This window comes from Mesorhizobium sp. WSM4821 (assembly GCF_055901555.1).
Genome location: NZ_CM148371.1, coordinates 403,701 through 519,043 on the forward strand (window position 1 = coordinate 403,701; position 115,343 = coordinate 519,043).

A 115,343-nucleotide genomic window follows, 5' to 3' on the forward strand; every position below is an offset into this window, starting at 1 on the left:
GAGAGCGTCCGCATCTCGCCGAAGTCCGTCGATCCGGAGGTGAAAAACTATCATTGGCTCGATCTCGTGAAGGGTCTTTTCGATGCCTACGACGCGGGCGGAGAGACTGCCCTTGTCCTTGACGAGAATGGAAATATTGCCGAAGGCCCAGGCTTCAACGTGTTCGTCGTCAAGGACGGTGGGCTGCGTACGCCGGCATTCGGTGTCTTGCCGGGTATCACACGTCGTAGCGTCTTCGATCTTGCCGCGGAAACCAATCTCAAAGCGGTCGCCGAAGACGTTTCCCGGTCCGATCTGTCCGGAGCAGACGAGGTATTCATCACCTCGACCGCTGGCGGCATCATGCCCGTGACGAAAGTAGACGGCACGCCGATCTCGGACGGGTCGGTCGGACCAGTTACGAGGCGCTTGATGGATCTTTATTGGAAGAAGCATTCAGATCCGGCCTGGTCGACGGAAATCACATATCCCTAGACTCGCAAAGGAACCCCTGGCGCCTCGGTTCGATAAACCGGCTGAGGCGCTTTCAATTGAACGGCCGCCCTGCAATGACCAGTGCTTTTATTTCCCATATCTCGGGCGAACTTCAGGGGCTTAAACAAGCTGGGCTTTACAAATCCGAGCGGGTCATCTCCTCGATGCAGTCGGCGGAGATCGAAGTCGGCGGCGAGAAGATGCTGAATTTCTGCGCCAACGGGGATGTCACGTTGTCTGCATATACACGCGTTGAGACCTGCAGCCGCTGATGTCAGCTGACCATGGCCACGGCTTTCCATTCCGCCATGGCCTGCAGGCGGTGAATATGTGTAGCGAGAGCGGAGCGTTTTGAGCGGGGCGGGACGAAGAGATTGCGCAGAGCCGAGAAGATCGAAACGAAGCGTTGCAGTGCTTCTGGTGATCGGAAGCCTTGCATAATCCGCTCCCGTTTTCGCAGCGGCACATGCGAATTCTCGGCACGGTTGTTCAATCCCTTATGCGCCCGATGCTCGACGTCCGGCATCACCTGTCGCCTGGCTGCTCCATAGGAGCGCAGCTTGTCGGTGATCATGCGCTTCGGCGCGACGCCTTGCTTCTTCAGCAGCCGCGTCAGCAAGCGCTTGGCCGCTTTGGTGTTGCGGCGGTTCTGGACAATCTCGTCGAGCACATAGCCATCCTGGTCAACGGCGCGCCACAACCAGTGTTTCCTGCCGGCGATGGTGATGACGACCTCGTCCAGGTGCCAGACATCGTTTCGGCTGTGCTGTTTGCGAGCGCAAGCGGCGAGCGTAATGCGGACCGACTTGATGCCCCACCGGCGGATTGTCTCATACGAAACCACGATCCCGCGCTCCAGCAGCATTTCCTCTATCAGACGCAGGCTCAAGGGGAACCTGTAGTAGAGCCAGACCGCATTGGCGATGATCTGCGGCGGGAAACGATGGCGCTTGTAGCTGACGGTTGCGGTGTTCATGACATCGGGTCTATGCCGCAAATCCCTGAACGCGAGTTAAGTTGATAACGCCATCGCCCGACATCGGCGCTCAGCGCAGGGGACCAATACCGCAGGCCGAACAGGTGAATGCCGGTCTCAATGTGCGTTCTTCCTCGGGCAAAAATGTCAGCCAGAAGCGCATCCGGTCCTCCGGCAGCCGAAGCGGGATCTCACCCCCGTCCTCCCTCCACACGGCAATTGGCGGCCGGCCGAGGCCGCTGTGGATCGATTGGCGGTAGGAGCCAACGATTTCGAGCGCGGTATAGTGCTCAAGCTGCCGCATGGTCAGGGCGTGGTGGCGCTTGGGATCGTAGTCGCCGAGTTCCTCCGCGTTGCTGAGGGTCGTGCCGAGCAGAAGGTGCAGCGCCCCCATCTGCGTTCCAATCAACCGCTCGATGTGGCCGCCGCCATAATGCGACTCGCCTGCTGGTCGCTAGACAATTTTGATCCCTGCATCCTGGCATCCCCGCTCAAAGGCGCGGCTGCGGAAGTCGGGGCCATTGTCTACGTGCAGCGTTTCCGGTGTGCCGGCGATAGGCTAGGGATCGTTTATGGCCCGCTCCCTCAGCCAGGCCGACTTGTCGAATACGGAATGCAGCAGACAGTGAGTGGTTGACAGCCGAGACGGCGCCTCCATCGTCAGGTAAAATCCAGGCACCATGCGGCTGCAAACGTCCAATGCCAGCGTCAGCCATGGACGCCGATCGGCTTCGCGTCTCCTCATCGACGATGAACATTCGGTTTTCGTGTGGTCGATCTCGACAATCTCCAATGGTCGTGAAGCGGAATACTCGCCGGGCGTCGCTGTCGTCGCCATTACGATCTTCTTCTCGCCCCTCCGCTTGGCGCGCCTCTCGAGGTCGATCTCCTCAACGCGTGCTTTGATCGTGCGCCAGTTCGGCGACTTGAGCCCCGCGGACATGCAATTTACCTGCACTTCCCGGACCAGCCGCGAAAAAGGCGGGCGCGTTGGCTTCAGATAGAAACCCGCGATCGTGGAGCGGATGATCTCTTGCCGCTTTTCGTGGAGGGTCCGAGACCCCTTCGGCCGCCCGCGCTTGCGATCTAGAAGCGATGTGACGGTCCCGCCTTTCCGGGATACCTCGATCAGTCGGTAGATCGTTGCTCGGCTCAATCCGAGTTCTGCGGCGAGCCTCAGCCACATCACCGATCATTGGCGCGGCATTTTCATAGCTTAGTGCCGTGCGACACCGCCCGTACCACCTGGTCGCCGTCGCCGGCGGCTGGAAGCAAAGGAGACGACCATGAATTGGAATCGCGTCGAAGGTAACTGGAAGCAGATCAAGGGCAAGGTAAAAGAGCAGTGGGGCAAGCTCACCGATGATGACCTTGACAGGATCGCAGGACGCCGCGACCAGCTCGAAGGCACGATCCAGGAGCGCTACGGCATCGAAAAGGACCGCGTCCGCCGCGACATCGACGATTGGTACGGCAGGCAAAACTGGCCGGACTGATGTCCCGCGGCCAATCCCGGTAGGAGCGCGCATCAGTGGTCCTCGCGCACGCAACACGGCCATTGCCGAAAGCGCAGCCTTGTGACCATCCGCCAGCATCGCTGCGACGATCGGCTCAAGCGGTTTCTGGTCGAGGGCTCTGATGACCTGTTTGGCAAGCCGCAACGCATGCGCTCGATCCCCGTAGAGCTCGCCGTTTGCCCTTTCGAAGATGCGCACGTAGCGCGGCCGCTTGCCGCGACCGGTCCAGCGCTCGCAAGAACCCAGCACCAACAGGCTTTGCGTCCGATCACCCTAACCCTTGACTCGCTGGGCGCATTGCTGCTGCGTGCCGTTGCGCAACCATCATGTCCTATGCGGGCGATGATAGGGGCAATCTGCACAATCTGACGATGCTCTTCACGCCCGCACCGTCACACCCCCAACCTCGCTTTCACCTCAGATGAGGCTTCCGACCAGGACAAAAGGGACTTTTCCGCCGTACCGTTCCGGATCTGTGTGATATAAACATCAAAGTTATGGACGAGGCGTATCCTGAACTGCCTCTTTGCTCCGCCATCTTCAATTGGTGGAGCGATGAGAGGTCGGGAAATCGGAGGCAGCGGACCTGCGATTTGCTCACGCACCATGGAATGCGATCGCCAGGACTTATCTGGACCAAACTCGAGTAACGATAGCAATGGGCTTTTGAGATAAAGTCGGGACGCGATGGCATTGAGCTGATAGAGCGATATCCGGGAACCGAACCAATCCACAGAATTATTTCGTTGGTATTTTTGTTGGCTAGCCCTGATATAGCGTGAGTCCTAACCGTTTGGAAACAGAGAGAGTTTTCCATCATTTGGATTCCGCCTCTGGGCACCAGCATTGCTGGGTCCGTTCCGGACACATGGGTTACATTTTATACCGGAGACATAGTGTAGTGCACCCCTTCGGTGAGACAGTAATCAGTAACAGTTCTCCTTGTTGTGGATTGCGTTTGGTGTCTTTTGCCGTAGTTGCATGAGACTGGTCTCGTATGCGTCCGGCGAGAGATAGTCGAGGCAGAGTGCAGGCGCTGCCTGTTGTAGACCACCTCGATGAACTCGCCGATCCTTGTCGTTGCATCGTCTATGTCGCGATAGGCTTGGCCATCCACCTCCTCATCGACCTTTTCGAGGCTTGCTCAGCGTTCACTCACGTTGCGGCCTGCACACTCGCGCGGTCACCAATTCGTGACCCGCTAATCGAAGGCTTTTCGCGGTAGGGACGCCCATTGCTGGGCGCCCCCCGCTCAGATCCACACGTGCGGCTTGCCCGCATGTGGCTCCTACCTTGGGTGGTTGACGGCGAAACGCCTGTCCGGCCACGGATGAAGGATACGCGGCGTGGGGAGCCAGTCACCGGTCAGCTTTTCGATACGGTCCCAGGTGAAGCCGCCCCTCTGGCTGCGTCGCTGAAGCGTGCGCCTCCAAAGGTCGCTTACATGGAGCCGGAACGCCGATAGCGGCCGGCTGTTCGTTGGGACCGCGAAGTAGACAAAGTGCCCAGTCACGACCTGCCTCAGCCACTTCCCCTGTTTGGGGATCGCCAATGCATTCGACGCCGCAGCTCCACCTTGATGTCCTGGAGCTTCGCCCGCATGCGGTCGCTTCGGGTCTTCCGTTGAGGCAGGAAGTGCCCTTGGCGGGATTTTCCGCAGATGAACGTGAACCCCAAGAACGCGAAGGTTTCCGGTTTGCCGAGCCCGCGCCTCTTGCGATTGGTCGCTGCGAAGCGGCCGAACTCAATCAGGCGTGTCTTGTCCGGATGGAGCGACAGCATGAACTCCTCAAGCCTCGCGCGCATCGCATCGAGGAAGCGATGGGCGTCGTCCTCGCGCTCGAAGCCGACGATTACATCATCGGCATAGCGCACGATGATAACTCGCCAGCTTTCCTGGCGCACCAGCCATTTCGTCTCCTCCATGACTGCTCCGATTGCTTCCGGCTGGAGCGGTTGCCGGGTGGGGCTTGCACCCACTGGAAAGTGCCGCCTTGTCACGGCGCACACCCGAAGCGGTGATTGCGGATGTCAATTAGCGTGAAGCGGCCCGCGTGGTGCAGGTGGCGAAATAGGGATGGCTCAGTCGAAGAAGCCCGCATCCTCTTCCCTGAGATACTTCCTGGCTGCTTCGGCGTCGATATCGAGGCCGAGCCCCGGCGCTTCCAGCAGGTCGATCATCGAATCCTTCACCACCCGTTTGGGCAGGCCGATTACGATGTCGTTCCACCACGGGTCCGAGGCGCTGGGATATTCGAACGCCACGTAATTGGCGGGCAAGGTGGCGCAGACATTGATCAGCGCGCCGAGGCCGAGCAGGCCGTTCGCCGTGCCGTGCGGCGCCATCAGGATCGAATGGATGTAGGCGTGCTCGGCGACCCATTTGAGCTCGGCGATGCCACCGATATCGGCAGGATCGGGGCCGATGACGCGCACCGCCTGCGTCTCGATCAGCTCCTTGAAATTATGGCGCAGGTAGATCTGCTCGCCGGTATGGATTGGCGTCGAGGTGGAGGTGGTCAGCTCCCGATAGGCCTGCGGATTGACCCACGGCACATAGTCGCCAGTCAGCATGTCCTCGAGCCACATCAAATTGTACTTCTCGACCGCGCGAGCGAACTTGATCGCATCGGGCAGCATCCAGCCCGGGCCGCAGTCGAGCGCCAGGCTGACCTTGTCGCCCAGCACTTCCTTCATCGCGATCACGCAGTCGAGCATGTGATTGAAGCCGCGCTCGCTGATCACGCCCTGATCCATGGCACCGTGATAGCCGGCCTTCTTCTGCGTCACGCCGTAATGGAAGCCCTCGACGGTGTCCTTCATGTTGGAGTGGAACGAGATTCCTTGCTTGATCATGAAGAAGTTCTGCGGCTGCTGCATCATCCATTTGACGTCGGCGGCATAATCCTCCGGCCGGTCGCCCGTGCGTTTCTTGCGGATCGAGCCGTTATAGACGCGCACCTTGTCGCGCACCTTACCGCCGAGCAGTTTGTAGGCCGGCACGCCTGCGGCCTTGCCGGCGATGTCCCACAGCGCATGCTCGATCGCGCTTACCGCCGCGCCATAGGGCTTGAAAGAGCCGCGCTGGCGGATCTTCAGCATCACCCGCTCGACGTCGGTCGGGTCCTCGCCGATCAACGCCTCGCGGAAATGCAGCACCCAGGGCTTGAGGTAGGTCTTGGTGAACTCGACTTCGCCCAGGCCATGAAGGCCCTCATCGGTAACGATGCGGACGATGGGGTGTTTGCCTATCACAGCGCAGCGCAGGTCGGTGATCTTCATGGCGCAATCCTATTTCACAGACGAGAAAGCTGTCGGCGTGAGCAGCTGGCTGCTGATATTGGCAATGATCTGCCCGTCGCGCTCAGACTCGTCCCGGGCTCTGTGCCATGCCGGATCGGTGACGAAAGCCGCCCATTTCGCCTCACGCTCGGCCAGCGATTCCCAGGCGAGGAAATAGGTGAGGCGATTGCTGCTTTCGCCGATCGCCGTGGTGAAAAACCCGGCTTGGCGGATGCCATGCCTCTCCCAGATGGCCAGCGTTTGGTCGGAAAAGCGCTTGAGCAAAGCCGGCAGCCTGCCCGGCAGGCAGTCATAGATACGCAGTTCGTAGATCATGGTTTCGTCCGTTTCTTTCTTCGCCTCTCCCTTGGGAGGGGTCGACACGAATGGTCGGTCGTTGGCCCTGTGAGCCTGAGGGAAGGGGTCTGGGCTAACTCCAGGTCCGGTCCCAGCTATATTCATTGTCCCAATGCTCGGTGGATTGCCATATCCCCGTGACACCCGGTTGCAGGTGCAGCGAGATTACCTCGTCGATCACGTCGTCGATCCCCAGGCCCGGCTTGTCCAGAACAGTGATAAAGCCGTCCTGCACGAGCGGCTTGGGAACGCCGGTGACGATATCGTCCCACCAGTCGACATCGACGGAGTGAAATTCGAGCGCCATGAAGTTTTCGGTTGCGGTCGCGACATGTGCCGCAGCCATTGCCGCGATTGGACTTTCCGCCATATGGATCGCCATGGCGACGCCACGGTCCTGTGCCGCGTCGCCGATCTTCTTGGTCTCGAGGATGCCGCCGGTGGTCAGCAAGTCCGGATGGATGACCGAGATGCCTGAGTTGAGCAGCGGCTCGAAGCCTTCCTTGAGGTAGATGTCCTCGCCCGTGCAGATCGGCACGGACGTAGCCTGCTGCAACTGCCGATACTGCTCGGTATACTGCCAAGGGATCACGTCCTCGAGCCAAGCCGGTGCATATTTCTCGATCCGCCGGGCGAGACGAATGCCGTCTTGCAGCGAGATGTGGCCGACATGGTCGATGGCGAGCGGGATCTCGTATCCGATCACCTCGCGGACCTCGTGGATATACTGCTCGAGCAGGTCGATACCCTTTTCGGTGAAATGCAGGCCCGTGAACGGGTGCTGCACGTTCTGCGCATCGTAGGCGAGATTACGAGCCTTGCGCTCCTCGAGCGCGCCGCCACGGCCGCGTGGATTGGCGCGAAACCCTTCGAGCACCCCGGCGGGCGCGACGACGGCGCCCGGGACATGGGCGATCTGCATCAAACCCAGGTCCATCTTGAGGAAGGTGAAACCGCGGTCCATGCGCTCCTTGAGGCGCTTTCCGGTTTCGGTGCCGCTCGGTTTCTCAGCGTCGGTATCGCAATAGATGCGCACCTTGTCGCGAAACTTTCCGCCTAGCATCTGGTAGATCGGGACGCCGTAGGCTTTGCCGGCGAGATCCCAGAGCGCGAGTTCGACCGCCGACACGCCGCCGCCCTGCCGCCCATGGCCGCCGAACTGTTTGATTCGGCGGAACAGGCGGTCGACATCGCAGGGATTTTCGCCCAGCAGCCGGCTCTTCAGCATCAGCGCGTAGGTTGCGCTGGCACCGTCGCGGACCTCGCCAAGCCCGACGAGGCCCTGGTTGGTGTAAATCTTGAGCAGCGCCGAGGTAAACGGCGCACCGACGATTTCGGCCACCCGCATGTCGGTGATGCGAAGCTGGGATGGCTTGGAATTCGTGTTCACCCGATTGAGCGCCTCGTCGGCCCCATCCGTCTTTGGCATGACTTATCCTCGTTCTGGCAGGCGGCGCTTGTCGCCCGGCACGCTGGGCCGGCATAGGGCATTGCTAGCCCAGCTCAATCTCGTGGGCCTGCAGGTAGTCGCGGTTCATCTCGATACCGAGTCCAGGCTTCGACGTCAGCTTGAGGCTGCCGTTCGAATTGTCGAGCGGTCTGTCGATGAGGTGATCGTATTTGCCCAGGTTCCACTCCGACGTTTCGAGTTTGTAGAAGTTGGGAACGGTCATCATCACCTGCGCCCCCGCAACCACGTTGATCGGTCCCGCGGCGTCGTGTGGCGAGACCGGGATGTAGTAGGCTTCGCACAGGGCGGAAATCTTCTTGAGCTCGGTAATGCCGCCGGTCCAGGTGACGTCAGGCATGATGTAGTCAGCGAGCTTGTTCTCGAGCACCGGCACGAAATCCCACTTCGTGTGGCCGCGCTCGCCCCACGAGATGGCGGCACTGACCTTCTCACGCACCTGCTTGAGGGCGTTGAGGCTCTCGGGCGGGCAGGGCTCCTCAAACCAGTCGATCTGGCCGGCTTCCTCGAGACTCCGGCAGAGGCGAATGGCGGTGGGAACATCGAAGCGGCCATGCGCATCGATGAGGATGTCGACATCGGGCCCCGTCGTTTCGCGGATCAGAGCCGTGAGTTCGGCGGCTTCGCGCTCGTCCTTGCGGGTCATGCCGCCATCGAGGTAGCCGTCCCGCTGTTCGCGGGACAGGCCATCGGCGCTGCGGCCCTGATGGGGGTAAGGATCGAACTTGAGCGCCGTGTGTCCGGACTCGACGATGTCCAAGATTTCGCGCACCACCGCCTCCTTGCTGGTGAATTTGGCCTGGTTGGGATGAGTGTAGAGCGCGATTTCATCGCGTACCGGTCCGCCCAGCAGCTCGTAGATCGGCTTGCCCAGGACTTTGCCCCGGATGTCCCAGAGGGCTATATCGATGGCGCTCACGCATTCGACGGCGGCGCCGCGGCTGCCCATGTAGGTGAAGCTGCGGAAAATCTTGTGCCAGAGATGCTCGATACGTGCTGGATCCTCGCCTGTCACGGCGACGCCAATCTGCCGAAGGATCGTGCAGAGCGCGCGGTTGGCGAGCCTTGTAGTGGTAGTGATCTCTCCCCAGCCACTCACCCCCTCGTCGGTCATCACCTCGACGAACAGGAACTCTCCCCAATAAGAAGCATCGGACTTGATCAGCCACGGCCGAATGCTTGTGATTTTCATCTCATACCTCTGTCTGAAATGGTCAGGCTAACGATGTTCTAGACTGGACCCTGGTCCTATCCGGCCCGAGCGGCGTTGCGCGCACGCATCTGTTCGAGAATATGGCGGCCGGAACCCTCGACATGGCGGGAAACGAGTTCGGCCGCCTTGTCGGCATCTCCTGCCTTTACGAGTGCGATGAGTTCGCGGTGCTCGCGCATGATCGCGGCCCGTCGCGCGAGCGTGAAGTTGAAACGCCGGCTCACGGCTCGCAGCACTTCGCGATGCTTCCACCAAAGCTCGGCGGCATGGCGGTTATAGTGGCGCTGGTACATCACGGTGTGGAAGGCGGTATCCAGCTCACTGTGCCTGAAGGTGTCGGCGAAGTTGTTCTCTTCGATCAGGCCCTGGATACGTTCGAGTTCGGCGATGTCCTCGCCGGTGGCCATATTCACGAACCATCGCGTCAGGGCCGGCTCGATCAGAACACCGATCTCGTAGATGTCCCGGACAAAATCCTGATCGATGGGTCGGACGCGCGCCCCGCGGTTGGCGACAAAGGTGACGAAGCCCTCCCCACGCAACAGCTGCAGCGCCTCGCGCACCGGGTTGGTCGAGGTGCCGTGACGCCGGGCGAGATCGGTGACCACAAGCCGTTCGTTGGCGGCGAGCCGTCCCTCAATGATGTCTTCCCTGATCCGTTCATAAAGCGAGGCGCCCTCGCTGGAGGCTCCGATGGGATCAATCCCCACAGGTGGCATGGCTTTGAAATCGCTTATTTCGGCCAAGGCCGGCTCCTTTTATCATACACGTACTGCCCGATATCACGCGCAGATTCCCCAAACAATGTACGATCCAACTCGTTGACAGGCAATCCACGATCTGAAAACGTATGAAGTGATCAAAGGGATACATAGAGCAGAAAGGCGCATCCCGGCGGTCGAACAAGCAAGGACCGCTTGCCCCGGTGCAGAGCGGCATGGGAGAACCAGGAGGATACCTATGACGAGGATTACACTCGGCAGTGCGGTCCTGCGCGGCACTGTCGTCACCGCTTTGATGGCATCGCTGATGTCCACATCGGCGCTGGCCGCGCCGCCGGTCGACCTGAACAAGTGGTCGCCGGAATATGTGCGCTCCATAGCGGGCACACAGGATTTTGACACGGCGGGCGATTGCGCCAAGGTCACCCCGCTCGACTACAAGGGGCGGCTGACTTTCTGGTATCAGGGCGTGTTCGAGGGCGACCCCGACCTGCTGCGCCAGTACTACAAGGATTTCTTCGAGACCTTCCGCAAGACCTATCCGAATATCCAGCTCGAGGAGCAAGCCCTCACTTATAACGACCTTCTTGACAAGTTCCGCACGGCGCTCCTGGGCAATGCCGCGCCGATGGCGGTCCGCCTGCAAATCCTGGGTGGTACCGAGTTCGCGTCAAAGGGCTATCTGGAGCCGCTCAAGCCCGAGGATGTGGGCTATTCCACAGATGATTTCTGGCCCGGCGCCATGAAGGCCGTGACCTGGGAAGGCGTAACCTACGGCATTCCGACCAACAACGAGACGATGGCATTCATCTGGAACGCCGACATCTTCAAGCGGGCGGGCCTCGATCCGGACAAGCCGCCGGCAACCTGGGGCGACGTCGTCAAATATTCCAAGCAGATCCACGACAAGCTCGGCATTGCCGGCTACGGCCTCGTGGCTCGCAAGAATGCCGGCAATACGCCGTACCGCTTCATGCCACAGCTGTGGGCCTATGGCGGCGGCGTCTTCGACGAAGCCACCGCGGACCCGACCTATGAGGAGGTCCAGCTCGACAGCCCGCAGAGCAAGGCGGCGCTGCAAGCCTCGTACGACATGTACGTTCGCGACAAGTCGGTTCCGGTTTCGGCACTCACCAACCAGCAGGCCGATAACCAGCCCCTGTTCGTCGCCGGCCAGCTTGGCATGATGATCTCGCACCCGTCCGACTACGACGTGATGCTCGACCTGCAGAAGAAGGCGACGGGCACCGACAAGGACAAGGCGCAGACCGTCATCGACAACATGCGCTACGGCCTGATTCCGACTGGTCCCGACGGCAAGCGCGCCGTCGTGTTCGGCGGCTCGAACATTCACATCCTGAAGCCCGAATATGTCGAGGGCGGCAAGGTAGACGAGCCGGCTGCAAAGGCCATCATCTGCATGTGGACGAGCCCTGAATGGTCGCTGAAGATGGCCTACGCCGGCTCGAACCCGGGCAACCTCAACGGCTTCAAGACCAAATGGATGAAGGAACGCCTCGACAACATCGAGTTCCTCGATGTCACGACCTCGATGCTGCCATACGGCATCCCGTTCCCGGCGCTGCCGCAGGCCCCCGAGATCATGAACATCATCGTCCCGGACATGCTGCAGAATGCCCTGACCGGAGCGATGACCGTCGACCAGGCAGCGGACGACGCGGCCAAGAGGGTAAAGGAGCTGATGGGCGGACTCTAGAACGGTTCACCGTTTCACGGAAACGGTGAACTGCTCTATCCGTTTGTTTTGACGCAATTCCGGACGGAAAACCGTTTCACGCTTTTCCTTGAATTGCTTCAGTCCAAGCCTGACCTGTGATCCGACCGGCTGCGCCGATAGTGCAGCCGGTCCGTTCCGAAGAACAAGGGCACGCCACAGTGACGATCGTGACCGGCAAGGCCGAGGCTCGCCGAAGATTGCAATCCGGTAGATCCGGCGTGCCGCGGAGTATCTGGGAGCATCGCGCCGACTACGCGTACGTGCTTCCCGCGATCGCCGTGATGCTCATCGTCATCGCCTATCCGATCTACTACACGGTCGAGCTGTCGTTCTTCAAGACGCCGCCTGGGCTGCAGCTCCGTGACAGGACCTTCATCGGCTTCGACAACTACACGACCATCCTCACCAGCGAGGTGTTCTGGACAGTCACCTGGAACACTCTGATCTGGACACTGGGATCCACTTTGATTTCCTTTGTCCTCGGGTTTGCCACCGCGCTGGCGCTCCACCGCGACTTTATCGGCCGTGGCATATTGCGCGCCACCCTGATCATTCCCTGGGTCATCAGCGCGGTCGCTGCCTCCTATATCTGGAAGTGGATCTACCATTCGGACTTCGGGATCATCGGCGCGGTGCTGGTCGGCCTCGGATTGGCCGACCGGCCGCCGAATTTCATCGACAACGTCAGCACGGTGCTGCCCTCCTTGATCGTCGTCAATATCTGGCGCGAGTTTCCGTTTGCCATGATCATGATGATGGCCGGCCTGCAGACAGTCCCCGACCAGTTGCTGCGCGCCGCAAAAGTCGACGGGGCCAATGCATGGCAGCGCTTCTGGCACGTCACCTTCCCGCACCTGCGCAACGTCTCGGTGGTGACCATCCTGCTGCTTGCAGTGGCCAACTTCAATTCCTTCATCATCCCCTGGATCATGACCGGCGGCGGGCCGTCGAACGCATCGCATATCTGGATAACCCACATTTACGAGCTCGCCTTCGGCCGGCAGCGCTGGGGTGTGGCATCGGCCTATTCGGTGCTCCTGTTCCTCACCCTGATGACGCTGGGCTACTTCTACGTCCGTGCGCTGACCGGCAACGAGCGGAAAGAGGGGAGCGCATGAGCACGATTGCCGAGACAGCCTCTCGAGACCGGACCCGTCGCCGCTTGCGCGTCGACGGATGGCGGTGGGCCGGGCGCATCTTCCTCGCATTCATGCTGCTTTACACCGCGGTGCCGATGATCTGGATGCTGATCACCTCGATCAAGTCCGGGTTCGCGGCGACGCAGTTCCCGCCGCAATGGTGGCCGGACGAGCCTACCCTCGCCAGCTACCAGAAGCTGCTCGATCCGCAGAACAGCGTCGGCCAGGACTTTCTCCGCTTCTTCTGGAACAGCCTTTTCGTGTCGACCGTCACGACAATCCTTTCCGTGATCGTAGCCGTCCCCGCGGCCTACGCGTTCTCGCGCTTCAGTTTCCCCGGCCGGAACTTTCTGTTCTTCGCCGTTCTGCTGCGCAACATGTTCCCGGCGGTGATCTTTCTGGTGCCACTGTTCATCCTGATGCGCGTGCTCGGGCTGATGAACACGCATGGCTCGCTGATTCTCACCTATCTCACCTTCGGCCTGCCGCTGGCGATCTGGCTGCTCAAGGGCTTTTACGACAACATCCCGGTGCAGCTCGAGCAGGCGGCGCGCATCGATGGCGCAACGCGGTTCCAGGCCTTCATCCTGATCGTGATGCCTCTGTCGACGCCGGGGATCATCGCTACCGCGATCTATTCCTTCATCGGCGCGTGGAACGAGTACATCTACGCCTACACCTTCCTCTCCAAGAACGAGCAGTTGACCCTGCCGGTCGGCATCCAGCGCTTCTTCTCGGAAAATACGACGGACTTTCCGGGCCTGATGGCGGCCAGCTTTATGATGAGCGTGCCCGTCGTGGTGCTGTTCCTCGTCCTGCAACGATACTTCGTACGCGCCCTTACGGAAGGCGCGGTCAAGCACTAGGGAGTTGCCGATGGCCCACGTGGTCCTCAAAGATCTCGTCAAGACCTATGGCACTTTCAAAGCTGTCAACGACGTTTCGCTGACGGTCAATGACGGTGAGTTCGTCGCGCTGGTCGGGCCTTCAGGTTGCGGCAAGACAACCACGCTCAATCTCGTCGCGGGGCTGACCCCGATCACATCGGGCGACATCGTCATCGGGGACCGGGTGGTCAACGACCTCGACCCCAAGGACCGGGACATCGCAATGGTGTTCCAGAACTACGCGCTATACCCGCAGAAATCGGTCTACAAGAACCTGGCGTTCCCGCTGCAGATGCGCAAACTGCCCAGGGACGAGATCGACAAGAAGGTCAAAGAAGCGGCACGCGTGCTCGACATGACCGAACTCCTCGAGCGCAAGCCTCGTGAACTCTCAGGCGGACAACAGCAGCGGGTGGCCCTGGGCCGCGCCCTCGTTCGAGACCCGGCGGTATTCCTGATGGACGAGCCGCTCTCCAATCTCGACGCAAAGCTGCGCGTGCAGATGCGGTCCGAAATCAAGCGGTTCCATCAGGACCTGAAGGCGACAATCATCTATGTGACGCACGACCAGCTCGAAGCCGTGACCATGGCAGACAGGATGGCCGTGATGAACGGCGGCTATCTGCAGCAATACGATTCGCCGGCGCAGGTCTTTGCCCATCCGGTGAACATGTTCGTCGCCAGCTTTATCGGCAGTCCAGCGATGAGTCTTATTCCGCTGGAAGCATCGACGGCAAACGGCAACACCGTGTTGACCAGCGCGGAGGGCTGGAGCCTTCAGCTCTCGCCGCGCAACGTCCAGAAGGTCGCGAGAACAACGACTGGGAAGGTTGTGCTCGGAGCGCGACATTCGACGATCAAGCTGCACAAGAGCGCGGTCCCCGGTGCCATTCCGGCCAAGGCCTATACGGTGGAACCAACCGGAGACGTCACCTTCGTGCAGGCGTTCCTCTCCGGCGCCATCGTCAACATCAGTGTGTCCCCCAACATCGCCGTCGCGCCCGACGAGCATATCTGGCTCGAGTTCGACCAGGAACGGATGCATCTGTTCGACGGCGAAACTGAAATGGCCCTCAAGGCCAACTGAGACAGGGCGGATGCGTGTAGAACGTAGGCGTGGATGACTACGAAGCTTAAGATCACCGCGATCAAGCCCTATCCGGTGTGGGTTGGAACGCGCAATCAGATGCTCGTCAAGATCGAGACTGACCAAGGCATCTTCGGCTGGGGCGAGAGCGGCTTGAGCGGTCGCGAGAGGGCCGTGGCCGGCGCGGTCGAGCACTATCGCGAGTTTCTCATCGGTCGCGACCCGATGCAGATTGGCCGGATCTGGCAGGAAGTTTATCGCAGCCAGTACTTCGAAGGCGGGCGAGTTCTGCAGGCGGCGATTTCCGCCATCGATATCGCCCTTCACGACATCAAGGGCAAGGCGCTGGGGGTGGCGGTCTACGAACTGCTAGGCGGCAAGCAGCGCGACCGCATCCCCACCTTCGCCTCGACGGGAGACGAGGCCGAGGGCGATGTTGCCATCGAACGAGCCCGCGAACTAAGTGCACAGGGGTGGCAGGCGATCCGCTTCTTCCCGATCGGGCAAAACAGCAGGGACATCTTCGAGCCCCGCGAGTCGATCGGCGCCACCGCGAACATGCTGAACAAGGCGCGCGAGGCACTGGGCGACGACGTCGTCCTCGGCATCGACTATCATCATCGGCTGTCGGTGGCAGAGGCGGCGAGCTTCTGCAACAAGCTCGGCCGCGGCGTGCTTGACTTCCTCGAGGAGCCGATACGGGACGAGACACCGGAGGCCTACGAATCCCTGCGTACGATGACCGACATCCCCTTTGCCATCGGCGAGGAATTTGCCAGCAAGTGGCAGTTCCTGCCCTACATCGAGCGCGGCATCCACCAGTTCAACCGGCTCGATGTTTGCAATGTCGGCGGGCTCACCGAGGCGATGAAAGTCGCTGGCTGGAGCGAAGCGCACTATGTGGACCTGATGCCCCACAATCCGCTTGGTCCAGTGTGCACGGCCGCGAGCGTGCATCTCGCCGCCGCGGTACCCAACTTCGCGTGGCTCGAGACCAGGGTGCCCGAAATAAAGTTGGGCTTCGACAATTCCGACTTCTTCCCCGTGCAACCACGGCTCGACGGCCCCGATTATCCGGTCAGCGATCTGCCGGGGCTCGGCGTCGAGGTCAACGAAGCGGCGGTCCAGGCGGAGAGCTTGCGTTTCTGGGAAGCGCCTCACCTTAAGCGCCGCGACGGTTCTGTTACGAACTGGTAACCCCCTTTCAACCGGAGTCCATCATGACGCACACCCCCGATATCACGAGGCCGCCGAAAGACTTGGTCGACGCACTCAGGGAGATCGGCGCCGCAACCGTTGCCGGCACGCTTGGCCACATGGGCTTTCGCAATCCGCACATGGTCGGCCCGGTGGCGCAGAACCACGGGAAATCGATCGTCGGGCCGGCGCTGACGCTGCAGTTCCTCCCGCAGCGGCCGGACCTCTTTACCGAGGGGGAGTATGCCGATCCGGAGACGCAATTGCACCGGCACGTGCTCTACCACGCGCAGGAGGGCGATGTGGTGGTGGTCGACGCGCGCGGCGACATGAGCTCGGGCGTCTTCGGCGATATGATGTCGACGTATTTCAAGGGCAGAGGCGGCGCGGGTATCGTCATCGACGGGTGCATGCGCGACCGGCCTAATGTCGAAAAGCTCGATCTGCCCCTATGGCTGCGCGGCTGGACGCCCAACTACCATGTGCAGACCAGCATCTATCCCAATGCCGTCAATGTTCCAATTGCCTGCGGCGGTGTGACGGTGATCCCCGGCGACATCATCGTCGCCGACGACGACGGGGTGGTGGTGCTTCCCGTCGCAATGGCCGCAGAGGTGATCGAAGAATCACGGAAGCATCACGATTGGGAGGAGTTCTCACGAGTGAAGCTCATGGAGGGGGCGCCATTGCAGCGCTATTATCCGCTGCATGACGATGCCCGCGGGGAGTACGAGGAGTGGCGCAAAACAAACCGCTTGGAGAACCCGAGTTAGCGCACGGACCACTCTGCGGCGGGCGGCAGACCTTCCTGGCCGTATCGCCGGCGTCTGCGCAAAAAGTGCGGAGTCGAATTTCGTTGTCGGGCGTCCTTTTTCATGCGCCGCGTATGTCGAGTTCATGCGCCGCGTATGTCGAGTTGAACGACATGAGGCGCGAAGCCGACTTGAGTCGGCAAGTTCAAACCCAATGTCACTGAGGGAGCGCGAACGAGCTTACGTGATCACACCACTGTCACACCTTGTCGCGCATGTTAGGTTTCCTTGCGGCGGACCTGATTTCCGCTAGGCCGGCGCCGATCAGGCAACCTACCCCACGCCCCCCCAAAAGTGGCGCCGGCCGCCTTCTCCGCCAAAATCAAAACCCGCCTTGGGCGGCACTTGCGCGCGGTCGTCGTCAGGTCCGATAGGAAGCTGTGCGTCCCCTTCGAGCAGTTTCTGCCGGCGGAGTATGGCAATCTGCCGCGCAATTTCTTCACCGGCTCGCCCGACTTCGACCGCTTCGGTGCCGACCATGGTTCGATCGGCTACCAGTTCAGCCATGAGTTCGACGACAGATCGCCTGCTGCGGCAGGACGATCCGGCATGGATTCAAAAAACAGTGGCATGCTGGCGCCAGAAAGTGTTGAAGACCGTGCCGATCGCAGTGAACGCGGCGCGATCCGGTTGCGCTCGGCAAGGCTTGATGATTTGTTGCCGCTTCAAGGAGAATGAATGATGCGCGAGCCTGTCGGTCAAGACGAGTATGGGGCGGCCAACCCGTTCGACCCGGACGATCTGTCGACGTTGAACGTGATGGGTCCGGCTGTGGGCAGCAACGACTTCGAGAAATACGCGGTCGCCGTGATCATCGTGTTCGGCGCTCTCGTCATTGGCGGCCTGATGGCCGCATCCCTGACTTTTGGGCATCGTAACGGCTTCCTCTACGCGCTTGGCGGCGCCACCGCGGCGTGGATATCGGGAAATGCGCTCCTGCTCGACCGGCCGCGTATCTATGCCTTGTTCGTCGGCATCGCGGCCGTGATGCTGATCGCGTCCACGATCACCTTGGTCATCTGACGGCTCTGCCGCTATTCAGGTGGCTGACCTGAATCTTAACGGACCCGGAGCGCACGAAATCTAGTATCCGATGGCCTTGCCGGACGCGGCGCGGCTGTCGATGGCGCCGTTGTAGCGGGCGCCGCCGCCCTTCTCGATGTCGGCCAGGCTCTTGCCGCCAACCAGGATGCCGGCCGCCTGGCCCCAGGTCGTGTCAGTGACATCGAGGCGGTAGCCCATGCCGGCAAGCAGTTTTTCGGTATCCGGCGACAGGCCGAACGGTTCGATAGAGACCGTGTCGGGCAGCCACTGGTGGTGGATGCGCGGCGCGTCGACCGCTTCCTGGATGTTCATGCCGTGATCGACGACATTGACGATCGCTTCCAGCGTGATGGTGATGATGCGTGAGCCGCCGGGACTGCCTATGACCATGAACGGCTTGCCGTCCTTGGCGACGATGGTCGGGCTCATCGACGACAGCGGCGTTTTCCTCGGCTCGATCGCGTTCGCCTCGCCCTGGACAAGGCCGTAGAGATTGGGCACACCCGGTTTCTGGGTGAAATCGTCCATCTCGTTGTTGAGCAGGATGCCGGTGCCGTCGGCGACGACGGCGGCGCCGAACGAACCGTTCAGCGTATAGGTCACCGCGACGGCGTTGCCGTCATTGTCGACGATCGAATAATGCGTCGTCTCCTGGCTCTCGCCAAAACCCTTCGGCATCAGATCCTGCGAGACGCCGGCCCGGAACGGATCGATCTTTTCGCGGATTTCCTTCGCATAGTTCTTGTCGAGCAGCTTTTCGACCGGATTGTCGACGAAGTCGGGATCGCCGAGCGCCGAGTTGCGGTCGACATAGGCATGGCGCATCGCCTCGACCATGATTCGAACGGTCTCGGCGGAACCGGCGCCGAGATAGGACAGTGGATAGCCCTCCAGCACGTTGAGTATCTCGCAGATGATGACGCCACCGGAACTCGGCGGCGGCGAGGAGGTGATCTCATAGCCACGGTAGTTGCAGGTCACCGGCTCGAGTTCGCGGACCGCGTAGGCCTCGAAATCCGCCTTGGCCAGAATGCCGCCCTTCTCCGCGCTCGCCTTGACGATGGCGTCGGCGATGGCCCCCTTGTAGAAGGCATCGCGACCTTGGTCCGAAATGGCCGAGAGCGCGGCTGCGAGATCGGCCTGAATAAGGCGCTCGCCGATGGCATAAGGCTTGCCGTCCGGCTTCAGGAAGATGGCGGCCGCGACCGGGTCCATCGCCAGCCGCTCGGCACCGCCTTCGAGCGCGGCGACATCGCCCTGCTCCAGCACGAAGCCGTCCCTGGCATAGCGGATCGCCGGCGCCATCAGATCCTGCCGCGTCAGCGTGCCGTATTTCTCTCGCGCCATCTCGAAGCCGGCCACCGAACCCGGCACGCCGACCGCGAGATAGCCGTCGAGGCTGGCGCCCTTCACCGGCTTGCCGTCGTTGTCGAGATACATGGTTTTCGTCGAGGCGAGCGGCGCGCGCTCGCGGAAATCGAGAAAGGTCGAGCGGCCGTCCTTGAAGCGGATGGTCATAAAGCCGCCACCGCCGATATTGCCGGCGTTCGGGTAGACCACAGCCAGCGCGTAGCCCACGGCGACCGCCGCATCGACGGCATTGCCGCCCTTCTTCAGCACTTCGACACCGACTTCCGACGCAAGATGCTGGGCGGTCACCACCATGCCGTGCTCGCCCTTCGCCGGCTGCGGCGAGGCGGCGAATGCGGCCGCCAGCGGCACAAAGGTCAAGGTGAGGGAAAGACCGAGGGCGATCAGCGTTCGGCGGGTTTGGTGCATGGCCGTTCTCCGAAGGGCGTTGGATGTGCCTAGAAGACCCTGTCGGAGCGGGCGAGTCCATGGCAATGGAACGTAAAGGGATTGGTGCACGGCTCACCGGCCGCTTCATCAATCCTAATCCTCCCCCAATGACTTGCCTTTCGCTTCCGAGGCGCAGGGGCACGCAGCAAGCAACAGCTACTGGATCAGTTTCTCTGTGCTCGCGCGACATGGCATGACTGCCCCTTCGGGGATCGTTGCTCCCGGCGGTCAATGGGCCGCACAATGTGCAGCGGATGGAACACCCTCAGTTGCCGTTGTCGACATCAACAACGATCCGGGAGACATCGCCCGATCCTGGAGGCGAACGGCACGGGCCGGCATTTACGAATCGCACCTGGTGGACGACGACCCACGAAGCGACAGCCGCGATATATTCTGAGCATCCGTGGATCGGCCGGGCAATTTCAACTTGACTGATGACGGCAGCTATGCTAGGAATTTATTCATAGTGCTGAGTTGCGCCAATGACCCGCCCCGAGGCGGGTTTTTCGTTTCGGGCTGATATCAAACTATCCCGCCGCCGCCGCTCGCAACCGCCGGCCGTTCCGCCGCGACCTTGGCCCGGTAACCGGCGGCGCGGTAGGCGGCGACCGGATCGATGGCGCCGCCGGTGTTCAGCCGCGCCATGGCGAGGATCGGCTCGATATCGGTGCGATAGGCGGCTTTCAGCGCCTGCGTCGCCATCAAGGCGTCGTTGGCGTCCTGATAGCCTTCCAGCGCCCTGCGGTCGACCAGCAGTGCCTGCGCATAGGCGCGCTGCACCTCGACCGCCGACAGCATCAGGCTTTCGATCGGATCGGTGACATTGTGGCTCTGGTCGAGCATGTGGGCCGGATCGAAACCTTCGGCGCCGGCAAGCTCGGCATCGACCAGTTCGTTGAAGACCAAGAACAGCCGGTAGGGATCGATCGAGCCGGCGTCGAGATCGTCATCGCCATATTTCGAATCGTTGAAATGGAAGCCGCCGAGTTTTTTGAACTGGATCAGCCGCGACACGATCATCTCGATGTTGACGTTGGGCGCATGATGGCCGAGATCGACCAGGCAGAAGGCCTTGTCGCCGAGCTCGGTGGCGATCATGTAATTGGTGCCCCAATCCTGCACGACGGTCGAATAGAAGGCCGGCTCGTACATCTTGTGCTCGGTGAACAGCTTCCAGTCGTCCGGCAGTCCGGCGTAGATCTCCTTCATCGCGTCGAGATAGCGCTCGAACGCCCTGGCGAAGTTGACCTGGCCGGGGAAATTCGAGCCGTCGCCGATCCACACCGTCAGCGCCCTGGAGCCCAGCGTCCTGCCGATCTCGATGCATTCGAGATTGTGCTCGATCGCCTGCCGGCGCGTTGCGGCATCGGCATGCGACAGCGAGCCGAACTTATAGGAAAGCGTCTGGTCCCTGGCGTCGGAGAAGGTGTTGGAATTCATGGCGTCGAAGCCGAGGCCGAAACGGGACGCCGCCTGTTTCAGCCGGTTCGGATCGGCCTTGTCCCAAGGTATGTGCAGCGAGACGGTGGGTGTGGCCTGCGTCAGTTGCCGGATGACGGCGCAGTCCTCGATCTTGTCGAAGATGTCGCGCGGCTCGCCGGTGCCGGGAAAGCGGGCAAAGCGGGTGCCGCCCGTGCCGACGCCCCAGGACGGGATCGCCACGGCGAATTTTTCGACCCTGCCGCGAATGGTGTCGATGGCAATGCCGCGACGGTCGAGGCGCTCGCCGAGCGAGTCGTAATCGCGCTTGAGGTCGGCCTCGCGCGCGGCGTTATCTTTGTCGACGATGTCGGTGGAGATGATGGTTTCGGACATGGTGGTTTCCTCCCAGTATGCGTTGGTCGGCGCTGCCCCTCATCCGCCTGCCGGCACCTTCTCCCCGTATAGGGGCGGGAAGAAGAGGATGCGTCGGCGCTGGCGCCAACTCTCAGGCGATTGCCTACCGCGTAAAGCTCTGCGCGTTGCCCGCGTCGACATTGACGATGTTGCCGGTCGACTTGGCCGACATGTCGGAAGCGAAAAAATAGATCGCCTCGGCGATGTCTTCGGGGAACACGGAGCGCTTCAGCATCGAGCGCGAGCGGTAATGTTCCTCCAGGTCGTCGGTCGACATCTTGTAGGCGGCGGCGCGCTGCTCCTTCCACTCGCCGGTCCAGATCTTCGAGCCGCGCAACACGGCGTCGGGATTGACGACATTGACCCTGATCTGCGCTTCCGCGCCCTCCAGCGCCAGGCAGCGCGCCAGATGGATCTCGGCGGCCTTGGCCGTGCAATAGGCGGCGGCATTGGGCGATGCGGCAAGACCGTTCTTGGAGGCGACGAAGACGACGTTGCCGCCGATCTTTTGCGCCCGGAACAGCCGGAAGGCTTCCCGCGAAACCAGAAAATAGCCGGTCGACAGGATGTCCATGTTCTTGTTCCACAACGCCAGCGTCGTCTCCTCGATCGGCGCCGACGTCGCCAGGCCGGCATTCGACACCAGGATATCGATGCCGCCGAATTCAACCGCCGTCTCGGCAAAGCCGGAGATCACCTGATCCTCTGATGTGACGTTGATGGCCAGCGGCCGCACGAAATCCTTGCCATAGGCTTTCGCAAGCTCGTCATTGGCGCTGGCAAGGGCCGTCTCGTCTATATCGGCCAGCACGACGCAGGCGCCTTCGCGCAGCAGCCGGTTGGCCGTCGCCCGACCGATGCCGCCGGCGCCGCCGGTGACCAGCGCGATCTGGCCGGCCAACGCTTTCGGTTTCGGCAGCCGCTGCAACTTCGCCTCCTCGAGCAGCCAGTATTCGATGTCGAAGGCTTCCTGCTCGGGCAGGCCGACATAGGTCGACACCGTCGAGGCGCCACGCATGACATTGATGGCGTTGACGTAGAACTCGCCCGATATGCGCGCCGTCGCCTTGTCGCCGGCGAAGGTGAACATGCCGACGCCAGGCATCAGATAGACCACGGCGTTCGGATCGCGCACCGGTGGCGAATCCGCATGCTTGCAGCGGTCGTAATACGCCTGGTAACCAACGCGATACGCCGCCACGTCGTCGGCTAGGCGGGCAATGACGGCGTCGACATCGGGATTCTCGGGATCGAACCCGATGACCAGCGGCCGGATCTTGGTGCGCAGGAAATGGTCTGGGCAGGAGGTGCCGAGTGCGGCCAGCGGACGCAAATCCTTCGAATTGACGAATTCGAGCACGGCGGGCGAATCGTCGAAATGACCGAGCTTGTGGCTTTTCTCCGAGATCAGGCCGCGGATTCTTGGCATCAGTTTCGCCGCCACGGCGCGACGCGCCGGCGCGTCGAGCGACTTGACTGCCTCGCCGCCGAAGATCGGCAAACCTTCGGACCGGCGCTCGAACCACTCGATCGCCTGGTTGATCACCGAGATCGTCGTCTCGTAGCATTCCCGAGGCGTGTCGCCCCAGGTGAACAGGCCATGGCTTGCCAGCACGACGCCCTTGGCCTCAGGGTTTTCAACGCAGAATTTTTCCAGCCACAGGCCGAGCTCGAAGCCCGGACGCTTCCATGGCAGCCAGCCGATCGTGTCACCAAAAATCTCCTTGGTCAGCGCTCTGGAATCCTTGGCGGCGGCAATGGCGATGATGGCGTCGGGATGCATGTGGTCGACATAGGGCTTCGGCACGAAAGCGTGCAGCGGCGTGTCAATCGAGGCCGCGCGCGGATTGAGATTGAAGGTGCAGTGGGGCAGATAGCCGACCATCTCGTCCTCGTGCTCGAGGCCGCGATACAGACCCTTCAGCGCGCGCAGCTTGTCCATATAGAGCGTGGCGAAGCCGTCTGTTTTAATCGAGGCGCTGTCGCCGCCCGACCCCTTCACCCACAGCACCTCCACGCTCTCGCCGGTGAGCGGATCCCTTTGCCATATCTTGGAGGAGGTGTTGCCGCCGCCATAGTTGGTAACGCGCTTGTCGGAGCCGAGAACATTCGAGCGATAGACGAGACGTTCCGGTTCGCTCATCCCCAGGGCTTTCGCTTCATCCCAAAGATTGGCGAGGCGCGTGCCGGAGCGCTTGTCGAGCATAGGTAATCCTCCCGTGACGTGAGACGCGCAAAACGATGCGGTCGATTGCCACCGCATAGCGGGTCAGCTTTGGTCGAATGTCCACGGAAGCGGCTGGATTGTCAATCATAAACGATCATTATTGATCATATTGCGCTGCACAATGGGATTTAATGATCGGAAATGATTGACACTGCGCGTTTTGAGTGCCTAGATGTGCAGGCAGGGAGGAACCATGCACGAGAAAGAACGCCACAGGATCATTTTGTCCGCCGTCCAGGAAAAGCCTGTGGTGACGGTACAGGAAATGGTCGACCTGACGGACTCGTCCGAGGCGACGATCCGGCGCGACATCGCGGCGTTGCATGTGCAAAAGCGCCTACGGCGCGTGCGTGGCGGCGCCGAGGCGATCACCCCGCCGCAATTCATCGGCCTTGCCGGCCGGCCCTTTTCCGTCAACGAGACGATCAACGCTTCGCAGAAGCGGGCGATCGCACGGGAAGCCGTGGACCTCTGCAAGGACGGCGAGCCGATCATTGTCAATGGCGGCACCACCACTTTCCAGATGGTGCATTTCCTGACCGGCCGCCGCATGCCGATCTTCACCAATTCCTTCCCGATCGCCGAGCACCTGCTCAAGCATTCCAAGAACACGGTGATGCTGTCGGGCGGGACCATCTACCGCGAGCAGAACATCATCCTGTCCCCCTTCGACAACGACGTGACGCGCAATTTCTATGCGCGCCGCATGTTCATGGGCGCGCAGGGGCTCGGACCGTTGGGCCTGATGGAAGGCGATCCGCTGCTGATCCAGGCGGAGCAGAAACTGATCGACCAGGCCGACGAGTTGGTGGTGCTGGTCGACTCCTCGAAGTTCCGCAAACGCTCGAGCCTGATCCTCTGCGGCCTGTCGCGCATCGCCATCGTCATCACCGACGACGGCATCGAGGATCGCGAGGCCAAGATGCTGGAAACCGCCGGTGTGGCGCTGATCGTCGCCCGCACGACGGCAAGCAATAAGGAAGAATCTTCGCTGCAGGCCTGAGACGACCCGCAGCGGCGATGGAATGCAACGCTCAAGGGAGGATATTCGAATGAGCATTTTGAAGAAATTGATGGTGACGGCGGCGTTCTCCGCCGCCATGTTCGTGAATGCCGCCTATGCCGACAACGTCAAGATCGCACTGGTGGTGAAGTCGCTCGGCAACGGCTTCTTCGACGCCGCCAACAAGGGCGCCGAGGAGGCGGCCAAGGAACTCGGCGGCGTTGACATCATCTACACCGGCCCGACCAAGGCGACCGCCGAAGCGCAGATCGAAGTGGTCAATTCGCTAATCGCCCAGAAGGTCGACGCCATCGCCATTTCGGCCAATGACGCCGACGCTCTGGTGCCGGCACTGAAGAAGGCGATGGATCGCGGCATCACCGTCATCTCGTGGGATTCGGGCGTCGCTCCGGAAGGCCGCCAGTTGCACCTCAACCCGTCCGACACCGGCCTGATCGGCGAGACCATCATCAAGCTTGCCGCCGACTACCTGCCGGAAGGCGGCGAAGTCGCCATCCTGTCGGCGTCCTCGACCGCGACCAACCAGAACGCCTGGATCGACGCGGCCAAGAAGGTGCTGCCGGAGAAATTTCCGAAGATCAAACTCGTCGCCACCGTCTATGGCGATGACGATTCGGCCAAGAGCACCGACGAGGCCAAGGGCCTGCTGAAATCCTATCCGAACCTCAAGGCGATCATCGCACCGACCACGGTCGGCGTCGTCGCCGCCGCCCAGGTGGTGACCGACGAGAACCTGATCGGCAAGGTCAATGTCACCGGCCTGGCGCTGCCGTCGGAGTTCAAGAAGTTCATCGACAACGGCGCCAGCCAAGCCGTCGCGCTGTGGAACCCGATCGATCTCGGCTACTCGGCCGTCTACCTCGCCCATGACCTGGCGGTGAAGAAGGAAGAGGCCAAGCCCGGTGCGACGCTGTCGATCGGGCGCGTCGGCAAGATCACGCTCGACGACACCAACTCGGCTGCGATGGCTCCGCCCTTCCAGTTCGACAAGACCAACATCGAAGAATTCTCCAAGATCTATTGATCCTGGAGCCCTTCAAGCCGGCACGGCGGGACCTCAGGCCCCGCCGTGTCTCAAACGGACCTGCTTCAGGGCTTGATACGACTATGGACACGACAGCCCAACTCAATCCGACGATCGAGCAGCCTTTGGCTCCGGCTCCGCGCCTTACGCTGTCCGGCATCTCGAAGAGTTTTCCCGGCGTGCGCGCGCTGCATGATGTCAGCCTGGCGCTTTATCCCGGCCAGGTGACCGCGTTGATCGGTGAAAACGGCGCCGGCAAGTCGACGCTGGTCAAGATCATGACCGGTATCTACCAGCCCGATGCGGGCACCATCAGCATAGATGGCCAGCCCGTCACACTGCCCAGCGCCCATGCCGCCTTCGGACACGGCATCACCGCCATCCATCAGGAGACCGTACTGTTCGACGATCTGACGGTGGCCGAGAACATCTTTCTCGGCCATGCGCCGCGGTCGCGCTTCGGCGCCATCGACTGGCGCACCATGCGCAAACAAGCCCGTGAGGTGCTGGACACGATGCGTGCCGGCCATATCGACGCCGACGCGCGGCTGAAGGACCTCGGCATCGCCAACAAGCACCTCGTTGCCGTCGCCCGCGCCATGTCGATCGATGCGCAGATCGTCATCATGGACGAGCCGACCGCGGCGCTTTCGCTGAAGGAGATCGAGGAGCTTTTCCTGCTGGTCGAATTCCTGAAAAGCGAAGGCAAGGCGATCCTGTTCATCAGCCACAAGTTCGACGAGATCTACCGCATCGCCGACCGCTACACGGTGTTCCGCGATGGCGAGATGGTCGGCGAAGGCCTGATCAAGGACGCCGGCCAGAGCCAGATCGTGCGCATGATGGTCGGCCGCGCCGTCGATCACATCTTTCCGCAGCGCACGGCCGAGATCGGCGCGCCGGTGCTTGCCGTCTCCGGCCTGTCGCACCCGACCGAGTTCGACGATATCGGCTTCGAATTGCACAGGGGCGAAATCCTCGGCTTCTACGGGCTTGTCGGCGCCGGGCGCAGCGAAGTGATGCAGGCGATAGCAGGCATCACCCGCACCAGCAGCGGCACGATCACGCTGGAAGGCAAGGCGATCGTGCCGAAATCGGCGGCGGATTCGATCGACGCCGGCATCGTCTACGTGCCCGAAGAACGCGGCAAGCAGGGCGTGGTGATCGGCCTGCCGATCTTCCAGAACATCTCTCTGCCTTCGCTCAAGCGCACGTCCAAGTCAGGCATGTTGCGGCTGGCGGAAGAGTTCGCGCTGGCCCGTTCCTATACCGAGCGGCTCGATTTGCGCGCCTCCTCGCTCAGCCAGGACGTCGGCACGCTCTCCGGCGGCAACCAGCAGAAGATCGTCATCGCCAAATGGCTGGCGACCGCGCCCAGGGTGATCATCCTCGACGAGCCGACCAAGGGCATCGACATCGGCTCGAAAGCCGCCGTGCACGGCTTCATGGCCGAGCTCGTCGCGCAAGGCCTGTCGGTGATCATGGTGTCGTCCGAACTACCCGAGATCCTCGGCATGTCCGACCGCGTCGTCGTCATGCGCGAAGGCCGCATCGCGTCGGTCTACGACAACAAGGGGCTCGACGCAGAAACGCTGGTCAGGACGGCAGCGGGGATCGCGGCATGAAGGCTCTTCTCAAATACCGCGAAGTCTGGCTGCTTGCCGCCATCGCCGTGCTGATCGGACTGATCTCGATGCGCTTTCCGGGCTTTGCCGCCCCCGGCAATCTGCGGCAGCTGTTCAACGACACCTCGATCCTGATGATCCTGGCGCTGGGCCAAATGGTGGTGATCCTGACCCGCTCGATCGACCTGTCGATGGCGTCGAACCTCTGCTTCACCGGCATGGTGGTGGCGATGCTGAATGCAGCACATCCGGCAATCCCCATCCCGCTGCTGATCGTCATCGCACTTCTGGTCGGCTTGGTGCTCGGCGCGATCAACGGTCTGCTGGTGTGGCGGCTGAACATCCCCTCGATCGTGGTGACGCTCGGCACGCTCACCATCTACCGCGGCGCCACCTTCGTCATATCGGGCGGCGCCTGGGTCAATGCCGACCAGATGAGCCCTGAGTTCATCGGCCTGCAGCGGACGGCTTTCCTTGGCATTCCCGTCCTGTCGTGGATCGCCATACTGGTCATTGCTTTGTTCTTCCTGTTGATGACGCGCACCGCGCTCGGCCGCTCGATCTACGCCATCGGCGTCAACCCGACGGCATCGGTCTATGCCGGCATCGATGTCGGCCGGACCAAGTTCATCGTCTTTTGCATTTCGGGGATGGCTGCCGGTCTCTGCGGCTATCTCTGGATCTCGCGCTACGTCATCGCCTCGGTCGAGGTCGCCAATGGCTACGAGCTCAACATCATCGCCGCCTGCGTCATCGGCGGTATCTCGATCGCCGGTGGCATCGGCTCGGTCGGCGGCGCAGTGCTCGGCGCGCTCTTCCTCGGCATCATCTCCAACGCGCTGCCGGTCATCAACATCTCGCCGTTCTGGCAGATGGCGATTTCAGGCAGCGCCATCATCCTGGCCGTGGTGCTCAATGCGCGCGGCGAACGCCGGCAAGGCCGCATCATCCTCAAAAAGGCGGAAGCGGCATGACCGACACCCCTGCTCCACGCCACATTCCGGACCGGCTCGACAAGCCATTCAACTCGGCGATCTTCTCATGGGAGGCGCTGCTGGTTGCCGTGGCGGTTGCCATCTTTGCCGTCAACAGCTTCGCCTCGCCCTATTTCCTCGACGCGTGGTCGCTGTCGGACCTGACCTTCAACTTCACCGAAAAGGCGCTGATCGCGCTCGCCATGGCGCTGCTGATCATTTCCGGCGAGATCGACCTGTCGGTCGCCGCGATCATTGCCTTGGCTTCGACGATGATGGGCATGGCGGTGCAGGCCGGCGCCGGCACGCCGGTGCTGGTGGCGATCGGCATCGTCGTCGGGCTCGGCTGCGGCGCCTTTAACGGGCTGCTCGTCACCAGGCTGGGATTGCCGTCGATCGTCGTCACCATCGGTACCATGAGCCTGTTTCGCGGCATCGCCTTCATCATCCTCGGCGACCAGGCCTACAAGGGCTATCCCCCGAGCTTCGCCTTCTTCGGCCAGGGCTATGTCTGGTGGGTGGTGTCGTTCGAACTGGCGCTGTTCCTGGTCGCGGCGGTGGTCTACTGGTTCGTGCTGCACCGGACGAGCTTCGGCCGCCGCGTCTTCGCCATCGGCAACAATCCGGTCGCCGCGCAATTTTCCGGCGTGCGCGTCGGCCGCATCAAGTTCATCCTGTTCTGCCTGACCGGGCTGATGGCGGGCATCGCCTCGGTGCTGATCACCTCGCGGCTCGGCTCGACCCGGCCGTCGATCGCTCAAGGCTACGAGCTCGAAGTCATCACCATGGTGGTGCTCGGCGGCGTCAGCATTCTCGGCGGCGCAGGCAGCATTGTGGGCGTGGTGCTGGCCGCCTTCATCATGGGACTGGTGACTTTTGGCTTGGGACTGCTCAACGTGCCCGGCATCGTCATGTCGATCTTCATCGGCCTGCTGCTGATCATCGTCATCGCGCTGCCGATCCTGTGGCGGCGTGTGCGCCGGGAGCGCTTCACCTGATGGCCGAGAAGTACGCGTTCAAGATGAAGCTCAATCCTGGCATGAAGGCCGAATACAAAAGACGCCACGACGCCATCTGGCCATCGCTGGTGGCGCTGTTGAAACAGGCCGGCGTCGCCGACTATTCGATCCATCTCGACGAAGAGACCAACACCTTGTTCGGCGTGCTGTGGCGGCGCGACGGCCATGGCATGGACGAATTGCCGAAGCACCCGGTGATGCTGCGCTGGTGGGCCGAGATGGCCGACATCATGGAAACCAAGCCTGATAACGAGCCGGTGGCGGTGCCGCTGGAAACAATGTTCCATATGAAATGACCCGCCACGTCGCCGTCATCGATATCGGCAAGACCAACGCCAAGGTGGCGCTGGTCGATCTCGCCGATATGCGCGAAGTCGCGCTGCGCCGCGCGGCGAACGCGCCCGTTGCCGAGCCCCCCTACCCGCACCATGATGTCGAACTTCTGTGGTCGTTCATCCTCGACAGCCTCGCCGGGATCAACCAGGAGCAGCGCATCGATGCGATATCGATCACCACGCATGGCGCGACTGGCGTGCTGGTGGACGCCGCCTGCGAACTGGCGCTGCCGGTGCTCGACTATGAATTCGACGGGCCTGACGCCCTTGCCGAGGTCTATGACGCGATCCGTCCGGCCTTCACCGAGACGGGCACGCCGCGCTTGCCGGTCGGCCTCAATCTCGGCGCGCAACTCTTCTGGCAGCAGAAGCGGTTTCCGGCGGATTTCGCCAAGGCCGCCGCCATCCTTATGTACCCGCAATATTGGGCGTTGCGCCTGACCGGCGTCGCCGCCAACGAAGTGACCTCGCTCGGCTGTCACACGGATTTGTGGAACCCGTGGAGAGCGGATTTTTCGTCACTAGTCGACAAAACGCAATGGCGCCGGCTGATGGCGCCGGTGCGGCCGGCGAAGGACCGCCTCGGCCCGATCCTGCCAGCCCTTGCCGTCCGCACCGGGCTCGATCCGCAGACGCCGGTGTTGTGCGGCCTGCACGATTCCAATGCCTCACTGCTGCCGCATCTCCTGTCCGGCACACCGCCCTTCTCCGTCGTCTCGACCGGAACCTGGGTGGTGTCGATGGCTGTCGGCGGCAACAAGATCGCGCTCGACCCGACACGCGACACGCTGGTCAACGTCAATGCGCTCGGCGATCCGGTGCCGTCGGCGCGCTTCATGGGCGGCCGCGAGTTTTCGCTGCTGACGGAAGGCCAATCGGAAGACTGGAGTGAAGAGGATGTCGCCACCGTGCTCGGGCGGAAGTGGTTCCTGCTGCCTTCGACCCAACAGGGTTCTGGACCGTTTCCGCATCACACCGCCGCATGGCTCAACGCCGAAAGCTTGATCAACGGCCAGCGTTTTGCCGCCGTCTCTTTCTACCTGGCGCTGATGACGACGACCTGTCTCGACCTGATCGGCGCCGCTGGCCAGACAATCGTCGAGGGTCCGTTCGCCCGCAACCGGCTTTTCACGCAGATGCTGGCCGGAGCGACGGCGCGTGCCGTCATTGCGTCCGAGGCCGCGACCGGCACCAGCATCGGCGCTGCCTTGCTGGCGTCGGACCAGAGAATGGTCCTGGGCAAAGGCGAAAGGATCGAACCGCCGGCTGATCCAGCCTGGGCGGATTATGCGCGCTCATGGCGTGCGGCGGTCGAGGCGCAGAGATGATAATTTCTTGAGCATGATCTTTTCCGAACAACCGGTGTCCACTTTTCGGGATCATGCTCAGAGAATCCGTTTGCCGAAAGCCGACATGACGAAATTGACCGTTTCGGTCGCCAATCGCGGCTCGAAACCTGATGTCAGGCCGGAAACATTCATCGACAACAGACCGCCGGACAGCGCGATCGCCTCCATCGCCTGATGCGTTTCGCGTACGGTGATGCCGCCGGACCCTGCCGCCCAGCCGGCGAATTCGGTCACGTCAGGGGAATAGCTGAGATGAAAGCCTTGCGTGCCGGAGGTGGCGATTCGGATCGCCTCGTGCATGAGGTCGCGCATGCCCATGGCGTCGATGTCGGTCATGGTGAAGGCGGAGACACGCGAATCCTTCAGCACCCGGGCCTCGGCCGGGTCGGCATGGCGCAGCCCGACGATGACGACGTTTTCCGGCGACAGCTGCGGCAGCAAGGCGCCGGGCTTGTGGTCGAGGCCAAGCGCACGCGCCAGCACCGAACGCTCCGGCAGGTCGATGCTGTCTTCGCTTTCCGGCATGAGTGCTGCGATGGAATCGATCCAGATCAGGCCGAAGGAGTGTGTCGCCCGCGCGGTCGCTGTCAGGGCCTTGTGGGCGATGCGCCGGTCGCTCCCGGCTGTGAGCCGCATCAAGCCTGACGGCGGCCGCTCGATATCGGCCAGTTCGACGACATCGAAATTCATCGCCTCCAGCCGGGCGCCGGTCGCTTCCCTGGCGAGGATGCCGGCGGCCGCCGGTTCGGCCGATATCGACACCATCTTGCGGCCGGAAAAATCCTCGACGTCGTGCATCGGGGCCTTTTCGACATATTCCGAGGTCATCGCCAGCAGCATGGCGCCATAGCTCATGCGGAAGGCGACGCGGTCGCCGACGGCGGGCGGCGGATCGGCGTCGTGCACGTCGAGCAGCAGATGGTCGCTGGAGGCGCCGAGCACGCGCACGCCCTTGGCGATCGGCGTGAGCCCTTCGACCAGCACGTCCTCGCGGCCGATATTGGCGATGGCGCGCAGCCTGTCGCCTTCGTCTGGAAACACCGGCTGGTTGCCGAAAGCGTCGTAGCCGGATTGGCCGATCGGCCGCGACGGCTTGAGCTTGACCTCGATGAGTTCGCTGGTCAGCCGGCAGGCGTCGGGTTCGAGTTCGGCCCACGGCGTCTCACGGAAAGTTTCGACGCCACCCTGCAGGATCGCCTCGCCGACGCGCAGATTATTGATGCCGGCAGGCAGCCTGCCCTCGAGCAGCAGCGTCAACGACGACGAGGCTCCGCCTGAGATCCAGTCGAGGCTTTTGCCGGAGAGCCGCTCGGTCTTGTAGGCATGGGCGACGAGTTGCCCGAGGTTCTCTTCCGTCGGCATGATGGCTCCGAAGCAGCCGAGATTGGTGCCGATGCCGGCGATGCGCACGCCCTTGAGTGCCAGGATCTGCTCGACCGTGGGCACGAGATCGTTCGGCCAGATGCCTTCCCTGAGGTCGCCAAGATCGATCATCAGCATGATGTCGTGGACGCGGCCCATGCGTTCGGCGATGCGCGATAGCTCGCGGATGGTGGCGAGTTCGGACTGCAGGCTGATGTCGACGGTGCGGACCACCTCCTCGATGCGCGCCATCGGCGGGCTGCGCAGCAGCATGATCGGGGCGGTGATGCCGCTGTCGCGAAGCCGGCGGATGTTTTCGAAGCGCGATTCGGCGATGCCGAAGACGCCGCCGCGAAGCATGGCGCGCGCCACCTGCGGCATGCCGCAGGTGCCCTTGGTGACGCCGAAGACCTTGATGCCCGATAGGGCGCAGCGCTCGACGATCGTGCGCGCATTGCGCTCGATGCGGCCAAGGTCGATGGCGACTTGAGGTCCCGACATTTTAGCCCCTGTAGACCAGCCCTTGCGGATCAATGTCCGGCTTGCGGCCGGCGACCAGATCGGCGAGGAATTTTCCCGAACCGCAGGCCATGGTCCAGCCGACATGACCATGGCCGGTGTCGAGATAGAGGTTTTCGTACCGCGCCCGGCCGATGACCGGCACCGAGTTCGGCATCATCGGCCTTAAGCCGGCCCAAAGCTCGGCCTTCTTCTCGTCGAAGGCACCCGGGAAAAGTTCCTTGCCGGTCCTAAACATGGCAGCGAAATCGCTCGGCTTGTGGGTGCGGTCGAAGCCGGTGAACTCGGCGGTCGAGGCGAGCCGCAGCCGGTTGCCGAGCCGGGAATAGGCGATCAGCTGATCTTCGTCGGCGCCGCCCATGGTCGGGCCCTTGCTTTCGTCCTCCAGTGGCACAGTCGCGGTGTAGCCCTTGACCGGATAGACCGGCAGGTCGATGCCATAGCGGCGGCCGAGCAGGCCGCTTTCCGGCCCCATCGAGATGACCACGGCGTCGCCGGCTATCGGGCCGGCCGAGGTCATCACCGCGCGCACCCGGTCGCCTTCGATATCGAGGCCTTCAACTGATGTGTCGTAGAGAAAGCGGACACCGAGCTTCTCGGCCGCATGGGCAGCGAGGTTCCGGGTGAATTGGCTGGAGTCGCCGGTCTGGTCGATCGGCGAATAGACGCCGCCGGCTATTTTGTCCTTGGCCCCGGCAAGGCCGGGCTCGAGCTCGACCAGCCGGTCGCGGCCGACGATCTCGATCGGCAGACCGTGCTTAGCGAGATAGCGGTAATTGCCGGTGCCGGTATCAAGACTCTGCTGCGAGCGGAAGAAATAGAGGATGCCTTTCTTGCGCTCGTCATAGTGAGTGCCGGTGTCGGCGGAGATGGCGTTGATGCACTCGCGCGAGTAGAGCGCCAGGCGCAGCTTGATGTCGGTGTTGGCGCGCAGGCGCGCATGCGTGCACTGGCGCAGGAAACGCAGGCTCCAGGCCAAGAAATAAGGATCGAAGCGCAGCCGCACCTTGATGCCGAGATCGTGGTTGTAGAGCGCGCGCAGGAACGTCTTCAGCGCAGCGGGCGAGGCCCAGGCGGTGGCGTCGCCGGGCGATACCAGGCCGGCATTCGACTGGCTGGTGCCGCGCGCCGCTGCCGGATGGCGCTCGATCACCGTGACCTCGTGGCCGTCGCCGGCCAGATAATAGGCGGCCGCCGTGCCGACGACACCGGCTCCGAGCACCAATATTCTCATGCCGCCCCCCAAAGGTCACACGCGGCCAAATGCGTCCACGCTGCCGCGCAGCTCCTTCAATAGCGCTTCTGCGTGGGGGTTTCGAGCCTAAGAGACTCAGCCCCGCGCCGAATTCTTGCCGGTCAGGATGCGCTCCCAGGCCAGCGCGTCGGCGACGATCAGGTCGAGGTCGTCGCGCTGCGGGATCCAGCCGAGCTCGCGGCGCGCCAGCTCCGAATTGGCAACCACCGCCGCGGCGTCGCCCGGACGGCGCTCGCCCATCCGCACCTCGAAATCATCGCCGAAGACGCGACGCACGCTGTCGATCACCTCGAGCACCGAATAGCCGTGGCTGTAGCCACAATTGGCGACGAGGCTTGTTCCGCCGGCGCGCAGCCGCTCCAGCGCAAGCCGATGCGCCGCCGCCAAGTCGCTGACATGGATGTAGTCGCGCATGCAGGTGCCGTCAGGTGTCGGATAGTCGGTACCGAACACCTGCATGAAGGGACGCTTTCCGAGCGCCGTCTCGCTGGCGACCTTGATCAGATGCGTGGCGCCCGGCGTCGATTGGCCGGTGCGGCCCTTCGGGTCGGCGCCGGCGACGTTGAAGTAGCGAAGCGCCGTATAGCGCAAGCCATGGGCGATTGCGGCGTCGCGCAGCATCCATTCGCTCATCAGCTTGGACAGGCCGTAGGGCGATTCCGGTGCAAGGCGGGCATCCTCGCGCACCGGCTCCAGCCCGGCGCCGCCGTAGACGGCGGCGGTCGAGGAAAAGATGAAATTGGGCACGCCTTCGCGCACCGCGGTCTCGATCAGCGTGCGCGTCTTGCAGGTGTTGTTCTCGTAATAGCCGAGCGGGTCGGCGACCGATTCGGGAACGACGATGGAGCCGGCGAAATGGATGATCGCGTCGACATGATTGTCCCGGATGATCGAACCGACCAGCTCCTTGTCGGCGACATCGCCGACGACCAGCTTCGCCTCGGGCGCCACCGCCCATTCGAAACCGGTCGAAAGCCTGTCGAGAACGACGACACTGTCGCCCGCATCCAGGAGCTCCCAGACCATGTGACTGCCGATATAGCCGGCACCGCCTGTCACCAAAACCGTCATCCGCGTCCTCGCTGCTCAAGATTTATCGGAAACTGTCTCAACACCCGCCTTACTGGAAAGCCTGCCGCTAGGCCATTAGTACATGCCCATTGGTATCTGCGGTAACCGGTCTCATCGGCGCATGGCATCGTCCTGAAACAAAATTGATCCACATCAAGGGAATAGGCCATGATCCGTGGTCGTTAGGAACAGGCTTGGGGCGTGGCATTTTGACCAAAAAGCCCAGGTGGACGTCGAATAGGGCAGTGATTATGATCCCACGCAAAAATTGGGAAGCCGAAATGAACTATCAGCGGTTCTTCGAGGACGCGATCGACCAGATTCATGCAGAGCGTCGCTACCGCATCTTCGCCGACCTCGAGCGCATCGTAGGGAAATTCCCGCGCGCCATCTGGCGCGCCAACGGCAGCGCCCAGGAAATCACCGTCTGGTGCTCCAACGACTATCTCGGCATGGGCCAGCATCCCGACGTCATCACGGCGATGCAGAACGCCGCCGGCAAGATGGGATCCGGCGCCGGTGGCACCCGCAACATTTCCGGCACCAGCAATCCGCTTGTCGAGCTCGAACTGGAACTGGCCGACTTGCACGACAAGGAAGCGGCACTGGTCTTCACCTCCGGCTTCGTCTCCAACGAAGCCTCGATCTCGACCATTGCGCGGCTCCTGCCCAACTGCCTGATCATCTCGGACGAACTCAATCACGCCTCGATGATCGAGGGCGTGCGTCGCTCGGGCGCCGAGAAGAAGATCTTCCGCCACAACGACGTTGCGCATCTCGAAAGCCTGCTGCAGGCGGCGGGCCGCGAACGCGCCAAGCTGATCGTTTTCGAGAGCGTCTATTCGATGGATGGCGACATCGCGCCGATCAAGCAGATCGTCGAGCTCGCCGAGCGCCACAACGCCATGACCTATATCGACGAGGTCCATGCCGTCGGCATGTACGGACCGCGCGGCGGCGGCATCACCGAGCGCGAAGGGCTGGCTGACCGCATCGACATCATCGAAGGCACGCTGGCCAAGGCGTTCGGCACGCTCGGCGGCTATATCACCGGCACAAGTGCCGTGATCGACGCCGTGCGCTCCTATGCGCCGGGATTCATCTTCACCACGGCGCTGCCGCCGGCCATCGCCGCCGCGGCGACCACGTCGATCCGCCATTTGAAGCGCTCACAGGCCGAGCGCGGCGCACAGCAGCGCCAGGCGGCGCGGACCAAGCAGGTTCTTGCCGCCGCCGGCCTGCCGGTATTGGACTCCGCCACCCACATCGTTCCGGTGCTCGTCGGCGATCCCGAGCTCTGCAAGATGGCCAGCGACCGCCTGCTCGGCGTCCACGGCATCTACATCCAGCCGATCAACTACCCGACCGTGCCGCGCGGCACCGAACGGCTGCGCATCACACCGACGCCGTTCCATTCGGATCAATTGATCGCCGAACTTCAGGACGCGCTGGTCGAGACCTGGGATGCGTTGGGCATTCCTTACGGCTCCGCCGGCCGGCCTTCGGTAGCCGAGACCGACCGCGTCATTCCCCTGCTGGTGCCGAAGTCCGGCGGGTGAAGCCGTTTGAAACTCTGCTCCGACGGCGATCTGACCCGCCGGGGCGAACTCGCTTCAAGCAGTTCTGATCCACTTCGCCAGCCGGTGCGCAGCTTCCTCGAGCTGGTCGAGGCGGCGGTGGAAACACAGCCTGAGGAAGGCTTCGCCGCCGGGACCGAATGCGGTTCCGGGTGCCAGGCCGACATTGGCGCGATCGACAATGTCGAAGGCGGCAGCACGTGAATCGGTGATGCCGTCGACCGCGAAGAACAGATAGAACGCGCCCTGCGGCACAGTGAAGCGCGTCCTGCCGGTCTCGGCGAGGATCGAGCAGACCAGGTCGCGCGCCGCCTTCGCCCGCTCCACTTGCTCCTTGATGAAGGCGTCGCCTTCATCGAGGGCGACGACCGCGCCGCGCTGCATGAACTGGGCGACGCCCGAGGTCGAATACTGGACCAGGTTCTCGAACACCTGTTGCAGCGAAGGATGGGTCTTGATCCAGCCGACCCGCCAGCCGGTCATCGCCCAGTTCTTGGAAAAACTGTTGACGAACAGGATGCGATCCTCGTCGGCCATGACGTCGATGAAGGACGGCGCGCGACCATGGCCGTAGTGGAACAGCGAATAGATCTCGTCGGCGACGATCCAGAGGCCCCTTTCGCGGGCAAGGTCGAGGATCGCTTGCAACGTCTCCCTGTCGGCGGTCCAGCCGGTCGGGTTGGACGGCGTGTTGACGAACAGCGCCTTTGTCCTTGGCGTGATCGCCGCCTCGATCTTGCCGACGTCGCAGGACCAGCCATTGCCGGAGTGGTCGAGCGTGACAGCGACCGGGACCGCGCCCGCCAAGCCGGCGGCAGCGGCGAAGTTCGGCCAGGCCGGCGACAGATAGACGACCTCGTCGTCCTTGCCGGCGACGGCGTCGAGCGCCAGCTTGATGGCCTGCATGCCCGAACCGGTGACGATGAATTCTTCCTCGACGAAGGACTTGCCGAAATGCCTGACGTAATAGCGGGCGAGCGCCTGCCGCAGTTCGGGAATACCCCTCTGCCAGGTATAGAAGGTTTCGCCGCCGGCCAGCGCCCGGGCAGCGGCATCGGCGATAAAGGTAGGCGTCGGCAGGTCACCCTCGCCTGCCCAGAGCGGGATCATGCCGTCGCGCCCGCGGCCGCGGTTCATCACGGCGACAATGCCGCTTTCCGGCGCGGCCCGAGCCTCGGCGCGCAAATTCTCGATCAGGGTCATGGATAAATCCGTTTTCGTCTTCTCGACTGCTAGCGTGTTTTGCGACAGGCGAAAATAGAAAACCCCGGCCGAAAACGGCCGGGGTTTTGGTCCAGGGAACCTGTCTTCGGACTATTTCCTGGCGAGGAGATCGCGAATTTCGGTGAGCAGCGCAATATCGGCCGGCGGCGGAGCCGCAGGCGCAGGGGACTTCTCGGCCTCCGTTCGCTTGCGCAGATCGTTCACCGCCTTGACCATCAGGAAGATGATGAAGGCGAGGATGATGAAATTCAGCGCCACGGTGATGAAATTGCCATAGGCAAACACCGCGCCTTGCTTGCGCGCGTCAACGAGGTTGGTTGCGTTTACCGCAGACGACAGACCTATGAAATAGTTTGAGAAATCGACGCCTCCAAGTGCGCCGATGAAAGGCATGATGATGTCGTTGACCAGGGAATCGACGATCTTGCCGAAGGCAGCGCCGATGATGACGCCAACCGCCAGGTCCATCACATTGCCCTTGGAAATGAACTCCTGGAATTCTTTAAGCATTCGACCCTCCTTGCCATGACGTGCTGGTTCCAGCCGTCCGCCGCCGCCCCACAGGCAAGATAGCAAAAACCTGCGGTTGCAACAGGAGCAAAAGCCGGTTTCCACCGGCCATGATTGCCCGAAGCCGCGGCCATCATGCGCCGAAAGCCGCGATGGACTTGCTCGCCAAGCTGTGATTGCGTCTCAGCAGGCCGGATGCAAAACCGGCAAGGGAGGGTTTTCAGGCCGTGCAGGGCTGGTTCATCGTCATCATCGCGATCGCCTATGTGACGTTGCTGTTCGCCATCGCCAGCCTCGGCGACCGGCGCTCGACGACATCCGGGTCCGACCTGGCCCGACCCTTCATCTATGCGCTCAGCCTGGCGATCTACTGCACCTCCTGGACCTTCTTCGGTTCGGTGGGGCTGTCCTCCGAGCGCGGCCTCGAATTCCTCGGCATCTATACCGGACCGGTGCTGGTGTTCGTGTTCGGCTTTCCGCTGCTTCGGCGCATCGTCAGGCTGGCAAAGACCGAGAAGATCACCTCGATCGCGGATTTCCTCGGCGCCCGCTACGGCAAGAGCTTTACCGTTGCGGCGATCGCCACGCTGATCGCGACGATCGGCGCGGTGCCCTATATGGCGCTGCAATTGAAGGCGATTTCCGGCTCGGTCAGCCTGATGGTCGAGCATTATACCGGCGCGCCGCCGTCTTTCGATCCCTTTGTCAGCGACATCTCGCTGGTCGTCGCCATGCTGCTTGCGCTGTTTGCGGTGCTGTTCGGCACGCGCCACGCCGACGCCACCGAACATCAGGACGGGCTGGTGCTGGCGGTGGCGGTCGAAACCGTGGTCAAGCTCGCCGCCTTCCTGGCGATCGGCCTGCTGGTGACCTTCCTGATCTTCGGCGGCCCAAGCGATATGGTCGACAAGCTCGCGGAGAATTCGCAAGTAAGGCAGGCGATGGGTTACAGCACGTCGCTTGCAACCTGGCTGGTGCTGACATGTTTGAGCGGTTTCGCCATCATCATGCTGCCGCGCCAGTTCTACGTCACCATCGTCGAGAACCGCAGCGAGGCCGAGCTGCGCACCGCGACATGGGTGTTTCCGCTCTATCTGGTGGCGATCAACCTTTTCGTGCTGCCGATCGCGCTTGCCGGCCTGGCGCTGGTCGGCACCAGAACCAGCAGCGATCTCTACGTCTTGTCGCTGCCGCTGCTCAGCGGCCACGATGTGTTGGCCATGGCTGCGTTCATCGGCGGTCTGTCAGCGGCGACCGCGATGGTGATCGTCGAAAGCGTCGCGCTGTCGATCATGATCTCGAACGACCTCGTCATTCCGCTGTTCGTGCGCCGCCTCCTCAAGACCACGACGTCCGAGAACGAGGACTGGTCGACGCTCATCCTCAACGTGCGGCGGGCGGCGATCTTTATCATGCTGTTCATCGCCTTCCTCTATTATCGCGAGAGCACCGACAGCGCACGGCTCTCCTCCATCGGCCTGATGTCCTTCGCCGCGATCGCGCAGTTTGCGCCTGCCTTTATCGGCGGACTGATCTGGCGCGGCGCCAACGGCAGGGGAGCCGTACTCGGCATGGTTGCCGGCATCGTCGTCTGGGGCTACACGCTGCTGCTCCCCTCGCTTGCCGTGCCGGATACCGGCATCGTCGTCCACGGCCTCTTCGGTTTCGAAGCATTGCGCCCACAAGCGCTGTTCGGCACCGTCGCCGAGCCACTGAACCACGGCGTCTTGTGGAGCCTGTCGATCAACACGCTGTTCTTCGTGTTCGGCTCGCTGTCACGCGCGTCGGTGCCGCTGGAGCGCATCCAGGCGTCGATTTTCGTGCCACGCGAGGCGAGCCCTATGCCGAGCCTGCGCCGCTTCCGGACCACCGTCACCGTCAACGATCTCAAGGACACCATCGCGCGATACCTCGGCGTCGAACGTACCGAACGGTCCTTCCAGTCGTTCGAAGAGAGCAGTGGTACTTCGCTGCACGGCAACGAGCAGGCCAGCATGGACGTCATCCGCTTCTCCGAGCAGCTTCTGGCGAGTGCCGTCGGCTCCTCCTCGGCCCGGCTGATCCTGTCGCTGCTGCTGCGCCGCAACGACCGCGAATCCAAGGACGCCTTCCGCCTGCTCGACGACGCCACCGAGGCGCTGCAGCACAATCGCGACCTGCTGCAGATCGCGCTCGACCAGATGGAGCAAGGCATCACCGTCTTCGACAGGGATTTCCGCCTGATCTGCTGGAACCGCCAGTATCGGGCCCTGTTCGACCTGCCCGACGAGATGGGGCAGGTCGGCGTCTCGCTCGACCGCATTCTGCGCCACCTTGCCGAGCGCGGCGACATTCCGGCAGATCAAAGGGTAACAATGCTCAACCGCCTCACCAGTTTCGTCAGCCCGTGGCAGATGGAACTGAAGACCAGCGGCCGCATCCTGGAACTGCGCTCCAACCCGATGCCGGACGGCGGCATCGTCGCCACCTATGCCGACATTTCGGGCCGCGTCGAGCAGGACCTGGCGCTCAAGCGCGCCAATGAATCGCTGGAACAACGCGTCAAGCACCGCACCGTCGAACTGACCCGTGTCAACGAGGAGCTGGCGCAGGCGCAGATGCTGGCGGAGGAGGCCAATCTCGGCAAGACGCGCTTCCTCGCTGCCGCCGGTCATGACATCCTGCAGCCGCTGAACGCTGCCCGCCTTTATTGCTCATCGCTTATCGAAAAGGCCGGCAAGGGCGCTGCCGGCCGGGCCGCGATCAACATCGAATCCTCGCTGGAATCGGTCGAGACCATTCTCGGAGCGGTGCTCGACATTTCCCGTCTAGATGCCGGTGCGATGAAACCGGACGATACGGCCTTCAATCTGGACGGACTGCTGCGCCAGATCGGCAACGACTTCCAGCCGCTTGCCGCCGAGAAGAAACTCGGCCTGACGATCATGCCATCGTCGCTCAGCGTGACGACCGACCGCAATCTGTTGCGCCGCCTGATCCAGAACCTCGTCTCCAATGCCATCAAGTATACGCGCCATGGCCGCATACTGGTCGGCGTGCGGCGGCGCGGCGAATTGGCCGAGATACAGGTGATCGATACCGGCATCGGCATTGCGGGCGACAAGCTGAACACGGTCTTTCACGAATTCACCCGGCTCGACGAGGGCGTGCGCGAGGCAGAAGGCCTCGGTCTCGGCCTGTCCATCGTCGACCGCATCGCTCGCGTCTTGCGCCTCGAGCTCCAGATCTTTTCAAACCCCGGCAAAGGCACGCGCTTCTCCGTCATCTTGCCGGTCGCGACGGTGCAGGAGCCGCGGCGCGAGGTCGAGGCGAAGGCGCCGGTCCGCACTGCTGCTTCGCTTGCCGGGCTCCGCGTGCTCTGCATCGACAACGACGCCCGCATCCTCGGCGGCATGCGGCTGCTGCTCGAGGGCTGGGGCTGCAGCGTCGACACTTTTTCCGGCTCGGATGATCTCGAGGGCTCCGGCATGCATCGCCCCGACATCGTGCTTGCCGACTATCATCTCGACGGCGAAACCGGTCTCGAGATGATCGCTAAACTGCGCGCGATCCATGGCCAGGACCTGCCGGCCGTGCTGGTCACCGCCGACCGCTCGAGCGAGGTGCGCGCGGCTGCCGGCAAGCTGGACGTGCCGGTGATCAACAAGCCGCTCAAACCAGCGGTGCTGCGCTCGATGATGGCCAGGGTCAGGCCACTGGCGTCGGCGGCCGAGTAGCGACCATATCGTTCTGTTGACCCGGACGCCGAGCTCAGCCCGCCGCCGGCAGCGGGTCGCTGCCGATCTTGGACAGCAGGATCACCGCCTGGGTGCGGCTGTCGACGCCAAGCTTCTGCAGGATGGCCGAGACATGCGCCTTGATCGTCGCTTCGGAGACGCCGAGTTCGTAGGCGATCTGCTTGTTGAGCAGGCCTTCGGCAAGCATGCCGAGCACCCGGGTCTGCTGCGGCGTCAGCGCCTGCAGCCGCTTGATCAGATCGGAGATCTCGGGATCGCGCTCGACGCCGAGATCGATGCCGGTGGGCGCGGCGATGTCGCCGGCAAGCACCGACTGCACGGCGCTGCGGATCTGCTCCATGCTGGCCGATTTGGAGATGAAACCCGAGGCGCCGAGATCGAGCGCGCGGCGGATGGTCACCGGGTCGTCGTGCGCCGACACCACCACCAGCGGCACCGTCGGATGGATGCCGCGTAGCGAGATCAGACCGGAAAGGCCGCTTGCGCCCGGCATGGACAGGTCGAGCAGTACCAGATCGACATCCTCATTGGCCACGACCAACGCCTTGGCGCTTTCGAAATCGCCGGCCTCGTGAATGCCGGCGACATCGCCGATGCCGGCAAGCGCCTCTCTCAGAGCGCCGCGAAAAAGCGGATGGTCGTCGGCGATGACGAAAGTGTAGCCTGACGGCACATGTTCCTCCCCGAATCCCATTGATTGTCTGCTTCTTGCGGGATCAGTCGAACGATTATGCGGCGATATCAGCCATTTTCAAGTACAAAGCTCATGCGCCGGGCTTTCCCCGGCGAACGTGCTCAGGTCTTTTGCGAATTGGGTCTGGCGCCATCCTCGCCGCTGTCCTCTTCCATATCCTTGACGATGCCCATGAAGCCGCGCAGGAAGCGTTCCATGTAGCTCATCGTTTTGTTGAAATCCTCCTCGCTGGGCAAGGTCGATTCGAAGCGGGCGGACAACGAGTTTTCGAGCTTGACGACACGCTCGTCGAGCGCCTTCACCGAACTCTGCAGCCGGTCGACCTCGTCCTGGAAGGCGGCGCGTTCGTCGGCCGCCATCTTGCAGACGAGCTGGCCGGAGCGCTCCTCGCAGATCGACATGGCACCGGTCTGCGTGTCCATGCGGACATAGCCGTTGGGCGACTTTTCCAGCCGGTAGCGGTCGGTTTCCTGGGAAAAGGCTGATACCGCAACGAGCGAGACGAGTGTTGCGGGGATCAAGACGTGTTGCGGACGCATAGTGTCCTCCATGAGCTAGTAAGCGCAATCTATCGCATATTTGCGCCGGAAATGGGGAAGAACCCTGGCGCACCCTTCCCCGTATGGTTGGTTCGGACTATAGCGCAACCATGTCTCAGATTATCTACAAGATAGTGCCTGAAGCGCTGTGGCGCGAGGCCGAAAGAAATGGAAGCTTTACCGGCGCGCCGATCGACGTCGCCGACGGCTTCATCCATTTTTCCACCGCCGGCCAGGCCAGGGAAACGGCGGCAAAACACTTTGCCGGCCGGACCGGGCTGCTGCTGGTCGCCATCGATGGGGCAAAGCTGGGTGATGCGCTGAAATACGAGGTCTCGCGCGGCGGCGCGCTGTTCCCGCATCTTTACGGCCCGCTCGACCTCAAGGCCGTAGTCCGGGTGCAACCATTGCCGCTCGGCACCGATGGCCTGCACCAATTCCCGACGCTGGAGGCCGAATGAGCGTGCTCGACCGTCTCGGCCAGAGGTTCCTGTTCGCATTTGATCCGGAAGCAGCCCACGGCCTGTCGATCGCAGCGCTGAAATGCGGGCTGCCGGTCATCCGGGGTCCCGCGCGCGACGAGAGGCTGACAGCCAGCATCTGCGGCATGGATTTCCCCAATCCGCTCGGCATGGCTGCCGGCTACGACAAGAATGCCGAGGTTCCCGATGCATTGCTTGGCCTCGGCTTCGGCTTTGCCGAGGTCGGCACGATCACGCCGCTGCCGCAGGCCGGCAATCCGAAGCCGCGCATTTTCCGGCTGACATCGGACGAAGCAGTGATCAACCGGCTGGGCTTCAACAATGAGGGCCATGAGGCCGCCGAGAAGCGGCTCGCCGCCCGCAAAGGCCGCGCCGGCATCGTCGGCATCAATATCGGCGCCAACAAGGACAGCACCGACCGCGTCGGTGACTATGAGCGCGGCGTTGTCAGGTTTGCGCCACACGCCTCCTATCTGACGGTCAACATCTCTTCGCCGAACACGCCTGGCCTGCGCAACATGCAGGCGCGCCAGCAACTTGGCGAACTCCTGTCGCGCGTCATGGCCGCACGCGCGGCAGCCTCGGCACAGCCGCCCATCTTCCTCAAGATCGCGCCGGACCTGCTCGAAGCCGAACTGGCGGACATCGCCGCCGAGATCACCGACAAGGCAATAGACGGCGTCATCGTCTCCAACACCACCGTTGCGCGGCCGGCCCTGCGCAGCGCCGGCCTTGCCGGCGAGACCGGCGGGCTTTCGGGAAAACCGTTGTTCGAGCGCTCGACCGTCGTGCTGGCCAAGATTCGGAAACTGCTTGGCCCGGACCGCGCCATCATCGGGGTCGGCGGCGTCGATTCCACCGATACGGCGCTGGAGAAGATCCGCGCCGGCGCCGATCTCGTCCAGCTCTACACCGGCATGATCTATGCCGGGCCTTCGCTGCCGGGCCGCATTCTTTCCGGGATGATCCGTTTTATGGAAAAAGAGCGGCTTAAATCCGTCCGCGATCTACGTGACAGCCGCCTCGACTTCTGGGCGTCGAAGCAACTCTAAAGCGCATCGCGTTTGAACGGATTCATGCGAGGCGCTTGTTTCCAATGTCCCGGCTCGAGCACCCGCTCTCTGCGCTCGTGCGGTCGTGGTCAATTGCGACTGACGGTCCGCTCGCAGATGGCGCCGCCGATGGCAGGCAACAGCCCAAAAAGCAGCAACTGGGGCGTTCCGCCGACGCCGAAAATTGGGGAGAGGATGAACGCGACGAGCAGCCCCAGCGCCGCGCCCAAGATATATAGCAGGTAACTTCGCACAAGCTTCCCCCGGGAACGAATTGGTGATCGGGCTGCTGGAAAACGTAACGAAATCGACCCGAAGTGCAAGCGCGTCGCCGACGCTCAGGACACGGCTTGGAACGCAGTCCGCACCCGCAGACGCAAAATGGCGAGCAGGCTGAAACCGCGTACCAGCAGGAAGACATGCAGCGCTGCCCACAGGCCGTGATTGCCGAACGCCGGCGCCAGCGTCAGCAGCGCCGCGCAGAAGACGAGGAAGGACAAAAGCATCATGTTGCGCATGTCGCGCGACCAGGTCGCACCGATGAAGACGCCATCCATCTGAAACGCCAGCACGCCGCTGAGCGCGGTAAACACCGCCCAGGGCAGATAGATGTCGGCAACGGCGCGAACGTCTTTTGAGGTCGTGATCAGGGCGACCAGATCAGTACCGCCCAGCAAAAGGACAAGCGTGGCCGTGGCCGCCAGCCCGAAGCCCCAGAACAGGGTCAGCCGCACCGCCTGGCGGAATTGCACGGCGGCACGCGCGCCGACAGCCCGTCCGGCAAGCTGTTCGGCCGCCGTGGCGAAACCGTCGAGGAAATAGCCGGCGATGAGAAAGAAATTCATCAGCACGGCGTTGGCGGCCAAGGTCACCGTGCCGAATTGTGCGCCCTGGCGGGTGAACAGCGCGAAGGCGGCGAGCAGCGAAAACGATCGGATCATGATGTCGCGGTTGAGCGACAGCATGCGCAGGAATGCCGACAGGTCGAGGAGGCGATGGCGCGGCAGCCGGGGTGCTGCCCGGAAACGCCTGATGACGATCGCCAGGCCAAGCAGCATGGCGACAAATTCGCCGGCGACGGTCGCCCAGGCGACACCGGAAACGCCCCAGCCGAGCTTCAGCCCAAGCAGGATGCAGAGCGCGATGTTGATGCCGTTCAGCACCATTTGCAGCATCAGTCCGAGCCCGCCCTCGCCGCGCCCCAGCACGTAGCCGAGGATGGCGTAGTTGATCAGCGAGAACGGTGCGGCGAGCAGCCTGATGCGGATATAGACGGCCATCGCTTCGCTGACGCGCGGCTCGGCACTGATGAACCATTGTCCAGCAATGGCGACCAGTGGCGCAAGGGCTGCAAAAACGATACCGGCGACGACGGCGATCAGCACGGCGCGCCAGAACACTGCTTGTTCCTCCAGTTCGTCACCGCGCCCCACAGCCTGGGCGACGAGGCCGGTGGTGCCGGAGCGCAGGAAATTGAAGCAGGTGAAGACGACGTCGAAGACCAGGGCGCCCGCCGCCAGGCCACCGAGAAGGGCAGCGTCGCCGAACTGCCCGACGACCGCGGTGTCGACGATGCCGAGCAGCGGCGTCGTCAGATAGGCAAGCGTCATCGGCACCGCGATGGCGAGCACCGAGCGGTTGGTTACGACGAAGGACCGGCCGTTGGCCGTTGCTGACACCTGATCCAGGGTCCGCTTCCCCATTGCGGCTTGATCGAACAGCCGATGTGCCCCAGTTTCCGGACGCCGCGCAAGCACTCATCGCGCCACGGCCAACCGAATTCCAGAGCTGGCGCAGGCCTGTCGGACACCACCTCATGCCCCTGCAGATCGTTCATCATCCCAACTACGACGCCGGCTTCGCCGTCAGCCATCGCTTCCCGATGAGCAAATACAAGCTGCTGATGGAAGCCCTGCACGCGCGCGGACTGGCCGGGCCCGCCGCGCTCAACGTGCCCGAACCGGCGCCGGCATCATGGCTGAAGCTTGCCCATGCCGCCGGCTATGTCGACCAGGTGCTGGCCTGCGAAGTGTCTGAAAAAATCGAGCGCGAGATCGGCTTTCCAGTGAGCCCGCGCGTCTCGCTCAGGGCGCAGCTCGCAACGGGCGGCACCGTGCTGGCGGCGCGGTTGGCCTTGCTGAACGGCATCGCCTGCAACACCGCCGGCGGCAGCCATCATGCGCGGCGCGCGCAAGGCGCCGGCTTCTGCACCTTCAACGATGCTGCCGTGGCCGCACTGGTGCTGCTTGCCGAAATTGGCACCAGCAACATTCTGATCGTCGATCTCGACGTGCATCAGGGCGACGGCACGGCGGACATTCTCGGCGACGAGCCGCGCGTGTTCACCTTTTCCATGCATGGCGACCGCAACTATCCGGCGCGCAAGATCGCTTCCGACCTCGACATCGCCCTGCCCGACGGCACCGGCGATGCTGCCTATCTCGAACGGCTGGGCGGCATCCTCCCGGAACTCACCGCCAGGGCGCGCTGGGACATCGTTTTCTACAATGCCGGGGTCGACGTCCATGCGCAAGACCGGCTCGGCAGGCTGTCGCTGTCGAACGAGGGGGTGCGGAACCGCGACGACATGGTGATCCGTCATTTCCGCGCCCTCGGCATCCCGGTCTGCGGCGTTATCGGCGGCGGCTATTCGACTGACGTAGCGGCCCTCGCCGCGCGCCATGCCATTCTGTTCGAAGTGGCTTCAGGCTTCGCCCTATAGCTTGTCGTTCGGGGCATGATCCTTTCCGAAAACCGTTTTCCACTTTTCGGGATCATGCCTTGTCGCTCGGGCATGATCCTGATGCGGACCTTCGGTTCGGCCCTGCTTTATTTCCGGTAGTTGGCGATCCTGAGCAAGATGAAAACCGGAACGACGATCGCCGCGCCCAGCAGAATATAGCCGAGGAAACGGTCGATGGCGCGGAAGCCCAGATTCCAGAGGTCGACGAAGAATTCCCGGATGCCGTAGAGCACATCCATCGGCGACCAGCCGAAGGCGTTCATGACGAGGCCGACGAGGAACGACACCACCAGCAGCTTCAGGATCACCCGGAGCGGCGTATCGCCGAGAAAGCGCGTCAGTGCGGACAAGGCTTGTCTCCAGATTCCGTTGCCCCGATTCTTCGGGGGTACAGGTTCAGAAATACGCACTTGCCGCGCTAGCATCAAGGCAGCAGCCCGAATCCAGTTGCCCCGGACGGCCGTTTGCCGGATTGTCTGCTCGCCAGCCTTGACACTTATGTTGCAGCGCAGCAAAATTGGGACGGCAGAGGGTAACCAGTTGATATCGATCTGCCAGATACACTCGTATTGCCCGGTTATGGACGAACTACGCCGGCTTGCCGTAATCTGCAAAAATAGGACTTATTGAATGAAGTACAGGCGCGATATCGATGGCCTTCGCGCCGTTGCGGTGCTGCCGGTTGTACTCTTCCATTTCGGAATCTCGGCAATTCCCGGCGGCTTTACCGGCGTCGATATCTTCTTCGTCATATCCGGCTACCTGATCACCGGAAGCCTTCTGGACGACCTTGAACGCGGCCAGTTCTCGATCGTCAGCTTCTACTGGCGCCGTGCCCGACGCATTCTGCCTGCTTTGATCTTTGTCACGCTTCTCGCATCCATTGCGGCATTGTTCATTCTTCTGCCGTCGGATCTGCATGAATTCAGTCTCAGCGTCATAGCGGCCTCGACGTTCTGGTCGAACATCTACTTTTGGAAAACCTCGAACTACTTCTCCATCGATGCCGAACTCCGACCGCTTTTGCACACCTGGTCGCTTTCGGTCGAGGAACAGTACTACATCTTTGCCCCAATCCTGATGTTCCTGATCTATCGCTACTTTGCGAAGCGCTGGCTGACGATACTGCTGCCGATCATTCTCGGCAGCTTCGTGCTCGCAATCATGGCGACATGGCTGGCGCCTAATGCGGGTTTCTACCTGCTGCCGACACGGATCTGGGAACTTATGCTGGGCGCCGTGCTCATGCTGAAACGCCCCCCGCCCTTGAGCAACCGGTTTCTTATGGAACTGGTCGGGTTGGCCGGATTTGGCCTTCTCGCCATCGGATTCTTCACGATTTCGGAGAGCGATCCGTTTCCGGGCTATAATGCCTTGTATCCGTGCCTCGGGACGGCCCTCCTTATCTATGTTGGCCAAAATACCCCCTCGGTGACCGTTACCCGCATACTCGAAGTCCGACCGCTGGTCTGGATCGGTCTCATCTCATATTCGCTGTATCTCGTTCACTGGCCGATCAATGCGTTCGCGCACTATCTTTCATTACAAAAACTCGACCCGTCGGTGACCGTTGCGATGACGGTTGCAAGCTTCGCACTGGCTGCATTCTCCTGGAAGTACATCGAGCAGCCGTTTCGGCAGAAGAGGACCTTCACCGCCCCGGCGCCCATCTTCGCCTTTTCAGCGGGCGCGATCGCTCTGCTTTGCGTTGGCGGGACGGCCGGGGCGCTCGGCAACGGCTTTCCGCAACGGTTCCCCGACTTTGCCCAGCAGCGGATTCCTGTCGGGGACTGGCGTAACGGCATCTGTTTCAACGAGGGCTCCAGCCGGATCGAAAGCTGGAATATCGAGGACTGCACGCTCACCAGCGGCTTTCCCACGACCGTCTTGCTGTGGGGCGACTCGTTCGCCGCCCACTATGTTTCAGGCCTGGACGCCAACGCAAATCACCTTCAAGCCAACATCGTGGAATATACCTACGCAGGCTGCCCACCGATTCTCTCTTACTTCTCCTACGCACGCCCGGATTGTAAGCGGTTCAATCAGCAGGCTCTGAAGGTCATCCGGGACGCCGGCATCAAGACGGTTGTACTCAGCGGCCGGTGGACTGACTACGAGGCCAGAAGTTTCGACGGCCTCCAGCAAACGATCGATACGCTTCGCGGCATGGGTGTGCGCGTGTTCGTCATCGGCCAGTCTCCGCAGTTCATAACCGACGTTCGTAAAATCGCGTTCTTCGCAAAGCGCGAAAATCTCGACGATACATCCTGGCCAATGGCCATGGATCCCGACATCAACGAACGTGTGCGCTCATTCACCAAAGGCGCCACCTTCATCGATCCGCTGAAATTCCTCTGCAGTGCAGGACGCTGCTCCTACACCGACGCGGGCCAGTTTCTCTATTTCGACTATGGCCATTTCTCGTCGATCGGGGCCACGCTGGCGATTTCGAAGTATTGGCCGGCTTTTGCGGCTGACAATGCCCTTGCCACGACGGAGTAACGGACGGGCGGCTGGCAAACGCACGAGTGCGCGCTTAACGATTGCCCGAACGCCGGCTTGCGTGGTAACGAGGCAATTGCGCGGGTATGATGTAATGGTAGCTTGTCAGCTTCCCAAGCTGAACGCGCGGGTTCGATTCCCGCTACCCGCTCCAGCCTCCTCTCTCAGCCCACCTCCCTTAAAATGAAGTCGTGCAGCATCTTGGCCGCCGGCGACAGTACGCGGTTCTTCACGGTGATCAGGCTGTAGGGTCTGACCTCGATGTCGAACTCGGTCTGGACGACGTCGATGGCGCCGGCCAGCCCCTCGGGGTTCTGGATGAACTTCGCCACCTGGACCGACACCGGCGCGATGGCGTCCGACTGCGCGACCATGACCAGGGTCAGGAGCAGGGAGCTGGTGTTGAGGATGCGGTCCGGCAGCGCGATGTTGCGGTTCAGGAAATTGCTTTCCATCGCCTGGCGCAGCGGCGAGCCGCCCGACTGGAAGACCCAGTCGTAGGCGGCGGTCTGCTCCAGCCGCACCACCTTGCTTTTGGTGAGCGGGTGACCGCGGCGCACGATGAGGCAGGCTTTTTCGACACCGATGACGCGAGCCTCGAACAGCCGTGGATTGAGGTCGTCGGGGATGCGCGCAATGATGAAATCGTGACGCGTGGCGATCAGCTCACGCGCCAGCACATTGGAGGTCTCGACCTGCATGGTGATCTCGATGCGCGGATAGATGCGCCGGATTTCGCGGATGGCCGGCACGGCAAGCTCGATCGCCGGCGCGGTCACAGCGCCCAGGAACACCGAGCCGCCCTTGCCCGCCTTGAGTTCGGATATTTCGCGGTCGACCTCACGCATCTCGAGCAGGATCGAACGCGCGCGCCTCGCCAGCGCCTTGCCATAAGGCGTCAGCGTGATTCCGCGCGGCAGCCTTTCGCACAGCTTCACGTCGAGGACCGCCTCCATCTCGGCGATCATGCGCGAGGCGGCGGGCTGCGAAATGTTCATCACCTGGGCCGCCGCACTCACCCGGCCATGGTCGTCGAGGGCTGCGATCATGCGCATGTGGCGCAGGCTGAGGCCGCTGCGCAGCAGAGTTTCGCCGTTACCGGGAATTTCTTCGTAACCGACTGAAAGTCCGGCAGGATTCCGCAGTGCCGCCATGGGTCTTCGTTTGCTCCCCGCGCATGGTCCGGCAATCCGGCCAAGTTTCCATCCGCCCTAATACATATCAGTTTCGATATAGCAACCATCAAAGATCGCATTTGACAGTTATGGCAAAGGACCACACCCTTTGCGCGTCCTGAAGCTTGACCGTCGCCAGCGAAAAAAATCGCATCGATCGGAACCAGAGTCTCAGGGCCGATTGGGAGGATACCGGAGATCGATATGACGGCAGCGGTGCGTTTTTGGCGCTCCTGCACGATCGCGCGGCCCACGAAACCCAGGGTGCGCGTCCATCAACCAGGGAGAATAATGTGAAGATCATCAAGACACTGGCCGCCGTCGCGGCTCTTGGCATTGCGGCCATGACGGTCCCGGCGCAGGCAGGCGAAGGCCTCGTCGGCGTGCTGATGCCGACCAAGACCTCGCAGCGCTGGATCAACGACGGCGACGCCGTCAAGTCCCAGCTCGAGGCTCTGGGCTACACTGTCGACCTGCAATATGCGCAGGACGATATCCCCAATCAGCTCAGCCAGTTGGAAAACGAAATCACCAAGGGCCCAAAGGCGCTGATCATCGCCTCGATCGACGGCACCACGATGTCGGACGCGCTGCAGAAGGCGGCTGACGCCGGTGTCGTCGTCGTCGCCTATGACCGCCTGATCAAGAAAACCGCGAACGTCGACTACTACACCACTTTCGACAATTTCGGCGTCGGCGTCATCCAGGCCAAATCGCTGCTCAAGGGCCTCGGCTTTCCCGAGAACAAGGGTCCGTTCAACGTCGAGCTGTTCGGCGGTTCGCCGGACGACAACAATGCCTTCTTCTTCTACGACGGCGCAATGTCGGTGCTGCAGCCACTGATCGACGACAAGACCCTCGTCGTGAAGTCCGGCCAGATGGGCATGGACAAGGTCGGCACGCTCCGCTGGCTGGCGGCGACCGCCCAGGCACGCATGGACAATCTGCTTTCCGCCAACTACTCGGATGGCAGCCGTGTCGATGGCGTGCTCTCGCCGTATGACGGCCTCTCGCGCGGCATCATCGCCTCGTTGCGCGCCGTCGGTTACGGCACGGCCGATCAGCCATGGCCTATCGTCACGGGCCAGGACGCCGAGACCGCTTCGGTCAAGGCGATCATCGCCGGCGAGCAGTACTCGACCGTGTTCAAGGACACTCGCGAACTCGCCAAGGCGACGGTCGAACTCGTCGACAAGGTGCTCTCGGGCGGCAAGCCGGAAGGCCTCGACACCACGACCTACAACAACGACGTCAAGGTCGTTCCCTCGATCCTGTTGACGCCGCATGATGTCGACAAGTCGAACTACCAAGCGCTGGTGGTCGACTCCGGCTACATCAAGGCCGACGAGCTGAAGTAACCTCTGATATAGAGACTGGGGTCCTGCGCAGCGCAGGGCCCCTTTTCGTTAACCAGCGAGGCCGGTATGTTTTGCCGACCTCGGAGGAGTTTAATTCCTAATGACCTCGACGATTTTGGAGATGCGCGACATCACCAAGACGTTCCCCGGCGTCAAGGCGCTGTCCAACGTCAATTTGCGCGTCGAAGAAGGCGAGATCCATGCCGTGGTCGGAGAGAACGGTGCCGGCAAGTCGACGCTGATGAAGGTGCTGTCGGGCGTGTATGCGTCCGGCACCTATGACGGCGCGATCGTCTACCGTGGCGAAGAATGCCATTTCAAAGGCATTCACGACAGCGAGCGCCACGGCATCGTCATCATCCACCAGGAACTTGCGCTGGTGCCGATGCTGTCGATCACAGAGAACATCTTTCTCGGCAACGAGCACGCCAGATACGGCATCATCGACTGGAATGCCAATGAGACGCGCACCAGCGTCCTGCTCAAGAAGGTGGGCCTCAAGGAGGACCCCAAGACGCTGATCACCAATATCGGGGTCGGCAAGCAGCAACTGGTCGAGATCGCCAAGGCGCTCAGCAAGGAAGTGAAGCTGCTGATCCTTGACGAGCCAACCGCGAGCCTGTCTGAAAAGGACAGCCAGGCGCTGCTCGATCTATTGCTCGAATTCAAGCGGCAAGGCATCACCTCGATCCTGATCTCGCACAAGCTCAATGAGGTCAACCGGGTCGCCGACAAAGTTACGATCATCCGTGACGGGCGGACCATCGAGACGCTGGCCAAGAAAGACATCCGCGAGGACCGCATCATCACATCGATGGTCGGCCGCTCGCTCGATAACCGTTTCCCGCCACGCGAGCCGAAGATCGGCGAGACCGTGCTCGAAGTGAAGAACTGGTCGGTCTATCATCCGATCCATGCCGAGCGGCAGGTGATCAAGAATATCGATATCGACGTCCGAAAGGGCGAGGTGGTCGGCATTGCAGGGCTGATGGGCGCCGGCCGCACCGAATTCGCGATGAGCCTGTTCGGCCGGTCGTATGGTCGCCACATCACCGGCGAGGTGCGCCTCAACGGCAAGCCGATCGATCTCTCTTCGGTGAGCAAGGCGGTGGAACACGGCATTGCCTACGTCACCGAGGACCGCAAGACCTACGGGCTCAATCTGATCGATCACATCAAGCACAATATCACGTTGGCCAACCTCCCCGGCGTGTCGCGCCATAGCGTGATCGACGATTTGCGCGAACTCTCCGTCGCCAACGAATACAAGGCCAAGACCAACATACGCTCGTCCAGCGTCTATCAGATGACGGGCAATCTGTCGGGCGGCAATCAACAGAAGGTGGTGCTGTCGAAGTGGCTGTTCGCCAACCCGGAAGTGCTGATCCTCGACGAGCCGACGCGCGGCATCGACGTCGGCGCCAAATATGAAATCTACACGATCATCGCGCGTCTCGCCTCCGAGGGTAAGGCGATCATTGTCATTTCGTCGGAGATGCCTGAACTGCTTGGCATCACCGACCGCATCTACGTCATGAATGAAGGACGCATGGTGGGAGAAATGGCCGCCGCCGACGCCAGCCAGGAAAAAATCATGCGCGCCATCGTCCGGGGAGAAGGAAAAGCATCATGAGCACCGAAAGCGCTCCCGGGCCGCAGAGCGGCGTCGCCCAAGACCTACAGCAGACACCTCGCGTTGCCGTCTCGGCGCTGGTCACCAACCTACGCGAATACGGCCTGATCCTGGCGCTGATCGCCATCATGGTGTTCTTCCAGTTCACAACGTCCGGAACGCTGTTCAAGCCGGTGAACCTGAGCAATCTGGTGCAGCAGAACAGCTTCATCATTGTGATGGCGCTGGGCATGCTTTTGGTGATCGTCTCCGGCCATATCGATCTCAGCGTCGGCTCCGTCGCGGGATTCATCGGCGCGCTGGCGGCTATGATGATGGTCATCTGGCCGCTCGGTCCTTTGAGCAATCCGCTGGTGGTGTCGATCATCTGCCTGATCGTCGGTGGCGCAATCGGCGCGGCACAAGGCTACTGGATTGCCTATCACCGAATACCCAGCTTCATTGTCACGCTGGCAGGGATGCTGATCTTCCGCGGCATCTGCCAGGCGCTGCTGGGTGGCGGGTCTTCCGTGGGGCCGCTTCCGATCGGCTTCAAGGCGCTCAGTTCCGGCTTCATTCCGGACGTGATCGGCTCGTTGACGCTGATCCCGCCGGTCGTGAACGCCGCCGGCAAGACCATCGTCGGCAGCGGGCTGACATTGCACATGACGACGATCGTGATCGGCCTCGTCGCGGTGTTCGCCTATGCCTATTTCGGGCTCAGGGCGCGGCGCAGCCGCGAGCGGCATGGCTATGAAGCCGAACCTTTCTCGCTGTTCGTCGTCAAAACCCTGGTGACCAGCGCTCTGGCGCTGTTTCTGGTCTACCAATTCGCCACCTACAGAGGCCTGCCGATCGTCCTCATGGTGATGGGAGTGCTGATCGCCCTGTTCGTCTTCGTCACCAAACGCATGACGATCGGTCGCCGCATCTATGCAATGGGCGGTAATGCCAAAGCGGCGCAGCTGTCAGGCATCAAGACCGAACGGCTGACCCTGCTGGTGTTCGTCAATATGGGCGTGCTGTCGGCGCTTGGTGGCCTGATCATCGCGGCGCGGCTGGGGCAGGCTGTGCCGGCGGCGGGCCTCGGCAGCGAGCTCGACGTCATCGCCGCCGTGTTCATCGGCGGCGCTTCGGCGATGGGCGGCGTCGGCCAGGTCATCGGCGCTGTGGTCGGCGGTTTCATCATGGGTGTCATGAACAATGGCATGTCGATCATGGGCGTCAATGTCGACTGGCAACAGGTGGTCAAAGGCCTCGTGCTGCTCGGCGCCGTGGTCTTCGACGTCTACAACAAGAACAAGGGTTAAGCCGAGCGAGGAAACGAATGCATGTCGCCCAACATGCATGAAGGCAAGGGTTAAAGCGCGCCTCTCTTCAAACGCGGCGCGCTTTAAGAAGACAAACGGGTCACATCGCGGCGCGGCAGAACGGCGCAAAGAAGTCCCTGAAGGACCAGGCTCGCGAGCGCAATCCCAACGAAGAATTTCACCCGTGGCGCGGATACCGTCCGCGCTGCGCGAGGTGGGGTTGGCCGAGCGGCAGCCAGGCCAAGGCAATTGAGAGAGGGTACATCATGCTGATTTCCCAGATCCTCGACGAGGCGGAGACCATCCGCGTCGTCGCCCGCAACGGCGGCAAGACCCGGATCATCAACGGCGCCCGGAGCGTCTATTCGCTGGCGATGGAGGCTGCGCGCACCGGCACCGGGCTCGCCGCCCTCATCGAGCGCAAGGGGTTCGGTGAAGCGGTCGATCTCGATGCCGCCTACAAGAAGGGGCGGCTCCTGTCACCGATCAACCATCCCGACCCGGCGCATCTCCACCTCACCGGCACCGGGCTGACGCATCTCGGCTCCGCCGCGACCCGCGATTCCATGCACAAGAAGCTCGACGGCGAAGAGCAACTCACCGATTCCATGAAGATGTTCCGGATGGGGCTGGAAGGCGGCAAGCCGGCCAAGGGCCAGACGGGCGTGCAGCCGGAGTGGTTCTACAAGGGCAACGGCACCATGGCGGTGGCGCCCGGTGCGGCACTGCTGTCGCCCGCCTTCGCCCAGGATGCCGGCGAGGAGCCGGAAATCGCCGGCATCTATGTCATTGGCGACGACGGCGCCCCGTTCCGCGTCGGCTTCACGCTGTCAAACGAGTTTTCCGACCACGTCACCGAGCGCGTAAACTATCTCTTCCTCGCGCATTCCAAGCTGCGCAACGCTTCGTTCGGACCGGAGATCCTGATCGGCGACCTGCCGTCCGATATCAGGGGATCCTCGCGCATCATCCGCGACGGCACGCTGCTATGGGAAAAACCGTTCCTGTCGGGCGAAGCCAACATGTCGCACACCATCGCCAATCTCGAACATCACCACTTCAAATATTCGGCCTTCCGCCAGCCGGGCGACGTGCATGTGCATATGTTCGGCACAGCGACGCTGTCGTTCGCCGACGGCATCAGGACGGAGGCTGGCGACGTTTTCGAGATCGAGGCCAAGGATTTCGGCCTGCCGCTGCGCAACCCGCTCGAAATCGAGCAGCCGGTGAAGGTGGCCGTGAAGGCGCTTTGATCGGGTGTTCTCCCCCTTGAGGGCAGGGGAATCGCATATGGGATTTTTCTGTTGCGTTGAAGGCGGGGAAGGATTCTTGAGAATGGCAGTTTAGCAAAGGAGCGACTGCCATTTCCTGTCTGGATAGTTGTTTTGAGGCGCTGCCTGACCCGCGGGCTGGTAATGCCTCGCATCGGCTTGGCGACATCATGGTGATGATGGTGGCTGCGAGCCTGTGTGGAGCGACGACGGCGACCGAGTTTGCCTTGTTTGCCGAGAACCGCAAGGCGGTGCTTTCGCGGCTGATCGACTATGATAGTGCGCCTAGCCACGACACCTTCTCGCGGTTGCTGCGGCTGATGGACCGGCAGGCGTTCGAACGCGCTTTCGCCGTCTTTGCCGCCGGTTTCGCTCAGGCCGTTGCCGAGACCGATGGTGAAGTCGTGGCACTCGATGGTAAAGCCCTGCGGCGCGCCTACGAGAAAGGGCAGGCTGCCAGCCCGCCACTGACGGTCTCGGCCTTCGCCACCACGACCCGGTTGTGTCTGGCAGCTTCGTCGCCGGGGCTTGGCGAGAACGAGGTCGAGGCGGCGCTGAAAGTTGTCGAACTGATTGATTTGACGGACAAAATCGTTACCGCTGATGCCCTCCACTGCCACCGTCGCATGGCCAAGGCTATCATCGATCGCGGTGCCAATTACGTGCTGGCTTTGAAGGGCAACCGCCGTTATTGGCGACGCCAGGCCGTAGAGCAGTTCGTCCGCTCTATCCCGCAAAGCGCACAAAAGGCCGAGTTCAGCCATGGCCGTGAAGAGTGGCGCCAAGCCGAAGTCATTCCCGCCGAAAAACCTCTCATGCCGGGTCATACCACCTATCTCCGCATCACCACGCGCCGCGGCCAAGACAAGCCGAAAAGCCGTCTGTTCATGGGCTCCAGCCTCCTCACGCCCGAACAGGCGCTCGATATCACAAGGTCCCACTGGCAGATCGAAAACGGCCTCCACTGGATGCTCGATGTTCACTTCGATGAAGACCTTAGCCGTGCCCGAAAAGACAATGCTCCCGCCAACACCGCTATCCTCAACAGGATCGCAAAAAACATCCTGCAGAGCGCCGATCTGCAGAAAGTTCCCATCAGTCACCGTATCAAGAAATGCGCATGGAACGACGACTACCTCATCAACGCTCTGAGCCATATGCGATAGCCCTGCCCTTGAGGGGGAGATGTCACCGAAGGTGACAAAGGGCGTCGTCTCACATAAATGGCCAACGCAGTCTCTCGTGGCGGGCGGTGGCACGTTACGCGCAACGACCCCTCTGGCCTGCCGGACATCTCCCCCTCAATGGGGAAGATTGGCAGTTCCAACCTCAATAAATATCGAAGTCGAAATATTTCGCCTGGATCTTCTTGTAGGTGCCGTCGGCGACAATCGCATCGATGGCGGCGTTGAGCTTCTCGCGCAATGCATTGTCTTCCTGGCGCACGGCGATCCCCGCTTCCGTCTCGGTGCCCTCGACGTCGCCGACCATCTTGCAGCAGCCGTCGCTCGACTTCTTCATCCAGTCCATCAGCACGAACTTGTCCGAAAGGACGGCATCGAGGCGGCCGTTCATCAGATCGGCGACCGCCTCTTCCTGCGTCGGATAGAGTTTCGCCTCGGCGCCGGCCTTGCCATAGACGTCCTGGGCAAAGTCGGCTTGGGTGGTCGAAGCCTGGGCGCCAACTATCTTGCCGGCGAGTGCGGCGGGTTCGGTCGACGCAATATCGGTGTCCTTCAGGGCCACCAGTGAAAGCGGCGTCGTGTAGTATTTGTTGGTGAAGGAGACCTGCTTCTTGCGCTCCTCGGTAATGCTCATGGACGCGATGATGGCGTCGAACTTTCTGGCCTGAAGCGCCGGAATCATGCCGTCCCAGTCCTGGGTGACAAGTTCGCATTCGACCTTCATCTTGGCGCAAAGCGCCTCGGCGATGTCGATATCGAAGCCGACAAGCTTGCCATCCGCGGTCATGGTGTTGAATGGCGGATAGGCGCCTTCGGTGCCGATCTTCAATTTTTCCTGTGCTTGCGCCGACAAGGACCCGGCCGATATCACCAGCATGGCAGCTGTTGCTGCTGATGCGATCCATCTTGAAATCTGCATTTTGTTCCCTTTTCCAGTCACCTTGACGGCTGAGCACAGCCAAGCACGACCCGCAAGGTCAGGCAAGCACGGTCTGATTGTGATGAACGATCAGCGCGCGGCGCGGAAATGCTTGGACAGTTTCAGGCCCTGCGCCTGATAGTTCGAGCCGAGATCGGTGCCGTAGAGTGCCTGCGGCCGCTTCAGCATATGCTCGTAGACCAGCCGCCCGACGATCTGGCCGTGGTCGAGGATGAAAGGCACTTCGTGGCTGCGCACTTCGAGCACCGCCCTGCTGCCGGTGCCGCCGGTCGCCGAGTGGCCAAAACCCGGATCGAAGAAACCGGCATAATGGACACGGAATTCGCCGACCAATGGATCGAAGGGCGTCATCTCGGCGGCATAGAGCGGCGGCACGTGCACCGCCTCCTGGCTGACGAGGATATAGAATTCGTCCGGATCGAGCACCAATTCGCCGGCGCCGCGCTTGTAGAGCGGCTCCCAGAAATCGACGATGTCCTGCGCGGCGCGCTTGTCGACATCGACCAGACCGGTGTGGTGCTTGCCGCGGTAGCCTACCAGGCCGTCCTTGTCGCCATCGAGATCGATTGACAGCGCGATGCCGCCACCGGAAATGTTGGGTGGCTCGGTAGCGACGAGCGTCTCGGCACGGTGCAATTCGTGTAGCTCGCTCTCGGACAAGAGCGCGTTGCCGGTGCGGAACCTGATCTGCGACAGCCGCGAGCCGGCACGAACGACGATCGGAAAGGTTCGCGGGCTAACCTCCAGATAGAGCGGGCCATCGTAGCCGGCAGCGATCTTGTCGAACTCGTGGCCGCGATCGGTCATCACCCGGGTAAAGATGTCGAGCCGTCCGGTGGAGCTCTTCGGATTGGCCGAAGCCGAAATGTTTTCCGGAAGCGCCAGGCACTCGAGCAGCGGCACGATATAGACGCAACCGGTCTCCAGCACCGCACCGTCGGCGAGATTGATTTCGTGCAGCTTCAGTCGGTCGAGTTTTTCAGCAACCCTGTGGTTCGGGCCGGGCAGGAAGGAGGCGCGCACCCGCCAGGCCCTGTCGCCAAGCCTGAGGTCGAGGCTGGCCGGCTGGATCTGGTCGGCATCAAGCGCGCGCCGCGACTTCAGCGCGCCCGACTGGAACAGCGCGGAAATATCCTGATCAGGAAGAATGCCTGTCTGCCGCAAAGTCTGGCTCCGCTCGAAAGGCCGGGCGAGGTCCCTGTTTTGTCGCAGGGTTCCTGCCGCAAAGCTTGGTACAAACCTCTTAATCATGCCGGCAATTGACGCAAGCGCGGTGCAGGTCTAAAGGGTCGTTATCCCGTGGTGATTTGGCCGGTCGGCTTGCAGCCACGTTAAACAAGTCGCTAAAGGACCGTCAGGCCGCAAGGCCGTTTGGACCGGTTGCGACTTTCGCGACCGGTTTTTTTGTGTTTGGACCACTTTTGGTGTTTGGAACAAGGCGATGACGACCATGAAGCGCAACTGGAAGCCTCAGACTGCACTGGTGCATGCGGGAACGCTGCGTTCCGGCTTCGGCGAGACCTCCGAGGCAATGTATCTCACGCAAGGCTATGTCTACGACACGGCGCAAGCGGCGGAAGCGCGCTTCAAGGGCGAGGAGCCAGGCTTCATCTATTCGCGCTACGCCAATCCGACGGTCGACATGTTCGAAAAGCGGATGTGCGCGCTGGAAGGCGCCGAAGATGCCCGCGCCACGGCATCCGGCATGGCGGCGGTGACGGCGGCGTTGCTGTGCAGCGCCAAGGCCGGCGACCATATCGTGGCGGCGCGCGCCCTGTTCGGCTCCTGCCGCTGGGTGGTCGAGACGCTGGCGCCGAGATACGGCATCGAGGCGACGCTGGTCGACGGCACCGACATCGCCAATTGGGAAAAGGCGGTCAGACCCAACACCAAGGTGTTCTTCCTGGAAAGCCCGACCAATCCTACGCTGGAAGTCGTCGATATCGCCGCCGTCGCCTCGCTCGCCAATTCGATCGGCGCGCGGCTGATCGTCGACAATGTCTTCGCCACGCCCTTGCAGCAGAAGCCATTGCAGCTCGGCGCCCATATCGTCGTCTATTCGGCGACCAAGCACATCGATGGCCAGGGGCGCTGTCTCGGCGGCATCATCCTGTCAGACAAGAAGTGGATCGACGAGAACCTGCACGACTATTTCCGCCACACCGGTCCCAGCCTGTCGCCGTTCAACGCCTGGACGCTGCTGAAGGGCCTGGAGACGCTGCCGCTGCGCGTGCGCCAGCAAACGGAAAGTGCCGGCCGGATCGCGGATTTTCTCGCCGCGCGCCCGGAGATTGCCCGTGTCATCTATCCCGGCCGCGCCGATCACCCGCAGGCGGCCGTCGTCAAGAAGCAGATGTCAGGCGGCTCGACGCTGATCTGCCTCGACGTCAAGGGCGGCAAGCAGGCGGCTTTCGCCTTCCAGAACGCGCTGGATATCGTGCTGATCTCCAATAATCTCGGCGACGCCAAGAGCCTGATCACCCATCCGGCGACGACGACGCACAAGAATCTGAGCGACGAGGCACGCGCCGAACTCGGCATCGGGCCGGGCACGCTCAGGCTGTCTGTCGGCCTGGAAGACACCGACGATCTGCTTGCGGACGTCGAGCAGGCATTGAACGCCGCCAAATAGGGATAGGGCGGCTTCAGGCGCCAGACGGTGTCTCTTCCAGCTCCGCGACGGTTTTGGTCTGGATGGTCATTGCATTGCCGCGCCAGTCGACGGCACCGCCGAACCAGCCTCGCGCCCAAATGGCGGGAAGCATCACATCCCGTACGATCATCGCCGGGATCATGCGCAGAGACAGGTGCCAGCCCTTGGCCGAGGCCAGGGCGCATTCCGGGAGATAGGCAGCCATCAGCACGGCAAGGGCGGTTGCCGGCAGACTGAAGCCGGCGCCGGCCGCTGCAACCAGCGCAAGCACCAGCGGCGGCGTCGCGCCGACCAGGACTTCGGGCGCGAAGAACTGCGGGAAGGTGACGCGACGCAAGCGTGCCCAGCGGGCCTGGCGCGACCAGATTTCGCCAAATGTGCGCAAACCGAGCGGCTGCTCGAAGGGCGAGGCGACCAGATTGACGTGCAGCCCGAGCCCGTTGACCAGCTTGGTCGCCGCGGCATCCTCGGCAATCTCGGCGGCAAGCGCGCGGATACCGCCATTGGCTTCGAGCATGGGCTTGTTCCACAACATGCTCTTGCCCTGGGCGAAACCGAGGCCGAGCGCCTCCCCGGTATATTGCCAGCGCGCCTGCAGCGTGTTGAGGAAAGCGCATTCGACCTCCGCCCAGAACCGGTCCGGCCGCGAGCCGATCGGCGTCGAGCAGACAAGGCCGGTGTCCGGCTGCCATGCGGCCATCAGATGCTGAAGATAGTCCTTCGGCATAAGGACGTTGGAATCGGCAAGAACGACCCATTTGTGACGCGCCGCTTGCCAACCCTTGACGCAATTGTTGAGTTTCGGATTGCCGCTGATGCGGTCATCGCCGACGAGCAGCCGGGCCGACACGGCCGGAAAACGGACGATGGCCTTGGTGATCGGTTCGACCACGGGATCGTCGGCATGGGCGACGCAGAAGATGAGTTCATAACGCGGCCAGTCGAGTGAAAAGGCGCGCTCAAGCGTTTCTTCGGTAAACGGCTCGACGCCGCGCGACGGTACGACGATCGACACAGGCGGCGCCATGCCGGTAGGCGGCGCAACCTCGCTTGGCCGCTTCAGCTTCAGCGAGGCGAGCAGGATGCTGGCGAGATTTGAAAGAAGCAGAGCTGTCGAAAGCAGGGCGGCTGTGACTGTCAGTTCCATCGATATCTGGTCACTCCGGAAAAGACCGGCCGCAGGATGGCCGTCTTCAGCAGTTCGGGAGAATGCTGAGTCGCCCGGCTCTGCACACCATCATTGTCATGTGTCACTTAAATGACATTGTTCTTCGGCACCTGCCCTTGAGGTCGGGCAAGGACAGGAAACATCCCGTTGACCAAGCCACGGAGAGCGCCGAAGGTCCCGTTCGCATTGTTTTGGAGTAGCCCATGTATAGCGCCGTTACCCGCAACATCGAAGTGCAGGTCAGGCCGTTCTATCTGGAGGATCGCTCGGAACCGTCGGAGAACCGTTACGTCTGGGGCTACCAGGTGACGATCGACAACCAGTCGGACGAATTCGTGCAGTTGATGTCACGCTACTGGCACATCACCGACGGCACCGGCCGGGTCGAGGAAGTGCGAGGCGCCGGTGTTGTCGGCGACCAGCCCGAACTCAACCCCGGCGATAGCTATCAATATACGTCCGGCTGCCCGCTCTCGACGCCGTCCGGCATCATGGTCGGCCACTACACGATGCGCAACAAGCGGGGTGAGACGTTCGACATCGCCATCCCCGCCTTTTCGCTGGACCTGCCAGGCACGCGGCGCACGGTGAACTGACGGCTAGAGCCTGATCCACCCCGATAGAATCGGGATGGGGCTCTATCTCTTATTGACCATGACCTTTTCCGAAAACCGGTTTCCACATTTCGCTGTCGCGGACCTTCGATTCAGGATCATGGTCTATTGCGCCGCTACAAACTCCGCCGGATCGAAGTCATATTGCTTCGAGCAGAATTCGCAGGCGACGTGAATGCCGCCATCCTCGGTGCTGTCGCTGATCTCCTCGGCGGAAAAGCCTTCGAGGATGCCGCGGATCTTCTCCCTTGAGCATGAGCACTGGTCGGCGACCGGAACGCCGCCGAAGACGCGAACACCATGCTCGTGGAACAGCCGGTAAAGCAGCCGCTCGGCGCCGATCGTAGGGTCGATCAGCTCGGTCGGCTCGATGGTGCCAAGCAACGCCAGCAGTTCCTGCCAGGAATTGTCGGCCGGATCGTGGATCTCCTCGCGTGGATCGCCGTCGCCGCCCGGAAGATCGGGCACACGCATGCGTTCCGGCGATTGCGGCAGGAATTGCGCCAGGATGCCGCCGGCGCGCCACTGCTCGCGCGCGCCGCCGACGCCGGGCGTCAACAGCTTGGCGACCGAAAGCCTGAGGTCGGTCGGGATCTGTTCCGACTGGCGGAAATAGGTGCGCGCGGCCTCCTCCAGCGTCTCGCCATCGAGTTGGACGATGCCCTGGTAGCGCTGCGTGTGGGCGCCCTGGTCGATGGTCAGCGCCAGGACGCCACTGCCGAGCAGCGTCTGCTGCGACGTCTCGCCGGCAGCAGTCAAGGCCTCAAGCCGGTCGGCGTCGAAGCGCGCATAGGCGCGCAACGCATGCGGCGTAGAAAAATCCGCGACCAGCATGTCGACCGGTCCGTCGGTGCGGGTCTGCAGGATGAACTTGCCCTCGAACTTGAGCGAGGTGCCAAGCAGCACCGTCAGCACGCAGGCTCCCGCGAGGAGACGAGCGACCGGTTCGGGATAGTCGTGGCGGCTGAGGATCGCATCAAGCATCGGCCCGAGCTGGACAGTACGGCCGCGCACGTCGAGCGGGCCGACCTCGAAGGGCACGACGTGATCGTCCCCGGCGTAGCCGAATTCGCCGAGTTTGGGTTGATGTTCAGCCAACTGATAAGTTTCCAACATGACAAAGCTCCGGGGCGCGGCCATGCCGCCCTCCGGGGCGCATGCGTCGAAACGCGCTCGATTTACGTGATGCGCCTGAGATAGGCATCACGCATCGCCGGATCAAGGTTGCCCGGATCAAGCGCCCAGGCACCAGGCCAGAACCGCCTTCTGGGCGTGGAGCCGGTTCTCGGCTTCGTCGAACACCACCGAATGCGGCCCGTCGATGACCTCGTCGGTGACCTCCTCGCCGCGATGCGCCGGCAGGCAGTGCATGAACAATGCGTCCGGCTTTGCCTTCGCCATCAGCGTCGCATTGACCTGGTAGGGCAAGAAGACGTTGTGGCCGCGGGCACGGTGCTCCTGGCCCATCGACACCCAGCAGTCGGTGACGACGCAATCGGCCTCGTGAACGGCCTCCTCGGGCGAGCGGGTGAAGTTCAACTTGCCGCCATGCGTCTTCGACCAGTCGATATGCCTCTGTGCCGGCTCGCTGCCTTCCGGCACCGCGACATTCAGATTGAACCGAAATCGTGCCGAGGCTTCCAGCAGGGAATGCAGCACATTGTTGCCGTCACCGGTCCAGGCAATCGTCTTGCCGGCAACCGGACCGCGATGCTCCTCGAAGGTCATGATGTCAGCCATCAGCTGGCAGGGATGGGTGTCGTCGGTCAGCCCATTGATGACCGGAACGGTGGCGTTCTCGGTCAGCTCCAGCAACCGGTCATGCGATGTGGTGCGGATCATGATCGCATCGACATAACGCGACAGCACCTTGGCCGTGTCCGCGATGGTTTCGGAGCGGCCGAGCTGCATCTCGGTGCCGGTCAGCATGATGGTCTCGCCGCCGAGCTGGCGCATGCCGACGTCGAAGGACACACGCGTGCGCGTCGACGGCTTGTCGAAGATCATCGCCAGCACCTTGCCTTCGAGCGGTTTTGCCCGCTCGCCAGCCTTGAGCCTTGCCTTTCGAGCGACCGCATCGTCCAGCATGAAGCGCAGATCGTCCTCGGAAACGGCGGAAAGATCGGTGAAGTGGCGAAGGCTCATCAGGGCTGGTTCCAGGATTACTTCGCGGCAGCCGCGGCGATGGCATCGGCCAAGCCCCGGGCGCCGGCGCGAATGCGGTCGAGCGCCTCACGGATCTCGGCGTCGGTGACGGTGAGCGGAGGCAGCAGGCGAATGACGTTGTCGCCGGCCGGAACCGCCAGCAGATGCTGGTCGCGCAACGCCGCGTTCACCTTGGTGTTGGGCATGACGCATTTCAGGCCGAGCATCAGGCCAGTGCCCCTGATGTCTTCGATGACATCAGGAAATTCGTCGGCGATACCCGCCAGCCCCTGCTTCAGCAACAGCGCCTTGCGCTGGACATCCTCCAGGAACCCGTCTTCCAGCACCACGTCGAGCACGGCGTTGCCGACCGCCATCGCCAGCGGATTGCCGCCGAAAGTGGTGCCGTGCACGCCGGCAGTCATGCCTGCGGCCGCCTCGCCGGTGGCGAGGCATGCACCCATCGGGAAGCCGCCGCCGATACCCTTGGCGATCGCCATGATGTCGGGCGTGACGCCGGCCCATTCATGCGCGAACAGCTTGCCGGTGCGGCCGATGCCGCACTGGACCTCGTCGTAGATCAGGAGCAGGCCATGCTGCTCGCAAAGTTGCCTCAACCGCTTCAGCGACTGCGTCGGCACCGGGCGGATACCGCCCTCACCCTGCACCGGCTCTATCAGGATCGCGGCGGTTTCGGAGGTTATCGCCTTTTCGGCGGCGTCGATGTCGTCGAAACCGACCTGGTCGAAGCCTTCGACCTTGGGTCCGAAGCCCTCCAGGTATTTAGGCTGGCCGCCAGCGGCGATGGTCGCCAGCGTGCGGCCATGGAAGGCGCCTTCGAAGGTGATGATGCGAAAGCGCTCGGGATGGCCCTTGACGAAGTGGTAGCGCCGCGCCGTCTTGATGGCGCATTCCAGCGCCTCGGCGCCGGAGTTGGTGAAGAACACCTTGTCGGCGAAGGTGGCGTCGGCCAGCCGCTCGCCCAGCCGGCTCTGCTCTGGAATCTCGTAGAGGTTGGAAACGTGCCAGAGCCTGGCAGCCTGTTCAGTGAGCGCCGCGACCAGGTGCGGATGGCTGTGGCCCAGCGAATTCACGGCGATGCCGCCAGCGAAATCGAGATATCGCTCGCCCTTGTCGGTGAAGAGCCAGGTGCCTTCCCCATGGTCGAAGACCAAAGGTGCGCGGGCAAAGGTCTCGTAAAGCGCCGAACCGCTCATTATATGCGTCTCCGGAACCGGAAAATCAAAAAGCCGCCAAAGCGGCGGCCTTTGCGGCTTATCGTGTTTTTCGGCCATGAAGTCAACGAAAACGTCGCGCAAGGATGCGCGGCAAGCCCTCCAGCAAGGCGCCGGCTCATCAGCGACCGGGCAAGTTGGGGAAAACCGAAAAAACCGATTCGTGTTGGCCCTCGGACTCTTGTCACCGAGTCGGCGCATAAGGTATTTGTAGTCGAGAAAATAACTAGATTTCGTGCGGCGGACCTAATCACCCGATATATGTGGTGTCTGCCCGGCGAAAGCCGGATCGTGGAAGGATTCCGATCGCCGCATGTTTCAGCAGGAGCGCGGTCTCATGAATTGGACTGACGAGCGGGTCGAACTTCTTAGAAAATTGTGGTCGGAGGGGCTTAGCGCCAGCCAGATCGCCGCACAGCTTGGGGGTGTCAGCCGCAATGCGGTCATCGGCAAGGTGCATCGGCTGAAACTGTCGGGCCGCGGACGCTCGACCGCTGCGCCGGCACGCCAGAAGAAGAGCGTACAGGGATCGAGCGTTCAGAAATCGGTGTCGCGGGCGGCAAGCACTGCACGGCACATCACCACGTCGATCGGTGCGACCGCACTGCAGGCGCAATTCAACGTCGAACCAGTGGCGCGTCATTACATCCGTCCGGTCGAGAACGTCGTCGTGCCGATCTCGCGGCATCTGCAACTCGTCGAGTTGACCGAGCGGACATGCAAATGGCCGAATGGCGACCCGCTTTCGGAAGACTTCCATTTCTGCGGCAATGACGCCGCCGAAACCGGACCTTATTGCAAGTACCACGCCCGCATTGCCTTCCAGCCCGCTTCGGAGCGGCGGCGCAGCAGGTGAGCGAATAAGAGTAGCCTCAATCTCCAGTGCATCGGGGACAAGAAGTCCTTTGCCATTCGCTACTCACTATTCGCTCCCTTTCGGGCTCTCACTTCGCGGGTAGCGCGCTCCCGGGACAACAATCTTGTCTGTCTTGTCGCCTTTCGGCCGCTCGGACGGCATCTGGTCGCCGGTGACGATGTAGTAGATCGTCTCGGCGATGTTGGTGGCGTGATCACCGATCCGTTCGATGTTCTTGGCGCAAAACAGCAGGTGCGTGCAAGGCGTGATGTTGCGCGGATCTTCCATCATATAGGTCAGCAGCTCGCGAAACAGCGAGGTGTACACGGCGTCGATCTGGTCGTCGCGATCCCGCACGAAGCCGATCTTTTCCACCGAGCGCGACGCGTAGACGTCGAGCACCTCCTTGAGCTGCGTCAACGCCAGGTCGGCCAAGGCCTCGATACCGCGGAACAGGCTCGTCGGCTGGCGCCCTTCTATGACGGCAACCACGCGCTTGGCAACATTCTTGCCGAGATCGCCGACCCGTTCGAGATCCGCAGAGATGCGGATCGCACCGACGATCTCGCGCAAATCCGTCGCCATCGGCTGGCGCTTGGCGATGATGACGATTGCCTTGTCGTCGATCTCGCGCTGCCCTTCATCCAGAACGAGATCGTCACGGATGACCTTCTGGGCAAGGCCAGGGTCGGCGTTGACCAGGGCCGCGATCGCCTGTTCGACCATGCGTTCGGCATGCCCGCCCATCGCTGCGATGCGCTTCGACAGATATTTCAGCTCCTCGTCATAGGCGCTGACAATGTGCACGGACTGCATGGACATGCCTTCCCGGGGTCTTTTGATCCTGAATCGTCTCCTCGAATCCCCGCTGATAAGCTAGCCGGATGACAGAAAAAAGAAAAAGCCGGTTAATAGATAGTGCGGCGTCAGTGCGCCGGCAAATGAACCGTGAAAGCTGCCCCCTTGCCGACCTCCGACTTGATCGAGAGCCTGGCGTTGTGGCGCGTCAGGATATGCTTGACGATCGACAGACCAAGGCCGGTGCCTTTCTGGGTCCGGCTGTTCTCGACATCGACACGGTAGAAGCGCTCGGTGATGCGCGGGATGTGTTCCTCGGGAATGCCGGGACCGAAGTCCCGGATGGTGACGTCGATGCCCGGTTCGGGACCGTCTTCGCTGTGGGCAATCGTGACCACGACACGTCCACCCGACTGTCCGTATTTGCAGGCATTTTCCAGCAGATTCTCGAAAATCTGGAAAAGTTCGTCGCGATCCCCGGGCACGTCGAGCGGCCTCTCCGCGAAATCCCGCTCGATGGCGACGCCGTTCTCCCTGGCAAGAGGTCCGAGCGAATCTATGACGCTGTCGAGGATCTGGCGAAGATCGACCTTGGTTCCCGGCTTCAGGTAGGGCTTCATCTCCAGCCGCGACAGCGACAGCAGGTCATCGATCAGGCGCGCCATGCGGCCGGTCTGGTTCTGCATGATCTGCAGGAACTGTTCGCGCGCCGCCGGGTCGTTGCGGGCCGGGCCGCGCAGCGTCTCGATGAAGCCGGAGATCGAGGCGAGCGGGGTGCGCAACTCATGGCTGGCATTGGCGATGAAATCGGCGCGCATCCGCTCGATCCGGCGCGCCTCGCTCTGGTCCTTGAAGACCAGCACATAGAGGTCGGTGCCGTGGCCGACCGAAGACGCACTCACCCGATAGGCCCGCTCGACCGGCAGCTTTTCAGTATAGTCGACGACATCCGAAGCGGCTGCCCCCGACAAGATACTATCCAGCAAGGCCTGCATTTCGGGCGCACGGAATTTCAGCGACAACGACATGCCCGGCGCGATGCCGCCGAAGGCGGCGAAGGCGGCGGCGTTGGCATGGACGAGCGCGGCGGTGCGATCGAAGATGATCAGCGGATCGGCAACTGCCGCCGCCAGATATTCTCCCGACAGGTGTTGCAACCCGCCCGCCTCGATCGCCGCGGCATCGTCGGCCGATTGGCGTGCAACGCCAGCCGGCGGCATCGCGGCGGCAAGCAGCAGCACGGCACATGCCAGGAGCACCACATAGCCGGACATATCTGCGAAGACATAGACCATCAGGACCGCGACGATGCCGGCCGCCAGCAGCCAGCGGCTGCTCCGCAGCCGGATGGCGACGGCTTGCATCGTGCTTCGCTGTCCTGCGCCCATGTCAGCCATTGTCAGCCATTCGCGCGCCGTGCCTCCACCCTATGTCGGCCGGCCGGTTGGAAACATCCCGCTGGACCGGCGCTAGAGCGCCGTGCGTCCAATTGGGCGCACAAAGGACGCTCTACCACTTTCAATCTGCTGCATCGTGCTTTCCGAAAATCGATTCCGATTTTCGGGCCGATGCAGTAAGGCTCCCAATAGCATGAGTCCTAGAGCTGGAAAGGTTCGTCTCGATGAAAAACCCTAGGGAAAATGCCGCCGCGCCCGTTGCAGGTCCGCTGAAGGTCCGGATCGACGGCAAGGAGTTCACCTTCGACATCGAGGATCCCAAGCTTCCGGACTGGGTCGACAACAACAAGCTGACCGCCGGCGGCTACCCATACGACAAGAAAATGAAAAGCGACGAGTATGACGAGACGCTCGAGCGGCTGCAGATCGAACTGGTCAAGGCACAGGCATGGCTGCAATCGACGGGCAAGCGGGTAATGTCGCTGTTCGAAGGACGCGATGCCGCCGGCAAGGGCGGCACGATCTTCGTGCTGCGCCAGTACATGAACCCTCGGACGGCGCGCAACGTGGCGCTGACCAAGCCGACACCGACTGAGACAGGACAATGGTATTTCCAGCGCTATGTCGCGCACTTTCCGACATCCGGCGAGTTCGTCACTTTCGACCGCTCCTGGTACAATCGCGCCGGCGTCGAGCCGGTCATGGGTTTCTGCACGCCCGAACAGCACGAGAAATTCCTGGATGAGACGCCGTATTTCGAACGGATGATCTGCAACGAGGGCATCCATTTCTTCAAGTTCTGGCTGAACATCGGTCGGGAAACGCAGCTCGAGCGATTTCACGATCGCCGTCACAGCCCGTTGAAGAGCTGGAAATTCTCGCCGATCGACATTGCCGGCATCACGAAATGGGACGACTACACCAAGGCTCGCGATCTCATGATCGAGCGCACGCACCAGGAGTGCGCGCCCTGGACTATCGTGCGGGCCAACGACAAGCGTCGCGCGCGCCTGGCCATCATAAAGCGCATCCTGTTGTCGCTTCCCTATGAGGGCCGCGATCTCGACGCCATCGGCAAGGAAGACAAGAAGATCATTGGGGAAGGGCCTTCGTTCCTGGGAACACGGGCCTGAAGCACTGCCGCGCGCCGGAAGGGACGCGCGGCACGATTGCGGATGCTGTCATCCTTCCGGATGACTTCTCATGCCGCCAGCCGGGCAATCCGCTGCAGCCGCCGCAGCGTGGTGTCGTCCTGCAAGGCCTGCTGAAACAGCGAAATCTCCTGGTCGATGCGATCGCAGAGCGCGCCTGTGTCGCCCTTGAGCAGGTCGCGCGTCTGCAGCAGTGCAGCGGCCGGCTTCTTGGCGAGTTGTCTGGCTCTGCCAAGTGCCGCTTCCTCGACGCTGCCCTCCACGATGATCTCCGTGACCAGTCCAAGCATCCTGGCGTCCTCGGCACTGAGCGTGTCACCCAGGCAGAAGAAGCGGAAAGCGCCGGCATAACCGAGTTTCTGCGGTGCCAAGATGCTGGTCGCCGCGTCCGGCACCAGGCCGAAATCGACGAACGGCACCCGGAACGTGCTTTCATGAGATGCGATCACCATGTCGCAATGGAACAGGATGGTGCAGCCGACACCGACCGCGTCGCCATCGACACAGGCAAGGACCGGTTTTGGAAACGTCGCCAGCGTGCGGAACATGTCGGTGACGGCGGCAATCAGTTGTTGATGCTTGGTTGCATCGAGGAACTCGGAAAAGTCGCCGCCGAGGCAGAAGCAGCCGGCGAGGCCGCGCAGCACCACGACGCGTACGTCGTCGTCTACGGCGGCTTCATGGAAGGTCTTGGCCAGGCTTTCATAGGCCCGCCTGTCCAGCACCGGCCGGCCGTCATCGGATGACACCGTGACGATCAGCGTATGGTTGCGGAATTCTGTTTGCGTATGGACGTTCATGACTGCCTCCAATCTCACGAGGCCCGTCTCAGTCCGAGCCTGTCGGGATATCCCTTGGCCAGAACCGACGCGAAATAGTTGCGACGCGAACGCACTACCTGCAACGTATGCTCGGTGAAGGTGAGCAGCGTTGCGACGACCTGCTGGTTGCCATAAGTGCGCTGGTAGCCAAGCGGCTTCGCCAGGAAATGCAACTGCAGTGCCCGCAGGACCCACATCGGCTCGAACTCGATAATCACCTGATTGACGTTCCGGCTCAGCCCCCACTCGACGAAGCCGGCAATGAGCTCTGTGCCGACCGTCGATACGCCGCGCTTGCCGTCACGAAAGCCCGGCGCCACCGCGTAGCGGGTCAGTTCCCAGACGTTCGGTCCGGAGGGCGGCGTCCCTTCAAAGAGGTCCGCCAGCACTTCGGTCAGAAGATGCGGCCGCGTTGTCGGCAACATCCTCTGATAGCCGGCGAGTTCGCCGTTGCGGATGACAATCTGATGTACCGCCTCATCGTGATCGAACTGATCGATCTCGAGGCCATCGGGGCGCTGCAGATCGCTCCACCCCATCTCCTCGACGAAAATCTTGTAGCGCAAACGATGAACGGCCTCCCAAAGGTCGGGACGTTCCATCAATTCCTGTGTGGTAAGGGAAAAAAGCATTAGCCGTCTCCTGGGTTCAAGAGGAAGATACGGCCGGGCTTTCCCGAGAAAATTACGTGATCACGTAGGCAAGAATTTCTAGGCCGGCGCGGCCGAGCTAGCTAATATAGCCGCGCCTTATCGCTTCCGCGACTGCTTGAACCCGGTTGACGGCACCGAGTTTGCCTTTGGCGTTAAGAAGGTGTTTCTCGGACGTGTGTTCCGAGATGCCGAGGATTTGCGAAATCTCCCATTCGGACTTGCCGACGGCGGCCCATTGCAGGCATTCGCGCTCGCGTGGCGTCAATTCGATGTGATCGATGGTCTTGTCCGCCATCGTATGGAGCTGCATGGCGCGGCCGATCGCATAGGTCGATACCAGCAACACCTGCCCGAACTCGGCTTCCGACAGTTCCACAGCCTCGCCCCCCAGCGACACCATGACGATCTGGCCATCGAGCGTAACGAGCGGGAAGGCCATGCCGTCGCGGAGTTTGAATTCGCTGGCGTCGCCCATCACCTCGCCGCTGCTCGTGTCGATGCGAATGCTCTGAGACGCTTCCCGCCATTGGAACGGCGCTTGCAGCTGCTTCATGTGGCTGACGATGGGATCATGGTCGACATAGTTGCGCGCCACATAGCGCTCCAGCCATTCTCCCGGCCAGTCACAGAGCAGCACATGGTCCTTTTGCTGGCCTCGCGGCGTTCCTGGCTGCGGAACAGTTCCAGCCATCAGTGCCATCAGGCCGAAACTCGACGTGACGCCAAGCAATTTCTCGCAGACAGCGGCTGCCGTGTCGGCATGCTGCAGCTGGTCTATGAATTCCAAAGTGCGATCGAACTGACCCATCGCAACATCAACCCTATGTTGCCTTCCGCATTGAGCTCAACGGTCCCAGTGCCGACCTGCACTTTACCATCGACCCCGGATTGCAAATCTGCCTCCCTGTTTGCAGTGTTCCGCGGCTACCCTCCAGCCGGCCCCGCTCAGTCGTTTGCAAGCTCCGACTAACCATATCCCTAAATCGGCGTGATGAAATCAAAAACCATTGTGCCTCTGCCATTTTCGTACCAAAAGCCAATCTGGACAGAACAGGGCCGAGCCTAATCGTGGCAATTCGCTGGACAGCCATCGTCTTGATGCTGGCAATGACAGTAGCACAGTCGCTCACCGGTGTGGCGCGCGCCGCGGAGCCGCAAGTGCCGGTGCTGTGGGACGCCAAGGAGCGGCTGCCGAAACCCGACCTTTCCGCGCTGCCGCGTCTGAGATTCCTGACCACCACCGATTTCCCACCCTTCAATTTCCTCGACGGGGCAGGCCGGTTGTCCGGCTTCCATGTCGATCTGGCGCGCGCCATCTGTGCCGAACTCGGCATCGCGGCAAAATGCCAGATCCAGGCGCTGCCCTGGGCCGAGCTCGAAAGGGCATTGCAGAAGGGCGAAGGCGAAGCGATTATTGCCGGCATCGCCGCCACGGCGGAGTCGCGGTCGAAATATGCCTTCTCACGCTCCTACCTGCAGTTTCCTGCGCGTTTCATCATGCCGAAGACAAAGGCGCTCACGGAACCGATCTTCGACAGACTGCGCGGCAAGCGCGTCGGCGTGGTCGCCGGCTCCGCGCATGAGCGGATGCTGCGCGATTATTTCGGCACCGTTCAGTTGGTCCCCTTCGACCGGCCGGAAGCGCTCTACGATGACCTCAAGGCCGGCAAGGTCGACGCCGCCTTCGGCGACGGCATGCGTTTCGCCTTCTGGCTGGGCGGTTCCGATGCCGCGGCGTGCTGTCGCTTTGCCGGTGGTCCCTATCTGGCACCCGAATATCTGGGCTCGGGCATGGCCATCGCCACCAGGGCCGACGATCCAACGCTGGCCGCGGCATTCGACTACGCGTTGCAAGAGATTTCGGTGAAGGGCATCTTCGCCGAATTCTATCTGCGCTATTTCCCGGTCAGCTTTTTCTGATCCGGTCCGTTGAGCTTCTTCTGACCCTCCAGGCCTGGATCAAGTCAGCGTGCGAAGGCGAGCCTTGGCGGCGCGGCCGATTGCGGCGACGGTCAGCGTGTCGAGATCGAGCTGGCGCCGAATGAGCTGCAGCACCCGCACTTCCTCCATCCGCATTTCCAAGTCTATGGCCGCAACCTCGAAAGCGACGGCATAGGCGGTGTCGTGGAGCCGCTCAGGCAGCGCCTCGGCGACGCGCGTCAAGACACCTTCCAGCCCGGCCTTTTCATGCAGCATCTTCTGGCAGTCCTGGGCGATGCCGACCACTCGGCCGTCGTTGAAATCCTCGAACACCGGCCACGTGCGGACGACGTCGCCGATCCGCGCCAGTTCGACGTCGGTCATGTCACGGTCGGACGCCGAGGTGATGACCATCAGATAGATAAGGGCTTCGTGCGGTGACAACGGCATCTAAAATTCCTCGAATGGCTCCCGAAGTTAGGAACGCGGCGTCGACGCCGCAAGGAAAAAGAGCCGCGATCGTTGACGCTCCGGTCAGGCACGCCTAGAGACCGGTGGAAAAACCTCATCCGGCCCCTTTCTTGCGACGGTGCCGGCGAATGATTTGGAACAGTGACATGGCGGGATCAAACATCATCGATCTCAATCCCGAGGTGCTTGCGGCAGCGGCCGAAAGCAAAGCCTGGCCGTTCGAGGAAGCCAGGAAGATCGTCGAGCGCTACAAAGGCACTGACTTTCCCGAGACAGTGCTGTTTGAGACCGGCTACGGTCCGTCGGGGCTGCCGCACATCGGCACTTTCGGCGAGGTCGCACGCACCTCGATGGTGCGCCATGCCTTCCGCGTCCTCACCGGGGACACGGTCAAGACCAAGATCTTGTGCTTTTCCGACGACATGGACGGCATGCGCAAGATTCCGGACAACGTTCCCGATCGCGCCGCACTCGAGCCGCACCTGCACAAGCCGCTCTCATCCGTCCCCAATCCTTTCGGCGGCGATTATGCGAGCTTCGCAGACCACAACAACGCAATGCTATGCCGCTTCCTGGACACGTTCGGCTTCGACTACGAGTTCGCCAGCGCGACGGAATACTACAAGGCCGGCCGTTTCGACGAAGTTCTGCGGCGCGCTGCCGAACGTTTCGACAAGATTATGGACGTGATGCTGCCGACGCTCGGCGAAGAACGCCAGGCGACCTACAGCCCGTTCCTGCCGATTTCCCCCAAAAGCGGCCGCGTGCTTTACGTCCCCATGAAGCATGTCGACGCCAAGGCCGGCACCATCACCTTCGATGATGATGGTACCGAGACAACGCTTCCCGTAACTGGCGGCAAGGTGAAGCTGCAATGGAAGCCGGATTTCGGCATGCGCTGGGCGGCGCTCGGCGTCGATTTCGAGATGTTTGGCAAGGACCACCAGACGAATGCGGTGATCTACGATCGGATCTGCAACATCCTGGGTGGGCGGGCGCCGGAGCATTTCGTCTATGAGCTGTTCCTGGACGAGAACGGCCAGAAGATTTCGAAGTCGAAGGGAAACGGACTGACCATAGACGAGTGGCTCACCTATGCACCGACCGAAAGCCTCGGGCTCTACATGTACCAGCGGCCGCGGCAGGCCAAGAAGCTCTATTTCGACGTCATTCCGAAGGCGGTGGACGAGTATTACGCCTTTCTGTCCGCCTATCGCCGGCAGGAGTGGAAGGAGCGGCTGGGAAACCCCGTCTGGCATATGCATGACGGCAATCCGCCTGTCGTCGACCTGCCGGTGTCGTTCGCGCTGCTGCTCAATCTGGTCAGCGCCTCGAACGCCCAGAACAGGGACGTGCTGTGGGGGTTCATTTCGCGCCACACATCGGGTGTGACGCCCAAATCCCACCCTGAGCTCGACCGGCTGGCCGAATATGCGATCCGCTATTTCGACGATTTCGTGAAGCCGGCCAAGGTGTACCGGGCCGCCGACGCGATCGAGCGCGAGGCGCTGACAAAGCTCTCCGAAGCGCTCACCGCATTGCCGCCAGACGCCGATGGCGAGGCGATCCAGAATGCCGCTCTCAACGTCGCGCGCAAGATCGAGCGCTATCAGGACCATTCGAAGCAGAGCCCGGAAGGTGGGCCGGGCGTCTCGGTCGCCTTCTTCCAGATGATCTATCAAGTGCTGATCGGACAGGAGCGCGGCCCGCGCTTCGGTTCCTTCGCCGCGCTCTACGGAATCGCAGAAACCCGCGCGCTCATTCAGAAGGCGCTGGCTGGTCAGCTGGTAACGTAGGCGTCGTCGGCGACGGATCGAGAATCGGCTGCGTCGGCTCCGATGAGGCCGCGACGGGCGCCGGTGCCGGAGGCAGGCCCCAGAGGTTTGGCGCCGGCCCGAAAATGCCCTTTCTCGCCGCGCGCGCCTTCTCGCCGGCCTCGACATACGGGCCGCTCTCGGCGGGGCGCGCCCAGCCGTTTTCGATCAGCCACTGGCCGACATCCTGGTTGCCGACGCGGCATTCGGCGGCGATCAGGTCGCGGCCGCCCTCGGGTGGCACCGTGCAGACTACCGTCCGGCCGCGCAGGAAGGCACGGAACGCCGTTCGCGCCCGGGTACCGCACGTCCAGGACGTGCCGCCATCGGTGCAAGTCTCGTCCTGCCCGACGATGTCGATACCGGAAATCGCGACCGAGTAGCCGTTGGCCTCGATCACCCCTGCGGCCGACGCAACAGGCTGGAACAGTTTTGTCCCGTTCCAGTCGTCGGGCATTTTCGTTTTGGGCGGCTTCGGCGGTCCAGCCAGCGCCAAGTCACTCAGCGGCGCACGCGGCTCCAGCCGTTCGAGCTCTTCGGCCTGAAGCTGCGGCGGCGCGATGATCTCGGGATCGATCGTCCTGGAATGCGCTTCCGGCCTTGCCGCGTCGGGGCGCGGGATTGCGGCGATGGCGGACGCTTCGGATTGCGCCGCCGTGCCGGCCTGCGCCGGAGCTGCGATGCGATCATCTTCTTCGCCATGCAATACGGCGCGGCCACCAGCGGCGATCGCGGCCGCAATCGCCAGGATCGTCAACATCGCGGCGGCTGCATGAAGCGGACGCACCGGCGACCCTACTGGCTTGCCCAGACAATCCGCGCCAACCATTCGACATCGCGCATGGGGATGTCGCGGTCCGGATGGTCGGGGTTGAGAGAGAGCAGCACGATCGAATTCGCCGTTTGCCGGTCCAGAACCTTGGCCATCACCTCGCCAGCACTGGTCTTGACGACGACCCGGTCGCCCTTGCGAGTGGTAGCGCCCGGCTCGACGATCAGCACGTCGCCGTTGCGGTAGAGCGGCAGCATGGAATCGCCCTGGACCTGCAGCGCGTAGGAGGTCTCGGTCGCTCGCGCCGGAAGCTCGATCAGGTCCCAGCCCTGCCCTGCCGGAAAGCCGGCGTCGTCGAAGAAGCCGCCGGCGCCGGCCTGGGCGAAGCCGAGCAGCGGCACCGAAGACCTCGGCGCGGGCAGATATTCAGGAACGGGCTTGCCCCGGCCTTCGACCAGCCCCGTGAATTCGTCGAGCGAGGCGCCTGTCGCTTCGATGATCTTGGCCAGCGATTCGGTCGATGGCCAGCGCGGTCGCCCGTCCGAAGACAGCCGCTTCGACTTGTTGAAGGCGGTCGAATCAAGCCCCGCGCGCCTCGCCAGCCCGGAGGCCGAGAGCGAATAGCGCTCGGCGAGAGCGTCGATGGCGGCCCATACTCGATCATGCGAGAGCACTTTTTGCTCTCCTTCAAAACAGGAAAAAATACCTTCCCCTTTCTAATCTTCGATCCCTGATTTGTCCATCGGTCGCGCCAGACATAGATCGGGTTGCGTCAGGCTGCCTTCTTCACCTCGCCCTTCGCGTAAGGATCGAAGCGCTGGTAGAAGGTCTCGCCCTTCTCCGCCATGTCTACCAGCAACCTGGGCGCCTTGAACTCGGCGCCGTATTTCTTCTGCAGGGCTTTGGCAATCTTGATGAATTTCTTCGCACCGATGCCGTCGATGTAAGACAGCACGCCGCCGGTAAAGGGCGCAAAGCCGAAGGCGAGGATCGAGCCGACATCCGCCTCGCGCGGATCGGTGACGATGCCTTCCTCCATCACCCGTGCGGCTTCCAGCGCGATGGTGACCAGGAGCCGCTGCTTCAGTTCCTCATAGTCGACCTTTTCGGCCGCCAGTTGCGGATAGAGACCCTTCAGACCCGGCCACAGCTTCTTCTTGGCAGGTTTTTGCGGGTAGTCGTAAAAACCCTTGCCGTTCTTGCGGCCGAAGCGACCATGCGTGTCGACCAGCGTGTTGATCAGCGCCATCTGCTTCGGGTCGACCGCCTTTTCGCCGAGATCCCTGATGGTCTGCTTCATGATCTTCTGCGCGAGGTCGATCGCCGTTTCGTCGGTGAGCGCCAAAGGACCAACCGGCATGCCGGCGGCCTTCGCCGCGTTCTCGATCATCGGCGCCGGAACGCCCTCGATCAGCATCTTGTAGGCTTCCGACATGTAACGCAGCACGCAGCGGTTGACGTAGAAGCCGCGCGTGTCGTTGACCACGATCGGCGTCTTCTTGATGGCGCGGACGAAGTCGATCGCGGTGGCCAGCGCCTTGTCGCCCGTCTTCTTGCCGAGGATGATCTCAACCAGCATCATCTTGTCGACCGGCGAGAAGAAATGGATGCCGATGAAATTCTTCGCCCGCGCCGAATTCTTGGCCAGCGCGGTGATCGGGATGGTGGAGGTGTTCGAGGCGAAGATCGCCGACGGCTTCAGCACGGCTTCCGCCTGTTCGGTGGCGGCCTTCTTGACGGCCGAATCCTCGAACACCGCCTCGACCACCAGGTCGCAGCCTGCGAGGTCGGCATAGTCCGCCGTAGGCGTGATCAGCGACAGCACCCTGTCCTTGTCCTCTGGCTTGGCGCGGCCTTTTCTGACCTGATCCGAGATCAGGTTGTCCGAATGCGCCTTGCCCTTGGCGGCGGCTTCCATGTCGCGATCAAGCAGCACCACCGGAATGCCGGCCTTGGCCGTGACATAGGCGATGCCGGCGCCCATGAAACCGGCGCCGAGCACGCCGATCTTCTTGAATTTGGTCTCCGGCACGCCGGCCGGACGGCGCGCGCCCTTGTTCAGTTCCTGCAGCGACACGAACAGCGAGCGGATCATCGCCGCCGCTTCCCTGGTCTGCATGATCTCGGTGAAATAGCGCTGCTCGATGCGCAAGGCGGTGTCGAACGGCACCAGCAGGCCCTCATAGACGCATTTCAGAATGGCGGCGGCAGCAGGATAGTTGCCATAGGTCTCGCGACGGAGAATAGCTATGGCCGGTGGCCACAGATTGGCGCCGGCCACCGAATAGATCGGGCCGCCCGGCAACTTGAAGCCCTTCTCGTCCCATGGCGCCACCGGCTTCAAACCATTCTTGATCATGGCCTTGGCGGTCTCGACCAGCTTCTGCGGCTCGGCGATCTCGTGGATCAGGCCCATCGACTTGGCCTTCTGCGGCGACAGCGTCTGGCCGGAGGTCAGCATCTGCAGCGCCTGCTGCTGATCGGTCAGCCGCGGCACGCGCTGGGTACCGCCGGCACCCGGGAAGATGCCGATCTTCACTTCGGGAAGCGCCATCCTGACCTTGTCGGAATCGGCAGCGACACGGCCATGACAAGCGAGCGAAAGCTCGAACGCGCCACCCATGCAGGTGCCGTTGATCGCCGATACCCATGGCTTGCCCGAGGTTTCCAGCTTACGGAACAGGCCGGTCATGTAGCCGGCATTGTCAAACAGCGCCTTTGTCGCCTTGTCCAGGTCCTTGGCTTTGTCGGCTGCGAAGGTCGACAGCATCTTCTGCAGCATGGCGATGTCGGCGCCACCGGAGAACGTATCCTTGCCGGAGGTGATGACCGCGCCCTTTATCGCCGCTTCGCTCGCCACCTTGTCGACGATGGCGTTCAGTTCCAGCATCGCCTCTTCGGTAAAAACGTTCATCGACCGGCCGGGCATATTCCAGGTGACGAGCGCGATGCCGTCGGCGTCGACGTCGAGGGTGAAATTGGTGTAGCTCATCGTTCTCTCCCGTCAGACGCGTTCGATGATCGTTGCGGTGCCCATGCCGGCGCCGATGCAGAGCGTCACCAGCGCGGTGTTCAGATCGCGGCGCTCCAGTTCGTCCAGCACCGTTCCGAAGATCATCGCACCTGTGGCGCCGAGCGGATGGCCCATGGCGATGGCGCCGCCATTGACGTTGATCCTGTCGTGCGGGATGTCGAAGGCCTGCATGTAGCGCAGCACCACCGAGGCGAAAGCCTCGTTGAGCTCGAACAGGTCGATGTCCGACAGTTTCATCCTGGCGCGCTTCAACAACTTCTCGGTGACGTCGACCGGACCGGTCAGCATCAGCACCGGCTCGGAGCCGATGTTGGCGAATGCACGGATACGTGCGCGGGGCTTCAGGCCAAGCGTCTTTCCGGCCCTCTTCGAGCCGAGCAGGACGGCGGCCGCGCCGTCGACGATACCCGAAGAATTGCCGGCGTGGTGGACGTGGTTGACCTCTTCGACCTCGGGATGCTTCTGCACCGCGACGGCGTCGAAGCCGCCCATTTCGCCGGGCATGACGAAGGATGGATTGAGTGCCGCCAGCGACTGCATGTCGGTCGAGGGGCGCATGTGCTCGTCATGATCGAGGATGGTCAGGCCGTTCTGATCCTTGATCGAGATCACCGAATTCTTGAAACGGCCCTCGTCCCAGGCCTTGGCGGCGCGCTTCTGGCTCTCGACGGCATAAGCGTCGACGTCGTCGCGCGAAAAACCGTATTTCGTGGCGATCAGGTCGGCCGAGATGCCTTGCGGCACGAACCAGCCTGGCAGACCGACAGAAGGGTCCATGAACCAGGCGCCACCGGATGCGCCCATGCCAACGCGCGACATGGATTCGACACCGCCGGCGATGACGATCTCATCAGCGCCTTGCGCGATCTTGGCTGCGCCGAAATTAATGGCGTCCAGGCCCGAGGCGCAGAAGCGCGAGATCTGCATGCCGGGCGCCGAAGTCGCATAGCCAGCTTCGAACGCCGCCGCGCGCGGAATGACGGATCCCGCCTCGCCGACCGGGTCGACGGAGCCGAAGATGATGTCGTCGACGGCGCCGGTGTCCAGCCCATTGCGGTCGCGGATCGCCTCAAGCACCTTGGCGCCGAGCCTTACTGCCGGCACTTCATGCAGCGAGCCATCCTTCTTGCCCCTGCCGCGCGGCGTGCGCACGGCGTCGTAGACATATGCTTCGGCCATTTTTCTGCTCCTTGGATTTGCCTGACGCCGCTCAGAGCGAGCGCCCGATCAGCAATTTCATGATCTCGTTGGTGCCGCCGTAGATGCGCTGGACGCGAGCGTCGCGGAACATGCGGGCGATCGGGTACTCGTTCATGTAGCCATAGCCGCCATGCAATTGAAGGCATTCGTCAACGACTTTTCCCTGCAGGTCGGACAGCCAGTATTTGGCCATCGAGGCCGTTACCGGGTCGAGGCCGCCCTCGATATGGCGGGTGACGCAATCATTGTAGAAGACGCGGCCGATGGTCGCCTCGGTCTTCAGTTCGGCCAGCTTGAACTGGGTGTTCTGAAAATCGATGATCGCCTTACCGAAGGCCTTGCGCTCCTTCACGTAGTCGATGGTCAGCGCCAGCGCCCGCTCGACCATGGCGATGGCGCCGGTGCCGATCTGCAGCCGCTCCTGCGGCAATTGCTGCATCAACTGGACGAAGCCCTGGCCTTCCTCGTGGCCGAGCAGATTGGAGGTCGGTACGCGCATATCGTTGAAGAACAGTTCTGACGTGTCGTTGGCCTTCAAGCCGATCTTGTCGAGGTTGCGGCCGCGCTCGAACCCTTCCACCTCGTCGGTCTCGACGACGATCAGCGAAGTGCCCTTGGCGCCCTTCTCCGGATCGGTCTTGGTGACGACGATGATGAAGTTGGCGAGCTGGCCGTTGGTGATGAAGGTCTTCGAGCCGTTGACCTTGTATTGGTTGCCATCCTTCTCGGCCCGCGTCCTGACTCCCTGCAGGTCGGAGCCGGCGCCGGGCTCGGTCATCGCTATGGCGCCGATCAGCTCGCCGGTCGCCAGTTTCGGCAGCCATTTCTTCTTCTGCTCCTCGGAGCCGTAGTGAAGGATGTAAGGGGCAACGATCGAATTGTGCAGGCCGATGCCGAAACCGTCGACGCCGACATGGCCGATCGCCTCGATGATGGCGCTCTCATGCGCGAATGTCCCGCCCGAACCGCCATATTCCTCCGGCATGGAGGCGCAGAGCAGACCGGCGGCACCTGCCTTCAGCCAGCTCTCGCGGTCGACCATCTCGTTCTTCTCGAACTCGTCATAGCGCGGCGCGATCTCTTCCGACATGAAGCGGTGCGCCATGTCGTAGAGCATGCCGACCTCGTCCGCAGCCCAGGCGGGTTTGGGCAAAGCAAGCACTTCGGCAGGATTTGTCGCCACGATTTCCTCCGCGTATCGACATGTTAAAAGGCCGGCCGTACCGACCCCGTCGAACTTAGAACGCTTCCGCCGGCAGTGCCATCAATGTATCGGCACCGCTGGAAATGCGGGCAAGATGCGCCGAGGTCTCCGGGATGATCCGCTCCATGAAGAAGCGCGCCGTCACCAGCTTGCTGTCATAGAAGGCCGAAGACCCAATGGCGCCATTAGCCAATTTCGCTCCGGCTGCCTTGGCCATCTGCGCCCACATGTAGCCCAGCGCCACCAGACCGAAGAGATGCATGTAGTCGCTCGAGGCGGCACCGGCATTGTCGGGCCTGGCCATGCCGTTCTGCATCAGCCACATCGTCGCCGCTTGCAGATCGTTGAGGCCCTTTTTCAACGCCTTGGTGAAAGGTGCCATCTTCTCATCAGCGCGGTTCTCCTCGCAGAACTCGCCGACCTCCTTGAAGAAGGCCTGCACGGCGCGGCCGCCATTCAAGGCCAGCTTGCGACCGACGAGGTCGAGCGCCTGAATGCCGTTGGCGCCCTCGTAGATCATGGCGATGCGGGCATCGCGCACGAACTGGCTCATGCCGTGCTCTTCGATATAGCCATGGCCGCCGAACACTTGCTGCGCCATCACCGCGTGGTCGAAACCCTTGTCGGTGAGCACGCCCTTCACGACCGGCGTCATCAGGCCGGTGTAGTCGTCGGCAACCTGGCGGTCCTTGCCGTCGTCCGAGCGGTGGGCGATATCAGACTTGATCGCCGTCCACAGCGCCAGCGCGCGACCGGCCTCGTTGAAGGCTTTCATAGTCATCAGGCTGCGGCGGATGTCGGGGTGGACGATGATCGGGTCGGCCTTCTTGTCCGGCGCCTTCGGCCCGGACAGCGAACGGCCCTGCAGGCGATCCTTGGCGTAGGACACGGCGTTCTGGTAGGCGACCTCCGACAGCGAAAGCCCTTGCAGGCCGACGCCGAGCCGAGCCTCGTTCATCATCGTGAACATCGCCTTCAGGCCGCCATTCGCCTCGCCGAGCAAAGTGCCCTCGGCCTCATCATAATTCATGACGCAAGTCGAATTGCCATGAATGCCCATCTTCTCCTCGATCGAGCCGCAGGAGACGGTATTCTTGTCGCCCGGATTGCCCTCGGCATCGAGCTTGAGTTTGGGCACTATGAACAGCGAAATGCCCTTCACGCCCTCCGGCGCGCCCTCGATGCGGGCGAGCACCAGATGGACGATGTTGTCAGACATGTCGTGCTCGCCGGCCGAGATGAATATCTTCTGGCCAGAGATCTTGTAGGTTCCGTCGCCGTTGGGAACCGCCTTGGTACGCAGCAGGCCGAGATCGGTGCCGCAATGCGGCTCGGTCAGGTTCATGGTACCGGTCCAGGCGCCTTCGACCAGCTTCGGCAGCCAGGTCGCCTTCTGCTCGTCGGTGCCGTGGGCAATGATTGCCGCGATCGCGCCCTGCGTCAGGCCGGGATACATCATCAGGGACATGTTGGCGGAAACCATATATTCGGAAACAGCGGTATGCACCGCGTAAGGCAGGCCCTGGCCGCCAAATTCGACGGGCGCGGCCAACCCCATCCAGCCGCCCTCGCGATACTGGTCGAAGGCCTCCTTGAAACCCTTCGGCGTCGTCACCGAACCATCGTCATGGCGCACGCAGCCTTCCATGTCGCCGACGCGGTTCAGCGGCTGCATGACATTTTCAGCGAGCTTGGCGCCTTCGGCGAGGATGGCCTCGACCACGTCCGTCGTCGCATCGGAAAAGCCCGGAAGATTGGAATAGCGCTGGTAGCCCAGCACCTCGTTCAGCACGAACAGCGTGTCCTGGACCGGAGCCCTGTAGATCGGCATGCTTTCCCTCCACCATGCGGACTTGGCCCCCAAATCAAGCCGCGCACGGCGGGCGGACCAATATTGAAATCGGGATAGCAAAAATTGACGTTTGCGTAAACGTCAATTTTTTTGATGCGACAAATTTTCCCGGCGCCACGCCCTTGAAGCCAGTGCATCCGGACGCAGCCGGAAGACAATGCAAGAGCCGCGCGGCCAAGGCTACGCGGCTCTCATTCGTCAGAAGGCCGTTCCCCGGAAGCCGGAGAGGCCGAACTATCCGGCGGCGCTGGCCTGCGGCGCCGAACGCTCGACCAGCATCTGGCGCACCGCCGCCATCGAGTTGCTCAACTCGTTGATCGCGTCTTCGATCAGCGCCCGCTGCTTCTGCAGGCGGGCAAGCTGCTTCTCCGACTTGTCGAGCGTTAGCCGCAATTGCTTGGTGTTGGAGCCGGTCGGGTCATACAGATCCATCATCTGCTTGACGTCGCGCAGCGAGAATCCGACCTTGCGGCCGAGCAGGATCAGCTTCAGCCTCGCCTTGTCGCGGCGCGTATAGAGGCGGGTCGAGCCGTCGCGCTGCGGATTGAGAAGGCCCTTGTCCTCGTAGAAACGCAGCGTGCGCAGCGTTACTCCGTATTTCTTGGCCATCTCGCCGATGCGGACAAGGTCCTCGCCGGCTTTATCAGACATATCATTGGTATTGGCCGCGGCTTCGCCGGGCGAAACAAGTTTCATGGTCACTGGCTTTCCCCGTCTGGTGGCGTCGCGGTCCCGGACCTTGCGTCGCCTGAGTGGAAGCAGGGGCGTGCTCCCAGTCGTGGTTTCAACAAACAAAATCGCAAACGGCACGGTCTGTGCACGTTTTACGTTTACGTCAATTCTATACCGATAGCCGCCTCACGAAGCAAGGGCGTTGTGCGGGAGGAGCTTTTTGCCGCATCCGCCAGCAATGCCCCACGGCCTTTGGGTGGTCTGCCAACAAGTTGCAACTTCTTAAGTTTGGTTAACGCGTTGTTTACCACGTTGGGCGAAATGTGCGCATGTCGGTTACCCGTGTTTATCCTGTAGCGAATTTTTCACGGTTTTTCGGAGCGCGGGTGAAACCCGGGGAGTTCGTCTTCCACCGCAGCAAAGCCGCGGCCGCCTTCGTTTCCGGCAGGACTTTGGGAAACTGGTGATAAGCCAGCAACAGACGGACCCAGTAATTCTGAAACGGGCGCATCGATGAACAGCAAGCGGTCCTATCTCGATACACTCAACGCCGGCAGGCAGCGCAGGTCACACACCACGCTTGAGCAGCTCAACCGTTCCCTGGAAACACTGGAGCAGCGGCTGGAGCGGACGCGCGAGGACATCAGCGAGGGTCCCGATCCGCGCTATGCCAGCGCCCGGCCCTATGAGGATGCGCGCGCCGCGCAGCCGCCGAAAAGCCCGGCGCCGGCTGCCTTCGACCAGAACTACCAGGCGATCGCCCGCGACATCGACCGCGTGCGCGGCCAGGAAGATGGCGTCGCCGCAGTTGGCAAGATCGCCGGCGAATTGCGCGGCCTGCGCGAGGAACTGCGCCATCAAATGACCGCTGGCCTGCAGCGTGAATTCGAAGCGCTGCGCAAGGACATAGAGCGGGCCTTCCAGGCAAGCGCTCAGCCGGGCGGCCCGGGCGGCAGCAAGGGCAGCGCCGAACTCGGCGTCGAGTTCGAGCGGCTTTCCGGTGCCATCCAGACACTGGCCGAAAAGAGCGACGACAGAAGCGTCAACATGCTTCGGCTCGAGCTTGAGCAGGTCAAGGCAGCGCTCGATACGCTGGCGCGCGAGGAGAGCGTACAGGCGGTCGGCCGCCGCTGGGACGATTTCGACCGCCGCTGGACCGCTTTCGAGGACCGCGTCGATGCCGATCAGCGTAAACGGTCGGACGCGCCCGGCCTTTCGACGCTGACCGACCGGCTCGAACAGATCAACAATGCGGTCAACAATTTGCCGGAATCGCTTTCGCTGCGTTCGCTCGAAGACAAGGTCCGCACGCTTGCCAGCGCCGTCGATCATTTCGCCAATCAGCAGGACAATCGCGGCAGCGGCACATTCGGCATGATCGACGAGCGGCTGGATGAGATTTCCCGCGCTATCGTCGCCTCGACCGTCGTCGCGCAGGCCAATTCGTTCGACCCGGAACCCTTCGAGCGCATCGAGAAGCGGATCGACTCGCTTGCCCAACAGATCGAGGAAGTCACGCAGGTTCTCCCGAACGGCGAGGTCATCGATCGCCTCAACATGCTGTCGAGCCGGGTCGACGATCTTGCCGGCCGCGCCAATCTGCCCGAGCAGGCGATGGAGCGGCTCGACAAGCAGATCGCGCTTATTGCCGACAAGATCGACCGGGCGCCTGCCATGCCGGATGCCGACTATATTTTCCAGGGGCTGGAACAGCGTTTCGACGTGCTGTCCGGCATGCTGGAGCGACGCCAGGGCGATGCGATCGAACAAGGCAACATGCTGTTTCGCGATCTCGAGCGCCGGCTGGACGAAGTCGCCGACAGACTGGACCAGCGCATGCCGCAGGTCGACGGCGCCGGCATCATGGACGCCATCGATGCCCGTTTCAGCGCGCTGGCCAAGCGCATGGAAGCGCGCGTTCCCGATCCCGCGGGCGAAGCGGCGATCCGTGGCCTGGAAAGCAGGCTCGAAGACATTTCAAGCCGGCTGGATTCGTCCGCGGCACAAGTCGCCGGCATCGACCCGGCCTTGATCCGCAGCCTGGAAGCGCAGGTCGCGGGTCTGTCGGCGCATCTTTCGAAACCTGGCGCGCCACTGCCGGAGTTCGAGGACATCAGCCCGCGTCTAAATGAGATCGAGAAGTCACTGGCTGGAACCCGCGACTCCATCCTCAGCGCGGCGCGCGAGGCAGCCGAGAGCGCCGTCCGTTCGCTGGCCGACTCCAGCGCCAATACGGCGGCCGTTTCCGGCCTCGCCCAGGATCTGAAGACGTTGGAAGCGCTGACGCGCCGTTCCGACGAGCGCAATTCGAGGACCTTCGAGGCCATCCACGACACGCTGCTCAAGATCGTCGACCGACTGGGGTCGCTGGAGACCAGCGAGCCGGCCGATGTGGTGAGCGAACTTCTGAATGCGCAACCTGCCACGCAGGACAGCTGGCGCGGCGCGCGATCGTCAAAGATGGCCGTTCGGAACGCGCCGTCCATGGATATCGACCAGCCATTGCCGCTGACGGGAGACATGGCCGACCTCGACAGCCGTGCCGCCGCCATGATGCGCAATGAGCCAAGCCCGCGCACGCCGGCCGAAGCCGCTGCGGCCGCGGCGATGGCGGCGCTTGGTTCCGACACGTCACCAGAGAGAAGCGAGCAGGGTGGCGGGCGGAGGTCGATGCTCGGCGGATTGGCGCGCGCCTTCAAGGGCAAGAAGGAGGCGGACGTTCCGCCGCTTGCCGGCTCGGCGCCGGATGTCGAGATACCGAGTGCCGATCTCGACGAGCCGCTGGATCCGAAGCTTGCCAACCGGCCGCTGGAGCCCGGCTCCGGCCCACCCGACCTCAACGCCATCATGAAACGCGTGCGCGACGAACGCGGGCCGCCCGTCAGGACCGGCGATGCCGATGCATCGAAATCCGACTTCATCGCCGCAGCCAGACGCGCGGCGCAAGCGGCCGCCGCCGAGGCCGAGGTTCTCAAGCGGCAATCGACGAAGAGCGGCCCGGTGAAGGCGCTCAGGATCGGCGACCTGCTCAAGGCGCGGCGCAAGCCGATCCTGATGGCGGCCGCCGCAGTCATGCTGGCGCTCGCCGGCCTGCAGCTGGGCAAGGCCTTTTTCTCCGACCCCGTGGAAATAGCCAGCAACGACGCGGCACCGATTGTAGCCGCGCAGCCGGCCGATACCGCATCGGCCGGTGTCGCCCGCGAGCCGAAGGCGGACGTGCAAACTGCAGCGCAGAACAGCGAGCCAGCCCGCGCCGTCAGACAGGCAGAACCCTCCGAACCGATGGCCGAGGACGACATGGCGGCGCAGACCGTCGTCGCCGCGCCGTCGGACGTCGGAACGCCGATGGACGCCAAAATGCCGGTGGGCACTGACCCTGAGGCCGAGCCTGTTGCTGCGCCCATGGCTTCGACGGCGTCACCCGATCCGGCGGCGGACGCAACGGCCTCGGCAGATGGAGAATTGGACAACGACTCATTGGCCGCAGCGCCGGCCACCGCTGCGACGACCCGGGATACGACCCCGGACATGACCGGCACGGTTACGCCCGCGGATGCTTCAACGGCGGCAGCCACTGCCAAGATCGACATCCCAGCCGACGCCGGCCCGGTTGCCTTGCGTGACGCAGCGGCCGGCGGTGACGCCAAGGCGTTGTTCGAGATCGGCTCGCGCTACGCCGAATCGCGCGGCGTCAAGCAAGACATGGCAGCGGCCGCCAAATGGTATGAGAAGGCCGCCGAGCTCGGCTTCGCACCGGCGGAATACCGCATCGGCAATTTCTACGAGAAGGGCATCGGCGTCGCGCGCGACGTCAAGAAGGCGAAGACCTGGTATCAGCTCGCCGCGGAACAGGGCAACGCCAGCGCCATGCACAATCTCGCCGTGCTCTTTGCCATGGCGGCGGACGGCGTGACCGACAATGACTCGGCCGCGCACTGGTTCGAGGCCGCCGCCGATCTCGGCGTCAAGGACAGCCAGTTCAATCTCGGCATCCTGGCGGCGAAGGGCGTCGGCATGAAGCAGAATCTCGAGGAATCCTACAAATGGTTCGCCCTCGTCGCCAAGACCGGCGACAAGGACGCGGCCGCAAAGCGCGACGAGATCGCCAATGCGCTCAGGCCCGAGCAGCTCGAACGCGCACGCGCCGCCGCCGAACTGTGGAAGGCTAAGCCGCTCGATCCCGCGGCCAATTCGGCCGACATTCCCGAATCGTGGCAGGACGGCACGCCGCAGACGACCGCCGGTATTGACATGAAAAAAGCGGTTCAGAACATCCAGCGCATCCTCAACAAGAACGGCTATGAAGCTGGCAATGCCGACGGTGTGATGGGCGAGAAAACCAAGAACGCCATCATTGCTTTCCAGACCGACAATGACATGAAGGCGACGGGGGTGGTCGACGAAAAACTGGTCAAGGCGCTGCTTGCGCGCAAATAACGGCAGATGCGTCGTTTACACGATGCCCTTGCCACACATTTGCCTGTTAACTGATTGAGTTGTTTTTTGTTTCGGCTGCGCAGCGAGGTTTGACTTCGCCAGCCGGCCGGCGCAAGAACGAGATAGGCTTTTTGGCGCGAAATGCCCGCAACGGTTGCATTCGCCGAGAGGCAAACTGATCGAGACTGACGGGTGGGCATCTATCTCCCGATCGCGGAAATTTCCGTCAACATCTTCGTGCTGCTGGCCATGGGCGCGGCGGTAGGTTTCCTGTCGGGCATGTTCGGAGTGGGCGGCGGCTTCCTGATCACGCCGCTGCTGATCTTCTACAACATACCGCCGGCGATCGCGGTGGCCACCGGCGCCAACCAGGTCATCGCCTCCTCCTTCTCAGGTGCGTTGTCGCACGTTAAGCGCGGCACGCTCGACTTCAAGCTCGGCGGGGTGCTTTTGGCCGGCGGCATCGTCGGCTCGACAGGCGGCATCTTTGTCTTTGGCTTCTTGCGCCGGCTCGGTCAGCTCGACCTGTTCATCTCGCTGCTCTATGTGTTGCTGCTTGGCACCGTCGGCGGGCTGATGCTGATCGAGAGCGTCAATGCGCTGCGCGCCACCCGCAGCGGGGCGGCACCGGTGCTGAAGAAATCCGGTCAGCACAATTGGATCCACCGCTTGCCGCTGAAAATGCGGTTCAGGGCCTCGAAGCTTTTCGTCAGCGTCATCCCGGTGCTCGGCCTCGGCGCCGGCATCGGCTTCCTGTCGTCGATCATGGGCGTCGGCGGCGGCTTCATCATGGTGCCGGCGCTGATCTATCTCTTGAAAGTGCCGACCAACGTCGTCATCGGCACCTCGCTGTTCCAGATCATCTTCACCTCGGCCTACACCACGCTGGTCCACGCCACCACCAACCAGACGGTCGATGTCATGCTCGCCTTCCTGTTGATGGCGGGCGGCGTCGCCGGCGCGCAATACGGCGCCAAAGCCGGCCAAAGGCTGCGCGGCGAGCAACTCAGGGCACTGCTGGCACTGCTGGTGCTGGCGGTCGCCATCCGGTTGGCCATCGACCTGTTCGTAACCCCGCCCAACCTCTATTCCCTGTCCGGCGTGGATCTGACCTGATGGCGGGGTTGAGGACGTTCTTGGCCGTTGCCTCGCTGTCGCTGTTTGCTGCCTTGTCATCGGCAAGAGCGCAGACGCCGCCGACCGAAAACATCCAGATCGGACTGTCCACCGACCATGTCTCGATCACCGCCGGCTTTTCCGGTGCCGACCTCACCATCTTCGGCTCATTGGAAAATGCCAACCCGCTCGTCGCGCGCCAGGGGCGCTACGACGTCATCGTCGTGCTGGAAGGCCCAGCCCGGCCCGTCGTCGTGCGCCGCAAGGACCGGGTGCTCGGCGTCTGGATCAATCTGGAGTCGGAGACGTTCGAGAATGTGCCGGTGTCCTATTCGGTGGCGACGACGCGCCCGCTGCAGGACGTCACCGATCCCAACAGCTACAAGCAATTGTCGCTCGGCGCCGCCAACATCTACATGCAGCCGGCCGATGACAGCGACAGTCCGGCGACGATCCAGGAATTCACCGCAGCGCTGCGCGACCGCAAGTCGGCGACCGGCCTCTACAGCGAGAATGTCGGCGGCGTGCGGTTCCTGTCGCAGAACCTGTTTCGCGCGACTGTCAGGCTTGCCCCCAATGTTCCGGTCGGCACCCACAGGGCGCGCGCGTTCCTGTTCAAGAGCGGCCTGTTCATCAAGGAAAGCTCCGCCCAGCTCGAGATCCGAAAGTCGGGCTTCGAACAGTCGATCTTCCGCGTCGCCCACGACTATTCCTTCCTCTACGGTATCTTCGCCGTGTTCCTGGCCATGCTGACAGGTTGGCTCGGAAGGCTCGTCTTCCGAAAAGACTGAAGCTCTCATAAAAGTGGTTTCGCTTTTCAGGGACATGCGATAGATCGCGACCCCCGGCTTGGCCGCACACGAGCTGTAGTTCCCCAAAATCACCAGGACATTTTCGATGCGACCAGCATTCGGCGGTATCGACTTCGGCACTTCGAACTCCACCGTGGGCGTGGTCAGGAACGGGCAGCCGCGGCTCGTGGCGCTGGAAGACGACCAGGTTACGCTGCCCAGCGCCGTGTTCTTCAACTTCGAGGACAACCGCACCTATTTCGGGCGCCGCGCCGTCGCCAACTATACCGACAGCATCGAAGGCCGCCTGATGCGCTCTTTGAAGAGCGTGCTCGGCAGTTCGCTTGTCCATGAAAAGACGCGGATCAAAGCACGGTCGATCGCCTTTACCGAGATCGTCGGCCTGTTCATCGGCCAACTCAGGAAAAGGCTGGAAGAGGATGCCGGCGACGTGGTCGAGAGCGTGGTGCTAGGCCGGCCGGTGCAGTTCGTCGACGACGATGCCGGGGCCGATGCCAGGGCCGAGAGTGAACTCGAAAACGCGGCCCGCACCCAGGGCTTCAAGCATATTGCCTTCCAGTTCGAGCCGATCGCGGCGGCGCTCGACTACGAGCAGAAAGTGGTGCGGGAAGAACTGGCCCTGATTGTCGACATGGGCGGCGGTACCTCCGATTTCTCGATCGTGCGGGTCTCGCCGCAGCGTGCCCGCTCCCTCGATCGCAAGGACGACATCCTGGCGAGCCGAGGCATCCACATCGGCGGCACCGACTTCGACCGACTGTTGAGCATCGCCCACGTGATGCCGCAGCTCGGCTATCTCTCGCCGACCAAGGACGGCAAGCGCAACTTGCCGGCCAGCTACTTCATCGACCTGGCGACATGGCAGCGCATCAATCTGGTCTACACCGCCCGGGCAATGACGCATCTGCGCCAGATCCGCTACGAGGCGAAACGCGCCGACCTGGTCAGCCGTTTCATCCACATCGTCGAGCATCGCTATGGGCATGCGCTGGCGGCCTTGGTCGAAAAAGCCAAGATCGCACTGACGGAGCAATTGTCCGGAGCTATCGCGGTCGCGCTGCCGGGGGCGGAATTCGCCACCGAAATTACGCGCGTCGGGCTCGACGCCACGATCGCCAGGGACATCGATCGGGTTACTGCCATGGTCGGTGAGACCATCCGCGACGCGCAGGTGAAACCGTCCGACATCACCGCGGTGTTCCTGACCGGCGGATCGACCGCGATCCCGCTGGCCAGGCAGCAGATCCTGGCTTTGGTGCCGCAGGCGTCCGTTATTGAAGGCGACATGTTCGGCTCAGTCGGGCTTGGCCTGGCACTCGACGCGCAGCGGAAATTCGGCTGACTTCTGCCTACTTCGGAACGGTCTCGCCGGCCTTGGCACCGAGATGCGCCTTGAGCGCCATCTGGGCCAGGCTTGCCTGCCGGTCTCGATGCGTGATCATGGCGAAATCGCGTTTGGGCAAATCGATCGGCACGGACCGCAGGCTGGCTTCGGCAACCGCGCGCGCGACGACGAGCTCCGAAATGATGGTGGCGCCGGCACCGGCCTCGACCGCCTGGCGAACCGCCTCGTTGCTGGGCAGCACCAGGAATATCTGCAGGTCCGCGAACGAGATCCCTTCGCGGCGGGCAAGATCTTCCAGCACCTCGCGCGTGCCCGAGCCGCCTTCCCTGATGATCCAGCGAAGCTCCCTGATATCGGGATGTCCGCACGAGACTTCCGCGATTTCTGGATGCGAATGTGCCACGACCAGCATCAGGCGATCCACATCGAGCTTGGCGCGCCGCAAGATATCGGATTCAGTGCGTCCTTCAACCAGGCCAAAATCCGCCGTGCCGTCGAGGACATTGGTCTCGACCTGTCTGGTGTTGCCGATGGTGACGCTCAGCCTGACGGCGGGATACGCCTCGTGGAAGGAGGCCAGCCGGCGCGGTAGCCAGTAGCTGGCGATGGTCTGGCTGGCGGCGATCGAAAGGCTGCCGGTAATCGTCTGCGAGACGTGCTCCAGCACATTGTGGGCGGCAGCGGCCCGTTCGAGAACGGCCTTGGCCTCGGGCAGGAACCTGCGCCCGGTCTGCGCAAGCTCGATGTTGCGGCCGACCCGATTGAAGAGCTGGACACCATGCTGCTGTTCGAGCGAGCGGATGGCGGCCGAAGCCGCCGATTGGGAAATGCCCAGCAGCTCGGCCGCCTTGGTCATGTGCCCTCGTTCTGCGACGGCCACGAAAATCCGCAATTGGTCCAGGGTCATGCCGAAATTAAGAAATAAATTCGATTGGAATTACAAGAGCAACTTATTAGACAGATCAATTGCTTTGTTCTAAGTTTTTGAGGGAAATTGGAAAAATATCGCGGCGAAGCAGCAAAGGATAGAAAGTGGTCGGGCGGTTCAAATCCCTGTTTGCCCATTGGACCCGCGGCCTGCGGCGCCGGCTGACCGGCGAGCGCTATCATCCGGAAGAGCACTACATGCGCGGCCCCGGGCCGAAGACGAGAGCCAAATCCACGGACTGCAAAAGCGCCAGATCATGAACCAAGGACCGCTGCGCGGCGCCAATTCCGCACCGTCCCAACGGCCGCTTGCTAACACCCGCGCGCCCGACGAGGGCGACGGCGTCGACACGTCGCCTGACGTCTCCGACAGCATCGCCAAGACCACCTGCTACATGTGCGCCTGTCGCTGCGGCATCGACGTCCACATCAAGGACGGCAAGGTCCGCTACATCAACGGCAACAAGGACCATCCGGTCAATCGCGGCGTGCTCTGCGGAAAGGGCAGCGCCGGCATCATGCAGCACTACAGTCCGGCCCGGTTGAAGAAGCCATTGCTGCGCACCGGTCCGCGCGGTTCAGGCGAGTTTCGCGAAATCGAGTGGGAGGAAGCATTTTCCATCGCCACGGAGCGGCTTTCGAAAATCCGCCGGACAGATCCGAAGAGACTCGCCTTCTTCACCGGGCGCGACCAGTCGCAATCGCTGACCGGCTGGTGGGCAAGCCAGTTCGGCACACCGAATTTCGCCGCCCATGGCGGCTTCTGCTCGGTCAACATGGCGGCCGGCGGCCTCTACACGATCGGCGGCTCGTTCTGGGAGTTCGGCGAGCCCGACTGGGAGAACACCAAATATTTCATGCTGTTCGGCGTTGCCGAGGACCATGATTCCAATCCGATCAAGATCGGCTTGGGCAAACTCAAGGCTCGCGGCGCCAAGGTGGTGTCGATCAATCCGTGCCGCACCGGCTACAACGCCATCGCCGACGACTGGATCGGCATCCGGCCCGGCACCGACGGCCTGTTCGTGTTCGCCCTCATCCACGAACTGCTGAAGGCCGGCCGCGTCGATCTCGACTACTTGCTGCGTTACACCAACGCCCATGTCCTGGTCGTCCAGGAGCCGCATGCTGCCGACGACGGCCTGTTCGTACGCGACGGTGACGGCAATCCGCTAGCCTGGGACAGAGTGGCGAAGACGCCGGTCAAGGCCACCGATGCCGATGCAAAACCGGCGCTGACCGGCAACGTCACCATCGGTGGCCGCCGCTGCGTGCCGGTCTTCCAGCTCATTGCCGAACGCTATCTGCAAGACAGCTATTCTCCCGCCGCAGTCGCCGAACGCTGCGGCGTTTCAACCGACACGATCCGCCGGATCGCTGCCGAACTGGCGCACGTCGCCTTCGAACAGGCGATCGAGCTGCCGATCGCCTGGACCGACTGGGCCGGCCGCCGGCACGAGACGATCAAGGGCCGGCCGGTGTCGATGCACGCGATGCGCGGTATCTCGGCCCATTCGAACGGGTTTCACACCTGCCGCGCCATCCATCTGCTTCAGGTGCTTCTCGGCACAGTGGACGTGCCGGGCGGATTCCGATTCAAGCCGCCCTATCCCCGTTCGACGCCGCCGGGGCCGAAGCCGGCGGGCAAGGACATTAGGCCAACGACGCCGCTCGAGGGCATGCCGCTCGGCTTCGTTTGCGGACCGGACGACCTGCTGGTCGATGACGCCGGCACGCCTGTTCGTATCGACAAGGCCTATTCCTGGGACGCGCCGCTCGCAGCACACGGCCTCATGCATACGGTGATCCGCAATGCCTGGGCCGGCGATCCCTACAGGATCGACACGCTGATGATGTACATGTCCAACATGGCCTGGAACTCGTCGATGAACACCGTCGAGACGATGGCGATGCTGACCGACAGCGACGACGCCGGAAACTACAAGATCCCCTTCATCATCTATTCCGACGCCTATTATTCCGAGACCGTGCCGTTCGCCGATCTCGTGCTTCCCGACACCACCTATCTGGAGCGGCATGACTGCATCAGCCTGCTCGACCGGCCGATCAGCCATGCCGACGGCCCGGGCGACGCCATCCGCCATCCCGTCGTCGAGCCGGACCGCGACGTCAGGCCATTCCAGACGGTACTGATCGAGCTCGGCGCGCGGCTCGACCTGCCCGGCTTCGTCGACGACGACGGCGCGGCCAAATACCACGACTATGCCGATTACATTGTCAATCATGAGCGCACGCCAGGCATCGGTCCGCTCGCCGGTTGGCGCGGCAAGGACGGAAACTCGATCGGCAAAGGCGAGGCCAATCCCGATCAGTTGCAGCGCTACATCGACAATGGCGGCTTCTGGCATCACGAGTTCACCGACGACCAGCGCTATTACAAGATGGCCAACCGCTCCTATCTCGACTTCGCCGAGAACATGGGCTTCATCGCAAAAGCCGAGCCGATCGTTTTCCAGCTCTATTCGGAACCGATCCAGCGGTTTCGCCTCGCCGCGCGCGGCCATGGGCGGGTGCTGCCGCCGGAGGCGGAGCGGAGCCGCATCGAGACCTATATGGACCCGCTGCCGTTCTGGTACGCGCCATTCGAGGAAGCCGCTGTCGACACGCAGATCTATCCGCTGCATGGGCTGACGCAGCGGCCGATGCACATGTATCACTCCTGGGGCTCGCAGAACGCCTGGCTAAGGCAGATCACCAGCCAGAACCGGTTGTTCGTGCACCACCAGACCGCAGCCGGGCTCGACCTTGCCGATGACGACTGGGTGTGGATCGAGAGCATCAACGGCAAGGTCAAGGGACAGATCAAGCTGATCGACGGCGTCAACGCGAATACGGTGTGGACGTGGAATGCCATCGGCAAGCGGCGCGGCAGTTGGGGGCTGAAGGACGATGCTGCCGAATCCAATCGCGGCTTCCTGCTCAACCACATCATCGGCGACCAGACTTCCGCTGACGCCAATGGCAAGCGCTATTCGAATTCGGACCCGGTCACCGGCCAGGCGGCATGGTTCGACCTGAGGGTGCGCATCATGAAATGCGCGGCTGAGGAAGCCGGCTTCACGGAGCCGCAGTTCGAACGGTTCCAGCAACCGCCGCGTTTCGAGCCTTCGCCGGACAAGCTCAGTTTTGGCGCCGAGTTCCGCCGGGAAAGGGAAGCTGCCGAATGACCTGCCTTCCCGCCCATACCGACAGGAAGCTCGGCCTGGTCATCGACCTCGACACCTGTGTCGGCTGCCAGGCCTGCGTCACCGCCTGCAAGGAGTGGAACACCGGCGGCCACATGGCGCCGCTGACCGACATCGATCCCTATGGCGGCAATGCCGACGGTGTCTGGTTCAATCGCGTGCACAGCTATGAGCACACGACCGAGATAGGCGGGCGCACCGTGAACTTCCCGCGCTCCTGCCTGCATTGCGAGACGCCGGCCTGCGTCACCGTCTGCCCGACCGGCGCCTCCTACAAACGGGCCTCGGACGGCATCGTGCTGGTCGACGAGGACAAATGCATCGGCTGCAAATTATGCAGCTGGGCCTGCCCTTATGGCGCGCGCGAATTCGACACCGATATCGGCGTGATGAAGAAATGCACGCTGTGTGTCGACCGCATCTACAACGACAATCTGGCCGAAGAAGACCGCGTGCCGGCCTGCGTCGCCGCCTGCCCGACCAGCGCCCGGCATTTCGGCGATCTCGGCGATCCGGCATCGGCGATCTCGCAACTGGTGACCGAACGCGGCGGCGTCGACCTGATGCCCGAACTCGGTTATCATCCAACCAACAAATATTTGCCGCCGCGCGCCCACACGCAGCGCGCCGCATCGGTGCCGGCGCCAGTGCTCGAACCGGTGCGGGCCGAAGGCGGCTTCCTTGGCTGGGTCGACCGAATGCTTTCTAACTGACCAGCAACCAGCCTCATGCATCCAGCCTTCTCCGTCGTCTTTTTCACCACCGCAACGGGCGCCGGTTACGGCCTGCTCGCGCTGCTCGGCGTGCTGGCAGTACAGGGACTTGTCCCGCCCGATTTCTGGCTCGGCCTCGTCGGCATGGGGCTGGCGCTCGGCCTGATCTCGGCCGGCCTGCTGTCGTCAGCCGGCCATCTCGGCCGGCCAGAACGCGCCTGGCGGGCCTTGTCGCAATGGCGCAGCTCCTGGCTGTCACGCGAAGGCGTTGCGTCGGTCGCCACTTTCGTGCCGGCTGGGCTGTTCGCCATCGGCTGGGTGTTCCTCGGCCGCACGGACGGCTGGATGGCCATCGCCGGGCTGCTGGCTGCCATCGGCGCGGTCGTCACCGTGTGCACCACCGGCATGATCTACGCCTCGCTGAAGCCGATCGCCCAGTGGCACAGCCGCTTCACTCTGCCCGGCTATCTGATCTTTTCGGCGATGACCGGCAGCGTGCTTTTGAATGCGCTGCTGCAGGGTTTCGCCATCGGCTCGAACACCCTTCCGGCGGTCTCCGCGCTGCTGACCGTACTCGGCTGGGGCTGGAAGCTGGCGACCTGGCGCTACAATGACCGGCTGGAAATCCCGACCACCGCCAACACCGCGACGGGACTTGCCGGCGGCACGGTGCGGTCGCTGGAATGGCCGCACACCGAGGAAAACTACCTGCTCAAGGAGATGGGCTTTCGAATCGCGCGCAAGCACGGCGCGAGGCTCCGCCGGATCGCACAGCTTCTGGCCTTTGCCTTGCCCGTTGTGCTGCTTGCCGCTGCGTTCGCCTTACCATGGCCCTATGCGGCGGTGCTGTCGGCACTCGCGGCGATCGTCCAATTCGCCGGCATGCTGGTCGAGCGCTGGCTGTTCTTCGCCGAGGCGAAGCACACCGTCACCCTCTATTACGGCAGGTAGAGCCGTTCAACCGGGCCTCAGCATCGCTTGGGAAATGGCGAAGATGCGCTCGGTGCCAAGCATATAGGCCATCAGCGTCTCGCGGCGAAACAGCCCGGTATAGGCGCGGTCGAGCACATTGAGCGAGCCGGTATAGGCGCCGAAGGCCGGCATGATCATGCGGCCGCCGTCCCCGGCAAAGCAGCGTCGCCGCACCGAGCGGCCGCGCTGCACGATGCGGGCGCAGGGATGCAGATGGCCGGCGACCTCGCCCTCCACTCTCACGGCCGAAGGCTCATGCCGGAAGACCAGGGAACCGACAGCGAGTTCACGCACCGTCTCGCCGGGCAAATCGGCCGGCGCGTCCGGGTCGTGATTGCCGGCGACCCAGAACCAGTCGCGGCCGGCGATCAGCCCTTCCAGCCGTTCGCGGAAGCTTGAATGCATGCGTTCGGCGCCGCCGCCGTCATGAAAGCTGTCGCCAAGGCTGATGACGATCGCCGGCTGATAATCGGCAATCACCGCCTGCAGCCGCAACAATGTCGCGCCGGTGTCATAAGGTGGAATCAGCGCGCCGCGCCGTGCCAGGGACGAGCCCTTTTCCAGATGCAGGTCCGACACCGCCAGCAACTTCAGCTCGGGGAAGTAGAGCACACCGCGCGGATCGCAGACCGCGCGCTCATCGGCGATGCCGACTCGATCGGCTTGCGCGAATGTCGATGCCCTCGCCGCGAAATTCATCAGCTCATCCCCGGACCCATGGCCTCTTCGACCAGATCAGCCGCCTCCATCAGCAGCGTCTCGTTGGCGCCGCCATTCACCGATTCCTTGCCGATCTCCAGCATGATCGGCACGGCGAGCGGCGAAATCTGCTCAAGGTGCTTATGCACGATTCGACCGCGGACGCGCGAGAGCATCTCGGCAAGTCTACTGACATCGAGCAGACCAGCCGCGGCATCCGTCCGCGTCGCCTGCAGCAGGATATGGTCAGGCTCGTGACTGCGCAGCACGTCGTAGATCAGGTCGGCCGAGACCGTCACTTGCCGCCCGCTCTTCTCCTGCCCTGGGAAGCGCTTCTCGATCAGTCCGGCGATTACCGCGCAGGTGCGGAAGGTGCGCTTCAGCATCCAGCTGTCGTTCAGCCAGGCTTCAAGATCATCGCCCAGCATGTCCTCGTCGAACAAGGCAGCCAGCGAAGGCTTCCCGGCTTTGAACAGCGACGCCATATCGTCGAGCGCCCAGACTGCCAGCGAATAATCGGTGGCGACAAAGCCGAGCGGCCGCGCGCCCGCCCGCTCCAGCCGCCGCGTCAAGAGCATGCCGAGCGTCTGGTGCGCCAGCCTTCCTTCGAACGGATAGGCGACCATGTAGTGCCGGTGGCCACGCGGAAAGGTCTCGACCAGCAGGTCGCCGCGCTTCGGCAGCACCGATTTTTCCTTCTGCAATCTCAGCCAGTCGGCCACCTGTTCGGGCAGCGCCTGCCAGCGATTGGAATCGGCCAGCATGCCGCGCACCTGGTCGGCGAGATAGGTCGAGAGCGGGAATTTGCCGCCGGCATAGGACGGCACGATGATGTTGGCGCCGGCGCCGTTGGAGACGATACACTCGTTCTCGCGGATGCCTTCGAAACGAAGAATTTTGCCGGCAAATAAAAAGCTGTCGCCGTGACGCAGCGTCTCGGCGAAATATTCCTCGATCTTGCCGAGCACCGGCCCACCGCGCCCGGCAAGACCACGCCCTTGCCTGACATAGCGTACGTTCAGCTCCGGCATCTCGACGATCGTGCCGACATTCAGCCGATACTGCTGGGCGATGCGCGGATGCGAGACGCGCCACAGCCCGTCGATTGTCTTTCGGATGCGCGCATAGCGCTCGTAGCTCTTGAGCGCGTAGCCACCTGTAGCGACGAAATCGACGACGCGGTCGAAGGTGTCGCGTTCCAGTCCGGCATAGGGGGCGGCACTCCGCACTTCCTCGAACAAAAGGTCGGCGTCGAACGGTGCTGCGCAGGCGCTGCCCAGCACGTGCTGCGACAGCACGTCGAGCGCACCATCGATCAGCGGCGGCGTGTCCTGTGCGCCGAGATAGTTGGCGTCGAGCGCCGCCCGGCATTCCAGCACCTCGAAGCGGTTGGCAGGAATCAGGATCGCCTTGGACGGCTCGTCCATACGGTGGTTGGCGCGGCCGATACGTTGCGCCAGCCGGCTCGCACCCTTCGGCGCACCGACATGCACGACCAGGTCGACGTCGCCCCAGTCGATGCCGAGATCGAGGGTCGAGGTGGCGACGATGGCGCGCAGCGCATTCTCGCCCATCGCCTTCTCGACCCGCCGGCGCTGGCCGACGTCGAGCGAGCCGTGATGCAAGGCGATCGGCAGCGAGTCCTCGTTTGCCCGCCACAGTTCCTGGAACAGCAGCTCGGCCTGGCTGCGGGTGTTGACGAACAGGAGGGTCGTGCGGTGGTGCTTTATCGCCTCGTAGATTTCGGGAATGGCGTAGCGGGCCGAATGGCCGGACCACGGCACATGCTGTTCCGAGTCGAGGATAGATATATCGGGCCTGGCGCCGCCGGCGACGGTGATCAGCCCGGCCATCGCGGGCTTTGTTGAGATTTCGCATGAATTCTGGCCGACCAGCCATCGGCGTAATTCGTCGGGCTCCGCCACGGTAGCGGAAAGCCCGATCGTCTGCAGGCCGGGCACGAAGCTGCGCAGCCGCGCCAGGCCGAGCGCCAGAAGATGCCCGCGCTTAGACGTCACCAGCGAATGCAATTCATCGAGCACGACACAGCGCAGATCCTCGAAGAAACGCCTGGCGTCGGGTGCCGCGATCAGCAGCGCCAGTTGCTCGGGCGTGGTCAGGAGGATGTCGGGCGGCACCAGCTTTTGCCGCTGGCGTTTGTGCGCGGGCGTGTCGCCGGTGCGCGTCTCGATGGTGACAGGCAGGCCGATCTCTTCCACCGGCTTACCGAGGTTGCGCTCGATGTCGACGGCCAGCGCCTTCAGCGGCGAGATATAGAGCGTGTGGATGCCGCGACGCGCCTGCCCCGGCTTTCTCCTTGGCCGGCCGGCCAGCTCGGTCAACGAGGGCAAGAACCCGGCCAGCGTCTTGCCGGCACCAGTCGGCGCGATCAGCAGGACCGACCGCCCCGCTTGGACGGTCGCCAGCAATTCGACCTGATGGGCGCGCGGCGACCAGCCCTTTTGCGCGAACCATTTGAGGAACGGCTCGGGCAGGTGCACGGCGGCATTCTGTTTGGCAAGGCGCGGCTGCTCTGTCACGCTGCAGAGGTAGCGCGACCGTGCGCAATCGCCAAGAAGAATCGGAACAAAAGGTGATCGAAAGCCATCTTCCTCCTCCCTGTTGTGGAGAAGGACAGGCTTTCCGCCCTAAGGCCGTCGGAATCCTGTCGGCCCGCCATAGAGATAGCCAATGCGGGCGAGAGCTTCTCTGAACTCTTCACGCGAGACCAGCATGGTGTGGCCGTTGGCGTGGATCATCGTCCTTGCGTCAGTCATGATCGCGACATGGCCCTTCCAGAACACCAGGTCGCCGCGCCGCAGACCGGCAAAGTCCGGACCCGGGTCGAGCGGCTCACCGACGGTCGCCGCCTGCATGTCGGAATCGCGCAACACGTTCTTGCCGGCGATGCGCATCGACAATTGCACGAGCCCGGAACAGTCGATGCCGAAACCGGAAGTGCCGCCCCATAGATAGGGTGTGCCGAGGAACGTCTCCGCGACCGTGACATAGTCAGGGGCAGTCTCGGCGACAGACCGCAAATGGCCCGATATGATGGCCTCGCCGGACGGCAGCAACGCATAATGCGTGCCGCGGGTTTCGGCGGCGCCCGTCACCATAACCGCGGATCCCATCGACAGTTGGCCACTCACCGGGAACCGCAAATCCGGTCCGGGATAGAGGAAGGTGCGCGGCACCGAAACGATGTGGGTCGGCTCATGGTCCTGCGACCCCAGAACGGTGTCTGCGACATAGCCGACATAGCTGTCGCGCTCGGCCTGAACCCAGGCCCAGCCCCCAACGCTCTCGAAAACGAGAACGTTGTCGCCGAACAGGAGTTGCGTGTTGACGCCGGCATCCGGGCGCGGCGCCTTGCGCATATCGGCCACGGACGCTGAAATCCGCGCAGGCCGGCCGGCGACAAAGCGGTCGGCGGCGACCTCGCCTTTCAGCCTGACATCGGCGAGATCGGAACGGAAGGCGTGAAGGCGGGCATCCCTGGCGGTCAAATCGGTAACTCATTCAAAAGGGCGGGTTGTTCAAAAAAGCGGGTCGTTCAGAGGAGCGGTTCGGTCAGATGGGCAGTTCCTGGGCTTTGGCGATGATAACATCGCCGAAGCGCTCGACAAAGAGCGCGCCCTCGACGGTGCGCTTGATCAGCACGTTGCGCTTGTCGAGTTCGTCGCGATGGCGCGACACCAGCTTCAGCGCGCCCATCGTGTCGAGCGCGCGGGTGATCACCGGCTTGGTGACATTGAGTCGGGCGGCGAGCCCGCGCACGGTATGCGGCGGCGGGTCGAGATAGATGGTGAACAGGATCGCCGTCTGCCGCATGGTGAGGTCCGGCGCGTCGTCGCGCACCTGAGACAGCATCACCTGCTGCCACAGTCGCAAGGCCTGGCTCGGGCGCATCGAGATCGACATCCGGCCAGCATGACGGCAAATTGTTTCGGTTCCGTTTCAGTCCCGAGACTGTCGTGGTCCCTCAGAACGTCAAGCATAGCGGTTCGAGATGACCCGCTCCAGTGTCCGGATGCCTTGCGCCTCGCCACCAGCCAGTCCATGGGGACGATCGGACGGGTTCCAGGCGAAGATGTCGAAATGCGCCCAGGCGGCGGTCTTCTCGACGAAGCGCTTCAGGAACAGCGCCGCTGTGATCGAGCCGGCAAACCCGTCCGACGTGACGTTGTTGATGTCGGCAACCTTCGAGGACAATTTTGCGTCGTAGGGCCGCCATAGCGGCATGCGCCACAGCGGGTCCTCGACCGCGACGGAAGCCGCGGTCAGATTGGACGCCAACGCTTCGTCTCCGGTGTAAAAGGGCGGCAGGTCGGGACCGAGCGCAACGCGGGCGGCCCCCGTCAAGGTCGCCATGTCGATGAGCAGCTGCGGCTCGTCATTGTCGGCCAGCGCCAAGGCATCCGCCAGCACCAGCCGACCCTCGGCATCGGTGTTGCCGATCTCGACCGTGATGCCCTTGCGGCTCACCAGGACGTCGCCGGGCCGGAAAGCGTTGCCGGCAATCGAATTCTCGACCGCCGGGATCAGCACGCGCAACCGGACCTTCAGCCCGGCGGCCATGATCATCGAGGCGAGGCCCAGGACATTGGCGGCGCCGCCCATGTCCTTCTTCATCAAAAGCATGCCCGAGGACGGCTTGATGTCGAGACCGCCCGTGTCGAAGCAGACGCCCTTGCCGACCAGCGTCACCTTCGGCGCGTTCTTCGGCCCCCAAATCATGTCGATCAGACGCGGCGCGCCGACCGATGCGCGGCCGACCGCATGGATCATCGGGAAATTCTTCTTGAGCAGGTCGTCGCCCTTGGTCACCGACACGTCGGCCTTGTGTGTCCTGGCCAGGGTCCGCACCGCCTTCTCCAGCTCGTCCGGCCCCATGTCGTTGGTCGGCGTGTTGACCAGATCGCGCGTCAGGAAGACGCCATAGGCGATGCTGCGAACACGCGCCGCGTCGGCGCCCGACGGCAGAGAAAAACGTAACGGCTTGCCGGGCTTCTTGCCGTAGCGGGTGAAAACATAGCCGCCGAGCGCCACTGCGATGGCCGCGAGCTCCGGTTCGGCGGGCGCCGAGGCGAAATGCCAGTCGCCTTCCGGCAAGGCTCTCGCCAGCGCGCCGATGACAAGCGCGCCTTCGCTGTCGCCCATGCCGAACAGCGCCCCGGCAACCGCACCGTTTTCGCCAGGCACGACCAGCGTCCTTCCCGCCTCGCCGGAAAAGCCGTTGGCCCTGGCCCAGGCGAGCGTGGACGACGCCAGGCCTGCCGCCTCCAGTCTGTCCTTCGCAACCAGATAGACCGGCAGCGCGGCCTTCAATCGCTTCTCGACGAGTTCGACAGGCATTCAGTGATCTCCGGCTTCCGAGTCGGTGTTTCTTAACTATCCGTTAGGGTTAACAGAATATTTCTGCGGGAGGGAAGATGGCCGTTCAATGGCTACGCCTACTGGAGGGTCCGGTGCCGATGTTGATCAAACGCATGATGAACGCCACGGGTAAGCGGCTGATCACCACGGCGTTCACGATGGCGCTCGCGGCCAGCGTTGCCGGCTGCGGGACCAGCAAGTTGACGACCGGCTCCATCTCTCGCACCAGCGGCAAGCCGTTGGAAACCATGTCGGCCAGCGAATTGCACAACGCGACGATCGCGCTCGGTCAGTCCTACGCCAAGAATCCCAACGATAAGCGGATCGCGACAAACTATGCAGCGGCGCTGCAGATGGATGGCGACGCCGACCAGTCGCTCGCCGTGATGCGCAAGCTGGCGATCGCCCTGCCGAAGGACCGCGACGTGCTCGCCGCCTATGGCAAGGCGCTCGCCGCCAACGGCCAGTTCGAGCCGGCGCTCGACGCGGTGCGCCGCGCGCAGACGCCGGAATATCCCGACTGGAAGCTGGTGTCGGCGGAAGCCGCGATTCTCGACCAGCTCGGCCAGAGGGACGAAGCACGCCAGAATTACCGCAAGGCGCTGGACCTCAAGCCGAACGAACCGTCGATCCTTTCCAATCTCGGCATGTCCTACCTGTTGGAAGGCGATCTGCGCACGGCAGAGACCTCTATGCGCTCGGCCGCACAGCAGCCGAACGCCGACAGCCGCGTCCGCCAGAACCTGGCGCTGGTCGTCGGCCTGCAGGGCCGCTTCGACGAGGCCGAGAAGATCGCCTCGCAGGAGCTCTCGGCCGAACAGGCGCAGGCGAACGTGGCTTACCTTCGCCAGATGCTCGCCCAGCAGAACGCCTGGAGCCAACTCGACGACCAGGACAAGGCGAAGCCTGCCACCAACTGACCGCCCTACCTACACTCATCCGATGTGCCGGAAATGCCAAAAGCCGCGTTGCATCAGCACGCGGCTTTCGCATGTATTGCCGCCCTGGCGAGGCTACTCGCTGCTGGATCTAGGCTGATCGCCGAAGATACCGCGTTGGCTCACTTGGATCCCTGCAGGGCCCAGAATGATGGCGAACAGCACCGGCAGGAAGAACAGGATCATCGGCACGGTGAGCTTCGGCGGCAAGGCCGCTGCTTTCTTCTCCGCGACATTCATGCGCATGTCGCGGCTTTCGCCGGCAAGCACGCGCAGCGCGTGCGCCACCGGCGTGCCGTAGCGCTCGGCCTGGACCAGCGCCTGCGACACCGACTTGACCGACTCCAGGCCGGTGCGGCTTGCAAGGTTCTCGTAAGCCTGTTTGCGTTCCTGCAAGTAGGAAAGTTCGGCGTTGGTAAGAATGAACTCTTCCGCAAGTGCCACCGATTGCGAGCCGATCTCATCCGCGACCTTACGAAAGGCCGCCTCCACCGACATGCCGGATTCGACGCAGATCAGCATCAGATCGAGCGCGTCCGGCCACGCCATCTGGATCGACTGCTTGCGCTTGGTGGCGCGGTTGTTGACATAGAGCACCGGCGCGTAAAAACCCGCATAGGCGACGACGACGCAGACGAACAATTTGATGAGAGGCGGCTGCTCGGACAATCCTCCGAGCACGAACATATACATCGCGGCCAGCGCGAAGCCGACAAAGGGCAGGACCAGACGGAAAAAAAGGAACCGCGTCAGCGGGTTCTGCCCGCGAAAGCCCGCCACTTTGAGTTTCTGCAACGTGCCTTCATCGGCCAAGGCGCGCCTCAGATCCAGCCGGTCGACAATATTGCGCATGCCGATCGACTGTTCCTCGCGCAGGCCCTTGCGGCGGCGATCGGCCTCGACGGCGAGCCGCGCACGCTGCTTGGCACGCAGTTCGTCACGCTCCAGCGCCACGGATTTCATGCGCGCCTTCAGCTGATTTCCACCAAAGGCCGGCAGCAGCGTGAAGACGGTCGCAAACACCGCGATGGCGACCAGCAAGGCAATCAGGAATGCCGGATCGGTAAGGGTTCTGACGACTTGGTCGGTCATGCCATCTTCAGTCCTAAACCTCGAAGTTCATCATCTTGCGCATCACCAGGATGCCGATCGACATCCAGACCGCTGAACAACCGAGGATCAGATTGCCGACGCTGGTGGTGAACAACGGCATGATGTAGTTGGGGCTTGTCAGGTAGACGAGAAAAGCGACGACGAAAGGCAAGGCGCCGATGATCACGGCGGACGCCTTCGCCTCCATGGACAGGGCTTGGACCTTGGCTTTCATTTTCTTGCGGTCGCGAAGCACGCGCGAAAGATTGCCCAGTGCCTCGGAAAGATTGCCGCCAGCCTGCGACTGAATCTGGATGACGATGCCGAAGAAGCTCGCCTCCGTGCATGGCATCGTTTCGGCCATGCGGAGGCTGGCGTCGGGGATCGACAGGCCCATCTGCTGCGAATCGACGATGCGGCGAAACTCGGTCTTGACCGGTTCGGGAGATTCGTTGGCGATCATACGGATGGCGTCGTTCAACGGCAGGCCGGATTTGACAGCACGCACGATGATGTCGAGCGCGTTCGGAAATTCGTTCAGGAACGCCTTGACCCGGCGAGCACGGCAAAACGAGACGAACCAGCGTGGCAGGCCGAGGGCGCCGACCAGCAGAACACCCGGCAAGATAAGCAGCGGTGCGCCGACGAAATAGGCAAGAAACGTCAGGATAACGCCGCAAACGGCCGAGTAGAGATAGAAGCGCTCAAGCGAGACCTTCATACCCGCCTGACGGATCTGGGCCTTCAGTGGCGGCTTCTTGACGATGCGCTGGTTGGTTTTCTGCTTCTGCTCAAGATCCTTCAGTGAATCCTGGACCGACTTACGCCGCTTGGCCGCCTCCGCAACGCGATCACGCGAGGCCCTGACGACGGCACCGTCCGTCTCCGCGGTCTTGATCGTCTCGAGCCGCCTGCCGACCTGCTTCTCGGTGCTGATCCGGTTGAACAAAAGAGCATAGGCGACCGCGCCGGCGCTGAAGCCGGCGAGCACGATGAACGCCAATACGGTGCCGTCAATTCCGAACATCGACCCTCGCCCCTACGCCTCCAAACGCGTCACTCAGCACGTTTCTCCATCGCCTCGAGCGCATTGGCGAGGCGCTGCTCCTCGCCATAGTAGCGGGCGCGCTCCCAAAAATGCGGGCGACCAATGCCTGTCGACACGTGCTCGCCCAGCAGCCTGCCGTTCGCGTCCTCACCTTTTATATTGTAGAGGACGATGTCCTGCGTGATGATGACGTCGCCCTCCATTCCGATCACCTCGGTGATGTGTGTGATACGCCGCGATCCGTCGCGCAGGCGTGCAGCCTGGATGATCACGTCCACGGAACCGACTACGATTTCACGCACGGTTTTCTGCGGCAGCGTGTAGCCGCCCATCGCGATCATCGATTCGATACGGTTCAGACATTCGCGCGGGCTGTTCGAGTGGATCGTGCCCATCGAGCCGTCATGGCCGGTGTTCATCGCCTGCAGAAGATCGAACACTTCAGGTCCGCGCACTTCACCGACGATGATGCGCTCGGGCCGCATGCGCAGGCAGTTCTTGACCAGATCGCGCATGGTTACCTCGCCTTCGCCCTCGAGATTGGGCGGGCGGGTTTCCAAACGCACGACATGCGGCTGCTGCAATTGCAGCTCGGCCGAGTCCTCGCAGGTGATGACGCGCTCGTCGCGGTCGATATAGTTGGTCAGGCAATTGAGCAGCGTCGTCTTGCCCGAGCCGGTACCGCCGGAAATGACGATGTTGCAGCGGACGCGGCCGATGATCTTGAGAATCTCGGCTCCGTGCGGCGAAATGGCGCCGAACTTGACCAGCTGATCGAGCGTCAGCTTGTCCTTCTTAAACTTGCGGATGGTGAGCGCGGTGCCGTCGATGGCGAGCGGCGGCGCGATGACGTTGACGCGGGACCCATCGGGAAGGCGTGCGTCGCAGATCGGGCTCGATTCATCGACGCGGCGGCCAACCTGGCTGACGATGCGCTGACAGATGTTGAGAAGCTGCTGGTTGTCGCGGAAACGAATGCCGGTCTGCTCGACCTTGCCGTTGACCTCGATGTAGACATCCTTGGAACCGTTGACCATGATGTCGGCGATCTCGTCGCGGGCGAGCAACGGCTCCAGCGGCCCGTAACCCAGCACGTCATTGCAGATATCCTCGAGCAGTTCTTCCTGCTCGGCGATCGACATCGCGAAATTCTTGATCGCGATGATGTCGTTGACGATATCGCGGATTTCCTCGCGTGCGCTTTCAGGATCGAGCTTGGCAAGCTGCGACAGGTCGATCGTGTCGATGAGCGCAGAGAAGACCTGGCTCTTGGTGTCGTAGTAGGTTTCGCTCTTGCCACGCTGGAGCTTTTTTGGCTCCGGCGCCAATGGCGGCGCCTCGACCGCACGGCGCACGGGCGGCGGCGCAGCAGACGCGCCGGATGGCGGCGGCGCGGGCTTGACAAGAACCGCCGTCTCCACAGAGTTTGCGGCAGGCGCGGGTGCCGGCTGACGGAATTCCGGGGTGAGCCGGCTACCGTCGTCGCTGCCTCTTTTACCAAACATGATCGACTACCAATTCCGCTACGGAAGCATCACTTCTTGTTGCGCGAGAGCTTGCCAAGGAAATTGCCGAGGCTCGCCTTCTTTTTTACCTTGATTTCGCTGCGTCCGGTCAGCACATGCGAAATCTCGTTGATTGTGCCGACGATCGGATTCTTGGCATCCATTTCGCCGAGCATGCGTCCGTTGTTGGCGGCGTTTCCAAACAGCAGCGGCTCGAAGGGAATGACCGACATCGGTGACAGGCCGAGCGAGTCGGCAAAGTCGGATGACGTAATCTCCGGACGCTTTGGCACGCCGGCCTGATTGATAATCAGCTTCGGCGGCGGATCATTCGGGCGAAGCCGCTTGAACATGTCGACCAGATTCTTGGTGTTGCGCAGATTGGCCAGTTCGGGCGTCGCCGTGATCACGATCTCGTCGGCCTTGACCAGCGTGTTCTTGGTCCAGCCCGTCCAGATGTGCGGAACATCGAGCACCAGAAGCGGCACACTGCGCTGGGCCATGTCGATAAGCTGCGTGAAGGCATCGGGGTCGAAATCGTAGACGCGGTCAAGCGTTGAGGGTGCTGCAAGCAGCGACAGGTGCTCGGCGCACTGGGCAAGCAGCCGATCGAGATAGACCTCGTCGACGCGTTCCGGTGAGAAGACGGCCTCGGCAATACCTTGCGCCGGATCCTGATCGAAATTGATGTTGGCCGTTCCGAAAGCCAAGTCGAGATCGGCGACCACCACTTCGGACTTGAACAGGGACGACATCGCCCAGGCCACATTGTGGGCAATGGTCGAAGAGCCGACGCCACCCTTGGCGCCGATGAAAGCGATCGAGCGGCCGATCGGCTCGGCTTCCGGATCGACGAAAATCGACGAGATCACGCTGACGATGTCGGCCATCGACACCGGCGCGATGACATATTCGGAAATGCCGGACCGGATGAGCTCGCGGTAAAGGCCGACATCGTTGTAGTGGCCAATGACCACGACCTTGGAGGTCGGATCGCAATATTCGGAGAGCTGCATGAGCTGCTCCAGCAATTGCGTCGGCTCGCTGCGCGATTCCAGCAGGATCAGGTTCGGTGTCGGTGCCGATTGATAGAACTCGATGGCGGTGGCTATGCCGCCCATATGGACCTTCAGATGGGCCTTGGCCATGCGGCGATCCTCGCCGGCGCGCTCGACCGGATTGGCAACGCCCTCGGTCTCGCAAAATGCCTGGATCGAAATGCGCGGAACCGGCCGCAACGCCTGCATGGCGGCGATATCCTGCTGCGAGATTTCGCCGCCATCCACCCCTGTATCGTAGGCAAGATTGCTCATCGTCATTTCTTTCCGTGAATTGCGCGGCTCAAGCTCAATAATCCACTTCCGAATTGCCGAGGAACTCGTCCGAAATGCCTCTCTGGCGGTAGACGTCGATCACCTCGCCTCGATTTTCCGCGTCGATGTCGGATTGCTTGCGCGGCCCGATCAGATCGGCCGGATTGGCCATCTGGGCGGCAAGGTTGTTCTGATAAGAGCAGCCGAAATCGGCATAATGCTTGTTTTCCGACGTCTGAAGCAGATCTTCGGGCCAGCGCCCGCATCTGTCGGTCTGGGCCTTCACCGAAACATAGGCGACGCGGATCGGCGCGGATGCTTCGGCCGAAGCCGACTGGTAGGTGGTCATGACGATCCGGTTCCGGCTGATGCCGCTGGCAATCGCCAGCCTGGCAAAATCGCGACCGGCCGAAGTCGCGGCGATCTCGTTGGCCGAACCGCTCGGGATCGAGATCGTCAGGGCCGGAGCGGCGCTCTTGTCATACCCGTCCAGGAAGCCCAGAAGCGTCTCGCGCTGAAATCGGGTCATGCCGCGATCGCCGGCACCCACCGGAAGATCGATCTTCTCGTTTTTTTCGGCGATCACGATCGGATGGTTGGTGCGATAGTCGTCCGGAACAGCGCCGACCGTGATGCTGTCCCGCTTGGCGCAGCCCGCCAGCAATGCCGCGACCGCAACCACCAGGACCGGAATGGCCGGGCGGGAGATCCGCGAGCGGACGGATGGCATCGCTGGGGTGATCGTGCTTGCCTTCAACGCTGACTGCGACATGTCGCTTCCCCGTTTACTTGTAGATGAAGCCGACAACGCCGTGATAGCGGCCGTTGGGCTTATCGGTCTGCATGGTGCCGTAGACGCGATTGACGCGGCCAAGGAAGATGCCGGCGCCATCGCTGGCGGCGTTGAAATTGTCATCCGGCTTGGCAAGCGCGTTGCGCGCCACCGGCTTCACCAGGTAGGGCGTGATGATGATGATCAGCTCGGTCTCGTTGCGGACGAAGTCCCTGCTGCGGAACAGCGTGCCGAGCACCGGTATCTTGGTCAGCCCGGGCAAGCCGTTGACGGCTTGCCTGAGATCGTCGCGGACAAGGCCGGCGATCATCATTGAGCCGCCGGAAGGCAGTTCCACTGTCGTGTCGGCCAACCGTTTGCGGAGCGACAAGGCGTTCATACCAGGGCTTGTCACGCCGTTGGAAAAAGACACGGATCCCTCGGTCGTCGGCTCGGAAACCGAGGTCCTGACCTTCAAGCTGATACGGCCGGGAGACAGCACCACCGGCTGGAATTCCAGGCCGATGCCGTATTCGATCGTCTCTACCGTATAGGTCCTCTGGCCGGTCTGGTTATCGTCGGACACGTTCGACGTCACGCCGCTTACCAAATTGTATTCACCGCCGACCTTGAAGGTTGCCTTCTCGCCGGACACGGCGGTCAGCGTGGGCTCGGCCAGCGTTTTCATGACACCGGACTGTTCCATGGCGTTGATGTACGCCTGCAGCGTCGAGGTGCCGATGCTGAGGCCTGAGTTCGACAGCGGCTTACCCAAGCCTGTGAAATTGTCGCTGATCGCGCTCCAGCTGATGCCGTTGCTGCTGCCGTCGCCAATCATGTTGACGCCGAGCTGCTTCATCACCGAGCGACTGACTTCCGCGACCGTCACCTTCAGCGTCACCTGGTCGTCGCCGATGATCTGCAGCAGGTTGACTATCTGGCTGACGCGACGCTCGGAATCCGGATTGTCGATGTCGACACCCGCTTCGGCCGAGCCGCCCGAGGCGGTCTGCGAATATTGTCCCGTGGTCGCCTCACCGCCGGACACGAAGATGGTCGCCAGATCGACCGCGCGCTTGGCATCCAAAGGGGTGTCCACCGTTCCGGTCAGCACGACGTTGTCGTTCAGCAATTCGACCTTGATGGTCGATGACGGGATGAAGCGTCTGATATAGTCTTCCAATCCGGCGACGTCGCGTTCGACCGCCAGATCCAGGCTGACGATCTGTTCGCCATTGGGGCCGAAGACGAAGATGTTGGTGTCGCCCACCGACTTGCCGAACAGATAGATGCGCCTGGCGGTGCGGGTCACCGCATCGGCGACCGCCGGGTTGGCGACAAGGATATCATAGGCATCGCTCGGCAGATCGATGACCACCGATTTGTTGAGACCGAGCTTGACGCGCTGGGTGGCAGTCGAGGCCGACACCTCGGCATTCTTGCCTGCCGCATTCGCCTCGATCAGGCCATGCGCATTCGTTCCAAGGAGAAAAAGGCCGATTGTCGCAGCCAAGGTGGCCGGCAGTCTAGCGTTTAGCCTCATTGCCTTGCCCCCACTTCGGAAACTTCGCCCGACTTGATCAATCGCACCGTTCCGCGCCGCCCATTGCCGGAAACGAGATAGTCGGCCTCGGTCAGATTCTCCTCCTGGGTGTCGCTGATCGACCGCAGCGCCAATGTCAGGCGATCGGCCATTTGCTGGGCGACGGTGATGATCTCCGCCTGCTGGGGTGTCAGTTCCAGCGTAGCGGTTTGGCCGACCCTGGTCCTCTTGCCTTCCTCGTCCTCCTGGATGGTCTGGTCGATCGCCAGGACGCGGATGTTCTTGAGGATGGTTTCGGTCGTAAAGCCGCTGCCGCCGCTCCCGGCATCGGATCTGCGGGTCATGATGACGTCGACGAAATCGTTGGGAAGAATAAAGCCGCCGGCCGAAGTGTCGGCCGATACAGCTGTGGCGACAGCCCGCATGCCGGAGGGCAGGATCGACGACATGAAGCTCTGTCCCTCGCCGATCAGCTTGGAGCGCCGTAGCGGCTCACCGGCATACATCGCCATACGGGCGACGCCGCCTTTCAGCTTCTCCAGCGCTTCGGGTTCCGCGGCGCGGGTGATGAAATTCGCGTTGATGCCGTCGGCCGGCCACGACTGCCATCTGATGTTGTTCTCGAGCGGACTGCCCATCGGAACGTCGCCGGACAGGACAAGCACGTCCTGCAGCGCGATTGCCGGCGCCTGGGGCCCGGAATCGACGATCTGCGGCGGCGGAGTCGCCACCATATTCTTAGCAACGTATCCTGCGCCACCCGCCGCGGCCACCGCCACGCTCAGAATGATCAGTCGGGATGCTGGCATTTTGTCCGAACCTCGCCTTGGCAAACCACCTAGCCAAGCCGGACCTTGCAGCGGCAATCGTCAAAACAAGGTTAATTTAATACTTACGATCGTGATTAATTTAAGGTTTACATAAATTGGAGCGATCCCGCCGGCGTATAGAAAAGGCGGCCACGCCGCCTGCTTTTTGCACCGCAAATTCAAGCGCGGAAGGCTGGTCTGACGAGGGAAGGGGTGGCGGCCGGAATTAGGCGGCCAGCCTTGCGAGTGCCCACGCCATCAACGGCGAATTCGGAAAGGTGAGCAATCCGCCAATGCCAAGCGCGATGCCATAGGGAACGCCGGTCGTCTCATCGGCGAAGTGGCGCAAGAACGGATTGTGGCTTGTAATGGCTGCAAGCGGCGATTTCCGATAGACGAGAATGGCGAGCGTCAGCAGGCCGCCGATGAATGTCGAGACCACGAGATATTGAATGAGATGGACATTGAGTCCCATCCAGATGGCGGTGGCGGCCAGCAATTTGGCGTCGCCGCCTCCCATACCGCCGAGCGCGAACAGACCGAAGGTCACGGCGAGAACCAGGCCGCCGGCGGCGAAATGCCAGCCGTAGGTTGCCCAGTCCATGCCCGTCAACGGCGCGACCAGGGCGAAGACAGCCACAAGCAGCATCGGCACGCGATTGGCGATGGTCATCGACAGCATGTCGGAGATCGCAGCAAAAAGCATGCAGAACGGAAAGACGACGAAGATCAGGGCTTCAAGCATGGGCGCGGCACCTGCGGTCGAACTGTAGCTGGTCCCAGCCTAGGCATGTCCGATTAACGATTGATGAGGCTGAAATTTCAAATCGCGGGGGTACGATTGGAAAAGGGCCGCCAGCGCGGCGGCCCTTTTCCGGAAGAACAACTGAACGTCGTTGTCTATTACGGGGTGGCGGCGGGCGTCGGACCGGCGTTATTGAGGGTAGTGGCAATGTTGGAGAACTTGCTATTGAGGCTATTGCCCAGCGCGCCGGCGCCGACCATGATGGCGAGTGCGATGAGGGCGGCGATCAGACCATA

General features: G+C 62.4%; 99 protein-coding genes, 1 tRNA gene, 1 pseudogene and 1 riboswitch (2 of these 102 cut by a window edge). Of the genes and pseudogenes, 44 read left to right on the forward strand and 57 right to left on the reverse strand.

Annotated features, from left to right (window positions below; all coding sequences use genetic code 11):
• Positions 1-474: the 3' portion of an aminotransferase class IV gene (locus AC0NID_RS01805; protein WP_473459508.1), read on the forward strand. The gene continues 486 nt to the left of window position 1, outside the view; only the last 474 of its 960 coding nucleotides appear in the window; its start codon lies beyond the left edge, outside the window; the stop codon is at positions 472-474.
• 74 nt (positions 475-548) lie between these two features.
• Positions 549-713, forward strand: a pseudogene (locus tag AC0NID_RS01810) (glycine C-acetyltransferase); the annotation flags it as partial.
• Positions 714-748: 35 nt separating this feature from the next.
• On the opposite strand, the gene AC0NID_RS01815 reads toward AC0NID_RS01810, so the two are convergent.
• The 3 genes from AC0NID_RS01815 to AC0NID_RS01825 all read right to left on the reverse strand — a co-directional run bounded on the left by AC0NID_RS01815 (position 749) and on the right by AC0NID_RS01825 (position 2,393).
• Positions 749-1,450 (reverse strand): IS6 family transposase, encoded by a 702-nt coding sequence (locus AC0NID_RS01815; RefSeq protein ID WP_474033413.1) that lies wholly within the window; start codon positions 1,448-1,450, stop codon positions 749-751.
• 70 nt (positions 1,451-1,520) lie between these two features.
• Positions 1,521-1,844 (reverse strand): hypothetical protein, encoded by a 324-nt coding sequence (locus AC0NID_RS01820; protein WP_473458750.1) that lies wholly within the window; start codon positions 1,842-1,844, stop codon positions 1,521-1,523.
• Positions 1,845-2,009: 165 nt separating this feature from the next.
• Positions 2,010-2,393, reverse strand: a complete 384-nt coding sequence (locus AC0NID_RS01825) for a hypothetical protein (protein WP_473458748.1) — start codon at positions 2,391-2,393, stop codon at positions 2,010-2,012.
• Positions 2,394-2,736: 343 nt separating this feature from the next.
• Between AC0NID_RS01825 and AC0NID_RS01830 the strand changes: the two genes are divergently transcribed.
• Positions 2,737-2,946, forward strand: a complete 210-nt coding sequence (locus AC0NID_RS01830) for a CsbD family protein (RefSeq protein ID WP_473458746.1) — start codon at positions 2,737-2,739, stop codon at positions 2,944-2,946.
• A gap of 1,542 nt (positions 2,947-4,488) precedes the next feature.
• On the opposite strand, the gene AC0NID_RS01835 is transcribed toward AC0NID_RS01830, so the two are convergent.
• The 6 genes from AC0NID_RS01835 to AC0NID_RS01860 all read right to left on the reverse strand — a co-directional run bounded on the left by AC0NID_RS01835 (position 4,489) and on the right by AC0NID_RS01860 (position 10,033).
• Positions 4,489-4,893 carry a reverse transcriptase domain-containing protein gene (locus AC0NID_RS01835; protein ID WP_473458742.1) on the reverse strand — a complete coding sequence of 135 codons (405 nt, stop codon included), beginning with the start codon at positions 4,891-4,893 and terminating at the stop codon, positions 4,489-4,491.
• A 156-nt stretch (positions 4,894-5,049) separates the two neighbouring features.
• On the reverse strand, positions 5,050-6,249 hold the full coding sequence (locus AC0NID_RS01840; RefSeq protein WP_473458740.1) for a mandelate racemase/muconate lactonizing enzyme family protein: 1,200 nt from the start codon (positions 6,247-6,249) through the stop codon (positions 5,050-5,052).
• Positions 6,250-6,258: 9 nt separating this feature from the next.
• Positions 6,259-6,585, reverse strand: a complete 327-nt coding sequence (locus tag AC0NID_RS01845) for an NIPSNAP family protein (RefSeq protein WP_473458738.1) — start codon at positions 6,583-6,585, stop codon at positions 6,259-6,261.
• Between the two features lie 94 nt (positions 6,586-6,679).
• Entirely contained in the window at positions 6,680-8,035 is a 1,356-nt protein-coding gene (locus tag AC0NID_RS01850) for a mandelate racemase/muconate lactonizing enzyme family protein (RefSeq protein WP_473458736.1), read from the reverse strand.
• A 64-nt stretch (positions 8,036-8,099) separates the two neighbouring features.
• A complete protein-coding gene (locus tag AC0NID_RS01855) occupies positions 8,100-9,266 on the reverse strand; it encodes a mandelate racemase/muconate lactonizing enzyme family protein (RefSeq protein WP_473458734.1) in 1,167 nt (388 codons plus the stop codon).
• Positions 9,267-9,322: 56 nt separating this feature from the next.
• The gene (locus AC0NID_RS01860) at positions 9,323-10,033 is read right to left on the reverse strand and encodes a GntR family transcriptional regulator (RefSeq protein ID WP_473458732.1); all 711 of its coding nucleotides are present in this window, start codon (positions 10,031-10,033) and stop codon (positions 9,323-9,325) included.
• A 214-nt stretch (positions 10,034-10,247) separates the two neighbouring features.
• Here AC0NID_RS01860 and AC0NID_RS01865 point away from each other — a divergent pair, with 214 nt between their 5' ends.
• The 8 genes from AC0NID_RS01865 to AC0NID_RS01900 all read left to right on the forward strand — a co-directional run bounded on the left by AC0NID_RS01865 (position 10,248) and on the right by AC0NID_RS01900 (position 17,892).
• Positions 10,248-11,726, forward strand: coding sequence for an ABC transporter substrate-binding protein (locus tag AC0NID_RS01865; RefSeq protein WP_473458730.1), 1,479 nt, complete (start codon positions 10,248-10,250; stop codon positions 11,724-11,726).
• 179 nt (positions 11,727-11,905) lie between these two features.
• A complete protein-coding gene (locus AC0NID_RS01870; protein ID WP_473458728.1) occupies positions 11,906-12,865 on the forward strand; it encodes a carbohydrate ABC transporter permease in 960 nt (319 codons plus the stop codon).
• On the forward strand, positions 12,862-13,752 hold the full coding sequence (locus AC0NID_RS01875) for a carbohydrate ABC transporter permease (protein ID WP_473458726.1): 891 nt from the start codon (positions 12,862-12,864) through the stop codon (positions 13,750-13,752). Before AC0NID_RS01870 ends, AC0NID_RS01875 begins: the two co-directional genes overlap by 4 nt.
• A 10-nt stretch (positions 13,753-13,762) precedes the next feature.
• Positions 13,763-14,860, forward strand: coding sequence for an ABC transporter ATP-binding protein (locus AC0NID_RS01880; protein WP_473458724.1), 1,098 nt, complete (start codon positions 13,763-13,765; stop codon positions 14,858-14,860).
• Positions 14,861-14,893: 33 nt separating this feature from the next.
• Entirely contained in the window at positions 14,894-16,057 is a 1,164-nt protein-coding gene (locus tag AC0NID_RS01885; RefSeq protein ID WP_473458722.1) for a mandelate racemase/muconate lactonizing enzyme family protein, read from the forward strand.
• 23 nt (positions 16,058-16,080) lie between these two features.
• Positions 16,081-16,830 carry a ribonuclease activity regulator RraA gene (locus AC0NID_RS01890; protein ID WP_473458720.1) on the forward strand — a complete coding sequence of 250 codons (750 nt, stop codon included), beginning with the start codon at positions 16,081-16,083 and terminating at the stop codon, positions 16,828-16,830.
• A 384-nt stretch (positions 16,831-17,214) separates the two neighbouring features.
• Positions 17,215-17,547 (forward strand): hypothetical protein, encoded by a 333-nt coding sequence (locus AC0NID_RS01895; RefSeq protein ID WP_473458718.1) that lies wholly within the window; start codon positions 17,215-17,217, stop codon positions 17,545-17,547.
• The gene (locus AC0NID_RS01900; protein ID WP_473458716.1) at positions 17,548-17,892 is read left to right on the forward strand and encodes a hypothetical protein; all 345 of its coding nucleotides are present in this window, start codon (positions 17,548-17,550) and stop codon (positions 17,890-17,892) included. It begins immediately after the preceding gene.
• Between the two features lie 60 nt (positions 17,893-17,952).
• Here AC0NID_RS01900 and ggt read toward each other — a convergent pair whose 3' ends face one another.
• From ggt to AC0NID_RS01915, 3 genes are all read right to left on the reverse strand, one after another.
• Entirely contained in the window at positions 17,953-19,692 is a 1,740-nt protein-coding gene (gene ggt / locus AC0NID_RS01905) for a gamma-glutamyltransferase (RefSeq protein WP_473458714.1), read from the reverse strand.
• 546 nt (positions 19,693-20,238) lie between these two features.
• Positions 20,239-21,531: an L-rhamnose catabolism isomerase gene (rhaI, locus tag AC0NID_RS01910; protein WP_473458712.1), complete on the reverse strand. Its 1,293-nt coding sequence runs from the start codon at positions 21,529-21,531 to the stop codon at positions 20,239-20,241.
• A 124-nt stretch (positions 21,532-21,655) separates the two neighbouring features.
• The gene (locus AC0NID_RS01915; RefSeq protein WP_473458710.1) at positions 21,656-23,758 is read right to left on the reverse strand and encodes a bifunctional rhamnulose-1-phosphate aldolase/short-chain dehydrogenase; all 2,103 of its coding nucleotides are present in this window, start codon (positions 23,756-23,758) and stop codon (positions 21,656-21,658) included.
• A gap of 214 nt (positions 23,759-23,972) precedes the next feature.
• Here AC0NID_RS01915 and AC0NID_RS01920 point away from each other — a divergent pair, with 214 nt between their 5' ends.
• The 7 genes from AC0NID_RS01920 (at position 23,973) to AC0NID_RS01950 (ending at position 31,108) form a co-directional block, all read left to right on the forward strand.
• Positions 23,973-24,782: a DeoR/GlpR family DNA-binding transcription regulator gene (locus AC0NID_RS01920; RefSeq protein ID WP_473458708.1), complete on the forward strand. Its 810-nt coding sequence runs from the start codon at positions 23,973-23,975 to the stop codon at positions 24,780-24,782.
• A gap of 49 nt (positions 24,783-24,831) precedes the next feature.
• Entirely contained in the window at positions 24,832-25,827 is a 996-nt protein-coding gene (gene rhaS, locus AC0NID_RS01925) for a rhamnose ABC transporter substrate-binding protein (RefSeq protein ID WP_473458706.1), read from the forward strand.
• An 83-nt stretch (positions 25,828-25,910) separates the two neighbouring features.
• Positions 25,911-27,452, forward strand: coding sequence for a sugar ABC transporter ATP-binding protein (locus AC0NID_RS01930; protein WP_473458704.1), 1,542 nt, complete (start codon positions 25,911-25,913; stop codon positions 27,450-27,452).
• Entirely contained in the window at positions 27,449-28,426 is a 978-nt protein-coding gene (locus AC0NID_RS01935) for an ABC transporter permease (RefSeq protein ID WP_473458702.1), read from the forward strand. The genes AC0NID_RS01930 and AC0NID_RS01935 overlap by 4 nt, the downstream gene beginning before the upstream one ends.
• The gene (locus AC0NID_RS01940; RefSeq protein WP_473458700.1) at positions 28,423-29,424 is read left to right on the forward strand and encodes an ABC transporter permease; all 1,002 of its coding nucleotides are present in this window, start codon (positions 28,423-28,425) and stop codon (positions 29,422-29,424) included. Before AC0NID_RS01935 ends, AC0NID_RS01940 begins: the two co-directional genes overlap by 4 nt.
• Positions 29,424-29,741: an L-rhamnose mutarotase gene (rhaM, locus tag AC0NID_RS01945; protein WP_473458698.1), complete on the forward strand. Its 318-nt coding sequence runs from the start codon at positions 29,424-29,426 to the stop codon at positions 29,739-29,741. Before AC0NID_RS01940 ends, rhaM begins: the two co-directional genes overlap by 1 nt.
• Positions 29,738-31,108, forward strand: a complete 1,371-nt coding sequence (locus AC0NID_RS01950; RefSeq protein WP_473458696.1) for an FGGY-family carbohydrate kinase — start codon at positions 29,738-29,740, stop codon at positions 31,106-31,108. Before rhaM ends, AC0NID_RS01950 begins: the two co-directional genes overlap by 4 nt.
• A 57-nt stretch (positions 31,109-31,165) precedes the next feature.
• Here the strand turns inward: AC0NID_RS01950 and AC0NID_RS01955 are convergent, their stop codons facing one another.
• The 3 genes from AC0NID_RS01955 to galE all read right to left on the reverse strand — a co-directional run bounded on the left by AC0NID_RS01955 (position 31,166) and on the right by galE (position 35,336).
• On the reverse strand, positions 31,166-32,992 hold the full coding sequence (locus AC0NID_RS01955; RefSeq protein WP_473458694.1) for an alanine racemase: 1,827 nt from the start codon (positions 32,990-32,992) through the stop codon (positions 31,166-31,168).
• A gap of 1 nt (position 32,993) precedes the next feature.
• Positions 32,994-34,244, reverse strand: a complete 1,251-nt coding sequence (locus AC0NID_RS01960; protein ID WP_473458692.1) for a D-amino acid dehydrogenase — start codon at positions 34,242-34,244, stop codon at positions 32,994-32,996.
• A 96-nt stretch (positions 34,245-34,340) separates the two neighbouring features.
• Positions 34,341-35,336, reverse strand: coding sequence for a UDP-glucose 4-epimerase GalE (gene galE, locus AC0NID_RS01965; protein WP_473458690.1), 996 nt, complete (start codon positions 35,334-35,336; stop codon positions 34,341-34,343).
• A gap of 281 nt (positions 35,337-35,617) precedes the next feature.
• Here galE and hemA point away from each other — a divergent pair, with 281 nt between their 5' ends.
• Complete coding sequence (gene hemA, locus AC0NID_RS01970) at positions 35,618-36,895, forward strand: 5-aminolevulinate synthase (RefSeq protein WP_473458688.1); 1,278 nt, start codon at positions 35,618-35,620, stop codon at positions 36,893-36,895.
• A gap of 54 nt (positions 36,896-36,949) precedes the next feature.
• On the opposite strand, the gene AC0NID_RS01975 is transcribed toward hemA, so the two are convergent.
• Entirely contained in the window at positions 36,950-38,116 is a 1,167-nt protein-coding gene (locus AC0NID_RS01975) for a pyridoxal phosphate-dependent aminotransferase (RefSeq protein ID WP_473458686.1), read from the reverse strand.
• A 111-nt stretch (positions 38,117-38,227) separates the two neighbouring features.
• The gene (mscL, locus tag AC0NID_RS01980; RefSeq protein ID WP_473458684.1) at positions 38,228-38,647 is read right to left on the reverse strand and encodes a large conductance mechanosensitive channel protein MscL; all 420 of its coding nucleotides are present in this window, start codon (positions 38,645-38,647) and stop codon (positions 38,228-38,230) included.
• Positions 38,648-38,874: 227 nt separating this feature from the next.
• On the opposite strand from mscL, the gene AC0NID_RS01985 reads away from it, so the two are divergent.
• A complete protein-coding gene (locus tag AC0NID_RS01985; RefSeq protein ID WP_473458682.1) occupies positions 38,875-42,363 on the forward strand; it encodes a PAS domain-containing hybrid sensor histidine kinase/response regulator in 3,489 nt (1,162 codons plus the stop codon).
• 34 nt (positions 42,364-42,397) lie between these two features.
• On the opposite strand, the gene AC0NID_RS01990 is transcribed toward AC0NID_RS01985, so the two are convergent.
• Both AC0NID_RS01990 and AC0NID_RS01995 read right to left on the reverse strand, forming a co-directional pair.
• A complete protein-coding gene (locus tag AC0NID_RS01990; RefSeq protein ID WP_473458752.1) occupies positions 42,398-43,057 on the reverse strand; it encodes a response regulator transcription factor in 660 nt (219 codons plus the stop codon).
• A 122-nt stretch (positions 43,058-43,179) separates the two neighbouring features.
• The gene (locus tag AC0NID_RS01995; RefSeq protein WP_473458680.1) at positions 43,180-43,617 is read right to left on the reverse strand and encodes a hypothetical protein; all 438 of its coding nucleotides are present in this window, start codon (positions 43,615-43,617) and stop codon (positions 43,180-43,182) included.
• 110 nt (positions 43,618-43,727) lie between these two features.
• Here AC0NID_RS01995 and AC0NID_RS02000 point away from each other — a divergent pair, with 110 nt between their 5' ends.
• Both AC0NID_RS02000 and AC0NID_RS02005 read left to right on the forward strand, forming a co-directional pair.
• Positions 43,728-44,078, forward strand: coding sequence for a DUF952 domain-containing protein (locus AC0NID_RS02000; RefSeq protein ID WP_473458678.1), 351 nt, complete (start codon positions 43,728-43,730; stop codon positions 44,076-44,078).
• Positions 44,075-45,151 (forward strand): quinone-dependent dihydroorotate dehydrogenase, encoded by a 1,077-nt coding sequence (locus AC0NID_RS02005; RefSeq protein WP_473458676.1) that lies wholly within the window; start codon positions 44,075-44,077, stop codon positions 45,149-45,151. The genes AC0NID_RS02000 and AC0NID_RS02005 overlap by 4 nt, the downstream gene beginning before the upstream one ends.
• Positions 45,152-45,240: 89 nt before the next feature.
• Here the strand turns inward: AC0NID_RS02005 and AC0NID_RS02010 are convergent, their stop codons facing one another.
• Both AC0NID_RS02010 and AC0NID_RS02015 read right to left on the reverse strand, forming a co-directional pair.
• Entirely contained in the window at positions 45,241-45,381 is a 141-nt protein-coding gene (locus tag AC0NID_RS02010; RefSeq protein ID WP_473458674.1) for a hypothetical protein, read from the reverse strand.
• Between the two features lie 108 nt (positions 45,382-45,489).
• Positions 45,490-46,854, reverse strand: coding sequence for an MATE family efflux transporter (locus AC0NID_RS02015; protein WP_473458672.1), 1,365 nt, complete (start codon positions 46,852-46,854; stop codon positions 45,490-45,492).
• A gap of 113 nt (positions 46,855-46,967) precedes the next feature.
• Between AC0NID_RS02015 and AC0NID_RS02020 the strand changes: the two genes are divergently transcribed.
• Positions 46,968-47,873: a histone deacetylase family protein gene (locus AC0NID_RS02020; protein WP_473458670.1), complete on the forward strand. Its 906-nt coding sequence runs from the start codon at positions 46,968-46,970 to the stop codon at positions 47,871-47,873.
• A 107-nt stretch (positions 47,874-47,980) separates the two neighbouring features.
• Here AC0NID_RS02020 and AC0NID_RS02025 read toward each other — a convergent pair whose 3' ends face one another.
• A complete protein-coding gene (locus AC0NID_RS02025) occupies positions 47,981-48,244 on the reverse strand; it encodes a DUF6460 domain-containing protein (protein WP_473458668.1) in 264 nt (87 codons plus the stop codon).
• A gap of 280 nt (positions 48,245-48,524) precedes the next feature.
• On the opposite strand from AC0NID_RS02025, the gene AC0NID_RS02030 reads away from it, so the two are divergent.
• Together AC0NID_RS02030 and AC0NID_RS02035 are read left to right on the forward strand one after the other, a co-directional pair.
• A complete protein-coding gene (locus AC0NID_RS02030) occupies positions 48,525-50,396 on the forward strand; it encodes an acyltransferase family protein (RefSeq protein ID WP_473458666.1) in 1,872 nt (623 codons plus the stop codon).
• An 80-nt stretch (positions 50,397-50,476) separates the two neighbouring features.
• Positions 50,477-50,550, forward strand: a tRNA-Gly gene (locus AC0NID_RS02035).
• 10 nt (positions 50,551-50,560) lie between these two features.
• Here the strand turns inward: AC0NID_RS02035 and AC0NID_RS02040 are convergent.
• Complete coding sequence (locus AC0NID_RS02040) at positions 50,561-51,550, reverse strand: LysR family transcriptional regulator (RefSeq protein ID WP_473458664.1); 990 nt, start codon at positions 51,548-51,550, stop codon at positions 50,561-50,563.
• A 314-nt stretch (positions 51,551-51,864) separates the two neighbouring features.
• Between AC0NID_RS02040 and chvE the strand changes: the two genes are divergently transcribed.
• From chvE to AC0NID_RS02065, 5 genes are all read left to right on the forward strand, one after another.
• Positions 51,865-52,929, forward strand: coding sequence for a multiple monosaccharide ABC transporter substrate-binding protein (gene chvE / locus AC0NID_RS02045; RefSeq protein WP_473458662.1), 1,065 nt, complete (start codon positions 51,865-51,867; stop codon positions 52,927-52,929).
• Between the two features lie 100 nt (positions 52,930-53,029).
• On the forward strand, positions 53,030-54,562 hold the full coding sequence (mmsA, locus tag AC0NID_RS02050; RefSeq protein WP_473458660.1) for a multiple monosaccharide ABC transporter ATP-binding protein: 1,533 nt from the start codon (positions 53,030-53,032) through the stop codon (positions 54,560-54,562).
• On the forward strand, positions 54,559-55,851 hold the full coding sequence (gene mmsB, locus AC0NID_RS02055) for a multiple monosaccharide ABC transporter permease (RefSeq protein ID WP_473458658.1): 1,293 nt from the start codon (positions 54,559-54,561) through the stop codon (positions 55,849-55,851). The genes mmsA and mmsB overlap by 4 nt, the downstream gene beginning before the upstream one ends.
• 266 nt (positions 55,852-56,117) lie before the next feature.
• On the forward strand, positions 56,118-57,104 hold the full coding sequence (gene araD1 / locus AC0NID_RS02060) for an AraD1 family protein (protein WP_473458656.1): 987 nt from the start codon (positions 56,118-56,120) through the stop codon (positions 57,102-57,104).
• A 188-nt stretch (positions 57,105-57,292) separates the two neighbouring features.
• Positions 57,293-58,288: an ISAs1 family transposase gene (locus AC0NID_RS02065; protein WP_474033414.1), complete on the forward strand. Its 996-nt coding sequence runs from the start codon at positions 57,293-57,295 to the stop codon at positions 58,286-58,288.
• A 163-nt stretch (positions 58,289-58,451) separates the two neighbouring features.
• On the opposite strand, the gene AC0NID_RS02070 is transcribed toward AC0NID_RS02065, so the two are convergent.
• A complete protein-coding gene (locus AC0NID_RS02070; protein WP_473450363.1) occupies positions 58,452-59,225 on the reverse strand; it encodes an ABC transporter substrate-binding protein in 774 nt (257 codons plus the stop codon).
• A 90-nt stretch (positions 59,226-59,315) separates the two neighbouring features.
• Positions 59,316-60,410 (reverse strand): 2'-deoxycytidine 5'-triphosphate deaminase, encoded by a 1,095-nt coding sequence (locus AC0NID_RS02075; protein WP_473450365.1) that lies wholly within the window; start codon positions 60,408-60,410, stop codon positions 59,316-59,318.
• 125 nt (positions 60,411-60,535) lie between these two features.
• Positions 60,536-60,613, forward strand: a riboswitch (SAM riboswitch).
• Between the two features lie 74 nt (positions 60,614-60,687).
• Here AC0NID_RS02075 and AC0NID_RS02080 point away from each other — a divergent pair.
• Positions 60,688-61,878, forward strand: coding sequence for an O-succinylhomoserine sulfhydrylase (locus AC0NID_RS02080; RefSeq protein ID WP_473450367.1), 1,191 nt, complete (start codon positions 60,688-60,690; stop codon positions 61,876-61,878).
• Positions 61,879-61,891: 13 nt separating this feature from the next.
• Here the strand turns inward: AC0NID_RS02080 and AC0NID_RS02085 are convergent, their stop codons facing one another.
• Positions 61,892-63,046: a ceramide glucosyltransferase gene (locus AC0NID_RS02085; RefSeq protein ID WP_473450369.1), complete on the reverse strand. Its 1,155-nt coding sequence runs from the start codon at positions 63,044-63,046 to the stop codon at positions 61,892-61,894.
• A gap of 224 nt (positions 63,047-63,270) precedes the next feature.
• Here AC0NID_RS02085 and apaG point away from each other — a divergent pair, with 224 nt between their 5' ends.
• Positions 63,271-63,663: a Co2+/Mg2+ efflux protein ApaG gene (gene apaG, locus AC0NID_RS02090; protein ID WP_292165729.1), complete on the forward strand. Its 393-nt coding sequence runs from the start codon at positions 63,271-63,273 to the stop codon at positions 63,661-63,663.
• A 123-nt stretch (positions 63,664-63,786) separates the two neighbouring features.
• Here apaG and AC0NID_RS02095 read toward each other — a convergent pair whose 3' ends face one another.
• From AC0NID_RS02095 to AC0NID_RS02105, 3 genes are all read right to left on the reverse strand, one after another.
• Positions 63,787-64,821 carry an Hsp33 family molecular chaperone gene (locus AC0NID_RS02095; RefSeq protein WP_473450371.1) on the reverse strand — a complete coding sequence of 345 codons (1,035 nt, stop codon included), beginning with the start codon at positions 64,819-64,821 and terminating at the stop codon, positions 63,787-63,789.
• Positions 64,822-64,914: 93 nt separating this feature from the next.
• Positions 64,915-65,826 (reverse strand): ornithine carbamoyltransferase, encoded by a 912-nt coding sequence (argF, locus tag AC0NID_RS02100; RefSeq protein WP_473450373.1) that lies wholly within the window; start codon positions 65,824-65,826, stop codon positions 64,915-64,917.
• A gap of 17 nt (positions 65,827-65,843) precedes the next feature.
• Positions 65,844-67,043 (reverse strand): acetylornithine transaminase, encoded by a 1,200-nt coding sequence (locus tag AC0NID_RS02105; RefSeq protein ID WP_473450375.1) that lies wholly within the window; start codon positions 67,041-67,043, stop codon positions 65,844-65,846.
• Between the two features lie 355 nt (positions 67,044-67,398).
• Between AC0NID_RS02105 and AC0NID_RS02110 the strand changes: the two genes are divergently transcribed.
• Positions 67,399-67,917 carry a GcrA family cell cycle regulator gene (locus AC0NID_RS02110; protein WP_145715422.1) on the forward strand — a complete coding sequence of 173 codons (519 nt, stop codon included), beginning with the start codon at positions 67,399-67,401 and terminating at the stop codon, positions 67,915-67,917.
• Positions 67,918-67,983: 66 nt separating this feature from the next.
• Here AC0NID_RS02110 and phoU read toward each other — a convergent pair whose 3' ends face one another.
• Together phoU and AC0NID_RS02120 are read right to left on the reverse strand one after the other, a co-directional pair.
• Positions 67,984-68,733 carry a phosphate signaling complex protein PhoU gene (gene phoU, locus AC0NID_RS02115; protein WP_473450377.1) on the reverse strand — a complete coding sequence of 250 codons (750 nt, stop codon included), beginning with the start codon at positions 68,731-68,733 and terminating at the stop codon, positions 67,984-67,986.
• A gap of 110 nt (positions 68,734-68,843) precedes the next feature.
• The gene (locus tag AC0NID_RS02120) at positions 68,844-70,112 is read right to left on the reverse strand and encodes an ATP-binding protein (protein ID WP_473450379.1); all 1,269 of its coding nucleotides are present in this window, start codon (positions 70,110-70,112) and stop codon (positions 68,844-68,846) included.
• Between the two features lie 224 nt (positions 70,113-70,336).
• Between AC0NID_RS02120 and ppk2 the strand changes: the two genes are divergently transcribed.
• The gene (gene ppk2, locus AC0NID_RS02125) at positions 70,337-71,245 is read left to right on the forward strand and encodes a polyphosphate kinase 2 (RefSeq protein ID WP_473450381.1); all 909 of its coding nucleotides are present in this window, start codon (positions 70,337-70,339) and stop codon (positions 71,243-71,245) included.
• Positions 71,246-71,313: 68 nt separating this feature from the next.
• Here ppk2 and AC0NID_RS02130 read toward each other — a convergent pair whose 3' ends face one another.
• The 3 genes from AC0NID_RS02130 to AC0NID_RS02140 all read right to left on the reverse strand — a co-directional run bounded on the left by AC0NID_RS02130 (position 71,314) and on the right by AC0NID_RS02140 (position 73,545).
• Positions 71,314-72,063 carry an enoyl-CoA hydratase-related protein gene (locus tag AC0NID_RS02130; RefSeq protein ID WP_473450383.1) on the reverse strand — a complete coding sequence of 250 codons (750 nt, stop codon included), beginning with the start codon at positions 72,061-72,063 and terminating at the stop codon, positions 71,314-71,316.
• Between the two features lie 14 nt (positions 72,064-72,077).
• Positions 72,078-72,716 carry an acyl-homoserine-lactone synthase gene (locus AC0NID_RS02135; RefSeq protein WP_473450385.1) on the reverse strand — a complete coding sequence of 213 codons (639 nt, stop codon included), beginning with the start codon at positions 72,714-72,716 and terminating at the stop codon, positions 72,078-72,080.
• 97 nt (positions 72,717-72,813) lie between these two features.
• Positions 72,814-73,545 (reverse strand): helix-turn-helix transcriptional regulator, encoded by a 732-nt coding sequence (locus AC0NID_RS02140; protein WP_473450387.1) that lies wholly within the window; start codon positions 73,543-73,545, stop codon positions 72,814-72,816.
• A 290-nt stretch (positions 73,546-73,835) separates the two neighbouring features.
• On the opposite strand from AC0NID_RS02140, the gene AC0NID_RS02145 reads away from it, so the two are divergent.
• Entirely contained in the window at positions 73,836-74,657 is an 822-nt protein-coding gene (locus tag AC0NID_RS02145) for a transporter substrate-binding domain-containing protein (RefSeq protein WP_473451467.1), read from the forward strand.
• A gap of 39 nt (positions 74,658-74,696) precedes the next feature.
• On the opposite strand, the gene AC0NID_RS02150 is transcribed toward AC0NID_RS02145, so the two are convergent.
• Positions 74,697-75,107 (reverse strand): tellurite resistance TerB family protein, encoded by a 411-nt coding sequence (locus AC0NID_RS02150; RefSeq protein WP_473450389.1) that lies wholly within the window; start codon positions 75,105-75,107, stop codon positions 74,697-74,699.
• 167 nt (positions 75,108-75,274) lie between these two features.
• Here AC0NID_RS02150 and AC0NID_RS02155 point away from each other — a divergent pair, with 167 nt between their 5' ends.
• Positions 75,275-76,924, forward strand: coding sequence for a lysine--tRNA ligase (locus tag AC0NID_RS02155; protein ID WP_473450391.1), 1,650 nt, complete (start codon positions 75,275-75,277; stop codon positions 76,922-76,924).
• On the opposite strand, the gene AC0NID_RS02160 is transcribed toward AC0NID_RS02155, so the two are convergent.
• From AC0NID_RS02160 to AC0NID_RS02190, 7 genes are all read right to left on the reverse strand, one after another.
• Positions 76,887-77,729, reverse strand: coding sequence for a thermonuclease family protein (locus tag AC0NID_RS02160; RefSeq protein WP_473450393.1), 843 nt, complete (start codon positions 77,727-77,729; stop codon positions 76,887-76,889). The two genes, AC0NID_RS02155 and AC0NID_RS02160, sit on opposite strands and share 38 nt — an antisense overlap.
• 8 nt (positions 77,730-77,737) lie before the next feature.
• On the reverse strand, positions 77,738-78,388 hold the full coding sequence (locus tag AC0NID_RS02165; RefSeq protein WP_473450395.1) for a S24 family peptidase: 651 nt from the start codon (positions 78,386-78,388) through the stop codon (positions 77,738-77,740).
• A gap of 98 nt (positions 78,389-78,486) precedes the next feature.
• Entirely contained in the window at positions 78,487-80,706 is a 2,220-nt protein-coding gene (locus AC0NID_RS02170; RefSeq protein WP_473450397.1) for a 3-hydroxyacyl-CoA dehydrogenase NAD-binding domain-containing protein, read from the reverse strand.
• 12 nt (positions 80,707-80,718) lie between these two features.
• Positions 80,719-81,927, reverse strand: coding sequence for an acetyl-CoA C-acetyltransferase (locus tag AC0NID_RS02175; protein WP_473450399.1), 1,209 nt, complete (start codon positions 81,925-81,927; stop codon positions 80,719-80,721).
• A 31-nt stretch (positions 81,928-81,958) separates the two neighbouring features.
• Positions 81,959-83,131, reverse strand: a complete 1,173-nt coding sequence (locus AC0NID_RS02180; protein WP_473450401.1) for an acyl-CoA dehydrogenase family protein — start codon at positions 83,129-83,131, stop codon at positions 81,959-81,961.
• Between the two features lie 55 nt (positions 83,132-83,186).
• Positions 83,187-84,983: an acyl-CoA dehydrogenase gene (locus tag AC0NID_RS02185; protein ID WP_473450403.1), complete on the reverse strand. Its 1,797-nt coding sequence runs from the start codon at positions 84,981-84,983 to the stop codon at positions 83,187-83,189.
• A 255-nt stretch (positions 84,984-85,238) separates the two neighbouring features.
• Positions 85,239-85,700: a MerR family transcriptional regulator gene (locus AC0NID_RS02190; protein WP_473451469.1), complete on the reverse strand. Its 462-nt coding sequence runs from the start codon at positions 85,698-85,700 to the stop codon at positions 85,239-85,241.
• A gap of 489 nt (positions 85,701-86,189) precedes the next feature.
• On the opposite strand from AC0NID_RS02190, the gene AC0NID_RS02195 reads away from it, so the two are divergent.
• The 4 genes from AC0NID_RS02195 (at position 86,190) to AC0NID_RS02210 (ending at position 93,383) form a co-directional block, all read left to right on the forward strand.
• A complete protein-coding gene (locus AC0NID_RS02195) occupies positions 86,190-90,113 on the forward strand; it encodes a peptidoglycan-binding protein (RefSeq protein ID WP_473450405.1) in 3,924 nt (1,307 codons plus the stop codon).
• A gap of 192 nt (positions 90,114-90,305) precedes the next feature.
• The gene (locus AC0NID_RS02200) at positions 90,306-91,229 is read left to right on the forward strand and encodes a sulfite exporter TauE/SafE family protein (RefSeq protein ID WP_473450407.1); all 924 of its coding nucleotides are present in this window, start codon (positions 90,306-90,308) and stop codon (positions 91,227-91,229) included.
• The gene (locus AC0NID_RS02205; RefSeq protein ID WP_473450409.1) at positions 91,229-92,020 is read left to right on the forward strand and encodes a TIGR02186 family protein; all 792 of its coding nucleotides are present in this window, start codon (positions 91,229-91,231) and stop codon (positions 92,018-92,020) included. The genes AC0NID_RS02200 and AC0NID_RS02205 overlap by 1 nt, the downstream gene beginning before the upstream one ends.
• Before the next feature lie 106 nt (positions 92,021-92,126).
• Positions 92,127-93,383 (forward strand): Hsp70 family protein, encoded by a 1,257-nt coding sequence (locus AC0NID_RS02210; protein WP_473450411.1) that lies wholly within the window; start codon positions 92,127-92,129, stop codon positions 93,381-93,383.
• 7 nt (positions 93,384-93,390) lie between these two features.
• Here the strand turns inward: AC0NID_RS02210 and AC0NID_RS02215 are convergent, their stop codons facing one another.
• Positions 93,391-94,293: a LysR substrate-binding domain-containing protein gene (locus tag AC0NID_RS02215; RefSeq protein ID WP_473450413.1), complete on the reverse strand. Its 903-nt coding sequence runs from the start codon at positions 94,291-94,293 to the stop codon at positions 93,391-93,393.
• Between the two features lie 277 nt (positions 94,294-94,570).
• Here AC0NID_RS02215 and AC0NID_RS02220 point away from each other — a divergent pair, with 277 nt between their 5' ends.
• Genes AC0NID_RS02220 through AC0NID_RS02230 form a run of 3 tightly spaced genes read left to right on the forward strand, consistent with a single transcriptional unit; the run spans position 94,571 to position 99,183 of the window.
• Positions 94,571-97,501, forward strand: a complete 2,931-nt coding sequence (locus AC0NID_RS02220; protein WP_473450415.1) for a molybdopterin oxidoreductase family protein — start codon at positions 94,571-94,573, stop codon at positions 97,499-97,501.
• Positions 97,498-98,232 (forward strand): 4Fe-4S dicluster domain-containing protein, encoded by a 735-nt coding sequence (locus tag AC0NID_RS02225; protein WP_473450417.1) that lies wholly within the window; start codon positions 97,498-97,500, stop codon positions 98,230-98,232. Before AC0NID_RS02220 ends, AC0NID_RS02225 begins: the two co-directional genes overlap by 4 nt.
• A gap of 15 nt (positions 98,233-98,247) precedes the next feature.
• Positions 98,248-99,183, forward strand: coding sequence for a dimethyl sulfoxide reductase anchor subunit family protein (locus AC0NID_RS02230; protein ID WP_473450419.1), 936 nt, complete (start codon positions 98,248-98,250; stop codon positions 99,181-99,183).
• 6 nt (positions 99,184-99,189) lie between these two features.
• Here AC0NID_RS02230 and pdeM read toward each other — a convergent pair whose 3' ends face one another.
• The 5 genes from pdeM to AC0NID_RS02255 all read right to left on the reverse strand — a co-directional run bounded on the left by pdeM (position 99,190) and on the right by AC0NID_RS02255 (position 105,261).
• A complete protein-coding gene (gene pdeM, locus AC0NID_RS02235; protein ID WP_473450421.1) occupies positions 99,190-99,903 on the reverse strand; it encodes a ligase-associated DNA damage response endonuclease PdeM in 714 nt (237 codons plus the stop codon).
• On the reverse strand, positions 99,903-102,443 hold the full coding sequence (locus AC0NID_RS02240) for a ligase-associated DNA damage response DEXH box helicase (RefSeq protein WP_473450422.1): 2,541 nt from the start codon (positions 102,441-102,443) through the stop codon (positions 99,903-99,905). Before AC0NID_RS02240 ends, pdeM begins: the two co-directional genes overlap by 1 nt.
• 108 nt (positions 102,444-102,551) lie before the next feature.
• The gene (locus AC0NID_RS02245) at positions 102,552-103,412 is read right to left on the reverse strand and encodes a C40 family peptidase (RefSeq protein WP_473450424.1); all 861 of its coding nucleotides are present in this window, start codon (positions 103,410-103,412) and stop codon (positions 102,552-102,554) included.
• A 64-nt stretch (positions 103,413-103,476) separates the two neighbouring features.
• Positions 103,477-103,827 (reverse strand): MarR family winged helix-turn-helix transcriptional regulator, encoded by a 351-nt coding sequence (locus tag AC0NID_RS02250; protein WP_145715370.1) that lies wholly within the window; start codon positions 103,825-103,827, stop codon positions 103,477-103,479.
• Between the two features lie 69 nt (positions 103,828-103,896).
• The gene (locus tag AC0NID_RS02255; protein ID WP_473450426.1) at positions 103,897-105,261 is read right to left on the reverse strand and encodes a leucyl aminopeptidase family protein; all 1,365 of its coding nucleotides are present in this window, start codon (positions 105,259-105,261) and stop codon (positions 103,897-103,899) included.
• Between the two features lie 119 nt (positions 105,262-105,380).
• Between AC0NID_RS02255 and AC0NID_RS02260 the strand changes: the two genes are divergently transcribed.
• Positions 105,381-106,202 carry a tetratricopeptide repeat protein gene (locus AC0NID_RS02260; protein ID WP_473450428.1) on the forward strand — a complete coding sequence of 274 codons (822 nt, stop codon included), beginning with the start codon at positions 105,381-105,383 and terminating at the stop codon, positions 106,200-106,202.
• A gap of 93 nt (positions 106,203-106,295) precedes the next feature.
• Here the strand turns inward: AC0NID_RS02260 and AC0NID_RS02265 are convergent, their stop codons facing one another.
• The 9 genes from AC0NID_RS02265 to AC0NID_RS02305 form a co-directional block, all read right to left on the reverse strand.
• The gene (locus tag AC0NID_RS02265; RefSeq protein ID WP_473450430.1) at positions 106,296-107,312 is read right to left on the reverse strand and encodes a type II secretion system F family protein; all 1,017 of its coding nucleotides are present in this window, start codon (positions 107,310-107,312) and stop codon (positions 106,296-106,298) included.
• Positions 107,313-107,325: 13 nt separating this feature from the next.
• Positions 107,326-108,339 carry a type II secretion system F family protein gene (locus AC0NID_RS02270; protein WP_473450433.1) on the reverse strand — a complete coding sequence of 338 codons (1,014 nt, stop codon included), beginning with the start codon at positions 108,337-108,339 and terminating at the stop codon, positions 107,326-107,328.
• A gap of 29 nt (positions 108,340-108,368) precedes the next feature.
• The gene (locus AC0NID_RS02275; RefSeq protein WP_473450435.1) at positions 108,369-109,865 is read right to left on the reverse strand and encodes a CpaF family protein; all 1,497 of its coding nucleotides are present in this window, start codon (positions 109,863-109,865) and stop codon (positions 108,369-108,371) included.
• A 29-nt stretch (positions 109,866-109,894) separates the two neighbouring features.
• A complete protein-coding gene (locus tag AC0NID_RS02280; RefSeq protein WP_473450437.1) occupies positions 109,895-111,178 on the reverse strand; it encodes a CpaE/TadZ family protein in 1,284 nt (427 codons plus the stop codon).
• Positions 111,179-111,212: 34 nt separating this feature from the next.
• Positions 111,213-111,950 (reverse strand): CpaD family pilus assembly protein, encoded by a 738-nt coding sequence (locus AC0NID_RS02285; RefSeq protein WP_473450439.1) that lies wholly within the window; start codon positions 111,948-111,950, stop codon positions 111,213-111,215.
• A 13-nt stretch (positions 111,951-111,963) separates the two neighbouring features.
• Positions 111,964-113,493 carry a type II and III secretion system protein family protein gene (locus AC0NID_RS02290; protein WP_473450441.1) on the reverse strand — a complete coding sequence of 510 codons (1,530 nt, stop codon included), beginning with the start codon at positions 113,491-113,493 and terminating at the stop codon, positions 111,964-111,966.
• Positions 113,490-114,302, reverse strand: coding sequence for a Flp pilus assembly protein CpaB (gene cpaB / locus AC0NID_RS02295; RefSeq protein WP_473450443.1), 813 nt, complete (start codon positions 114,300-114,302; stop codon positions 113,490-113,492). Before cpaB ends, AC0NID_RS02290 begins: the two co-directional genes overlap by 4 nt.
• A 226-nt stretch (positions 114,303-114,528) precedes the next feature.
• Complete coding sequence (locus tag AC0NID_RS02300) at positions 114,529-115,047, reverse strand: A24 family peptidase (RefSeq protein WP_473450445.1); 519 nt, start codon at positions 115,045-115,047, stop codon at positions 114,529-114,531.
• A gap of 158 nt (positions 115,048-115,205) precedes the next feature.
• Positions 115,206-115,343 carry the 3' portion of a Flp family type IVb pilin gene (locus tag AC0NID_RS02305; RefSeq protein WP_473450447.1) on the reverse strand. 57 nt of this gene lie beyond the right edge of the window, so the window shows 138 of its 195 coding nt (coding positions 58-195); the start codon falls outside the window, past its right edge; its stop codon occupies positions 115,206-115,208.

Coding starts and splice junctions, on each gene's coding strand:
- AC0NID_RS01815 (WP_474033413.1), bottom strand. CDS start 1,450: ATGAACACCGCAACCGTCAGCTACAAGCGCCATCGTTTCCCGCCGCAG.
- AC0NID_RS01820 (WP_473458750.1), bottom strand. CDS start 1,844: ATGGGGGCGCTGCACCTTCTGCTCGGCACGACCCTCAGCAACGCGGAG.
- AC0NID_RS01825 (WP_473458748.1), bottom strand. CDS start 2,393: ATGTCCGCGGGGCTCAAGTCGCCGAACTGGCGCACGATCAAAGCACGC.
- AC0NID_RS01830 (WP_473458746.1), top strand. CDS start 2,737: ATGAATTGGAATCGCGTCGAAGGTAACTGGAAGCAGATCAAGGGCAAG.
- AC0NID_RS01835 (WP_473458742.1), bottom strand. CDS start 4,893: ATGGAGGAGACGAAATGGCTGGTGCGCCAGGAAAGCTGGCGAGTTATC.
- AC0NID_RS01840 (WP_473458740.1), bottom strand. CDS start 6,249: ATGAAGATCACCGACCTGCGCTGCGCTGTGATAGGCAAACACCCCATC.
- AC0NID_RS01845 (WP_473458738.1), bottom strand. CDS start 6,585: ATGATCTACGAACTGCGTATCTATGACTGCCTGCCGGGCAGGCTGCCG.
- AC0NID_RS01850 (WP_473458736.1), bottom strand. CDS start 8,035: ATGCCAAAGACGGATGGGGCCGACGAGGCGCTCAATCGGGTGAACACG.
- AC0NID_RS01855 (WP_473458734.1), bottom strand. CDS start 9,266: ATGAAAATCACAAGCATTCGGCCGTGGCTGATCAAGTCCGATGCTTCT.
- AC0NID_RS01865 (WP_473458730.1), top strand. CDS start 10,248: ATGACGAGGATTACACTCGGCAGTGCGGTCCTGCGCGGCACTGTCGTC.
- AC0NID_RS01875 (WP_473458726.1), top strand. CDS start 12,862: ATGAGCACGATTGCCGAGACAGCCTCTCGAGACCGGACCCGTCGCCGC.
- AC0NID_RS01880 (WP_473458724.1), top strand. CDS start 13,763: ATGGCCCACGTGGTCCTCAAAGATCTCGTCAAGACCTATGGCACTTTC.
- AC0NID_RS01885 (WP_473458722.1), top strand. CDS start 14,894: ATGACTACGAAGCTTAAGATCACCGCGATCAAGCCCTATCCGGTGTGG.
- AC0NID_RS01890 (WP_473458720.1), top strand. CDS start 16,081: ATGACGCACACCCCCGATATCACGAGGCCGCCGAAAGACTTGGTCGAC.
- AC0NID_RS01900 (WP_473458716.1), top strand. CDS start 17,548: ATGATGCGCGAGCCTGTCGGTCAAGACGAGTATGGGGCGGCCAACCCG.
- ggt (WP_473458714.1), bottom strand. CDS start 19,692: ATGCACCAAACCCGCCGAACGCTGATCGCCCTCGGTCTTTCCCTCACC.
- rhaI (WP_473458712.1), bottom strand. CDS start 21,531: ATGTCCGAAACCATCATCTCCACCGACATCGTCGACAAAGATAACGCC.
- AC0NID_RS01915 (WP_473458710.1), bottom strand. CDS start 23,758: ATGCTCGACAAGCGCTCCGGCACGCGCCTCGCCAATCTTTGGGATGAA.
- AC0NID_RS01920 (WP_473458708.1), top strand. CDS start 23,973: ATGCACGAGAAAGAACGCCACAGGATCATTTTGTCCGCCGTCCAGGAA.
- rhaS (WP_473458706.1), top strand. CDS start 24,832: ATGAGCATTTTGAAGAAATTGATGGTGACGGCGGCGTTCTCCGCCGCC.
- AC0NID_RS01930 (WP_473458704.1), top strand. CDS start 25,911: ATGGACACGACAGCCCAACTCAATCCGACGATCGAGCAGCCTTTGGCT.
- AC0NID_RS01935 (WP_473458702.1), top strand. CDS start 27,449: ATGAAGGCTCTTCTCAAATACCGCGAAGTCTGGCTGCTTGCCGCCATC.
- AC0NID_RS01940 (WP_473458700.1), top strand. CDS start 28,423: ATGACCGACACCCCTGCTCCACGCCACATTCCGGACCGGCTCGACAAG.
- rhaM (WP_473458698.1), top strand. CDS start 29,424: ATGGCCGAGAAGTACGCGTTCAAGATGAAGCTCAATCCTGGCATGAAG.
- AC0NID_RS01950 (WP_473458696.1), top strand. CDS start 29,738: ATGACCCGCCACGTCGCCGTCATCGATATCGGCAAGACCAACGCCAAG.
- AC0NID_RS01955 (WP_473458694.1), bottom strand. CDS start 32,992: ATGTCGGGACCTCAAGTCGCCATCGACCTTGGCCGCATCGAGCGCAAT.
- AC0NID_RS01960 (WP_473458692.1), bottom strand. CDS start 34,244: ATGAGAATATTGGTGCTCGGAGCCGGTGTCGTCGGCACGGCGGCCGCC.
- galE (WP_473458690.1), bottom strand. CDS start 35,336: ATGACGGTTTTGGTGACAGGCGGTGCCGGCTATATCGGCAGTCACATG.
- hemA (WP_473458688.1), top strand. CDS start 35,618: ATGAACTATCAGCGGTTCTTCGAGGACGCGATCGACCAGATTCATGCA.
- AC0NID_RS01975 (WP_473458686.1), bottom strand. CDS start 38,116: ATGACCCTGATCGAGAATTTGCGCGCCGAGGCTCGGGCCGCGCCGGAA.
- mscL (WP_473458684.1), bottom strand. CDS start 38,647: ATGCTTAAAGAATTCCAGGAGTTCATTTCCAAGGGCAATGTGATGGAC.
- AC0NID_RS01995 (WP_473458680.1), bottom strand. CDS start 43,617: ATGCGTCCGCAACACGTCTTGATCCCCGCAACACTCGTCTCGCTCGTT.
- AC0NID_RS02000 (WP_473458678.1), top strand. CDS start 43,728: ATGTCTCAGATTATCTACAAGATAGTGCCTGAAGCGCTGTGGCGCGAG.
- AC0NID_RS02005 (WP_473458676.1), top strand. CDS start 44,075: ATGAGCGTGCTCGACCGTCTCGGCCAGAGGTTCCTGTTCGCATTTGAT.
- AC0NID_RS02015 (WP_473458672.1), bottom strand. CDS start 46,854: ATGGGGAAGCGGACCCTGGATCAGGTGTCAGCAACGGCCAACGGCCGG.
- AC0NID_RS02020 (WP_473458670.1), top strand. CDS start 46,968: ATGCCCCTGCAGATCGTTCATCATCCCAACTACGACGCCGGCTTCGCC.
- AC0NID_RS02030 (WP_473458666.1), top strand. CDS start 48,525: ATGAAGTACAGGCGCGATATCGATGGCCTTCGCGCCGTTGCGGTGCTG.
- AC0NID_RS02040 (WP_473458664.1), bottom strand. CDS start 51,550: ATGGCGGCACTGCGGAATCCTGCCGGACTTTCAGTCGGTTACGAAGAA.
- mmsA (WP_473458660.1), top strand. CDS start 53,030: ATGACCTCGACGATTTTGGAGATGCGCGACATCACCAAGACGTTCCCC.
- mmsB (WP_473458658.1), top strand. CDS start 54,559: ATGAGCACCGAAAGCGCTCCCGGGCCGCAGAGCGGCGTCGCCCAAGAC.
- araD1 (WP_473458656.1), top strand. CDS start 56,118: ATGCTGATTTCCCAGATCCTCGACGAGGCGGAGACCATCCGCGTCGTC.
- AC0NID_RS02065 (WP_474033414.1), top strand. CDS start 57,293: ATGGTGATGATGGTGGCTGCGAGCCTGTGTGGAGCGACGACGGCGACC.
- AC0NID_RS02070 (WP_473450363.1), bottom strand. CDS start 59,225: ATGCAGATTTCAAGATGGATCGCATCAGCAGCAACAGCTGCCATGCTG.
- AC0NID_RS02080 (WP_473450367.1), top strand. CDS start 60,688: ATGACGACCATGAAGCGCAACTGGAAGCCTCAGACTGCACTGGTGCAT.
- AC0NID_RS02085 (WP_473450369.1), bottom strand. CDS start 63,046: ATGGAACTGACAGTCACAGCCGCCCTGCTTTCGACAGCTCTGCTTCTT.
- apaG (WP_292165729.1), top strand. CDS start 63,271: ATGTATAGCGCCGTTACCCGCAACATCGAAGTGCAGGTCAGGCCGTTC.
- AC0NID_RS02095 (WP_473450371.1), bottom strand. CDS start 64,821: ATGGCCGCGCCCCGGAGCTTTGTCATGTTGGAAACTTATCAGTTGGCT.
- argF (WP_473450373.1), bottom strand. CDS start 65,826: ATGAGCCTTCGCCACTTCACCGATCTTTCCGCCGTTTCCGAGGACGAT.
- AC0NID_RS02105 (WP_473450375.1), bottom strand. CDS start 67,043: ATGAGCGGTTCGGCGCTTTACGAGACCTTTGCCCGCGCACCTTTGGTC.
- AC0NID_RS02110 (WP_145715422.1), top strand. CDS start 67,399: ATGAATTGGACTGACGAGCGGGTCGAACTTCTTAGAAAATTGTGGTCG.
- phoU (WP_473450377.1), bottom strand. CDS start 68,733: ATGCAGTCCGTGCACATTGTCAGCGCCTATGACGAGGAGCTGAAATAT.
- AC0NID_RS02120 (WP_473450379.1), bottom strand. CDS start 70,112: ATGGCTGACATGGGCGCAGGACAGCGAAGCACGATGCAAGCCGTCGCC.
- ppk2 (WP_473450381.1), top strand. CDS start 70,337: ATGAAAAACCCTAGGGAAAATGCCGCCGCGCCCGTTGCAGGTCCGCTG.
- AC0NID_RS02130 (WP_473450383.1), bottom strand. CDS start 72,063: ATGAACGTCCATACGCAAACAGAATTCCGCAACCATACGCTGATCGTC.
- AC0NID_RS02135 (WP_473450385.1), bottom strand. CDS start 72,716: ATGCTTTTTTCCCTTACCACACAGGAATTGATGGAACGTCCCGACCTT.
- AC0NID_RS02140 (WP_473450387.1), bottom strand. CDS start 73,545: ATGGGTCAGTTCGATCGCACTTTGGAATTCATAGACCAGCTGCAGCAT.
- AC0NID_RS02145 (WP_473451467.1), top strand. CDS start 73,836: ATGCTGGCAATGACAGTAGCACAGTCGCTCACCGGTGTGGCGCGCGCC.
- AC0NID_RS02150 (WP_473450389.1), bottom strand. CDS start 75,107: ATGCCGTTGTCACCGCACGAAGCCCTTATCTATCTGATGGTCATCACC.
- AC0NID_RS02155 (WP_473450391.1), top strand. CDS start 75,275: ATGGCGGGATCAAACATCATCGATCTCAATCCCGAGGTGCTTGCGGCA.
- AC0NID_RS02170 (WP_473450397.1), bottom strand. CDS start 80,706: ATGAGCTACACCAATTTCACCCTCGACGTCGACGCCGACGGCATCGCG.
- AC0NID_RS02175 (WP_473450399.1), bottom strand. CDS start 81,927: ATGGCCGAAGCATATGTCTACGACGCCGTGCGCACGCCGCGCGGCAGG.
- AC0NID_RS02185 (WP_473450403.1), bottom strand. CDS start 84,983: ATGCCGATCTACAGGGCTCCGGTCCAGGACACGCTGTTCGTGCTGAAC.
- AC0NID_RS02190 (WP_473451469.1), bottom strand. CDS start 85,700: ATGAAACTTGTTTCGCCCGGCGAAGCCGCGGCCAATACCAATGATATG.
- AC0NID_RS02195 (WP_473450405.1), top strand. CDS start 86,190: ATGAACAGCAAGCGGTCCTATCTCGATACACTCAACGCCGGCAGGCAG.
- AC0NID_RS02205 (WP_473450409.1), top strand. CDS start 91,229: ATGGCGGGGTTGAGGACGTTCTTGGCCGTTGCCTCGCTGTCGCTGTTT.
- AC0NID_RS02210 (WP_473450411.1), top strand. CDS start 92,127: ATGCGACCAGCATTCGGCGGTATCGACTTCGGCACTTCGAACTCCACC.
- AC0NID_RS02215 (WP_473450413.1), bottom strand. CDS start 94,293: ATGACCCTGGACCAATTGCGGATTTTCGTGGCCGTCGCAGAACGAGGG.
- AC0NID_RS02220 (WP_473450415.1), top strand. CDS start 94,571: ATGAACCAAGGACCGCTGCGCGGCGCCAATTCCGCACCGTCCCAACGG.
- AC0NID_RS02225 (WP_473450417.1), top strand. CDS start 97,498: ATGACCTGCCTTCCCGCCCATACCGACAGGAAGCTCGGCCTGGTCATC.
- AC0NID_RS02230 (WP_473450419.1), top strand. CDS start 98,248: ATGCATCCAGCCTTCTCCGTCGTCTTTTTCACCACCGCAACGGGCGCC.
- pdeM (WP_473450421.1), bottom strand. CDS start 99,903: ATGAATTTCGCGGCGAGGGCATCGACATTCGCGCAAGCCGATCGAGTC.
- AC0NID_RS02250 (WP_145715370.1), bottom strand. CDS start 103,827: ATGTCGATCTCGATGCGCCCGAGCCAGGCCTTGCGACTGTGGCAGCAG.
- AC0NID_RS02255 (WP_473450426.1), bottom strand. CDS start 105,261: ATGCCTGTCGAACTCGTCGAGAAGCGATTGAAGGCCGCGCTGCCGGTC.
- AC0NID_RS02260 (WP_473450428.1), top strand. CDS start 105,381: ATGTTGATCAAACGCATGATGAACGCCACGGGTAAGCGGCTGATCACC.
- AC0NID_RS02265 (WP_473450430.1), bottom strand. CDS start 107,312: ATGACCGACCAAGTCGTCAGAACCCTTACCGATCCGGCATTCCTGATT.
- AC0NID_RS02270 (WP_473450433.1), bottom strand. CDS start 108,339: ATGTTCGGAATTGACGGCACCGTATTGGCGTTCATCGTGCTCGCCGGC.
- AC0NID_RS02275 (WP_473450435.1), bottom strand. CDS start 109,865: ATGTTTGGTAAAAGAGGCAGCGACGACGGTAGCCGGCTCACCCCGGAA.
- AC0NID_RS02280 (WP_473450437.1), bottom strand. CDS start 111,178: ATGAGCAATCTTGCCTACGATACAGGGGTGGATGGCGGCGAAATCTCG.
- AC0NID_RS02285 (WP_473450439.1), bottom strand. CDS start 111,950: ATGTCGCAGTCAGCGTTGAAGGCAAGCACGATCACCCCAGCGATGCCA.
- AC0NID_RS02290 (WP_473450441.1), bottom strand. CDS start 113,493: ATGAGGCTAAACGCTAGACTGCCGGCCACCTTGGCTGCGACAATCGGC.
- cpaB (WP_473450443.1), bottom strand. CDS start 114,302: ATGCCAGCATCCCGACTGATCATTCTGAGCGTGGCGGTGGCCGCGGCG.
- AC0NID_RS02300 (WP_473450445.1), bottom strand. CDS start 115,047: ATGCTTGAAGCCCTGATCTTCGTCGTCTTTCCGTTCTGCATGCTTTTT.